This is a genomic window from Ignavigranum ruoffiae (genome assembly GCF_023195815.2).
Lineage (GTDB): Bacteria > Bacillota > Bacilli > Lactobacillales > Aerococcaceae > Ignavigranum > Ignavigranum ruoffiae.
On record NZ_CP096206.2, the window covers coordinates 1211103 to 1326445 of the forward strand.

General features: G+C 39.8%; 106 protein-coding genes, 1 tRNA gene and 1 other annotated feature (1 of these 108 only partly in view). Of the genes, 20 read left to right on the plus strand and 87 right to left on the minus strand.

Annotation, left to right across the window (positions count from 1 at the left end):
* Window positions 1–101: 101 nt before the first annotated feature.
* The 3 genes from M0R79_RS05755 to M0R79_RS05765 are packed head-to-tail and all read right to left on the minus strand — an operon-like array spanning window position 102 to window position 1893.
* Entirely contained in the window at window positions 102–791 is a 690-nt protein-coding gene (locus tag M0R79_RS05755; protein WP_248416036.1) for a 5'-methylthioadenosine/adenosylhomocysteine nucleosidase, read from the minus strand.
* Window positions 792–803: 12 nt separating this feature from the next.
* A complete protein-coding gene (locus M0R79_RS05760; RefSeq protein WP_248416035.1) occupies window positions 804–1313 on the minus strand; it encodes a hypothetical protein in 510 nt (169 codons plus the stop codon).
* The gene (locus M0R79_RS05765) at window positions 1300–1893 is read right to left on the minus strand and encodes an NUDIX hydrolase (protein WP_092571915.1); all 594 of its coding nucleotides are present in this window, start codon (window positions 1891–1893) and stop codon (window positions 1300–1302) included. Before M0R79_RS05765 ends, M0R79_RS05760 begins: the two co-directional genes overlap by 14 nt.
* A gap of 156 nt (window positions 1894–2049) precedes the next feature.
* Between M0R79_RS05765 and M0R79_RS05770 the strand changes: the two genes are divergently transcribed.
* Window positions 2050–3180, plus strand: a complete 1131-nt coding sequence (locus tag M0R79_RS05770) for a 5-bromo-4-chloroindolyl phosphate hydrolysis family protein (RefSeq protein WP_248416034.1) — start codon at window positions 2050–2052, stop codon at window positions 3178–3180.
* Window positions 3181–3238: 58 nt separating this feature from the next.
* On the plus strand, window positions 3239–4477 hold the full coding sequence (locus M0R79_RS05775) for a toxic anion resistance protein (RefSeq protein WP_248417182.1): 1239 nt from the start codon (window positions 3239–3241) through the stop codon (window positions 4475–4477).
* Between the two features lie 162 nt (window positions 4478–4639).
* Here the strand turns inward: M0R79_RS05775 and M0R79_RS05780 are convergent, their stop codons facing one another.
* From M0R79_RS05780 to M0R79_RS05915, 28 genes are all read right to left on the minus strand, one after another.
* A complete protein-coding gene (locus M0R79_RS05780; RefSeq protein WP_259560323.1) occupies window positions 4640–6340 on the minus strand; it encodes a catalase in 1701 nt (566 codons plus the stop codon).
* A 396-nt stretch (window positions 6341–6736) separates the two neighbouring features.
* Complete coding sequence (gene ileS, locus M0R79_RS05785; protein WP_248416033.1) at window positions 6737–9529, minus strand: isoleucine--tRNA ligase; 2793 nt, start codon at window positions 9527–9529, stop codon at window positions 6737–6739.
* Window positions 9530–9779: 250 nt separating this feature from the next.
* A complete protein-coding gene (locus tag M0R79_RS05790; RefSeq protein ID WP_159428868.1) occupies window positions 9780–10595 on the minus strand; it encodes a DivIVA domain-containing protein in 816 nt (271 codons plus the stop codon).
* Window positions 10596–10630: 35 nt separating this feature from the next.
* Window positions 10631–11410: a YlmH family RNA-binding protein gene (locus M0R79_RS05795; RefSeq protein WP_092571910.1), complete on the minus strand. Its 780-nt coding sequence runs from the start codon at window positions 11408–11410 to the stop codon at window positions 10631–10633.
* Between the two features lie 10 nt (window positions 11411–11420).
* Complete coding sequence (locus M0R79_RS05800; protein WP_234971683.1) at window positions 11421–11690, minus strand: YggT family protein; 270 nt, start codon at window positions 11688–11690, stop codon at window positions 11421–11423.
* Window positions 11691–11802: 112 nt separating this feature from the next.
* Entirely contained in the window at window positions 11803–13101 is a 1299-nt protein-coding gene (gene ftsZ / locus M0R79_RS05805) for a cell division protein FtsZ (RefSeq protein WP_092571908.1), read from the minus strand.
* A gap of 30 nt (window positions 13102–13131) precedes the next feature.
* The gene (gene ftsA, locus M0R79_RS05810; RefSeq protein WP_248416032.1) at window positions 13132–14598 is read right to left on the minus strand and encodes a cell division protein FtsA; all 1467 of its coding nucleotides are present in this window, start codon (window positions 14596–14598) and stop codon (window positions 13132–13134) included.
* Window positions 14599–14721: 123 nt separating this feature from the next.
* A complete protein-coding gene (locus M0R79_RS05815; RefSeq protein ID WP_248416031.1) occupies window positions 14722–15921 on the minus strand; it encodes a cell division protein FtsQ/DivIB in 1200 nt (399 codons plus the stop codon).
* A gap of 27 nt (window positions 15922–15948) precedes the next feature.
* Window positions 15949–17064 (minus strand): undecaprenyldiphospho-muramoylpentapeptide beta-N-acetylglucosaminyltransferase, encoded by a 1116-nt coding sequence (gene murG / locus M0R79_RS05820; protein ID WP_248416030.1) that lies wholly within the window; start codon window positions 17062–17064, stop codon window positions 15949–15951.
* A gap of 12 nt (window positions 17065–17076) precedes the next feature.
* On the minus strand, window positions 17077–18462 hold the full coding sequence (gene murD / locus M0R79_RS05825) for a UDP-N-acetylmuramoyl-L-alanine--D-glutamate ligase (RefSeq protein ID WP_248416029.1): 1386 nt from the start codon (window positions 18460–18462) through the stop codon (window positions 17077–17079).
* A gap of 10 nt (window positions 18463–18472) precedes the next feature.
* Complete coding sequence (gene mraY / locus M0R79_RS05830) at window positions 18473–19429, minus strand: phospho-N-acetylmuramoyl-pentapeptide-transferase (RefSeq protein WP_248416028.1); 957 nt, start codon at window positions 19427–19429, stop codon at window positions 18473–18475.
* Window positions 19429–20925, minus strand: coding sequence for a UDP-N-acetylmuramoyl-L-alanyl-D-glutamate--2,6-diaminopimelate ligase (locus tag M0R79_RS05835; RefSeq protein ID WP_248416027.1), 1497 nt, complete (start codon window positions 20923–20925; stop codon window positions 19429–19431). The genes mraY and M0R79_RS05835 overlap by 1 nt, the downstream gene beginning before the upstream one ends.
* 14 nt (window positions 20926–20939) lie before the next feature.
* Window positions 20940–22646, minus strand: a complete 1707-nt coding sequence (locus M0R79_RS05840) for a peptidoglycan D,D-transpeptidase FtsI family protein (RefSeq protein WP_248416026.1) — start codon at window positions 22644–22646, stop codon at window positions 20940–20942.
* Window positions 22643–23059 (minus strand): hypothetical protein, encoded by a 417-nt coding sequence (locus M0R79_RS05845; protein WP_092571900.1) that lies wholly within the window; start codon window positions 23057–23059, stop codon window positions 22643–22645. The genes M0R79_RS05840 and M0R79_RS05845 overlap by 4 nt, the downstream gene beginning before the upstream one ends.
* A 13-nt stretch (window positions 23060–23072) precedes the next feature.
* A complete protein-coding gene (gene rsmH, locus M0R79_RS05850) occupies window positions 23073–24035 on the minus strand; it encodes a 16S rRNA (cytosine(1402)-N(4))-methyltransferase RsmH (RefSeq protein ID WP_248417180.1) in 963 nt (320 codons plus the stop codon).
* A 23-nt stretch (window positions 24036–24058) separates the two neighbouring features.
* A complete protein-coding gene (mraZ, locus tag M0R79_RS05855) occupies window positions 24059–24490 on the minus strand; it encodes a division/cell wall cluster transcriptional repressor MraZ (protein ID WP_092571898.1) in 432 nt (143 codons plus the stop codon).
* Between the two features lie 164 nt (window positions 24491–24654).
* Window positions 24655–25035: a hypothetical protein gene (locus tag M0R79_RS05860; RefSeq protein ID WP_092571897.1), complete on the minus strand. Its 381-nt coding sequence runs from the start codon at window positions 25033–25035 to the stop codon at window positions 24655–24657.
* A gap of 50 nt (window positions 25036–25085) precedes the next feature.
* The gene (locus M0R79_RS05865) at window positions 25086–25283 is read right to left on the minus strand and encodes a DNA-directed RNA polymerase subunit beta (protein WP_092571896.1); all 198 of its coding nucleotides are present in this window, start codon (window positions 25281–25283) and stop codon (window positions 25086–25088) included.
* 12 nt (window positions 25284–25295) lie between these two features.
* The gene (locus M0R79_RS05870; protein WP_248416025.1) at window positions 25296–26360 is read right to left on the minus strand and encodes a rod shape-determining protein; all 1065 of its coding nucleotides are present in this window, start codon (window positions 26358–26360) and stop codon (window positions 25296–25298) included.
* Window positions 26361–26383: 23 nt separating this feature from the next.
* Window positions 26384–27688 (minus strand): UDP-N-acetylglucosamine 1-carboxyvinyltransferase, encoded by a 1305-nt coding sequence (gene murA, locus M0R79_RS05875; RefSeq protein ID WP_248416024.1) that lies wholly within the window; start codon window positions 27686–27688, stop codon window positions 26384–26386.
* A gap of 64 nt (window positions 27689–27752) precedes the next feature.
* Window positions 27753–27983 (minus strand): DUF1146 family protein, encoded by a 231-nt coding sequence (locus M0R79_RS05880; protein ID WP_092571893.1) that lies wholly within the window; start codon window positions 27981–27983, stop codon window positions 27753–27755.
* A gap of 602 nt (window positions 27984–28585) precedes the next feature.
* A complete protein-coding gene (locus tag M0R79_RS05885; RefSeq protein WP_248416023.1) occupies window positions 28586–29776 on the minus strand; it encodes a hydroxymethylglutaryl-CoA synthase in 1191 nt (396 codons plus the stop codon).
* Window positions 29777–29846: 70 nt separating this feature from the next.
* Entirely contained in the window at window positions 29847–31097 is a 1251-nt protein-coding gene (locus M0R79_RS05890; RefSeq protein ID WP_248416022.1) for a hydroxymethylglutaryl-CoA reductase, degradative, read from the minus strand.
* Window positions 31098–31162: 65 nt separating this feature from the next.
* Complete coding sequence (gene upp, locus M0R79_RS05895) at window positions 31163–31801, minus strand: uracil phosphoribosyltransferase (protein ID WP_092571890.1); 639 nt, start codon at window positions 31799–31801, stop codon at window positions 31163–31165.
* 55 nt (window positions 31802–31856) lie between these two features.
* Complete coding sequence (locus M0R79_RS05900; protein WP_248416021.1) at window positions 31857–32882, minus strand: L-threonylcarbamoyladenylate synthase; 1026 nt, start codon at window positions 32880–32882, stop codon at window positions 31857–31859.
* Between the two features lie 12 nt (window positions 32883–32894).
* Window positions 32895–33746 (minus strand): peptide chain release factor N(5)-glutamine methyltransferase, encoded by an 852-nt coding sequence (gene prmC / locus M0R79_RS05905; protein ID WP_248416020.1) that lies wholly within the window; start codon window positions 33744–33746, stop codon window positions 32895–32897.
* Window positions 33730–34809 (minus strand): peptide chain release factor 1, encoded by a 1080-nt coding sequence (gene prfA, locus M0R79_RS05910; RefSeq protein ID WP_092571888.1) that lies wholly within the window; start codon window positions 34807–34809, stop codon window positions 33730–33732. Before prfA ends, prmC begins: the two co-directional genes overlap by 17 nt.
* 16 nt (window positions 34810–34825) lie before the next feature.
* Window positions 34826–35404: a thymidine kinase gene (locus M0R79_RS05915; protein ID WP_248416019.1), complete on the minus strand. Its 579-nt coding sequence runs from the start codon at window positions 35402–35404 to the stop codon at window positions 34826–34828.
* A 217-nt stretch (window positions 35405–35621) separates the two neighbouring features.
* Between M0R79_RS05915 and M0R79_RS05920 the strand changes: the two genes are divergently transcribed.
* Window positions 35622–36959, plus strand: coding sequence for a MurT ligase domain-containing protein (locus M0R79_RS05920; RefSeq protein WP_248416018.1), 1338 nt, complete (start codon window positions 35622–35624; stop codon window positions 36957–36959).
* A 90-nt stretch (window positions 36960–37049) separates the two neighbouring features.
* Here M0R79_RS05920 and M0R79_RS05925 read toward each other — a convergent pair whose 3' ends face one another.
* The 4 genes from M0R79_RS05925 to M0R79_RS05940 form a co-directional block, all read right to left on the minus strand.
* Window positions 37050–37586 carry a DUF924 family protein gene (locus M0R79_RS05925; RefSeq protein ID WP_200793420.1) on the minus strand — a complete coding sequence of 179 codons (537 nt, stop codon included), beginning with the start codon at window positions 37584–37586 and terminating at the stop codon, window positions 37050–37052.
* A 106-nt stretch (window positions 37587–37692) separates the two neighbouring features.
* Complete coding sequence (locus M0R79_RS05930; RefSeq protein ID WP_248416017.1) at window positions 37693–38379, minus strand: DUF554 domain-containing protein; 687 nt, start codon at window positions 38377–38379, stop codon at window positions 37693–37695.
* A gap of 24 nt (window positions 38380–38403) precedes the next feature.
* The gene (locus M0R79_RS05935) at window positions 38404–39789 is read right to left on the minus strand and encodes a hypothetical protein (protein ID WP_248416016.1); all 1386 of its coding nucleotides are present in this window, start codon (window positions 39787–39789) and stop codon (window positions 38404–38406) included.
* Window positions 39755–40948, minus strand: coding sequence for an AI-2E family transporter (locus M0R79_RS05940; RefSeq protein WP_248416015.1), 1194 nt, complete (start codon window positions 40946–40948; stop codon window positions 39755–39757). The genes M0R79_RS05935 and M0R79_RS05940 overlap by 35 nt, the downstream gene beginning before the upstream one ends.
* A 131-nt stretch (window positions 40949–41079) precedes the next feature.
* On the opposite strand from M0R79_RS05940, the gene M0R79_RS05945 reads away from it, so the two are divergent.
* On the plus strand, window positions 41080–42099 hold the full coding sequence (locus tag M0R79_RS05945; RefSeq protein ID WP_248416014.1) for a lactonase family protein: 1020 nt from the start codon (window positions 41080–41082) through the stop codon (window positions 42097–42099).
* A 76-nt stretch (window positions 42100–42175) separates the two neighbouring features.
* Here the strand turns inward: M0R79_RS05945 and M0R79_RS05950 are convergent, their stop codons facing one another.
* On the minus strand, window positions 42176–42679 hold the full coding sequence (locus M0R79_RS05950) for a PTS sugar transporter subunit IIA (protein ID WP_092571875.1): 504 nt from the start codon (window positions 42677–42679) through the stop codon (window positions 42176–42178).
* 119 nt (window positions 42680–42798) lie between these two features.
* Here M0R79_RS05950 and M0R79_RS05955 point away from each other — a divergent pair, with 119 nt between their 5' ends.
* Together M0R79_RS05955 and M0R79_RS05960 are read left to right on the plus strand one after the other, a co-directional pair.
* Window positions 42799–43632: an undecaprenyl-diphosphate phosphatase gene (locus tag M0R79_RS05955; protein WP_200793419.1), complete on the plus strand. Its 834-nt coding sequence runs from the start codon at window positions 42799–42801 to the stop codon at window positions 43630–43632.
* 201 nt (window positions 43633–43833) lie between these two features.
* Entirely contained in the window at window positions 43834–45732 is a 1899-nt protein-coding gene (locus M0R79_RS05960) for a heavy metal translocating P-type ATPase (RefSeq protein WP_248416013.1), read from the plus strand.
* A gap of 168 nt (window positions 45733–45900) precedes the next feature.
* Here the strand turns inward: M0R79_RS05960 and serS are convergent, their stop codons facing one another.
* The 4 genes from serS to M0R79_RS05980 all read right to left on the minus strand — a co-directional run bounded on the left by serS (window position 45901) and on the right by M0R79_RS05980 (window position 49938).
* Window positions 45901–47193 (minus strand): serine--tRNA ligase, encoded by a 1293-nt coding sequence (gene serS / locus M0R79_RS05965; protein WP_092571871.1) that lies wholly within the window; start codon window positions 47191–47193, stop codon window positions 45901–45903.
* A 44-nt stretch (window positions 47194–47237) separates the two neighbouring features.
* Window positions 47238–47467, minus strand: a binding site (T-box leader).
* Between the two features lie 69 nt (window positions 47468–47536).
* The gene (locus M0R79_RS05970) at window positions 47537–48064 is read right to left on the minus strand and encodes a tRNA (cytidine(34)-2'-O)-methyltransferase (RefSeq protein ID WP_092571869.1); all 528 of its coding nucleotides are present in this window, start codon (window positions 48062–48064) and stop codon (window positions 47537–47539) included.
* Window positions 48061–49248 (minus strand): tRNA epoxyqueuosine(34) reductase QueG, encoded by a 1188-nt coding sequence (gene queG, locus M0R79_RS05975; protein WP_092571866.1) that lies wholly within the window; start codon window positions 49246–49248, stop codon window positions 48061–48063. Before queG ends, M0R79_RS05970 begins: the two co-directional genes overlap by 4 nt.
* A 75-nt stretch (window positions 49249–49323) precedes the next feature.
* Complete coding sequence (locus tag M0R79_RS05980) at window positions 49324–49938, minus strand: 50S ribosomal protein L25 (RefSeq protein WP_092571863.1); 615 nt, start codon at window positions 49936–49938, stop codon at window positions 49324–49326.
* Window positions 49939–50084: 146 nt separating this feature from the next.
* Between M0R79_RS05980 and M0R79_RS05985 the strand changes: the two genes are divergently transcribed.
* On the plus strand, window positions 50085–50492 hold the full coding sequence (locus M0R79_RS05985) for a NusG domain II-containing protein (RefSeq protein WP_248416012.1): 408 nt from the start codon (window positions 50085–50087) through the stop codon (window positions 50490–50492).
* Between the two features lie 48 nt (window positions 50493–50540).
* On the opposite strand, the gene M0R79_RS05990 is transcribed toward M0R79_RS05985, so the two are convergent.
* The 5 genes from M0R79_RS05990 to M0R79_RS06010 all read right to left on the minus strand — a co-directional run bounded on the left by M0R79_RS05990 (window position 50541) and on the right by M0R79_RS06010 (window position 57120).
* Window positions 50541–51512: a 1,4-dihydroxy-2-naphthoate polyprenyltransferase gene (locus M0R79_RS05990; protein WP_248417179.1), complete on the minus strand. Its 972-nt coding sequence runs from the start codon at window positions 51510–51512 to the stop codon at window positions 50541–50543.
* Window positions 51505–52617 carry an FAD:protein FMN transferase gene (locus M0R79_RS05995; protein WP_248416011.1) on the minus strand — a complete coding sequence of 371 codons (1113 nt, stop codon included), beginning with the start codon at window positions 52615–52617 and terminating at the stop codon, window positions 51505–51507. The genes M0R79_RS05990 and M0R79_RS05995 overlap by 8 nt, the downstream gene beginning before the upstream one ends.
* A gap of 94 nt (window positions 52618–52711) precedes the next feature.
* Window positions 52712–54094 (minus strand): FMN-binding protein, encoded by a 1383-nt coding sequence (locus M0R79_RS06000; RefSeq protein ID WP_248416010.1) that lies wholly within the window; start codon window positions 54092–54094, stop codon window positions 52712–52714.
* Window positions 54095–54187: 93 nt separating this feature from the next.
* Window positions 54188–55165 carry a polyprenyl synthetase family protein gene (locus M0R79_RS06005; RefSeq protein ID WP_248416009.1) on the minus strand — a complete coding sequence of 326 codons (978 nt, stop codon included), beginning with the start codon at window positions 55163–55165 and terminating at the stop codon, window positions 54188–54190.
* Window positions 55166–55233: 68 nt separating this feature from the next.
* Window positions 55234–57120 carry an FAD-dependent oxidoreductase gene (locus M0R79_RS06010; protein ID WP_248416008.1) on the minus strand — a complete coding sequence of 629 codons (1887 nt, stop codon included), beginning with the start codon at window positions 57118–57120 and terminating at the stop codon, window positions 55234–55236.
* A gap of 141 nt (window positions 57121–57261) precedes the next feature.
* Between M0R79_RS06010 and M0R79_RS06015 the strand changes: the two genes are divergently transcribed.
* Window positions 57262–57825 (plus strand): Gx transporter family protein, encoded by a 564-nt coding sequence (locus tag M0R79_RS06015; protein WP_092571850.1) that lies wholly within the window; start codon window positions 57262–57264, stop codon window positions 57823–57825.
* A gap of 113 nt (window positions 57826–57938) precedes the next feature.
* Here M0R79_RS06015 and M0R79_RS06020 read toward each other — a convergent pair whose 3' ends face one another.
* The 8 genes from M0R79_RS06020 to M0R79_RS06055 all read right to left on the minus strand — a co-directional run bounded on the left by M0R79_RS06020 (window position 57939) and on the right by M0R79_RS06055 (window position 64325).
* Window positions 57939–58415 carry a hypothetical protein gene (locus M0R79_RS06020; protein ID WP_092571847.1) on the minus strand — a complete coding sequence of 159 codons (477 nt, stop codon included), beginning with the start codon at window positions 58413–58415 and terminating at the stop codon, window positions 57939–57941.
* Window positions 58412–58801, minus strand: a complete 390-nt coding sequence (locus tag M0R79_RS06025) for an SIS domain-containing protein (RefSeq protein WP_310795403.1) — start codon at window positions 58799–58801, stop codon at window positions 58412–58414. Before M0R79_RS06025 ends, M0R79_RS06020 begins: the two co-directional genes overlap by 4 nt.
* The gene (locus tag M0R79_RS06030) at window positions 58764–59171 is read right to left on the minus strand and encodes a MurR/RpiR family transcriptional regulator (protein WP_248416006.1); all 408 of its coding nucleotides are present in this window, start codon (window positions 59169–59171) and stop codon (window positions 58764–58766) included. The genes M0R79_RS06025 and M0R79_RS06030 overlap by 38 nt, the downstream gene beginning before the upstream one ends.
* A 69-nt stretch (window positions 59172–59240) precedes the next feature.
* Window positions 59241–60587 carry a 6-phospho-alpha-glucosidase gene (locus M0R79_RS06035; protein ID WP_092571842.1) on the minus strand — a complete coding sequence of 449 codons (1347 nt, stop codon included), beginning with the start codon at window positions 60585–60587 and terminating at the stop codon, window positions 59241–59243.
* A gap of 13 nt (window positions 60588–60600) precedes the next feature.
* A complete protein-coding gene (locus M0R79_RS06040; protein ID WP_248416005.1) occupies window positions 60601–62181 on the minus strand; it encodes an alpha-glucoside-specific PTS transporter subunit IIBC in 1581 nt (526 codons plus the stop codon).
* 257 nt (window positions 62182–62438) lie between these two features.
* The gene (locus M0R79_RS06045) at window positions 62439–63440 is read right to left on the minus strand and encodes a peptidylprolyl isomerase (protein ID WP_248416004.1); all 1002 of its coding nucleotides are present in this window, start codon (window positions 63438–63440) and stop codon (window positions 62439–62441) included.
* A gap of 104 nt (window positions 63441–63544) precedes the next feature.
* A complete protein-coding gene (locus M0R79_RS06050; protein WP_248416003.1) occupies window positions 63545–63886 on the minus strand; it encodes a YtxH domain-containing protein in 342 nt (113 codons plus the stop codon).
* Window positions 63873–64325, minus strand: coding sequence for an HIT family protein (locus tag M0R79_RS06055; protein WP_092571833.1), 453 nt, complete (start codon window positions 64323–64325; stop codon window positions 63873–63875). The genes M0R79_RS06050 and M0R79_RS06055 overlap by 14 nt, the downstream gene beginning before the upstream one ends.
* A 219-nt stretch (window positions 64326–64544) precedes the next feature.
* Between M0R79_RS06055 and M0R79_RS06060 the strand changes: the two genes are divergently transcribed.
* From M0R79_RS06060 to M0R79_RS06070, 3 genes are all read left to right on the plus strand, one after another.
* Window positions 64545–65297, plus strand: a complete 753-nt coding sequence (locus M0R79_RS06060; protein WP_248416002.1) for a hypothetical protein — start codon at window positions 64545–64547, stop codon at window positions 65295–65297.
* A gap of 36 nt (window positions 65298–65333) precedes the next feature.
* A complete protein-coding gene (locus M0R79_RS06065; protein WP_248416001.1) occupies window positions 65334–66056 on the plus strand; it encodes an LPXTG cell wall anchor domain-containing protein in 723 nt (240 codons plus the stop codon).
* Window positions 66057–66170: 114 nt separating this feature from the next.
* Window positions 66171–66242 (plus strand) — tRNA-Arg (locus M0R79_RS06070).
* A gap of 302 nt (window positions 66243–66544) precedes the next feature.
* On the opposite strand, the gene M0R79_RS06075 is transcribed toward M0R79_RS06070, so the two are convergent.
* The 10 genes from M0R79_RS06075 to M0R79_RS06120 form a co-directional block, all read right to left on the minus strand.
* Window positions 66545–67111: an SRPBCC family protein gene (locus M0R79_RS06075; protein ID WP_248416000.1), complete on the minus strand. Its 567-nt coding sequence runs from the start codon at window positions 67109–67111 to the stop codon at window positions 66545–66547.
* Window positions 67112–67123: 12 nt separating this feature from the next.
* The gene (locus M0R79_RS06080) at window positions 67124–68068 is read right to left on the minus strand and encodes a 3'-5' exoribonuclease YhaM family protein (protein WP_248415999.1); all 945 of its coding nucleotides are present in this window, start codon (window positions 68066–68068) and stop codon (window positions 67124–67126) included.
* A 13-nt stretch (window positions 68069–68081) separates the two neighbouring features.
* A complete protein-coding gene (locus M0R79_RS06085; protein ID WP_248415998.1) occupies window positions 68082–70889 on the minus strand; it encodes an ATP-binding protein in 2808 nt (935 codons plus the stop codon).
* Window positions 70879–72153: a metallophosphoesterase family protein gene (locus M0R79_RS06090; RefSeq protein WP_248415997.1), complete on the minus strand. Its 1275-nt coding sequence runs from the start codon at window positions 72151–72153 to the stop codon at window positions 70879–70881. The genes M0R79_RS06085 and M0R79_RS06090 overlap by 11 nt, the downstream gene beginning before the upstream one ends.
* Window positions 72154–72243: 90 nt before the next feature.
* On the minus strand, window positions 72244–72594 hold the full coding sequence (locus M0R79_RS06095; RefSeq protein WP_248415996.1) for a YlbF family regulator: 351 nt from the start codon (window positions 72592–72594) through the stop codon (window positions 72244–72246).
* 115 nt (window positions 72595–72709) lie between these two features.
* Complete coding sequence (locus M0R79_RS06100) at window positions 72710–74809, minus strand: PBP1A family penicillin-binding protein (RefSeq protein WP_248415995.1); 2100 nt, start codon at window positions 74807–74809, stop codon at window positions 72710–72712.
* 89 nt (window positions 74810–74898) lie between these two features.
* Window positions 74899–76044, minus strand: coding sequence for a M20 metallopeptidase family protein (locus M0R79_RS06105; RefSeq protein ID WP_248415994.1), 1146 nt, complete (start codon window positions 76042–76044; stop codon window positions 74899–74901).
* Window positions 76045–76509: 465 nt separating this feature from the next.
* Window positions 76510–76890, minus strand: a complete 381-nt coding sequence (gene gloA / locus M0R79_RS06110; protein ID WP_248415993.1) for a lactoylglutathione lyase — start codon at window positions 76888–76890, stop codon at window positions 76510–76512.
* Between the two features lie 67 nt (window positions 76891–76957).
* Entirely contained in the window at window positions 76958–77362 is a 405-nt protein-coding gene (locus M0R79_RS06115) for a cytidine deaminase (RefSeq protein WP_092571809.1), read from the minus strand.
* Window positions 77363–77375: 13 nt separating this feature from the next.
* Complete coding sequence (locus M0R79_RS06120) at window positions 77376–77621, minus strand: hypothetical protein (protein WP_248415992.1); 246 nt, start codon at window positions 77619–77621, stop codon at window positions 77376–77378.
* A gap of 177 nt (window positions 77622–77798) precedes the next feature.
* Between M0R79_RS06120 and M0R79_RS06125 the strand changes: the two genes are divergently transcribed.
* Entirely contained in the window at window positions 77799–78656 is an 858-nt protein-coding gene (locus tag M0R79_RS06125) for a DUF368 domain-containing protein (protein ID WP_248415991.1), read from the plus strand.
* Window positions 78657–78726: 70 nt separating this feature from the next.
* Here M0R79_RS06125 and M0R79_RS06130 read toward each other — a convergent pair whose 3' ends face one another.
* From M0R79_RS06130 to galE, 11 genes are all read right to left on the minus strand, one after another.
* Entirely contained in the window at window positions 78727–79545 is an 819-nt protein-coding gene (locus tag M0R79_RS06130) for a pyruvate, water dikinase regulatory protein (RefSeq protein ID WP_248415990.1), read from the minus strand.
* Between the two features lies 1 nt (window position 79546).
* Entirely contained in the window at window positions 79547–80170 is a 624-nt protein-coding gene (locus M0R79_RS06135; RefSeq protein WP_092571801.1) for a helix-turn-helix transcriptional regulator, read from the minus strand.
* Between the two features lie 17 nt (window positions 80171–80187).
* Complete coding sequence (gene ppdK, locus M0R79_RS06140; RefSeq protein ID WP_248415989.1) at window positions 80188–82812, minus strand: pyruvate, phosphate dikinase; 2625 nt, start codon at window positions 82810–82812, stop codon at window positions 80188–80190.
* Window positions 82813–83922: 1110 nt separating this feature from the next.
* Window positions 83923–84681 (minus strand): glycosyltransferase family 2 protein, encoded by a 759-nt coding sequence (locus M0R79_RS06145; protein WP_248415988.1) that lies wholly within the window; start codon window positions 84679–84681, stop codon window positions 83923–83925.
* 11 nt (window positions 84682–84692) lie between these two features.
* Window positions 84693–85760 carry a hypothetical protein gene (locus M0R79_RS06150; RefSeq protein ID WP_248415987.1) on the minus strand — a complete coding sequence of 356 codons (1068 nt, stop codon included), beginning with the start codon at window positions 85758–85760 and terminating at the stop codon, window positions 84693–84695.
* Window positions 85735–87045, minus strand: a complete 1311-nt coding sequence (locus M0R79_RS06155) for an O-antigen ligase family protein (protein WP_248415986.1) — start codon at window positions 87043–87045, stop codon at window positions 85735–85737. Before M0R79_RS06155 ends, M0R79_RS06150 begins: the two co-directional genes overlap by 26 nt.
* A gap of 17 nt (window positions 87046–87062) precedes the next feature.
* Window positions 87063–88484: a lipopolysaccharide biosynthesis protein gene (locus M0R79_RS06160; protein WP_248415985.1), complete on the minus strand. Its 1422-nt coding sequence runs from the start codon at window positions 88482–88484 to the stop codon at window positions 87063–87065.
* Between the two features lie 17 nt (window positions 88485–88501).
* Window positions 88502–89653, minus strand: coding sequence for a glycosyltransferase (locus M0R79_RS06165; RefSeq protein ID WP_248415984.1), 1152 nt, complete (start codon window positions 89651–89653; stop codon window positions 88502–88504).
* A 171-nt stretch (window positions 89654–89824) separates the two neighbouring features.
* Window positions 89825–90991 (minus strand): nucleotide sugar dehydrogenase, encoded by a 1167-nt coding sequence (locus tag M0R79_RS06170; RefSeq protein ID WP_248415983.1) that lies wholly within the window; start codon window positions 90989–90991, stop codon window positions 89825–89827.
* A gap of 13 nt (window positions 90992–91004) precedes the next feature.
* A complete protein-coding gene (locus M0R79_RS06175; protein WP_248415982.1) occupies window positions 91005–91832 on the minus strand; it encodes an LCP family protein in 828 nt (275 codons plus the stop codon).
* A gap of 11 nt (window positions 91833–91843) precedes the next feature.
* Complete coding sequence (gene galE, locus M0R79_RS06180) at window positions 91844–92863, minus strand: UDP-glucose 4-epimerase GalE (protein WP_248415981.1); 1020 nt, start codon at window positions 92861–92863, stop codon at window positions 91844–91846.
* 212 nt (window positions 92864–93075) lie between these two features.
* On the opposite strand from galE, the gene M0R79_RS06185 reads away from it, so the two are divergent.
* The 5 genes from M0R79_RS06185 to galU are packed head-to-tail and all read left to right on the plus strand — an operon-like array spanning window position 93076 to window position 97091.
* On the plus strand, window positions 93076–93522 hold the full coding sequence (locus tag M0R79_RS06185) for a flavodoxin (protein ID WP_092571781.1): 447 nt from the start codon (window positions 93076–93078) through the stop codon (window positions 93520–93522).
* Between the two features lie 27 nt (window positions 93523–93549).
* Window positions 93550–94788, plus strand: a complete 1239-nt coding sequence (locus M0R79_RS06190; protein WP_248415980.1) for an aminopeptidase — start codon at window positions 93550–93552, stop codon at window positions 94786–94788.
* Window positions 94789–94810: 22 nt separating this feature from the next.
* Window positions 94811–95074 carry a hypothetical protein gene (locus M0R79_RS06195; protein ID WP_248415979.1) on the plus strand — a complete coding sequence of 88 codons (264 nt, stop codon included), beginning with the start codon at window positions 94811–94813 and terminating at the stop codon, window positions 95072–95074.
* Between the two features lie 18 nt (window positions 95075–95092).
* Window positions 95093–96220 (plus strand): glycosyltransferase family 4 protein, encoded by a 1128-nt coding sequence (locus M0R79_RS06200; RefSeq protein ID WP_248415978.1) that lies wholly within the window; start codon window positions 95093–95095, stop codon window positions 96218–96220.
* On the plus strand, window positions 96213–97091 hold the full coding sequence (gene galU, locus M0R79_RS06205; protein ID WP_248415977.1) for a UTP--glucose-1-phosphate uridylyltransferase GalU: 879 nt from the start codon (window positions 96213–96215) through the stop codon (window positions 97089–97091). The genes M0R79_RS06200 and galU overlap by 8 nt, the downstream gene beginning before the upstream one ends.
* Before the next feature lie 158 nt (window positions 97092–97249).
* Here the strand turns inward: galU and map are convergent, their stop codons facing one another.
* The 8 genes from map to M0R79_RS06245 all read right to left on the minus strand — a co-directional run bounded on the left by map (window position 97250) and on the right by M0R79_RS06245 (window position 106309).
* The gene (gene map / locus M0R79_RS06210; protein ID WP_248415976.1) at window positions 97250–98011 is read right to left on the minus strand and encodes a type I methionyl aminopeptidase; all 762 of its coding nucleotides are present in this window, start codon (window positions 98009–98011) and stop codon (window positions 97250–97252) included.
* A gap of 6 nt (window positions 98012–98017) precedes the next feature.
* Complete coding sequence (locus M0R79_RS06215; protein WP_248415975.1) at window positions 98018–98788, minus strand: acyl-ACP thioesterase domain-containing protein; 771 nt, start codon at window positions 98786–98788, stop codon at window positions 98018–98020.
* A gap of 130 nt (window positions 98789–98918) precedes the next feature.
* The gene (locus M0R79_RS06220) at window positions 98919–99158 is read right to left on the minus strand and encodes a GlsB/YeaQ/YmgE family stress response membrane protein (protein WP_092571765.1); all 240 of its coding nucleotides are present in this window, start codon (window positions 99156–99158) and stop codon (window positions 98919–98921) included.
* Between the two features lie 83 nt (window positions 99159–99241).
* Window positions 99242–100591 (minus strand): glutathione-disulfide reductase, encoded by a 1350-nt coding sequence (gorA, locus tag M0R79_RS06225; protein WP_248415974.1) that lies wholly within the window; start codon window positions 100589–100591, stop codon window positions 99242–99244.
* A 272-nt stretch (window positions 100592–100863) separates the two neighbouring features.
* The gene (locus M0R79_RS06230) at window positions 100864–102009 is read right to left on the minus strand and encodes a glycosyltransferase family 4 protein (protein ID WP_248415973.1); all 1146 of its coding nucleotides are present in this window, start codon (window positions 102007–102009) and stop codon (window positions 100864–100866) included.
* Between the two features lie 81 nt (window positions 102010–102090).
* Window positions 102091–103392, minus strand: a complete 1302-nt coding sequence (locus M0R79_RS06235; protein ID WP_248415972.1) for a DEAD/DEAH box helicase — start codon at window positions 103390–103392, stop codon at window positions 102091–102093.
* A 1-nt stretch (window position 103393) separates the two neighbouring features.
* Entirely contained in the window at window positions 103394–104416 is a 1023-nt protein-coding gene (locus M0R79_RS06240) for a Gfo/Idh/MocA family protein (RefSeq protein WP_248415971.1), read from the minus strand.
* 195 nt (window positions 104417–104611) lie between these two features.
* Window positions 104612–106309, minus strand: coding sequence for a M3 family oligoendopeptidase (locus M0R79_RS06245; RefSeq protein ID WP_248415970.1), 1698 nt, complete (start codon window positions 106307–106309; stop codon window positions 104612–104614).
* A 115-nt stretch (window positions 106310–106424) separates the two neighbouring features.
* Here M0R79_RS06245 and M0R79_RS06250 point away from each other — a divergent pair, with 115 nt between their 5' ends.
* Both M0R79_RS06250 and uvrC read left to right on the plus strand, forming a co-directional pair.
* Window positions 106425–106727: a hypothetical protein gene (locus tag M0R79_RS06250; protein WP_248415969.1), complete on the plus strand. Its 303-nt coding sequence runs from the start codon at window positions 106425–106427 to the stop codon at window positions 106725–106727.
* A 2-nt stretch (window positions 106728–106729) separates the two neighbouring features.
* On the plus strand, window positions 106730–108577 hold the full coding sequence (uvrC, locus tag M0R79_RS06255; protein ID WP_248415968.1) for an excinuclease ABC subunit UvrC: 1848 nt from the start codon (window positions 106730–106732) through the stop codon (window positions 108575–108577).
* 481 nt (window positions 108578–109058) lie between these two features.
* On the opposite strand, the gene M0R79_RS06260 is transcribed toward uvrC, so the two are convergent.
* From M0R79_RS06260 to M0R79_RS06280, 5 genes are all read right to left on the minus strand, one after another.
* Window positions 109059–109403 (minus strand): GNAT family N-acetyltransferase, encoded by a 345-nt coding sequence (locus M0R79_RS06260; protein WP_310795422.1) that lies wholly within the window; start codon window positions 109401–109403, stop codon window positions 109059–109061.
* Between the two features lie 458 nt (window positions 109404–109861).
* The gene (locus tag M0R79_RS06265; RefSeq protein WP_248415967.1) at window positions 109862–110056 is read right to left on the minus strand and encodes a hypothetical protein; all 195 of its coding nucleotides are present in this window, start codon (window positions 110054–110056) and stop codon (window positions 109862–109864) included.
* Between the two features lie 27 nt (window positions 110057–110083).
* Window positions 110084–110764 (minus strand): IS6-like element ISS1N family transposase, encoded by a 681-nt coding sequence (locus M0R79_RS06270; protein WP_002319817.1) that lies wholly within the window; start codon window positions 110762–110764, stop codon window positions 110084–110086.
* Between the two features lie 529 nt (window positions 110765–111293).
* Complete coding sequence (locus M0R79_RS06275) at window positions 111294–113081, minus strand: ABC transporter ATP-binding protein (protein WP_248415966.1); 1788 nt, start codon at window positions 113079–113081, stop codon at window positions 111294–111296.
* A complete protein-coding gene (locus M0R79_RS06280; RefSeq protein WP_248415965.1) occupies window positions 113062–114837 on the minus strand; it encodes an ABC transporter ATP-binding protein in 1776 nt (591 codons plus the stop codon). Before M0R79_RS06280 ends, M0R79_RS06275 begins: the two co-directional genes overlap by 20 nt.
* Before the next feature lie 194 nt (window positions 114838–115031).
* On the opposite strand from M0R79_RS06280, the gene M0R79_RS06285 reads away from it, so the two are divergent.
* On the plus strand, window positions 115032–115343 hold the 5' portion of the coding sequence (locus M0R79_RS06285; RefSeq protein WP_248415964.1) for a hypothetical protein. It continues 264 nt past the right edge of the window; only the first 312 of its 576 coding nucleotides appear in the window; the start codon lies at window positions 115032–115034; its stop codon lies off the right edge, out of view.

Below are 115343 nucleotides of genomic sequence, written 5' to 3' on the forward strand. Positions count from 1 at the left end.
GCATTATTTTACACAAAGGATAATATAACATAAGCTCGGACCAGACGCAAGGACTAAATTAAATTTATTCAGTTAAAGTCAACTTTCAAACACATCAATCATTAACTTGCCATAATCATGGCTTCGACCAAACTGGCTGCAGTGCGTCCGGCTTCGATAATGAATTGATCGAAATCGATTGAAGCCGATCCATCAGCTTGGTCTGAAATTGCCCGAATAATGACAAAAGGTACGTTGAAAATACTACAAGTTTGGGCAATGGCTGTGGATTCCATCTCACAAGCCCGCGCCCGGGGAAAATTCTGGCGGATTTTCTCACGTCCAGCTTGATTGCCAATAAATTGGTCGCCCGATACAATCGTACCGATGACCGGTTCTTTATTTAACAGACGGGCTTGAGTTTGAGCGGACCGAACCCAAGTACTATCAGGAAAATATTCCGCTGGCATACCAGCCATCTGACCTAGCTGATAGCCAAAGCTAGTCACATCGACATCGTGATAACGAAAGGCCTGGCCAATCACAATATCGCCCACCTTCAAACCAGGGTCCAGAGCCCCTGCTGAGCCGGTGTTGATAATGACATCAGGCTGACAATGCTGAATAAGCAAAGTTGTCGAAATAGTAGCATTGACTTTACCAATGCCTGACTTCATTAAATAAATTTGATGTTTGCCGAGGTAACCTGTCACAATTTCAAAATTGGCCACCTGAATCATTTCTATTTTACTTAAGCGTTCTTTCAGCAATGAAATTTCTTCTTCCATGGCGCCGATAATTCCGTACTTCATCTTTTCCTCCTTTTAGACTAGAAATGCTATTAACAGAACTGCTAGCAACAATATGCCGACGATGATAATTCCGTTATTTAGAAAGCGGTCAATCTTAGCTGAATACTTAGCCCGGTGCTCCATCTGCTGAGAATCATATTTATCAAGACGAGATGGACCTGCACTGCCCTCTGGCCAGAGTTCTTGATTCGTTTCATTATAGGCATCATAAGCTTCGGATTCTTGAATTGTCTGGCCTTCTGAATTCCATTTAGCTTGGTCTAAGTCTGCATCATCCCATTGGTGTACTTCATCCGGCCAATCTTGTCTTGAAGATATTGACTCTTGGCGACCGAAATCCTGATACTTTTCTTGACCCTCGGCCATATCATCTTGAATCCATTCATAGTAATCCTCATCTAATTGATTATCCTGGGCAGAATAAGGATCCCTCTCCAAGGAATTTGGATTCAGGTCAGAAAAATTAGACTGACGCTCTTCCTCTCTAGCTGTCTTATTTCTTAATCGTTTAAAGAGTTTCATGATCTTCTCCTTGCTTTAACCAAATTTCAAGCGCATAGCGTGTCTTCAAATCGACCGCTTCTTGTTGACGTAACCAAGATGACACCGCTTCTTGAGTAGACAAAGAGGTAGTCACATTCTCATAGTCATCTTGTTCTAATTCTGAATCTACCAGATAAGCCTGCTTGGCCCAAAATAAATGAATCACTTCATCAGTAAATCCGGGTGACACCCAAAAAGAACCTAAAGTTTGCCAATCTTCACTTCGATAATTTGTTTCTTCTTCAAGTTCACGCTTGGCTGCTTGCAGGGGTTCTTCCAACTGTCCGTTTACAATGTCTAGGAGACCCGCTGGGATTTCTAATAATTTCCCGGCAGTAGCCGGCCGATACTGTTTAACCAGAATGACTTGGTTCTCAGCCGTTGTGGCTAAAATAGCAACTGCTGGCAAATGATGAATCAGATCACGTTGAACCTCCACACCAGGTTCGATTTCAATTTGGTTGGCATGAACTTGAAATATTTTACCATCATAGATCGTTCGCTGACTTCTTAAGCGCGGATCTTGTAAGAATTTAATATAGGCTGGATTGGTTTTCATCAAAGGACTCCTTTCCGCTATCATAAATTGTTTTTTTCCTTATCTTTAGAGAACATAGGTCTTGGGTCTGATTAATTTCCACATATTCATGATACTATGAAGCTAAGGAAATACATAGAATATTATTAGACTTTTTTCAGTCCAAGGAGGATAGCCATGATTTTCTTAATCAACCAACTTCCCTTACTTATTATAGCTTGTCTTTTTTTGAATCGAATTTATATACAATGGACGCAATCGGGTGCCATCGATTTCAAAGGACTTTTCAGACATTTCTTTTTGAAACCTAGTCTGATTATATTAGCATTAAGTTTTATTTCAACGATTTTCTTTTCCTTTATTGGTTTTTGGGTTTTTCCTTTAATCAGATATCTAACGGCTAACATCATTGGCTTATTTTTAGCCACCGGTGGTCTCACTTTTGTCTTTGGCCTTTTCGCTCAGAAGAAACAAACGATGTTTACCCTGTTAAATTATGGGATAAGTATTCTGATGATGACATTCATGATGAGTTTCATCGCCCAAGATCATTATTATTATGATTTTTATGAAGAACCCTATTTTATCTTGATTATTAGCTCGACGTTGATAGCTTTGGCCATTGGTTTAATCTGTGCCCTTTGTCTCTTCGTGGGAAGCAAAATAGTCTATCTCTTGGCCAAAAAAAGACGTCATACAGCGAATAAATCTGGACTCTTTAGCAAAAATCAGCAGAAAATTCACAAAACTTCAAAAGATATGAAAGAACATTACCTAGCCCAAGGTCTGGATAACCAAGAAATTGAATATTTCCGCGAGCAAATGGCTCAAGCCAAAAGTCAAATTCAATCAATCACTCAAGAATTTCCCCAAACCGCTAAATTACGAGCCATTGAAACCCGACATAATACCATTCGAGTCAGCCAGTCTTTCTTTAAAGATATTGTCAATCAGCCTAAGCGGTTAAGCGATGCCAGTCAATTTCTCTACAAATTCTTGCCTTCTCTGCAGGATTTGATTGATAAATATAATGAGATTAACCAACATATCGCCAAAAATAAACAAACATACCAAATTCTGGATAAAACAGCTTTAACAATCGACCAAGTCTGCCAGCAAATCACTGATGAATATATTCTATTCCATCAAGATACCTTTAATGAATTGAATGATGAAATTGAACTCGCCCACCGGAATATCGAACGGCGCCAGCATCAAGAGAACTTTGATCAAACCGTCGATGATTTACTCGATCAATTAATTCAAGATGAGCAAGACACAGATTCAGGAGGAGAAATGAATGAGTAAGGAAGAAATCAAACAAGAAACCATACCAACGATTAATGAAGATCACTTATTCGAAGAGATGATTCAGAAACAAGATCCCTTAGGAGATATTGATGATTTACTAGCGAATCCCTTCGATACCGCTGAGAAGGAGAGTCCATCCTTTAACCAAAATCTGTCGCAAGCCGAAATTCTAGCTCAGAGAACAGTTTCCAATGAGCATTTAATTGATCGACTCCCCCAACACCGAAAGAAACAAGCTTTGGCTTTAGCCGAGCAGATTGATGAAGATAATATGTCAGCTATTATTGCTTATGGAGCCAATGCTCAGAAGAAATTAAGTGAGTTCTCTCGCTCGGTCCTCCAACATGTTCAATTTAAGGATACCGGTGAAATTGGTGATAGTCTTGCTGAATTGATGGGCCAACTTCAAACAACTAACCCGAAAGACTTAACAGCTGAACCGAATATCTTCCGCAGACTCTTTGGTAAAGTTCGCCAATCCATCTCCGAAACCCAGATGCGCTATCAGAAAATCGGTGCTTCGATTGACCGAATCGCGATAAAATTAGAACGGGAGAAAGATGAACTGCTTAATGACAATTTAATGTTAGAGCAATTCTATCAAAAAAACAAAGACTACTTCGAGGCTTTGAATATCTATATTGCTGCTGGCGAAGTCAAGATGAAGGAATTACAAGAAACAATTATTCCGCAAGCCATCGAAGAAGCGCGTAACAGTCAAAGTCAAATGGATGTCCAAAAAGTCAATGATCTCAATCAATTTCTTGATCGTTTGGATAAACGGACGCATGATTTAAGACTTACCCGGCAAATGACCATCCAACAAGCCCCGCAAATCCGTTTAATCCAGAATACTAACCAAGTCTTGGCAGAGAAAATTCAAGTATCAGTCCATACTGCCATTCCTCTTTGGGAAAATCAAATCACTATTGCCTTAGCCCTCTTACGTCAACAACAAGTTTCTTCTTCACAACGTATGGTCTCTGATACCACGAATGATTTGCTATTGAAGAATTCAGAAATGCTTAAACAATCTACGGTGGATGTAGCTCGTGAAGCTGAACGTGGTATTATTGATTTAGAAACCTTGAAACAGACCCAAGCCAATCTTATCGGCGCACTTGAAGAAACCTTGGAAATCCAAGAAACAGGTCGTCAACAACGTCGTCTGGCTGAACAAGAACTTTCTTCGATGGAGAATGAATTACGAAATAAATTATTGGCTATCTCTAATGAACAGAAAGCACGTGCTCAAGTTCAACCCAATACCGATCAAGATCCCTATAATTTCTAAGTCTGGCCATAATGGCTCAAGTTAATTTCAAGCCCATAACAATAGCCTGTCGATTAAAAAATCGACAGGCTATTATTTTTTCTATATTCTACCCTATATTCATCTACGAAATTCTTGCTTGATAAATCGACAAAATACCTTTCGTATTTCAGCTATTCTCGATTAGAGCACATATGGGTCATCTTGCCAAGAAGATAGGCTACTTGGATCTTCCACATTGGTATCGCGACCTTCTGCTGGCAGGTCCTTAGCAGATTCTGGCCAAGCTGGTTCGGTTGGTTCTTGAAGCATTTTATCCCGGTCACGATCTTCTTCCCATTGTTTGCGACTATCAGATACATTAGGCTCTAAATCAACGTCATTAATATCGATACCCAAGGCCATAGCGACACCCTTACCATATTCAGGATCAGCTGCATAACAATTACGGATATGACGGTACTTAATTTGTAAAGTAGAATCCCCCATATTGCGCGCAGTATTCTCACAAAGCACCAATTGTTGGTCGGCGGTCATCGCTCGGAATAATTGGCCAGGTTGTGTATAATAATCGGAATCATCTTCACGGAAGTCCCAACGCTTAACTGTTCCGCCTTCATCTGGTGTTTGTTCAGTACTTTGGTCATCTTGCCAAGCTCCATATGAGTTTGGTGAATAGTGAAGTTCACTCCCTTTATTTCCATCGACCCGCATCATACCATCACGGTGGAAGTCATGAGGATGTTCAACCCCTTGAGGAGAGTTCACTGGAATTTGATGGTGGTTGACTCCCAAACGATAACGTTGAGCATCGGCGTATGACATGACCCGCAATTGCAACATTCTATCCGGACTGAAAGCAATCCCGGGTACCACATTAGCAGGGGTAAAGGCAGCTTGTTCAACGTCTTGGAAGAAATTATCTGGGTTCATATTCAGTTCCCACTCGCCGACTTCAATGAATGGGAATTTGTCTTTCGGCCACATCTTGGTTAAGTCAAATGGATTTACTGGATGGACCTTGGCTTGTTCTTCAGTCATCACTTGAATATATAACTTCCATTTAGGGAATTGGCCGCGTTCAATGGCACTATATAGGTCTCGACCATGACTTTCACGGTCATTAGCATTGACCATAGCGGCTTCTTGGTCGGTTAGATTTTGAATGCCTTGTTGGCTACGATGATGGAATTTAACCCAAACCCGTTCACCCTTTGCATTCATCATAGAATAAGTATGGGAACCGAATCCATGCATGTAGCGGAAAGAAGAAGGAATTCCACGGTCAGACATGGTAATCGTCACTTGTAATAGACTTTCTGGTAGAGAAGTCCAAAAGTCCCAGTTGGTATTCGGACTCCGCATATGGGTTCTCGGATCACGTTTAACCGCATGGTTTAAGTCGATAAATTTCATTGGATCACGGAAGAAGAAGACCGGCGTATTATTACCCACGATATCCCAGTTACCATCTTCAGTAAAGAAACGAACGGCAAAACCACGAATATCCCGTTCAGCGTCGGCTGCTCCGCGTTCCCCAGCTACGGTAGAGAAACGAGCAAAAACTTTACAAGTATTGCCAACTTTATCGAATATCTTGGCCTTAGAGTATTGGCTAATATCATTTGTAACCTTAAACTCACCCCAAGCTCCCCAACCTTTTGCATGCATCCGTCTTTCAGGAATGACCTCCCGGTTGAAATGAGCATGTTTTTCTAATAACCAGGTATCTTGAATGGAAATATGACCACGTTTACCAGAGGTCATGGCATCTTCATTATTATCTACGGGTTGTCCACCAGCACGACGGAATTTATCATAATTGACACGATTATTCAAACTAGAAGTAGGTTCAACTTTATTTTTATCCATTGGATTATTCATTTCTTTACCTCCTATGATTGTAAATAACTCTACCGCAGATATTTTTTATCTAATCCCTTCTTTCCTCTCGAAACCGTTAACAATTTCTACTTTTATTATATCATTTCTCCGTCGTCCTTCAAGACCAAATTAGAATTATTCTAAGATAATCCGGTTTTCAAAATGGTTCGCTCGCGCAAAATCGCATTCATTGACCTGTTCCCTAAACACTTCGATGAATTTATCAACTAACAGTACTTATATTATTTTGCTGTCATCTAGCGTCACTTAACTCGTATTCAGAATCTAATTTCCACAAAAAACGCTAGTCTACTCTTTGTTTTCAGAGTATTCTAGCGTTTTTCCGATAAATTTATTCACTTAAATAACAATTGGTAGCTAAATCACCGTGTTCAATTATTCCGCGGCTTCTTCAAAATATTCTGGGAAATGTTCGGTTATAATATCATAGCAGCGTTGACAAAGGTCTGGCGCTTGAGCAATGCTGCCCACTTCTGGACGTACTGCCCGACAGCGTTGACAAACATGGCCATCCGCCGGCTCAACTTTAACTTTCATGCCATCAAATTCTAAAGCATCTTCAGGTGACCGATCCAGGGTATCGATTTCGAATTGTGAGACAATGAGTAATTGATCTAAGGATGAACTTAAAGTTGATAATTGTTTAATGGTTTCTTCATCGGTAAATAATTGAACTTTAGCTTCAAAAGATTTTTTGATCGGATGTTGTTGATGGTTCTTAGCTTCTTCGAGACCTTTACGGACCACACTTTGAATTTGGAAGAAGATATCCCAACGTTGAATCATTGCTTGGTCTTCAGCTCGATGGTGGACTTTAGGCAGTTCAGTTAATTGAACATAACCATCTACACCTGGTAATTCTTTCCAAGCTTCTTCCATCGTATGAACCAGGATAGGGGTTAACATTGGAATCAAATCGCGCAGAATTTGATACATAACGGTTTGCATGGCTAATCGTTCTTTTGATTTGGCGGCTTCGATATAAACAATATCTTTAGCGAAATCCAAATAAAAGGCAGAAAGATCAACCGTAATGAAATTAATCACTTTCTTATATATTTCAGAGAATTTATAGTGCTCATAAGCTGCTAAAATTTCATCCGTTAAGACTCTAAACTTAGCCAGCATATATTGATCGACTAGATTCAAGTCAGCTTCTTCAATTTTATCTTTTTCCGGATCAAAATCACTGGTATTAGCCAGCATAAAGCGAATGGTATTACGAATCTTCCGGTATGATTCAGAAATTTGTTTCAAGATTTCTTTAGAGATACGTACATCCGATTCATAGTCCACACTGGCTACCCATAAGCGAATGATGTCTGCCCCATATTCCTTCATAATATCTTCCGGCAAGATAACATTTCCAATCGATTTAGACATTTTTTGGCCTTTACCATCCATCACAAATCCTTGAGAGAGGACTTCTTTATAGGGCGCTTGATGATTCACTGCTACTGAAGTTGTCAAACTAGAGTTAAACCAACCCCGATATTGGTCAGATCCTTCTAAATACATATCAGCCGGGAAAGATAAGTCATCACGTTGTTGAAGAACACCTGCATAGGACGTTCCAGAATCAAACCAGACATCCATGATATCTTTTTCTTGGCTGAACTCGCCATTTGGACTCGCTGGATGACTGAATCCAGCCGGTAACAAATCTTTAGTGTCCCATTCGAACCAAATATCACTACCATGTTCTTCAACTAAGTCAGCCACATGATCAATGACCGCTCGATCAAGAATCGCGGTTCCATCTTCGGCATAGAAGATTGGCAGCGGAACACCCCAAGCACGTTGACGGGAGATGACCCAATCTCCTCGGTCCCGAATCATATTATGGATCCGTGTTTGACCAGATGGATGGTGCCATTTAACCTGATGGTCGACGGTATCCAATAATTCATCTCGAAAAGCATTAATCGATGCGAACCACTGCGGGGTTGCTCGATAAATTACTGGTTTTTTGGTACGCCAATCGTGAGGATAAGAATGGACGAATTCTGAATAATACAGTAATGAACCATTCTCTTCAATCATCTTCAAGACTTCTTTTTGGCCTTTCAAATAGAACATACCTTCTAAACCAGGAGCTTCATCGGTAAAGTGACCGCGGTAATCTACTGGCGACAAGATGTCCAAACCATATTCTTTACCAATTAAGTAGTCATCTTCCCCATGACCTGGCGCGGTATGAACGAGCCCGGTACCGGTATCTAAAGTAACATGATCACCCACCATGACCAGCGATTCACGATCATAGAATGGATGGTAGGCTGTCATATATTCCAAATCCTGTCCTTTGAAACGGTTTAGGATTTCGACATTGGTCCAATCTAGAATCTCACTCACTTCTGCCAAAAGATCTTGCGCCAGAACAAATTTTTCTTGACCTACTTGTACCAAGACATATTCAGCTAGCGGCGCAGCTGAAATACCCAGGTTAGCCGGCAAGGTCCATGGTGTAGTGGTCCAAATAATAAATTTAGCGTCTTCTGGTAAAAGACCTTTGCCATCTTTCACTTTAAAAGCCACGTATATAGACGGCGAAGTCACATCTTGATATTCAACTTCAGCCTCAGCTAGCGAAGATTCACTGGAAGGTGACCAGTAAATTGGCTTCATACCTTTGTAAATATAGCCTGCTTCAGCCATTCTGGCAAAAACTCTTAATTGTTGTGCTTCAAACTCGGGTTGTAAGGTGATGTAAGGATGATCCCATTCGCCGGTCACACCTAGACGCATAAAGTCAGCTTTTTGATTTTCAATCTGCTTCATCGCATAATCATGACAAAGCTTTCTAAATTCAGAGATTGATAGGGTCTTGCGGTCTACTTTATCCGATTTAGCGAGTGCCGTTTCAATAGGTAAACCATGCGTATCCCAGCCAGGCACATACGGTGCCCGGAAACCATTCATCGATTTGAAACGAACAATGAAATCCTTACTTACCTTGTTTAGGGCATGTCCCATATGAACCTTACCATTGGCAAAAGGTGGGCCATCATGCAAGATAAAGGTAGGTTTTCTTTGATTCTTTTCTTGAATCTTTTGATAAATATTTTGCTCGGCCCATTCCTCTTGTAAAATTACTTCTTTCTTAGGCAGATTGGCTCGCATGGCGAAATCTGTCTTGCCTAAGTTTAACGTCTCTTTCATTTTCATTTAGAAATCCTTCTTTCTATCCCAAAATAAATCCAATAAAAAAACGCCCCCACAAAGGGACGTCAAAAACGTGGTACCACCCAATTTTCATTCATTAATGAATGCTCGATCATGATAACGCTATGAGCGGCATTTACTACTCTTCCTTTCATAAATGCAAAGAGGTTTGAGGATAAATCTTAAATGAGTAACCGTTAGGCTCCCACCTTCCCTAACTCGCTTAGCGTATCAAATAAGATTCTTGTTCAAACTAGTCATCTTGTTTAGGTAAATCAATTCGAATGGTTTGGCCGAGAACACTTTCTGATGGTTTTTCTGGTTCAACCGTATAGTCGGTGCCTTCAACATGTAAATGGTTTGGATCAGCACTGGTTTCTTCGATATTCTCAGTCACTTGATCCGCGGAATTTTCAACCTTATCTCGTTCAGACACATAGGACATATCGCGAGGCACAAAAATTGTCTGATCTTTATCTGGAATCATTTGCTCTGCTTGGTCAAAATCTTCTTGACTATTCTTTTCGATTTGATCCACACGTTGAGAAGCTCGTTCCGTAGCTTCACGGAAATCTTCCACTTTAAGCTCAGATTCAAAGGCTTCATCAAAGAGTACCTTATACTCTTCACCAGAGACGATATCAAGTTGTGAGCGAATCAAGTTCTCAAGCCGTTGACGATAGGTCTTACTTGATCGTCTTAAGGCTTCAGTCTCAGTCACAATATTTCGAGCCCGGTCAGAAGCTGTTCCAACAATTCGGTCGGCTTCTTTCTCTGCTTCAAAGAGTATCAATTCAGCTTCTTTACGTGCATTTTGTTTAAGACGATCAGCAGCTTCTTGGGCCACAACAATGGAAGAATTTAAAGATTCTTGTAGTTGGGCAAAATAAGCATTTTTCTCTTTAGCAGTGGCTAATTCTTGTTTTAAATCATGAATTTCTTGAATATTGCGCTCATAATCAGCGACAATAATATCCAAATAATCATTGACTTGGTCAGTATCGTAACCTCTAAATCGAGTATTGAACTCCTTATTTAGAATTTCATTCGGGGTAAGTCCCAAAACCAACACGTCCTTCCTGATTGAAGTTAATTATCATAATACTAGCGAAGCAAGACTCTTATATTTAAACGAAAGTTGCCCTTCTTAGTCGGTTCAAACATTTGATCAATCCAAAAACGGCCAAACTTTCTTAAAGATACAATATCATTCTCCCCAATTTCCCGATCAGGGCGTTCCATGGGGACAAAATTTACCTTTACCATGCCAGCTGCGATGTAATTTTTAGCACGTTGCCTAGAAAAATTATAGACTTTGCCAAGTAAGGTGTCAAGCCGCAAGGAAGAAGCAATCACTGTGATCTCCTCCCAAGTCTCATTGGATTCTAAGATTTCAGATAAGGCAATCGGCTCTAAATGCACCCCAACATTAGCAATCTTTCGAACCGAATTCATAATATAATCGGCCATGGTCTGATCCAATATGATATGCCAGGATGAACCATCGGTAATAATATCACCGATACGATCACGTTCAATCCCAGAATTTATTAAGCTTCCAAGGATTTTGCCATGACTTAATTCCCCAAATTTTTGAGGGTAATTGATATTTAACGCAGTTAACTGGTAGTCCGCTTCTAAAGGTTGATAATATAATGGATAAATAATTGCCCGTTGACGTTCCGCACCCTGATAAGCGCCAAAAGAACTCACTTGCAGATCTTCAGAGCTGGCTACCATTTGTTTAACAATCATCAATTCTCTAGGGGTAAGAAACAAAGTGACATAGGGCGCAAAAGAAGATACAACTTGTTCAATCCAACCAGCCACCTTGTCAATAAATTCATATTCTTCTGGTCGATAGTGCTGATAGATGTGGTCCATATTACTCCTTCTAGGCTAACCAACTTAGCAAAGTAAATAAACCTTGCTTAATTAAATCTAAAACAAATATAGCGATGATCACATTAAAACTAATGCCCGCGATGGGTGGAATCAAACGGTCGAAAATATCAAGATAAGGACGTACTAAGCGTCGGATAATCTGTCCCAAAGCTGATTCGCGTCCGTTAGGAAACCATGATAATAAGGCATAGATTACTAAAATAATACTATAAATATTGATTGCTTCATTAATTACTTTATAAACTACAAATAATGACAAAGTCATTCACTCCTTCAACACGTAAAGATGAATCTTTACTACAGAGATAACTTTAGAAAAATGATGGAATTTTACTATGAAGTCATAATAAAATTCCATCAATCTTGTCTAATTAATTACGGTGACGTTTTCTAAAGAATGGTGGGGTATCAAGTTCTTCGTTACTACTTTCATTCGTCCGGCTAATAGGTTCAGATGGTGACGGTTCAAAATTTCGCGGTGAATCAACCTCTAAGTGAGGCGCCTCAACATCACGAGTATTTTGTTCACGATTGATGTCCCAATCAGAGAATAAATCTCTGCTAGGTTCTTTCTGACGACTTGGACTCGTCATCTTTTCACTTGGTCGGTTATCATTATTGACCAAGTTTGTATTTTGGTTGACAGAATTATCTGGATTGCCAAAAGTACGACGAGGTTGTGAAGGTGTTACTGATTTACGTTCATTTTTATCATTTTGAATTCCGGTTGCAATGACGGTAACGATGACTTCATCACCTAGATCTTCATTAATTGAGGTACCGAAGATGATATTAACATCTCCAGAAGAAGCATTGGCCACAATTTCACTCGCATCTTGGGATTCGAACAGGCTAAGATCAGAGCCCCCAGTAATATTTAATAGGATTTGTTCCGCTCCATCAATCGAAACTTCCAATAATGGGGAAGAAATAGCTTTCTTGGTGGCTTCCGCTGTACGGTTCTCACCAGAAGCAACCCCAATACCCATTAAAGCGGTACCTTGGTTCTGCATAACGGTCTTCACGTCGGCAAAGTCAAGGTTAATATAACCTGGAGCAGTAATTAAATCAGAAATACCTTGGACCCCTTGGCGCAAGACATTGTCTGCTTCACTAAATGCTTCGAGCATTGGTGTCTTACGATCCACGATTTCTAATAATCGATTGTTAGAAATAACAATCAAGGTATCGACATTGTCCTTTAAATTCTTCAACCCTTCCGCAGCAAAGCGACCACGTTTAGGACCTTCAAAGGTAAATGGACGGGTCACCACACCGACAGTTAACGCGCCAGATTCTTTAGCAATCTTAGCGACAATAGGGGCTGCACCGGTTCCGGTTCCGCCACCCATCCCAGCGGTAACAAAGACTAAATCTGCCCCTTCGATAACTTTTCTTAATTGTTCTTCACTTTCTTCGGCAGCCTTCAAACCAATTTCTGGTAAAGACCCTGCGCCAAGACCCTTGGTAACTTTAGGACCTAATTGAATTTTAGTTTCAGCTTTAGAACCTTCTAAGGCTTGGGTGTCTGTATTGGCTACAATAAACTCTACACCCTTGACATCTTCAGCAATCATACGGTTGACAGCATTGCCTCCAGCACCACCGACACCAATAACTTTGATCACAGCGCCATGATTATATGCTTGCGAATCAAATGATAATTCCATATTCTGTCTTCCTCCTATTATCTAGTCAATTTAGTCAAAAAATGTTTGGAAAAATGATCTTACTTTATCGGTAAAATTACCTACGCGGTCGGAATGATTAGGATTGGTTTCATCCACATAATAGTCTTCATAATAAACATTATCATCCAAATCGTCTTCGACTTGGCTAGTAGGATATGAATCGAAGCGTTCCGGATATTCAGATCTTGGTTCAGCCTCCATCTGACTTGGATAGCCATATTGATTTTGACTGGCTATAGGTTCTCTAGTCTCGTGACGTACATGACGCTCAAATCCTGACTGAGGTCTTCTGTTCTCATTGTGATCTGGCCGAACCGTGCGGAAAGTTCCTTGAGCAATCCGATGAATATCATCTAACTGTGCTGCATATTGAATCAGTCCTAGTCCTGTCGTATAGATAGGATTTCGCATCCCCATCTCTTCAGGAACAAAAATTCGTACCTTACCACCAAAATAACGTTTAGCTAAATCAATGACGCCCGGTAATGCTGAAGCTCCTCCGGTAATGACGAATCCACCAGGCAGATCCAAAGCTTCTACCCGCTCAAGATCTTCACGAATGGTCTCAAAAATTTGAGCAATTCGGGCTTCGATAATTTCTGCCAAATAATGTTCATCGACACGAATCGGTTCTTTCTTACCAACAGTTTCTACTGGGAAATATTCTTCAGCAGAGGTTTGACTTGCAATCGCATAACCATATTCTCTCTTAACCCGTTCGGCACTATCTAATGAAGTATTAAGGACGATGGAAATATCTTTGGTAACAAAGTCGCCACCTTCTTGATCAACGAAAGAATATTTTAACTGATTGTCATATAAAATAGAGGCTGAAGTTTGGCCCCCACCCATATCAATGACCACCGTACCGAATTCTCGTTCATCACAGTTTAAGGCCACTTGGGCGATGGCGTGTGGTTGAAGGACAAGTTCTGAAATTTGTAGTCCAGCTTTTTGGACACAACGGCGAATATTATGAATAATCGTCTTGGGTCCAGTAATTAAGCGAGCGTACAACTCCAATCTAACCCCAATCATGCCACGAGGATCTCGAATCCCGTTAAAGCCATCCACGATAAATTCTTCCGGGATAATCGAAATAATTTCTCGTTCAGGTGGCACTGATCTGACCTTGGCCGCTGAGATGACATTATCAACATCTCGCGCCGTAATTTCTCGGTTATCACTGGCTACCGCAATCATCCCGTGACAATCTTCGATAGCTAATTGATTGCTCGGTACACCCACAATCACTTCATTAATTTTAACGCCTGCTTTTCGTTCAGCTTGTTCAACAGCTTGTTGAATCGAATAAACAGTTTCATCAATATCTACGATAACCCCTCGGCTTAAACCGCGAGATTTCTCATTGCCTACACCAATGATATTTACGCGTCCGTTATTGGTTTCTGCAACCACTACTTTAATCGAAGTGGTTCCAATATCTAGACTGACATATATCTCCGGATTTCTCATTTAGGCATAGACCTCCTTTATTTTCCATTCTATAGACTAGCTTACACTCTTTTATCTTAGCATAAAGGCAAATATTAGAGAAGAAAAAAATCTAATCAATAAAGATAAATAGATGCCTTTATCTTAATTATTATCTAACTTGACAGAATTGGCAGAACTGGCCGGAATAAAGTAGGCACCCACCTCTAAGTTAAAGGTGCCTGTTTGGCCTTCGACCTGTGCTACCATTTGCGGATAATATTTCATTTTCTGTGAGAAAGTATTAATAATAGCAACAACGCGATTACCATCCGCCATCTTAACATAAATAGTGTTCGGCTTCTCAGCCTCCGTAGAAAGTTCAATTTCACTGATTTGATTTAGTAGCTCAGGTGAAATGTTGCGTAAAGCATTATTAGTTAAATCAACAACTTTCCCTTTTTGGTCAAAGTTTACTAATAAAGGTAAGTTTTGTCCCATACTATGAACTAGCGCTTGTTCACTAGCGTCCATTAATAATTCTCCATTACTCAAAACCGGGACTTGTCTTCCCTCTAAATTCATCAGAGCCACCATATCATATTCAACCACTTTTAAATTTAAATTTTGCCATGAATCTCGCTGAAAATCAACTTGTTCAATCATTGGAATTTCTTCTTTAATTTTAGCTTCTATTGCTGATTTTTGTTGCAAAACAGTGGCATATTGATCGAGTGGATCAAGACGAGACGACTTCAAAATAGCATCCTGATTAATATAATGATTCCCAGATACACTCAGTTGGTTAAGTCGACGCATCGGCATCAATTGCCACCCAGTCACCAGATAGCCGAGAAAGAGTAACACAAACACCGCTAATAAATGAAGCCGATTTTGAGGTAAGGGATGCCGAGGTGGGGTCATTTTATTACTTTTGGAATATTTTTGTCCTCGTTGTTCTTGCCAACGATAATAGCAATTTTTGGCCAATCTACTGGTTTGTTGACTTGCCTTGGCTTCTGGGGAACCGGTTCTTTGATCAATTCGATAATTAGCCGGTCGTCTGGACGAGGTCGAATAGTGACTTTGAGGCTGGTTATTTCGAGCATGCCAGACAGATTGACGTCGTTGATAATCGGTCGCTTTAAAGTCAGCATACTTAGGTGAGGATGAATTCTGATTATCTTCCTTAGCCCGGTCAAAATAGTCCCGATCATCGATAGGATTAGCCTGATTCATAATGGGGTGTCCAGCTCGATCGACCCGGTAATTACCTTGGCGAGGCTGACTAAATCTTTCTTGCATCGCCTCTTGATCACGTCGATAATTTTTTTGATTGTAATTTCTTCTAAACCGCGAATTCATCCGCTCACCCCCTTTTTAGCTTAACTTTTACCCCACAATTTCGCTCAATTGTTGAATAATCTGATCGGTCGCATCGACCACGGCCATCGACCGAGCTTGGCTTCCCATGGTTTTCAATTTTTCGGGATCCTGAATTAATTGATCCACCTGACTTACTAGGATTTGAGGATTTAGTTGATCTTGTTTAATCATAATAGCCGCATTTTGATCTACCAAAGCTTGTGCATTTGCTTCTTGATGATTATTGGTTACATAAGGACTAGGAATCAAAATACTGGCTAAAGACAGGGCCATAATTTCAGTCAAGGTCGTCGCCCCACTCCGACAGATTACTAAATCAATCGCTTGAAATACTTCAGGCATGTTCTCGATATATGGAACAATTCGAATGTTCTTGCCGATGTGTTCTGTCTGGATTTCAGCCATCAAAGCTTGATAATGATCTTGACCCGTGGCAATAATCACTTGATAATCTTTAGCTGACCAATCGGTTAAAGCCGCTAAAGCTGCTTGATTGATTGCAGGGGCTCCACGGCTACCACCAAAAATTAAAACGGTAGCTTGGTCTGACTTCAGCTTGAATTGACTGGCTAATATTTGCCGATCCCGTTTAATTTGATACACTTCTTGCGCCCGAGGATTCCCCGTAAAACGTATTTTTTCTGCATATTTAGCAAAATCATGGTGAACAGCTTTAAAAGATGTAGCAATCCGATCAACTTTCCTGGCTAGAAACTTATTCGTTAAACCGGCCACGGAGTTTTGCTCATGAATCAGCGTAGGAATGCCTAAGTCAGCCCCAGCAGAAACGACCGGAGCACAGGCATAACCACCCGTGCCGACGATGACATCTGGCTGAAATTTTTGAATCATTTTTTTGGCTCGCTGACTGGCGGTAAGCATTAACCAGAGCGCCTTGAAATTAGACAAACTTAAACTCCGTTTAATTCCTTGTATTTCAATACTTTCAAATGAAACCCCAGCTTGGGGAACAATCCGAGCTTCTAACCCCCGCTCGGTTCCAATATACAAACACTCTAAATCTGGATTCATTTCTTTTAAGCGGCGGTAAATTGACAATGCCGGATAGATATGGCCACCTGTCCCTCCACCTGATAGAATAATCCGCTGAATCATAGTCATAATTGTCTCCTTCTAGGCATATGGATATTTTTCCTGTAGAGCATGAACGGTTTCGACGAATAAATCGCCCCGTTGTTCAAAATTATCAAATTGGTCCCAACTTGCACAAGCTGGAGAGAAGAGCACCACTTCACCCGCTTTAGCCGCATGATAGGCTAACTCAACTGCTTGATATAAATCATCCAACAGATGAACCGATTCGATTCCAGCTTTATTCATGGTGTCGGCCAGCTTTTCTTTAGTTTGCCCATACAAGTAGGCGGCTTTAACGTAAGATAGATGTTCAATCAAGTCGTCAAAGCCATTGCCGCGATCTAACCCTCCACCAATGTAATGAATAGGTTGGTCGAAACTCTTGAGAGCGGTAATGGTCGCCACCGTATTCGTTGCTTTAGAATCATTAAAGAATTTCCGTCCATGAAACTCACCCAAGGGTTGTATACGATGCGGCATCCCTTGATAAGATAAGATAACTTGGCGAATCGTCTTTGGCTCCACCGAACGGATGATAGCCACAGCTACGGCTGCGAGCACATTCATCACATTATGTTGACCGGGAATTTGAATATCTGCTACATCACAAATCCATTGATCACGGAAATAGAGCTGACTATGGTCGATGTAGGCGCCGTTTTGACGGACAAAATCATCCACCCGAGAGCTTGCAAAAGGTACTTTTTGACCGGCAAAAGGACTTAACCAATCAGCCAATTCTTCTTGATCATAATTATAAATAATCACATCTTCAGGTCGACTATTTCTAACTAAATTAAGTTTAGCTTGAATATAATTCGCCCGTGTTTCATGATAATCTAGATGTACTGAATAAATATTGGCAAAGACGGCAATCTCAGCTCTAAATTTTGCGGTTCCTTGTAATTGGAAGCTAGATAATTCGCAGACTAAGGCATCTCCCTCTTTAACCTGGTCGATTTGCGACATAATTGGGATACCTATATTCCCGGCCAAATGAGTTTGTTTCGGTTTATCAGCTTTTAAGATTTCATAGACAAGTTGAGTAATGGTCGTCTTTCCATTGCTACCAGTAATGCCAATAATGTCTCCTTTATTAATCCAGGAAGCTATTTCAATATCGGTGTAAATCGGAATGTGCTGTTGTTGGGCTTGTTGTAAGAAAGGGATTTGATAAGGGATGCCTGGATTCTTCACGATAAAGTCGAAGCCTTGGTCTAATAAACTTAATGGATGATCGCCACTAATTACTTGAACACCTTGCTTCACGAGTGATTCGATCGATGGATCTCCGCTTAGATCTTTTTTTTCATTGATGGTTACTTTAGCTCCCTGAGCTAACAAATACTCTGCTACGCTACGCCCTGAACGTGCGTAACCGAGAACTAATACATGTTTATCTTGTAAATTTAGATCTGCTAACATAACTTACTCCTTACAAAACATTCAAAACTAAGATCAATAAACTGGCAAGGAATCCTACTAAGCAGAAACGCAACACCACTTTATTTTCTGACCAGCCGATCATTTCAAAATGATGATGAATCGGTGACATTTTGAAGATTCGTTTCCCTCGGGTCTTAAAGGACCAGACTTGAAGAATCACACTCAAGGTCTCGATGACAAATACAATACCCACAATGATCAGAGACCAGGGATTATTTAATAGAAGAGACACGACGGCTAAGCCGGCGCCAAGCGCTAAAGATCCTACGTCTCCCATAAAAATTCTGGCCGGTTTACGATTATAATAAAGAAAAGCAATTAATGAGCCTACGACGATTAAACAAGATTGTCCTAAGAGCCATTCTCCTTCTATAAAAGATAGGCAGGCATAAGTGGCATAAGCGATAATATTTAAGCTGGTAGCCAAACCATCTAAACCATCCGTCAAATTCACAGCATTTGAAAAACCGTTAATCCATATTATTGCAAAAGGAACAATCAACCAAAGTTGGGTGATTTGATAATTAAATAACAGTACTGTCAATGTTTGGCCACCCATGATGGCAAATAAGCTAACTAATAAAGCAAATATTATTTGCAAGGCAAATTTTTGTTTGGCTTTAAGCCCTTCATTTTGTTTCTTAAAAATACTAATGAAATCATCGACGAAACCAATCAAGCCGAACAAAAATAAAGTCAGCAATAAAGTTAAGCTTGGCCAGATAATTTCTTGAGTAAATATTAACATCAATAACATAACCAGAATGGAAAGACTAATAAAAACGGTGCCCCCCATGGTAGGGGTACCTGTTTTGGCTTCATGCCATAAAGGACCTTCTTCTCGGGTAGTCTGTCCTAATTTCTTAGCCTGGAAAAAGGAAATAAATTGAGGCATCAATAACCAAGTTAACAACATTGCTAGTATAAGCCATAAGAAATTAACCATTATTCGTTCCCCCTATTATGCAATAATTGACGAACAATCTCAATTTCATCGAATGGCACATATTCATCGCCTATGACTTGATAAGGTTCGCCACCCTTACCAGCAAACAGAACGGTATCATTCGCTTCAACCTGATCGAGAATGTAGGCAATGGCTTCTTGACGATCCTCTATAATGGTATAAGGTATTTCGTCATGATTTTGGCGCATTTCTTGACAAATTTTTGTAACATTCTCATGGCGAGGGTTATCTGCAGTTAATACAACCCAATCAGAATATTTAAATAAAATATCCCCCAGATCTGGGCGCATTCCTGAATCGCGATTCCCCCCTGAGTGGCCCATCATGGTAATTAATCGACCCCGTTTATGTTGATTTAAATCGGTCAGAACATTTTCCAAGGCATCAGGTGTATGAGCGAAATCAACGATGACCTGGAAATCTTGACCTTCATCAATCATCTGCATACGTCCGCGAACCCCAGTGAAGTCTTCCGTAGCTTGGAGAATATCCTCTACAGAGAAATGATAATATAAGGCCAAACATAAGAAAGCAGCCATATAATTAGCCACATTATAACTCCCTAACATCGGTAATTGAATCGAATGACTTTGCCCCTTAAAGTCTAACACAAAACGAATTCCATCCTCTAAAGACTCAATTGAATGAGCATAGGCCGTAGCCGATGGGTCTTTAAGACTATAAGTAGCTATTTCAGCGCCACTGGCTTGCATCATCAAATCAGCATAAGCATCATCGGCATTAATTACTGCTAGTTTGGCTTGTCCCTTCTCAAAGTGTTCACCTAAATGAGCAAACAATAAACTTTTTGCATAGGCATAATGGTCCATGGTCTTATGAAAATCTAAATGTTCCCGGCTAATATTGGTAAAGATGGCACAATTCACATCAGTATACCAAATTCGTCCCAAAGCTAAGGCATGGGAAGATGCCTCAATAATAGCATCATCGCAGTCATGATCAACCATTTCTTTAAATAATGACTGTAGCTTTAAGGCGTCTGGCGTCGTATTAATGGCTGGATAGTATGTTTGGTCAACTTTATAATGCAAGGTTCCAATTAAACCTGTCCGATGACCGAGATTCGTTAACAATTCACTAATCATCGTCGTCGTGGTGGTCTTACCATTGGTTCCAGTGACTGCCACCAAATCTAATTTTGTTGAGGGTTCTTCAAAGAAATGATTCGCCAGAATCGCTTGAGCCCGGTAGGTTGATGGTACTTGGACCCAGACAACATCTTCTGAAATTAGGGGCATTGGAAGTTCTTCAACAATCAGAATCTTTGCTCCGGATTGAACGGCTTTACCAAGAACACTGTGACCATCGAAATTTTGGCCTTTAATCGCAATAAAACAAGCTCCTGGCACAATCTGACGGTGATCATTTACCAATGCGGTAACTGTTTCATGACTAGGACTTTTGCCGTAAATTTCTTTGTTATTCATCACTGATAATAAATTGACTTGATTCATTTTTATCCTTCTTTCTAGTTGGTCAACATAATATTATCGACAAAGGGATTAAATATTTCGGCCAATATTTGACTCCCCATCTTCTGATGATCATCGGTTGGTCGCTTAATAGCCATGTAAAGCATATATTGAGGATCTTCCGCCGGGAAGAATGCAACGACCGAGAAATAATAATCATTGGGCCCGGTTAAATAGCCTACTCCATCAGGATCGGCAATTTGGGCGGTTCCTGTTTTGGCAGCGATGGTTACTTGGTTATTCTTAAATGGTTTAGCTGTTCCTTCAGGATGCTCGACCGTCTGAACCATCACATTAAGAACATGTCGAGCCGTTTCAGGACTGAAGACTTGCCCGAGTTCTTGTAATTTATATGTATTTCCCCGACTACCGATGCCATCGATAAATTGAATCTTTAACATTTTCCCTTGATTGGCTACCGCTGTGAAAGCTTGAAGTAATTGAAGAGGGGTAGCCGACCCCCCCTGGCCAAATCCAGACATAATTGCATTGACTGGATTATCAAACGCCACATTACCTGAGGCTTCGTTAGGCAAGCCTGATTGGGTAGACTTACCAAAGCCAAAACGGCTTATGGCGTCTTCCCATTGATCGATTCCCATCTTTTCGACTAATTTAACCATAGCCACATTCGAAGAATGAATCAAGCCTTCATCATAAGTAATATCGCCCCAGCCATAGCCATTATAATCTTTAACAATTTGATCATAGACTTGGACGGATCCGGATTTAAACCGTTCTCCGTCTTGATAAAGTCCCATGTTCTTAGCTGTGGCTAGGGTCAGAATTTTTATAGTAGAACCGGGCTCAACGGCTTCTTCTACGAGCACATTTTTCCACTCTTGATCAATCCCTTCACGGGTATTCAGGTTAAAGGTAGGTCTTTGTGAACTTGCGATTAGTTTACCAGTCTTGGTCTCAACTAAGTAAGCCATCATTTGTTCTGGCTTATATGTCTGATAAGCTTGATTCATTAAATCGTCCAAATAGTTCTGCAAACGAGAATCTAACGTTAAGTAGACATCTTCACCATTTAAATAATCTAATTTAGGATCTTGCTTAATCAGTTGACGGAAATTTTTGATTCCTGATAATTTTTCATCGAGCATTGCTTCAATACCCATCTGACCTGTCTGAATTTCTACGGGTAAATCTTGAGATAATTCTTCATTCACCGAAGAATAACCAATCAAGTGGGCGGCAAAATAGTCATTGAGGTACACTCGTCTAGACTTCTCTTGAAATTTAATCCCAGCTAAATGTTCTGCTTCAATTGCTTCTTTGGTATCTTGGGATAAGTCTTGACCGGCTTGACCAAATTCGATTTGATAAGCGTCTGGGGTTAATAATCGTTCGAGGATTTGATCGCGAGACAAATCGATGTATTGACTTAAAACCTTGGCCACATGATCAACATCATCAATCACTTCTACCCCATCTCCGCCCTGAAGTACAGCGTAAAGTGAATAAGAAGTAGTATCCATCGCAATCGGGTAGCCATTTATATCATAAATGCTGCCGCGTCTAGCTGATGCAATACTACTTCTATTAAACTCTTCACTATGATAGCTAGCTAAATCTACACCATTACTTGTCTTCATAATCGCAAGTTGATAGATACGAAATATCATGACAAGAAAGGTTGCACAGATAAAAGCAACTACCAGTAAAATATTCTTATTTCGATCTTTGTTATAAGTCATTCATGGACAGTCCTTACACGTGATTTATCAATTGACATCTGATTCTCATCAGCAGTCTCTTTTATTTTATCATAATTAAACTGTTGTGTAATTGATTCAGTCATAAGATTTGACTGCTTTTGGATTTCCGCTGTATTTACTTTATATTGCTGGGTAGCTTCAAGCAGTTGGCTATTATTATATTGCAAATACAATAGTCCTGCAATCATCACGATCATCATGGTCAAACTGGTTATTAAGATTGCCATTTCTGCTCGACTAAATTTCAATGAGCGAAATCTAACATCGGCAGAAATTCGATCCAACGGCATAGAAATATCACGATTAAAGGTTCTTTGCGATGGTCGCATAACTTTATTCGAAACGGATACTGCGATTGAAGGAGCTTGTTCTTGATAATTCTGTTCGTTCATACAAGGCTCCTTTCTAAATATTATCCTTAATAAATTTGCGTTCAATAATTCGCAACTTGGCACTACGAGCCCGATTATTATTTTCTAATTCAGCTTCACTTGCAGTAATCGGTTTACGATTTACTAAGGCAAACTCAGCGACTTCTTGATCTGGTAATATTGGTAAATTAGGCGGTGTTTCTTCGATGCTTGATTTTTGCTTAAAAATTTGTTTAACAATCCGATCTTCCAATGAATGGAACGAAATTACTGACATTCTGCCTTCAATTTTCAATAAATCCAATCCGGCTTCAATACTTTCTTCTAATGCAGAAAGCTCATCATTGACTGCAATCCGTATAGCTTGGAAAGTACGCTTCGCTGGGTGACCGCCAGTTCTACGGGTTGCTGCCGGAATAGCTTCCTTAACGATATCTGCTAATAGTGTCGTTGTCGTAATCGCTTTGACTTGTCTCTCCCGTTCTATGGCTCGAGCAATCCGTTTAGCAAATTTTTCTTCTCCATATCGAAAGATAATTCGAACGAGCTGATTATAATCCCATTGATTGACCACTTCATAAGCGGACAAATTTTGACTTTGATTCATACGCATATCTAGTTTCGCTTCCTGATGATAAGAGAAGCCTCGTTCGCCTTGATCCAGTTGAGGAGAAGAAACTCCTAAATCATAATAGATACCATCCAACAAGTTGACGTCATATGCATTTAATTTTTCTTTGATATTTCTAAAATTACTATGGATTAAAGTCACTTTTCCCTGATCAATTTCTTCAGCTAATTCAACTTTAGCGTGTTCAATCGCACTCGCATCTTGATCAAAAGCATAAAGATGTCCTGAATCAGATAACTGACTTAATAGATATTTCGCATGGCCTGCCCCACCTAAGGTGCAATCCACATAGATGCCTCGTGGATGAATATCCAACCCATCGATTGTTTCTTTCAACAATACTGAGGTATGTTCAAACTCCAAGATATTCCCTCCTATAAATTGGCAGACTAAAAGCCAAAATCAATCATATCTTCAGCAATACTTTCAAAATCTTCTTCTGCTTGTTCAGCAAATACATCCCACTGTTCACCGCTCCAAATCTCGATTCGGTCTGATACGCCGATCACACGACATTCCTTATCGATCTTGGCGAACTCAATTAAATTATTAGGCAAATTTATCCGCCCTTGCTTATCGATTTCTACCTCAGTGGCAGCTGAATAGAAGAATCGAGTAAAGGCTCGGGCATCTTTTTTAGCAACAGGTAATTGGCTCAGTTTCTCTTGAATATTCTCCCAACTCTTCTGTGGGAACCCAAATAAACAACCATCCAAACCGCGAGTTACAATAAATCTTTCTCCCAAATCTGGTCTGAACTTAGCCGGCATAATGAGTCGACCTTTGGTGTCAATATTATGTTGATATTCGCCAATGAGCACGACCCATCATCCTCCTCTACCCTAAGTTACTTAAATCTTACCACAATTCCCCACTTCTAACCACCTTTTTCCAATTTTTCCTAAAAAAAAGACCCACTACACAAAGTAATGGGCCGCAAAGCTTGATCTTATCAGCTTTATAATTTTATTAAAAGTGGGGGGGGTTATAGAATAAAATAAGTATAAATTCTTAATATGACTAACCCCAGTAAAAAACTTGATAAACAAAGAAAGGCTAATTTTGCTGCTCCTGGAAAATATTCTTTAAAATCAAAAATGGCAATTCCTTGAATATAATAATATAAGTGAATAAACAAAATAAATATGGTTAAAAATAAGGCTAAAGGAAGCAGACTATAGGTAAAAATTAATACTGAAAAGCTTTGAATCAAAGATAAACATAAAGGCAACAATAGTATCTGCAGATTAATCCGAAATGTTTTGAAATAATCTAAGACAAAGTGAAATTTATTTTGTAATAAATAAATAAGCAAGGGAGGGACTAGATAAAGAAAAATTTCGCCAAACACAAAATGATTAATCATCGAATCCCTCCCATTTAAAAAACTCCTCGATTTAATCATCGAGGATCTGATTATTTAATAAAGTTAATAATATGTTGCCAAGTCTCTTGATTAAGCACTTCCCAATAAGGTCCGCCACCAATCACAGAATACCCTATAAATAAACCGATAATAAAGCATAGAATAACCAATAACAAAAAGACTAAAAATTTAACCAGAACTTTTAGGCCTCTGAGTAAGGTCGATTCTTTTAGATAAGTATCTTCCATGTATAACTTCCTTTATCCGAATATCCTACGGCGCCAACGTCGCAAACGACGTTTCAGCTTGTCTTGCCAAGTCGATTCGCTTTGATCAAAACGACCTGCTTGAATCATTTCTAGCATTAAGCCCGTCCCTAAGACGACGCTTTGCATGGGTTGATCTGCTTTAATCACACTGGTTTTCAATGTTTGGCTTAGAAAACTATCCATATTATAAATCAAAGCACTGCCACCCGTCAAAGTTACTCCGTTCTCGATAATATCTCCAGCAATTTCAGGGCTAACTTCTTCTAACACTTCTCGACAATTGCGTGCAATGAAATCAAGTGATGGTTGCAAAGCTTGACAGATTTCATTGGCATCGACATTTATCGATCGAGGTAAGCCTGTGAGTAAGTCACGGCCACGCAAATCATAATGTTGATTCAATTTCGCGGACAGAGGCTCTGCAGTAGCAATCGCTATCTTTACCGCCTCGGCACTAGCTTCACCAATTAATAGATGTCGGTGTTCTTTAAAATATTGGATAATTGCTGCATCAAACTGGTTTCCAGCAATCTTCAAAGATCGACTGGCGATGATATTTCCAGCCGAAATGACGGCAATATCAGTCGTTCCACCACCAATATCAATCACCATCGCTCCCTTGGCAGACAAGATATTAATCCCTGAACCTACTGCTGCAACCTTGGCTTCTTCCTCAAGATAAATATTCCCGCCAGCAACACGTTCAATCGCTTCGATTAATGAAGCTTGTTCTAATTCTGATATCTCTGCCGGGGTACAAATTAACACATTTGGCTTATTAAACCAGCGACGTCCATGAATTTGTTCCAGATAATGAAGAAGCATGGCATCAGTTAAATCAAAGTCAGCAATCACTCCTGCTTTCAAAGGACGGATGACTTCAACATTTGAACCCGTTCGACCGAGCATAGCGTAGGCCATTTTACCGTAGGCCAAGATCGACTGACTTTCTTTGTCAATAGCAACCAAGGACGGTTCGTTGAGTATAACTCCCCGTCCTTTTAAATGAATTAAAACATTTGTGGTTCCCAGATCAATTCCAATGGCTTTGGTCATAGTCTATCCTCCACTCTTACTGACTAAATATACTGAGTGGTTGGATTAGCCTCTACTTTGATAGGTTTAATGTCTAAACGTTCGATCGATGCGCCTAAAGCGGCTAATTTCTCATGGAATTTGTAATAGCCCCGATCTAAATACTTCAATTCTGAAACTCTAGTCCAACCTTTAGCGGTTAATCCCGCAATAATCAAAGCAGCAGCTGCTCTTAAATCCGTCGCTTTGACCGCGGCTCCTGATAATTCACAAGGACCATACATCACGACAGTCTGACGATCAGCTTTAAAGCGAGCGCTCATCCGTCTTAATTCTTCAAAATGCATGAAACGATTCTCAAAAACAGTTTCATTGGTAACTGACGTTCCTTCAGCTACCAATTGAGCAATCGACATTTGCGCCATCATGTCTGTCGGGAAACCTGGATAAGGCAAGGTCTTAATATTCGTTGCTTTTAAAGCCTTTGGACCGATAACCCGTAAAGCATCATCATATTCAATAAAGCTTACGCCCATTTCTTTAAGTTTGCTAATTAAAGGTCGGTTGTGTTCAGAAATGCCACCTTCAATCATGACATCGCCTTGAGTTACTGCTGCGGCAACCATGAAGGTTCCAGCTTCAATACGATCAGGAATAATCGTGTGCTCAGCCCCATGCATTGAACTCACGCCAACAATTTTAATGGTTTCGGTTCCGGCACCTGTAATTTTTGCACCCATTTTATTTAAATAATTCGCTAAGTCAACGATTTCGGGTTCTCTGGCACAATTTTCAATGATGGTCGTGCCTTCAGCTAAAGTAGCAGCCATCATTATATTCTCTGTCGCTCCTACACTTGGAAAGTCTAAATAAATCTGAGCCCCAAAGAGATGATCAGCAGAAGCTTCGACATAACCTGCATGAACTTCTATCTTAGCTCCGAGAGCTTCAAAACCTTTCAAGTGGATATCAATCGGCCGAGTTCCAATCGCACAACCCCCAGGCATCGCTACTTTGGCATGACCAAATCTAGCCAATAAAGGTCCCATGACATTGATTGAAGCACGCATCTTGCTAACGAAATCATAGTCTGCAATCGTATCAATCTCTCCACTGGCATCAATAACCATAGTATTGGTTTCGTGATTAAAAGAATTTTTTACATTAATATTGTTTAATAAGGCATTAATTGTTAAAACATCAGATAAGACTGGAACATTTTCTAAGTGGCTTTGACCTGTCTGACCTAGAATCGAAGCTGCTAATATTGGCAAAACCGCATTCTTAGCTCCCTCAACCTTCACAACACCTTCAAGACGCTTGCCACCTTGAACTAGAATTTCTTCCATAATAAATTTTCTCCTTTGGATGAATCAACCGTTTTGGAGCGAACGGCTGACTGTAAATTTCATATTAATAAAAGCTCGACAAAAGGATATCTTGTAAGAGCTCGATGATCGTGATCACAAATGAACCAGCGAGGTGTCCGATTGAAAGACTTACGATAATACACAAAAATTGGGCATAGGTGTAATTCTTCTGACTAAAGATTAGTCGCCAGTTAACTTTCTCTAAGAGAAAATAACTCATGTAGATGAATAAAATTCGGATTAATAGTACTGCCATACCATAAAAAACCGTCATTTATTCCAGCCACCTTTCTGACTCATTGTCATAATAGCACAAAAAAAAGGCAATTCAAATAACTTTTGGTTACATAATGATATCAAAAGTAACAAAGCAAGATGATATTAATAAACATAATCACCATTACTAAGCTAAAACTAAGGGATTAAATCTTTTTTGTTCAATAAATTAAAAATTTGCTTACTTGGGTCATTTACCTGGAGTATCAAACTATCGGGCATCGTCTTCCGCTTATTAATATAAGCTCCAGACTTACTTTAGGGCTCACTTCACATAAGCCTCAGGCTTCAAGGGACTGAGTGGGTAAAGTATGCTGATCCGATGGTTTTCTTCTCCAGCTATGACCTGATGTAAGCAAATAATCTCACGCTGTACAAATAAAACTAATCTCGCTCAAAAATATTTAACTAAAACAATTAAAAAGCGACCGTCCTTCAAGGCATTTACTTTCCCGGACTAAATCCTCTAGACAAGTTCTAACCGACAAGTCGCTAAGTCCTTGTAAGCTGCATGGATTTTCTTGTGTCTTGCGAGTATATCTGATTCGTATTATTTTAAAAAGGACGCTTAATCACTCGACCCTAATTTCTGTCTTAGGATTAGGGTTTATTTTTATTAAATATATAGAAGCGTCGATGGCCATCTACTCGGTGTAAATAAAAGCCTGGTTCTGTGGCTTGTTGGCAAACGATAAATTCATCCTCCGTAACCGGGATACTTTCTTGATAAAGCTGCTCATATTGCGCCACAGTCAGCGCTTGGCGCTGATCAAGCTGATCCAACATGGACTCGATGTCCAGGTGTTTTTGGTAACCGTCTTGTAACTCGCCAATTAATAATTCAGCCACTGCCCCAGATCCATAAGAGAACAAAGCTAATTTATGACTTGGTTCAAAGCTCTCTTGATAAATTAATGAAGAAATTAAACTCAAGTAAAGTGATCCGGTATAAATATTGCCTACTCTTCTACCTAAGTATGTTGTCTGTGGATAGCGTTCCAGCCATAAGTCAACTTTTTCTTGAATCAGTGAATCTGAGTTCTGATCTCGTAGGGCTTTCAAAGCCTTCATTCCCATCTTCGAATATGGCAAATGAAAATGAATTGTTTCAAGTTCCGCTATGGTTTCCCGATCAATGTTTAGAAACTGACCCATTAAGCGAACAAAGATATCTTGATACAATTGGTTCGAGAATTTACCATCGACCAGAGCTTCACGACGATAATAAGGCCGCCAAAAATCAAATTGATTGCTAGTGTAAGCCAGGCTTTGTGAAGAAATTGCTAGGATGCTAGGATTGGCAGAAACCACAAAAGCCACGGCACCTGCTCCTTGTGTGACCTCTCCCGAGCTGCTTAGCCCATAACGCGAAATATCAGAAGTCAACACTAAGACTTTACGCTCTGGTCTTAAGCGCACATAGTCGCAGGCCATCTGCAAAGCAGCCGTCCCCGCATAACATGCTTCTTTAAATTCTACCGCACGTGCATAGGGCTGGATACCCAATAAATCATGTAAATAGACTGCCGCCGCCTTTGAAAAATCAAAGCTTGTTTCCGTCGCAAACAAGACCATATCAATTAGGTCTTTATCATCTTCTTCTAACAATGGATAAGCTGCATTGGCAGCCATAGCAATGATATCTTGTTCCAAGGGCGCAATCGCCATTTGATCTTGGCCGATACCAATGGTATATTTATCAGGATCCTGTTGGCGAGCCTGGGCTAATTCTCTCAAGTCTAGATAAAAGCGCGGAACATAAAAATTAATTCGATCAATTCCAACTGACAAGAAAGAACCTCCTCTCATTTCAAATCATAAGATAAAGTTCATTGTACTAAAATTTTAAACAAGTGCAAAGCTATTTCTGCCCACGAAACCGTTTTAAAACCTCCAAAGCAATCTGAGAATTCATTCTTGGCTCTTTAACTAAGGCCTTAACCACTTGACTGACCTCTTCAGGTTTGGCTCCGACCTGCATCAGCAAATTACGAGCCTGCATCGTCATATGTCCTTTTTGAATCCCGTCGGTCACTAAGGCTTTCACGGCCGAGAAATTCTGAGCCAGGCCAACCGCCGTTGCAATCATGGCTAGCTCTTTGGCTGAAGGACGACCTAAAACATCCAAGACCCATTGAGCAGTCGGATGACTAGCCAGGGATCCACCAACGGTTGCTAAGGGTAAGGGGATTTCTAATTCACCATAAAGATATCGCTCGCGGATTTCCCAAGTCGACAAGGGTTGATAATGTCCTAAACGAGCAGCATAGGCATGAGCGCTAGCGCTAGTGGCTCGCAAATCATTCCCTGTGGCTAAAACAACTCCATCAATTCCGTTCATAATGCCCTTATTATGCGTGGTTGCCCGGTAAGGGTCAATTTTGGCATAATCACTCGCCTTCTGAATTTGTTTGGCAATGTGCTCTCCTTCTGCTTCCGATTTTCCTAAACGCTTAAACGGAAGAGAAACCTGAGCTCGAGTTAAGGACGTTTCATTATAATTTGAGAGGATAGCCATTAATACTTTGCCTGAACTTATCTCTTCAATGGGTTGACATAAGCCTTCCAAGACAGTATTAATCGCATTGGCGCCCATCGCATCACAAGGGTCGAAGCTTAGATAACAACATAAATATTGAGCCATCACGTTTTGCTTTTGTTCGAAGCGAATGTCCCGTGGTCCGCCCCCACGATTTACCATGCTTTGTGAATAACTGCGAGCGATCGCCAGTAATTCTTCTCTTTGATCCATGAGTTTGGCCATTGCCTGTGGTATATTAGGCAGGTTTTCAATAATAATTTGGCCGACTAACGTTTTCTCTTCTTGACCTACCCGGATATTTCCCAGAATTTTGGCTCCATGGCTGGCAGCCGCAATCACGGAGGGCTCTTCGACGGCCATCGGAATAATATATTCATGATCATTAATCACAAAATTGACCGCTAAGCCTAAAGGCAAGCTATAGCAAGCGATTACATTTTCAACCATTTGTTCAGCAACTTCAATGGGTAAATCAGGCACCTGACCAGTCAGTCCCGTTTGCTGATTTAAGCGGGCTAGTCGTTCTGCCCGAGATAATTTATAAAAGCCGCTCCACTTAGAATCTTGCACGACTATCGTCCTCCTAAATAAAAATATCCACCCATTAGATAGAATGGGTGGACAACTTCATTCTATTATTTGGTACCAAAAATCCGGTCTCCAGCATCCCCTAGACCAGGAATAATATAACCATTTTCATTTAATTTTTCATCTAAAGCCGCTGCATAAATATCCACATCTGGGTGTGCTGATTGTAAAGCCATGACGCCTTCAGGGGCAGCCACCAAACAAACAAAGGTGATATTTTCTGGTAAGACTTTGTATTTTTGAGTTAGTTGATTCAAGGCTGCGATAGCAGAGCCCCCAGTAGCTAACATGGGGTCAACTACAAAGACTTGACGTTCTTCAATATCTTGAGGAAGTTTAGCAAAATATTCAATCGCTTCTAAGGTTTCTTCGTCCCGATACATCCCAATATGACCTACGCGAGCTGCTGGAATAAGATTAATAATCCCATCAACCATCCCAAGACCTGCTCGTAGAATGGGTACGATTGCCAATTTTTTACCGGCTAATCTTTTTTGTGTCGTGGTGACTAAAGGCGTCTCAATCTGGCAATTTTCTAGAGGAAGATCCCGGGTCACTTCATAAACCATCAACATAGCTATTTCATTCGTTACCTCACGAAAGACTTTGGTCGAAGCTTCCTTATCCCGAATTAAGGTTAACTTATGTTGAATTAAGGGATGATCTACAATCACAAATTTTGACATATTTTTCCTCCTATATATTAATCTATTTCCAACTTGACCAATCTGATCTGTTGTATTATAGCACATGTTGACTAGCCTTGCTTAATCGATTCATATAAGCGCGAGCCTGCGGATTCGTTGAATCAAGGCCTTGCGCGATAATGGCTTCTACCGGTCGTTGATCGAAATAACGCAAACCAGCATACAAATTTCGCGTCGCTGTCAAGATATCACCCGGAGCTCCTAAAGAATAAGTGACAGCTACTTGGTCTTTCAAGCGATCGCATAGGCTTTGATCAGCTAGAAGTCCTATTGCGCTAGGCAATTGATCAATCAATAACTGCCAATCAGCCAAGTCTGCACTCGCTGGCACTAAATAAACTGGCTGTTTGGGGGCATAATGTTTATATTTAACCCCAGGACTCATCACTTTCTCACCTGAAAGTTGTTCTTGGGCCGTCTTTTCCACCACCGGTACATCAACATATTCTTGAATCATGTCAGCTGTAATATAACCCGGTCTCAGAATGGTGATCTGATCATCTGTCGGATAGACCACGGTTGACTCGACACCAATTTCGGTTAAGGGTTGACGATTAGCTACCACTCCAGCGATTTTGCCAGAAAAATCATGTAGAACATGCTCAACCTGAGTCGGACTCGGTTTGGTCGAAAGATTCGCCGACGGCCCTACCAAAGGAAAGCCGACCATATCAATTAATAATAGGGTCTCAATTTGATTTGGCATTCGTAAGCCAACACTAGGTTGATGGTTAGTTGCTAAGGGTGAAATCAAATGTTCATTGGTGGGAAAGATAATGGTCAAAGGTCCAGGCCAAAAAGCTTCCATTAATTTTTGGGCCCATGGATGAATTTCGGTAACATAATTCTTGACCGAATCGATACTCGATACATGAACGATTAAAGGATTGTCTGCAGGTCGTCCCTTAACTTCAAAGACTTTGGCAATGGCTTGATCATTGTTCGCCATTGCCCCAAGTCCAAAAACGGTCTCCGTAGGAAAGGCTACGAGTTGGCCTGCCTTGAGTTGTTCAGCGGCATCTTTTAATTGATTCGGATAATAGACTTTAGTATCTATCACTACTATCTCCTTCTAACTTTCTATCGTAATAAAGCGGTCCAAGCCATTAAAATCTTGGTGAATACTGATTTGCCGATAATCAGAATGTTTATGGAAGATTTGTTTAAGCGCCTGAGCTTGTTGGTAACCCATCTCCAGAATCATCTGCCCACCAGGTTTCAAGTGTTGGCTAGCCACTTGGGCGAGGTCTTGATAGATGACTAAGCCATGATAATCAGCAAATAAAGCCACTTTCGGTTCATATTTTATCACACTTTGGTCCATCAAATATAGTTCATCCTGACCAATGTAAGGTGGATTACTGACAATGAGATCAAAGCTTTCTTCGGCAAGATTGCTAAAAAGATCTGAAAGACACCAGTGAACATCAACCTGGTAACTTTGACCATTCAATCGCGCAATTTCTAAAGCCGCTGCTGAAATATCACTAGCAACCATGTCGATTTCTGGATAATCTAGCTTTAAATTAATTGCCAAAACACCGGTCCCGGTGCCAATATCTAAAACACGGGCTTGAGGATGCTTTAATAAAAAGGGCCTAGCTAAGGTTAAAATCCCCGTCGTTTCTTCACGAGGTATTAAAGTTGCCGGACTGACTTGAAAGCGACGCCCATTAAAGTCTTGGTAACCAACGATATACTGGATAGGTTCATCTTGAACAATTCGAGCAAAGCCGTCTTGCAAGTATAAACAGGTTTGCTGACCTAGAGGCTGATCTTTATTATTTACGTAATCAGTCAAGTTCCAATCCATTAACCATAACAAATACAAACGACTATGTTCGGCTGGAAACTGATGGGTTCGCAAAAAAATGGAAGCCCATGCTAGAGCTTCCTTAAAAGTTGACTTAGAGCTGATTTCCATTCAGTTCCTCCAATTTTTGCGTTTGATCATATAAAATAAGCGCATCGGTAATCTCAGCCAATTCTCCATTCAAAATCTTATCCAATTGTTGAATACTTAAGCCAATTCGATGGTCAGTCACCCGGTTTTGCGGGAAATTATAGGTTCGAATGCGTTCCGACCGGTCACCCGTTCCAACTTTCAATTTTCGGTCAGCATCGTATTCCGCTTGAGCTTCACTGGTAACTTTGTCATAGACACGAGCCCGTAACACTTTCATCGCTTTTTCACGGTTCTTTAACTGCGAACGTTCATCCTGCATCGCGACCACAATGTTAGTTGGGATATGGGTTAAGCGTACTGCAGAAGCCGTCTTATTAACGTGCTGCCCACCAGCTCCGGAAGCATGATAAATATCGACCCGAATATCGTTCTCATCCAAATCAAAATCAATCTCTTCTTGTTCTGGCATGACTACGACCGTTGCCGTCGATGTATGTACCCGACCTTGAGATTCAGTCTCTGGTACCCGTTGAACGCGGTGAGCCCCATTCTCATATTTCAATTTACTATACACCTTGTTACCCGTAATCATTAGGGTGACTTCTTTATAACCACCAATGCCAGTGATATTGGCATCTAAAATTTCAGTCCGCCAACCCTGTTGATCAGCAAATTTCGTGTACATATTCAATAGATCTCCAGCAAAAAGTTGAGCTTCGTCACCTCCAGCCGCTCCGCGGATTTCCATAATGATGTTTTTACCATCATTCGGATCTTCTGGAATCATCAATAACCGAATATCAGCTTCAAGTTTATCCTTCTCCTCTTTTAAAGAAGACAATTCTTCTTTAGCCATTTCGGTAAACTCAGCAGAATTGTTCTCATTGAGCAATTCTTCTGTGTCGGTAATTTCAGAGAGAACTTCTTTATATCGTTTAATTTTTTCGACTTTGGGACGAAGGTCTGCTTCTTCAATAGTCAAGTCACGCAAACGTTGGGTATCGGCAATTACACTAGGGTCAGCTAATAATTCATTAATTTCTTCATATCTAATGAGGATAGTATCTAACTGTTCAAACACATCGTCACTCCTTTAATTAATTAGTTAAGCGGCCGGGATTTTTATAACACTTCCGGCAAACGGGTAAATAAGATTCATTGCCACCGATTTGAACCTGTTCTCCTTGGTAAACCGGCTTACCATCGTGAAAGCGTAAATTCATCGTTGCTTTCTTATGACAGAACCAACAAATTGTCTTGATTTCTTCAATTTTATCAGCATAAAGTAGTAAATATTTAGACCCTTCGAATAATTCGTTGGAGAAATCATTCTTTAAACCAAAAGCCATCACCGGAATATTCAGGTCATCAACAATCCGAGCCAATTGCAAGACATGAGCCTTGGTCAGAAATTGCGATTCATCAACTAACACGCAATATAAATCCTCTTCTTCAGCTTGAATTAACTCGAAGATATCAGTATCAGAGTAGACGGGAGTCGCTGCCCGTTCAAATCCTGTTCGGCTGGCAATTTGCCCCACGGCTTTTCGATTATCGATGGCTGAAGTTAAAATTTTCACCGCTTTATTCTGTTCTTCATAATTATGAGCTACCTTGATAATTTCAATGGATTTACCTGAATTCATCGCCCCATATTTAAAATATAACTTCGCCACACTCCAACACTCCTTTTACTTACTTTCAAGTACTTATAATAGAATAAGATTGCTGACTCGTCAATCTAGGCTGGCGAGCTTTTATTATAATCTTTGTGATTTGGCCGAATCAAGGGTATATTAGAAGTATAGACTGTTCGAAAATTTTTATAGCTTGTTTTTTCCAGATAAGGTAAAATGAGTCAATAGAAAATCTATCGATTAAAGGAGAAGAACCATGTCATTAAAAAGTCAATTAGCCAAAACACTGGGTAAGTTATCATATTGGACACTCAATCGTTTTACCCAAGGAGGCACAAGTTTCCCCGGAAAATTAGCTGCGACAATTGACCCTGAAATCCTTAGTCATCTGGCTAGAGATTATGATGTGGCCATCGTAACCGGAACCAATGGAAAAACCTTAACCACCTCTCTAGCAGTTCATGCTTTAAGAATGAAGTATCCTGAAGTGCTTACCAATTCTTCTGGCTCAAATATGGTTCAAGGGATTATCTCGACCTTTCTTGGGGCTAAAAATAAGACGCACTCAGAACGTCGTTTAGCGGTGCTTGAAGTTGACGAAGGATCGCTCAAACATGTTGTAAAATATCTTAAGCCCAAGGTTTTCGTTCATACTAATTTATTCGAAGACCAACTCGACCGATATGGCAGTATTGAAGCAGTGCTCGATCTATTAACCTCGGCCGCCGTCGAAGTTCCTGAAGCCATGGTGATTGCCAACGGTGACTGTCCAATCCTTCAAGCAAAAGATACACCAAATCCCCACAAATACTTTGGTTTCCAATTATTAAATTCGCAAGATTTGGCTTCTAATGAGACAAAAGAACAAACATGTCCAAAATGCCAGCACCCCTTGCAATATAAAGCACGGACGTATGGTGAGCTGGGGGATTATTATTGTCAGCACTGTTTCTTTAAACGACCCCCATTGGAATACGCAGTGACCTCGGTCGATCAATTAAATCTATCAGGTTCGCAATTTACGATTAATGAGTTTCCGCTACAAATACCGGTAGCGGGTATCTATAATATTTATAATGCTTTAGCTGCCTTTGCCCTAGCCCATTATTTTGGCGTGGAACCCCAAGATATCGCGGTCGGCTTCAAAAAAATCAAACCTGTCTTCGGCCGTCAAGAACAGATTAATATTACGGATCATCAAGTTACCATGAACTTAGTCAAGAATCCTGTTGGTTTTAATCAAATTGTCGACATGCTCTCATTAGAAAAACAAGAAAGCGATTTGGTGGCAATTTTTAATACAAATTATGCAGATGGCACCGATATTTCTTGGATCAATGAAGCTGATTTTGAAAGTCTGAAGGAACAACCTTTCCAGCAAGTCTATACTGGAGGAAGTCAAGCACAAGCTCTTCAAGAACGTTTCAGTCAAGCGGGTTTTGCTCAAGAAAATATTCATCCTGTCAGCGATTATTACCAAATCATCGAATTGATAAAAGCCAGCCCACGTCGACAAATTCATATCTTAGCCTCTTATACAGCAACCTTAGAATTCCGTAAGTTGTTAATCCAACAAGGTTATTTAAGCGAATAAAACACTGATTGATCGTCCAATCATAGAACCCCATTGATTTAGTATCTTTGAAGGTTAATCCTTCATCTTACTAAGTCAATGGGGTATTTTTTAAAATCCGGGATGTTGAGCCATGAATTCAATTTCGCTAGGCGTCGAAATTCGACCCAATGCTTGATTGCGATGTGGATATCGTCCAAATTGAAGAATAATATCGCGATGAGCTTGTTCATACTTTAAATAACGTTCCAGGCCCGGTTGAGCAAATAATTCTAGAGCCCGTTCATGAATCGTTATAGATTCTGAGTGCATCAAAGGCATATAGATAAAGGCTTTTTGATCTGGACTAAGCACAGATAGATCATGATAAGCTATGGCTTCTTGGGCTAATACTAAGGCCATCCCATCTTGGCTAAAAGCTCGAGCCTGACCACGATAGAGATTTCGTGAGAATTGGTCAAGCAGGATAATTTCTGCTAAACGACCCAATAAAGTCGCCCGCCAAGTAAATAATTCTGCTTGACTGGCTTGCTGGTGAAGCTCCTTAAAGTGATCTGCAATGGTCTGATCTAAATCATCATCTTTATTAAACCAATCCCTGTACGTTAAGTCAGTAAACCAAAATTCAATAATGTCTTGAGCTTCCATCGACTTCATCCTTTCTCTTGTTTACGCTATAAGATAATTACTATTTTAAAAAGAATTTGATCTTGACAACATCCGAGATGAATGATCATTAACTGGTAAGACTACTTTAACCAAGCCAAAGCATCAAGAGGATAGGCATAAAAATGGCCGGAGTAAAATTCAAAACTTTAAATTTAGTGATTTCAAGAATATTTAAACCCAGGGCGACGAGCAAGATAGACCCCACACAAACCACTTCACTAATAACCGGTTGAGGTAAGAGTGGCGATAAAAAAGAGGCCCCTAGAATCAGACCACCTTCTAAGATCAATACCGAAAAGGCGGATAACACCACTCCTGGACCCAGAGAAGAAGCTAAAAGAATCGATGTAATGGCATCTATAATACTCTTGGTATACAAAGTAGTATTGTTGCCTAATAAACCACTTTCTAAGGCACCGATAATCGACATGGAGCCAACACAGGTCAACATTGTTCCCGAGATAAATCCTTGAACCCAATCGATTTGTGAAGCACTGTTCCTACGGACCAGTCGAGCACCTAAACTATTAGCAAACTGAATCACTCGAGCATCGATATCCAGAAGTTCACCGATAAATACCCCTAATATCATAGACAGAATCATAACTAAAGTATTCTTTCCTTGCATAATTCCGGCAATGCCCATGGCCATAATTGCCAGGCCGATGGCTTCCATGAGACGTTGATGGAGGTTGTAAGGAATTCCTTTTTTTAATAATAGGCCTATTAGACCTGACACTGTGACAACAATGGCATTAATAACCGCGCCCAATCCATTTCCTCCTTCATAAAATAATTATTTATCATGAATCATTTTTAAATGTTCGTCGAAAAGTATGTCTGCTTTGACCTGCCAGGTATAATTGCCCTGAAAGCTTAACTGATTGGCTAAGGTGAGTTGAGACCAATATACGTCATAGATATATGCGGATGTCAAAGGCTTGACCAGACGATGCAAATTTGGCAGTCGACCGTAGCCACTAGTAGGTAAATAGACTTTTAAAGTCAGGGCTTTACCTTGGGAATTTTGCTGATAGAACGCCTTATCGATGACAAAAACTTTTTGAATTTTTTGCTGGTCGCGGGGACCGATGTACTTGGGCAGAACATTCTTAACCAGACTATCTTCCGTCATAAATTGACGGCCAGCTAAATCTAAAGTCAAAGTCAGATCTTGCGGTTCTAGTAAATAAATCGAATCGGCTTTATTCTCTAGAAGCAAGTCCACACTGAGTAGGAGTTGTCCCTGCGGAAATTGCTGAAAGAGTTGACGATACTCAGGTCTAAGTTTTAAATCACACAATTCCATCTTGTTCAGCTGAAGATTTACTGAACCCTGCTGAAGATTTTCAGGTCCTTGAAGGCGACTCACGAGCTGCTTGTCGCCCCACCATTCCTGACTAGGTAGATCCTGAATAAATTGTTGTGTTTCTAGAATGCGTTCAGCAATGGTCTGATTAAGTGGGAGCACTAAGGAATAGTTTCCCTCTGGGCTGGCCAACCCCTTTGTCTCCGATTGAAGCGGTTTAAATTCATTTTGCCAACTTTTTAGAACTAATTCTAAGTAACCCTGTCGCATTCCAGTAAAATATTGTCGAGCAGACAGCTGAAACATTAAATAGCCTTCAATCGTTTGTTCGGGTTCTATGACTCGTTTTGTATTGTCCAAGATGGCTTCCAAGTAACCAAATTCTAATGGATAAACAGATTTATCCGTGGCCTTTTCTGCTGGCTTGTCGTCTTCGAGACCGATAAAATTATTAGGAATATATAAATTTTGCTCAGCATAATTACTTATCGCCACATTAATCAAAAGCAAGCCCTCTTGATTCTGTTGACGGGGGCGATCTTGATATTCTGACCGCCCTTTAACGCCATAGAAAGAAATGCTGTTAACTTGAATTTGACCCTCATTTAATAGTAAACGGGGGCCATTTTGACTCTGAAATTCACGCTGAATTTGGATAAAGCGATTATCCTCTAAGATAGCTTGATCAACTTCTTGGAGCTCAGGAACTAAGCGAAGATCAAAAGGCAAGACATCTTGAACATCAAAGACCGGCTCACTATCCTCTGTTTCACTGACTTGTGCTTGTATTTCTGGCCTAAGGACCGTTGAGAGACCGATTAATAATACACAAAATAAGCTAATCCATTGGCATGGATTTAGATGTTTGTTCATGATTCACCCCGATAATATCACTCTCGTCATACAAACCTGACTTCACTTGATAAATCACAAATAATTCTTTAACAATCACTTTAATCACTGCATAAATTGGGACCCCAAGAATCACACCTGTTAAGCCGAATAATTTCCCCGCACCTAATAAAATAAATAAAATGGTGACTGGGTGGATTTGTAAGTTATTTCCTAAGACTTGAGGCGCCACAATCCGCCCTTCAATCGTTTGTTCAACCATCACTGCAATCAAAAATTTAAAGACCATCATATGCCCCATAAATAAAGCAATAAAGAAGGCCGGAATAAATGAAATAATCGATCCCAAATAAGGAATCACGTTTAAGATTCCTGCTAAGACCGCTAAAGAAATCCCGTAATCTAACCCTATGATGGCATAAAGAATAGCAAACATAATTCCCACAATAATGGCGACCATAATTTGACCACGAATATATTGGGAAATTTGATAGTTGCAATTGTATAGGACTCGCTTAAACCAATCTCGTTGTTTGCTCGGTACCAATTTAATCAGTTGGTTTGGCACATTCTGTCCTTGCAGAAGCAAATAATATAAAACAACTGGAATCGTCACCAGTCCTGCCACAACTTGGGTGACGGTACCAATGACGCCACCAATGTTTTCAATCGAACGGGTAATCATTTGATTTAAATTCTCGCCTAGAGCCTGCAAGTCTATTGATTCTAGAATGTTATTCATAAAAGTTCCAGAATTTCCTTGGCTACTATTCTTCCGCATATCTTCAAGAAGATTACCAAATTGCTCAATATAGAAGGGTAGATTCTCAATAAAAGAATTGGTTTGATTCTGTAACACTGGGAATAAGCTCAGACTTCCCCAGACCAAGAGAATAATAATTACTAGAAAAATAATCCAAATTGAAAATTGGCGCTTCACACCATAGACTTCCATCTTCTCGATCATGGGAATAAATAAATAATACAAGACCCCAGCTCCGATGATTGGAAAACCAATGATTGAAAATAATTGCCCCAAGGGACTAAACAAATAGGATATTTGAGTCAATAGAAAAATAATTAAAATAAAAATTAAAATACCAAATAAAGTGACGATCGTTTTGTTACTAAATAAGCGATCAACAAATGGTTTTTTACTTTCTTTTTGTGAGGGGTTCATTCTGATCACCTTCCCTTTACGCTCTGCTTATTCTATCATAATTTGGCCGAAATTTCTTTTTTTAATAAAATATCTAGCAAATATTTATGTTATACTTATCAATGTATCAATGCTCTTGAAAGGAGTTCTTTATGAAACAAAAATTTATTTTCGGTGGCTATACTAAACGCATCAATCAAGGGATCCATGAAGCCATCCTTGATTCTGAAACCGGTAAATTAGAAAACTCCCGTTTGATTTTTAAATTAGATAATCCTACTTATGTCTGCACAGATAAATCCCATTCCACCCTTTTTGCCCTGATTCAGGATGGCAATCAAGCTGGGGTTATTGCTTTACAGGAAAAAGATCAGCGTTGGCAAGAAATCGATCGCTGTCTAGCAGGCCAAATTAATGCCTGCCATATTAGCTATTATGAACCTTGCCAGACCCTTTACTTAGCGAATTATCACCAAGGATGCATTGATGTCTATCATTTTGAACAAGAACAATTAAGCCATCTTCAAAAAGTAGCCGTCAAAGAATTTCACCCAGACTTATCAGCGCCAGTGCAAATGCATTTTACTTGGGCCAATCCTAGTCAAAAGCTATTATATGCCTGTAATTTAGGGCAAGACCTGATCGAACTATTCGATATTAAAGAAGATGGTCAACTGGTTTATCGGGAAAGCTTTAGTTTAGCTGAAGGTGTGGGGCCGCGCCACTTCATCCACCATCCAACATTACCGATTATTTATGTTATTGGTGAATATGACAATTATATTCATCGGATGACCATCGATGAAAATGACCAACTCGTTGAACAAGATGCTGTTGCCGCCTTGGATCAAGATCAGTTGAGAGAAGCTAGTGGCGCAGCCATCAAAATGACTCGCGATGGTAAGTTTCTATACTGTTCAACCCGTTTTGCCAACTTCATCTCTGTCTTTGCTGTCGATGAACAAGGTCAGTTAGAACGGATTCAAAGTATCGATACCGTTGGCCAAATTCCGCGTGATTTCGCCCTTGACGAAAATGAAGAATATTTATTAGTTCCTCACCAAGATAGTGATTTTGTCAGTGTATTCCGACGCAATCCTCAAGATGGTCGCTTGAAATTTGCCAATAATGATACGGAAATTCCTGAAAGTGTATCTATCATTCCCTTCTAAAATGAAACGATAATATCGAATAACCCTCGCAGATAGTTTCTGCGAGGGTTATTTTTATTAATAGACTTTCTTATATTTATTTAACGCGGATGCTACCAATCTTGTCGCCACGTTTAACCGGGCCATATTGATCGATAATCATTTCTTCAACCGTTTCATTGCCATTGGTCAAAATAACAATCATAATATCATCTTTGCCTGCTTCCTTAATCGCTGATAAGTCGATTTTTGCTAAGTCAGTATTGGGAGAGACCTGATCCCCTTCTTGAACCTGAACCTCAAAAGGTGCCCCCTCTAGAGCCACAGTATCAATCCCGAAATGGAGTAGAATTTCTACTCCGGAATTTTTCAAAGCAATGGCATGTTTAGTTGGAAAGACATTTAAGATTTCAGCTTGGCAAGGTGATTGAACTTCGCCATTGGTAGGCTTGAAAGCAAAGCCGTCCCCCATCATACGTTGAGCAAAGACCGGATCCTCTACCTCTTCAATCGACACTAATTCACCATCAACCATCGCAAATAGGTCGAATTCTTTGACTTTCTCTTCTTTGTTTTTATTTTTTCTCAAAAAATCAAACATCTTCTCATCCTCTCTTTAAATTTATTTCATTTTAACATAAACTTATGTTACACTCTATTATCGGAACTGAAATAAGTTCGGATTATTTCTCTGAATATCAATTTTTAAAGGAGTAGCCGATGGAAAATATAGATATACTTGAATTAATTAAAATTATTATCCTTAGTGTTGTTCAAGGAATTACTGAATGGTTGCCAATTTCTTCTACCGGTCATATGATTGTGATTGAAGATTTTATGCCACTAAGCTTAAGCAGTAACTTCCGTGAGCTCTTCTTAGTCTTAGTCCAATTAGGTTCCATTATCGCCGTTTTGGTCCTTTACTTCCAAAAATTAAATCCTTTTAGTTTAAGTAAAGACCCTGGAGAACGGAAACAAACCTGGATTCTATGGTTAAAGGTCGCCTTTGCTTCGCTACCAGCCGTGCTCTTTGGCTTTGTACTTGATGATTATATGGATGAATATTTCTATAACCCGGTGGTTGTGGCCATTGCCTTGATTGTCTATGGGATTGGCTTTATCTGGATTGAAAGTCACAAACAAGGTAAGCATGCCTTTCAAATTCAAACCTTGGCTGACTTATCTTTCGCCACAGCCTTTAAGATTGGCCTCTTCCAAGCCTTAGCCATTATTCCAGGAACCTCACGCTCAGGTTCAACCATTATTGGTGCCTTAATTCTCGGCGCGTCTCGCTTCGTTGCGACCGAATTTTCTTTCTTCATGAGTGTCCCCATTATGTTTGGTGCCAGTCTGATGAAACTGGTCAAATTAGGCTTTGGCTTAACAAGTCTAGAATATGTTTATCTAGGCATCGGTATGGTCATTGCTTTTATCGTTTCCATCTTAGCGATTAAGTTCCTTTTATCTTATATCAAACGACATGACTTTAAAGCGTTTGGATATTATCGAATTATCCTCGGTGCGCTGATTTTGCTCTACTTTGTGCTTAAATAATAGTATATTAGCTTCCATCTAACCTAGATCGTGGCAAAGCCCCTCCAACGGCTTTGTTATGATCTGGGTTATTTTAAAAAACAATACTATTAACCAAATTAGTCCTGCCAACATCAATAAAAAGAAAACTTAGATTGATTCAAGAGATAGTTGTATTTAGAATGATTCTAATGTACAATAGGGTTATAGGAGGTTATGCTTATGCAATCAATAAAAAGTTGGGTTAAAGAAAATAAAGAAATGACGCTGACTATTATCAGTGGTCTGCTAATCATTATTGGCTTTATCCTTAAATATTCACAAACAAATGATACAAGTGTGCCTATTTTTATCTTGGCTTTCTTAATTGGAGGCTATAATTCAGCTAAAAACGCCTATTTAGAATTAGTTCAAGATTATCATCTGAGTGTGGACGTCTTAATGATTCTAGCAGCAGTAGGTGCTTGTATTATCGGTTATTGGACGGAAGGTGCCTTGCTCATCTTTATCTTCTCACTTTCAGAATCCCTTGAAGTTATGGCCATGGCTAAAAGTCGCGATGCCATTACTAAATTAATGAAGATGACACCGGATACCGCCCGCAAATATAATAACGATGGTCAAATTATTGAAGTTCCCACCAATGAATTAAAGATCGGTGATAAGGTTCAAGTTCGTAAAGGAGAATCTGTTCCTATCGACGGGAAACTTCTTAGCAAACATGCGGTAATTAATGAAGCCTCCATTACCGGTGAACCCGTTCCTGTGACTAAGGAAACAGGTGACGATGTGATTGGCGCGACCATCAATGAAGAAGAAACCTTTGATATGGAAGTCAGTGTTGAGAATGAGGACACCCTCTTTTCCAAAATTATTAAAATGGTTGAAGAAGCGCAAAATTCTCCTTCAAAAACTGATAGTTTTATTAAAGGAATTGAAGACAACTATGTCAAGATTGTCTTAATTGCTGTTCCCCTATTCATTATTCTAGCCCCATCTATCTTTGGTTGGACCTTATCAGAAGCCTTCTATCGAGGCATGGTCTTATTAACCGTCGCTTCACCTTGTGCCCTAGTAGCTTCAGCTGCCCCAACCAACTTATCAGCTATTTCAAGAGCGGCAAAGAAGGAAATTATCTTTAAAGGCGCGGATACCGTTGAGCAATTGACTGATCTTAAAGCGATTATCTTTGATAAAACAGGAACCTTAACGATTGGCAAACCCGAAGTCCACGAAGTATTCTATGAAGAAGCGGCTGATCGTCAAGCCGTTAATCAAGTCATTAAAGCAGCAGAGAATGGATCCACTCACCCAATTGCCACCGCAATATTGGATCATTTAGAAGATACTCCACTGATTCAATTAGATGACGTGAAAGATATCACCGGTAAAGGCTTAGAAGTTCAAGCATTCAATCAATCTTGGAAGATTGGTTCAAGAAACTTCGTTATTGATAACTTAACCGAAAAAATTGGCCAAGAATCTCTCGCCAAAATCGATGAGCTGCAAACCCAAGGAGCCACGGTCATCTACGTTTCAGCCAATAATCAATTACTGGCTTACTTTGCTTTAATGGATGAATTAAAGGCTGAAAGTAAATCAGCTATCGATGAACTTCATAAACTTGGGATTCAAACCGTCATGTTAACTGGAGACCAAGAAAAAACCGCCAAATATATTGCTAAAGAATTAGGAATTGATGAAGTGCGGGCCAATCTATTACCTCAGGATAAAGTCAGCCATGTGAAAGAATTGCAAGAGAAATATAACAGTGTGGCCATGGTCGGTGATGGAATCAACGATGCCCCTGCTTTAGCCACTGCCAATGTGGGGATCTCGATGGGTTCAGGGACCGACATCGCTATGGAAACTTCAGATATTGTCTTGATTAAAGATAGTCTAGATCAATTACCATTCGCCATTGGTCTATCACATAAGATGCATCAGATTACCAAGCAAAATATTATCTTCTCACTCTCTGTGATTGTCTTACTAATTATTTCCAATCTATTCCAAGCGATTAACTTGCCGATTGGTGTTGTTGGTCACGAAGGCTCGACTATTCTGGTCATTCTTAACGGTTTGAGAATGTTAGCTTATAATTATCAAAATAAAGCTTAACTTAAACTTATTTAAAAGATTACTTAACTTCAAAAAGATCCCCTAGACTTGGTCTGGGAGATCTTTTTTTTGGTCTCATGAATCGTAGCATTCTTTTTTAACGCAAAGAAAGAAAGATTACCATACAGATCAGCGAGCTTGATTGAATATAAATCCGATTCTATTCTTTTAGGCTAAGGCATTATCAGGTCGAATTTCAGTGACTCCTGACATATAAGGAACTAAGACTGGAGGAATTTTTACTGAACCATCGGCTTGTTGATAATTTTCTAATATCGCGACGACTGTTCGACCTACAGCTAGACCAGATCCATTCAAGGTGTGTAGGTACTCAGCCTTGCCATCGGTGTTCCGATAACGAATCATCGCCCGTCGTGCTTGGAAGTCTTCGCAATTAGAACATGAAGAAATTTCACGATAGGTATCCTGACCAGGAATCCAAGCTTCGATATCATAAGTTTTAGCCGCAGAAAAGCCCATATCTCCAGTACAAAGAACAATGGTCCGATAAGGAATTTCTAAAGCTTGTAAAATGCCCTCGGCTGCTTGTGTCATCTCTTCCAATTCTTCATATGAATGATCTGGATGAGCTAATTTGACTAATTCCACTTTATGGAACTGATGCATACGGATTAAGCCTCGGGTATCTCGACCCGCTGAGCCAGCTTCAGACCTGAAAGAAGGTGACATGGCCGTCATTTTCACTGGAAGCTGTTCAAGGTCTAAGATTTCTTGAGCGTAATAATTCGTTAAAGGAACTTCAGCTGTAGGAATTAAGACTAAGCCACGATCATCTTTGAGTTCAAAGACATCCTCTTTAAATTTAGGAAATTGACCAGTACCAAACATCGCCGTTTGATTTACCATATATGGTGGAATCATTTCACGATAGCCATTTTTCTGGGTATGGGTATCTAACATAAAATTATAAACAGCCCGCTCTAAGCGTGCCCCTAAACCGCGATAATATACAAAGCGCGCCCCGGCTACTTTTGCTCCCCGATCAAAATCTAAAATGCCTAAATTTTCTGCAATATCCCAATGATTTAACGGTTGGAAATCGAATTCCGGAAGGTCTCCCCATCGACGAATTTCTACATTATCATCTTCATCTTCACCAATCGGCACGTCTTCATGTGGTAGATTTGGTAAGCGAAATTCAATGGCTTCAATTTTCTGAACTAAGGTTTCTAACTCTTGATCCATGTCTTTAATATTGACACCGATTGCTTTCATTTCTTCGATTTTATCACTGGCATCCGCTTGTTGGCGTTTCAATTGAGCAATCTCGCCGGTCACTTGATTTCTGGTCTTCTTAGCTTCTTCGACTTTGACGATTAAATCACGACGTTGTTGGTCCAAATCCAGATAACGTTCCAATAGTTGCCGATCAACACCCCGGTGCGATAATTTCTCAGCGACTTGTTCAAAATTATTTCTTAATAATTTGCGGTCTAACATCGAATCCCTCCATAATTTTCATTAAAAAAATAGAGCCTTCTCCCATCTGGGACGAAGGCTCGTTCGCGGTACCACCCGATTTCAAATAGTGAAGACTTTAACCACTATTTACACTCACTATCCATAACGGGGATGGCCGACGCTATTTAATCAATCACTTGAGTTCATAGGTTGAATAAAGTGTGGATTCACAACTTACTTGTACAGTTTCCACCAGCCACTGTATCTCTATTCTGGCAAATAAGTTATTACTATTCACTTCTCATTTGTAAGTTTATTATAAGAATTTTATCTTTAAATGTCAACTTCCATCCTCGTTAACGAAGTCAAACATGCGCTGAGCTTACCAATTCAGTTCACGGGCTTTTGCTGTTTCTTGATAATGATGGGTTCGATCTAATCCTGCCCAATTTTGTTGCCGTAAAGCCTCATAGATGACAATGGCTGCTGTATTAGAAAGATTTAGCGAGCGCACATGTTGATCGTTCATCGGTAAGCGTAAGCAGTGTTCTTTATGGGCTTCCATTAATTCAATGGGTAAACCGGTCGTCTCTTTGCCAAACAAGAAGAATTGTTCTCCCTGAGAATTCTCGGCTAAATTCGCATCCGATACAATCTGGGGAGCAAATTTACTAATCAGATATAAAGGCCGTTGACCAACGTAATCTAAGAATGCTTGCAAATCCTGATGTTCAATAATTTCAACATGATGCCAATAATCCAAGCCGGCTCGTTTTAGCATGCGATCATCCGTTGAAAAACCTAAAGGATGAATCAGATGAAGTGCAGTATTAGTCGCTGCGCAAGTCCGGGAAATGTTCCCCGTATTAGCGGGCATCAAAGGTTGATATAGAGCAATATGATTCTTCATGATAAGTCATCACGCTTTCTATGGGTCGTTCTTGCAGGGCGTTTTTGTTTCAAATGTTGGATAGCCTGATCAAATTCAGTAAGGGCTGCAGAATCAGTCTCGCTATCAGCTTGGGCAATCACTGCTTCTAATAGCACAGGATTATAGAATTTCTCGATTTGACTCAAGGCCCAGGCTGCTATCGCGCGAATATCGGGCCGAGGATCATCTTCCATCACTCGAATTAATTCTGGCATGGCAGATTTATCGCCCATGTTAGCTAGGGCAATAATGGCATTGCGTTGAATCGGCTTCTTACCTCGCCAGGAGCCAGCCAAATGACCAAACTGAGCTTTAAACTCACGATTTGACAAAGTCAACAAGGGTTTTAATTGGGGTTGAACTTGATCGACAATCGGCTCCATTTCTTCATGAAGATGATAATCGATCCCCTGATTATAGGGACATACCAGTTGACAAATATCACAACCATAGATCACCGAACTTATCTTACGTCGATAGTCTTCCGGCATGATCGATTTAGTCTGGGTCTGATAAGACAAGCATTTCTGTGCATTCATCCTGCCATCACCCAACAGAGCTTGCGTTGGACAGGCACGAATACAACGGAAACATTGCCCGCAATCATAAGCTACTTCGGTATCGGGTTCAAAATTTATGTTTGTAATCATCTCACCTAAATAGAGCCATGAACCAAATTCCTTGCTAATCAGCAAACCATTACGCCCTATGAAGCCAAGACCCGCTCGCGCCGCTACCGCGACATCAATCAAGGCCCCAGTATCTACCATCATTTCGGTTTGGGCTTGAGGACATAATTCCTTAAGAAATTGATCTAATTGTTGTAACTTATTCCGCAGTACATGGTGATAATCTAGCCCCCAAGACGCACGGGCAAATTGTCCGCGCTTATTCAGTTTGTCCTTGGGAACTTCTTGACGTATTCGACTTGGATAAGCCAGACCAATCGAGATGATCGATTGAGCCCCGGGCAATATTCGATCGGGATAAAGTCGTTCTTCAATAATGGGATGTTCAAAGCCTGTGGTATGTCCCTTGGCTTTCTGTTCTATTAAAGATTCACGCAAATCGTCGAAGGGCTGGCTCGAAGCAAAGCCAATTTTGTCGATGCCAATGGATTTGGCGTAAGCAATCACTTTATCTTTTATGCTTTGGCGATCCATTGATGCCCTCCCATCTATATCCATTCATCAAAAAAAGAGGTGGCCTCTTTAGCTACCTCTTGATGCTTTGAATAATTATTCTTCAGTCTCTTCTTCAGTTTCACCGATAACTTCAGGTTCAGCAGCTTCTTCTTCGGTTTCAGTTTCTTCAACTTCTTGAGGAGCAGATACAGTGACAATGGTTTGTTCTGAGTCATCAAGCAATTCAACATCTGCAGGAACATCAATATCAGCAATGGTTAAGGTAGACCCAATTTCAAGACCCGTAACATCCACTTCAAATGATTGAGGAATCGCATCTGGTTTAGATTCTACAAGCACGGTATTCATAACCAATTCAACAATACCCACCTTAACGGTTTCAACATTTAATAGTACAATTGGTACTTCAACCTCAAGTTTTTGATCAGCAGAGATTGCTTCTAAGTCGACAGAATAAATTTCATCTTTTAAGGCTGCTTTTTGGAAATCTTTAATCCAAACTTTTTGAGTTTTGCCATCATAATCTAAATCGAAAACCGCGTTCGTTCCTTCCTTCTTCAGAAGAGCTACAAATTCGCGTTTATCAATTAATAAAGAGCTGGCTTCGCCTTCTTTACCATATAAAGATACTGGGATTTGTCCTTCACGGCGTGCTTTTTTAGCTGAGGACGATCCTGTTTCATTTCTTAGGACTGCTTTTAAATTCATGAATACGTTTCTCCTTTATTCTAAAATTTTCACCCAAAAACATGGGCATTTTAGCACATACATTATAGTATCAAAAATAAAAGTAAATTGCTAGAATAAATTGCCATTATTTTGTAAAATAGAGTAATTCTTAGAGAGGAGGCCTTATGAAGAATATTTTTCACTTATTGAAACCTTTTGACTATATTTTCATCCTCTTAGCCTTAATGCTTTCTTTTCTCCCTAACCTAATTACTGGCCTACAATTTCAGCAGGGATCTGATACAGAAACTTTAGTGGCCATCGTCAAGATTAAGGGAGAAGAAGTTGATCGCTTTACCCTAGGGCCGGGACAAGCAGCAGAAAAAACTTACCATCCTAATCCGGGTCAATACAATATCATCCAAGTCGAGGATCATAAAATACGGATTAAGGAAGATAATAGTCCAGACCAGGTGGGTGTTATGACCGGTTGGATTTCTAAACCTGGACAAACAGCGATCTGTCTCCCCCACCAATTGATTATCGAAGTTTTAGGACTCCAAGAAGAAGACGAGCTGATTCTGCCTCTCTAGCTAGGTAGGGAAGCTCGTTTTTTATTAGGAGCGATAAGCAAAGATCCCTTAAAGAAACGTTAAAATTAAAGCTAAACCTACCGACAGCGAATATACCAAGGAGAACAAGACAAAAGATTTAATGGACCCCACAAAAGTTTGATCCTTAATTTGTTGCTGGCGAAATCGTTGCAAGCTACGATAATGCGGCCAGACAAAAATGAGGAAGATGAGACTCCAAGTCGGTAATAGACCTGACAAAGCATAAATCATTAGGAATAACCAAGGTAGACCACTTAAGACACTGTATAAAACGAGTGCCCACTTTTTGCCGATATAATGGACTAAGGTAAATCGTTGATTCAAGCGGTCAGTAGCTAAGTCACATATATTATTGGCCAACATAATATTAGCGATTAGGCAGACAAAAGGCAGGGCCAACCAGACAATCCGCAGACATTCTTGCCAATAAACATTTATTTGAATGAAATGACTCGACCACGTGGTTGATAAAATAATTGAATAGTTATTAACAAAAATTGCTAAAAAGAAGATACCTAGTCCCATGGTCAAACCCGATAAGATTTCACCCAAGGGTAGACGCGAGGTCGGCAAAGGCCCAAAGGTGTAAGTAATACCGATTATGTAGAAGATGGATCCAATTAACAGGAGGATTGGGTCGGTTAACCTGACGAGATGAATCGAAAAAACAAAGGCAATGGATAAAATGGCTAGTAATAAAAAAATAATAAAATTAATATCTAAGTGGTGGCGACCAATCACGTTCTCTTTATATTTATACTCTTGATCGACAGCCTTGAGATAATCCATGGTGTTATTAATCGCTGTCGTAGCCATATCAAAAAAACTGGCAGCAATAAAGAAGACCAGACTATTAATCCAGTTAAAATGCCGATAATGGTAGGCTGACCAAAGAAAACCAACAAGCATTGGGAAAAAACTAGCTAATTTGGTCTTAATCTCGACGAATTCCAAGAACTGCGATAGATTTATGTAACTATGCTTCTTTGACTCATTCATTGACAATATGATACTCCTTATTGGTTAGCTGGAAACTTTCCTTTAATCCATCGGATAAGTGAACACCCTTATCTTTATCAATATAAACCACTTCATAACCATCGAGCCGATTGATCAAGTCTAAACCTTGATCAATTCCTAATAAGAATAAGGCGGTCGAATAAGCATCGCCATCGAAAGATGTAGGTGCGAATACTGTAACACCAGAAATATTATTATCTAAAGGATAACCTGTATTAGGATCCATGATATGATGATATTTCTTGCCATCCTGTTCTAGATAACGCTCATAAATTCCTGAGGTCACGATGGCTCCCTCCTGAACTCGTTGACTACCGACGATAGCTCCACGTACTTTATCTGGATCTTGTACGCCGACATTCCAGCCTGCTTGATTGGCAAGATTTTGGCCCATGACAATCACGTTTCCGCCTAAATTAATGATGGCTGTGCTAATCCCATGCTCTTTAAGGATGTCTGCTACTCCTGAGCCAATAAAACCTTTGGAAATCCCACCTAATTCCAAAGCCATTCCTGCTTCTTCAAGTTTGACAGTTTGGGCTTGGTCATCGAGTGTAATCTTATGGTAGTCAATCTTAGTGAGGGCTGTTTGGATTTCTTGATCGCTTGGAACTCGGGCTTGATCTGATCCGATTTGCCACAAATTGGTCAAGGCTCCAATCGATATATCGAACAGTCCCTGACTTTGTTCCGCCACATCAATGGCTCTTTGAATGACCTCGAACGTTTCAGGATGAACTTTTACCGCCTCTTTCCCGGCAGCTTGATTTATTTTATAGACATCTGAACCTGAAAGATTGGTCGAAAATAATTGTTCCATTTCTTTCATATAATTAAAGGCTTGCTCCATGGCTGCTTCTTGATTTGGATGGTAAATTTGTAATGTCACAGCAGTATGGAGCAAGGTTTCCGATCGAGTCAGCGGATCCTTAATCACTTCTAAACCAGTTTGATCGGTCTTTATACTGGCGGTAGTGACAACATCCGCTGGGTTATCTGATTTTTTCTGACTTTGTGTTTGGTCTTGGCTTTGACTACATGCCGTTAAGATCAAGACCAGTAGCATTAAAAGAGTTTTTTTCATATTTTCACCTATTTCACAAATTACAAAAAGCCGATCCACCTTAACAAAAATGTTAAAATGGTTCGGCCCAATATGTATCCTACATTAGATACAATTAGTTGCTAGATTCTTCTGAACTTTCTTCGGAAGATTCTTTTTCTGTAGTGCTTTCTTCAGATTTATCAGTATCTTCTGATTCAGATGATTCAGAGTCAGAGCTAGATTCATCCTCACTATCTTTGCTATCTTTCATTTGTGATTCTTTAATTAATTGTTTAGCTAGGTTCATAAATTCTTCAGAAGTTGAAGTAGCTCCAGAAACCACATCTACTTCTTCGACTTTTTGTTTCTCAACAAGGGCTGCAGATAATTCTTCCATCGCTTCAGCGGCTGAAACGCCAGTCTTATCTTCCATATTCTTGTTATATTCTTCATCTTCTGATTTTAATTTACCTTCGGCATTTTCATAATCATAAGTAACTTCAGTAATCTTACCATCTTTGACTACCATGGTCATCATCGGGCTCCAACCATGTTCATCAACTTCACCTTTAGCAGTAAACTCGCCGTCTTGTAAAGGTAGTTCATCCAAGTTAATTTCTTCGGTATTACCTTCTGCAGCTGCCTTCAAGAGCATTTGAGAAGAGAACTTGAATGTTTCAGAAGTGCTGGTAGCTCCACTTACTACATCAACATCTGCGCTTTGGTTATCAACTAAGGCAGCATTTAATGCTTCCATCGCTTCCGCACCAGAAACACCGGTCTTATCTTTCATATTCTTGTTGTATTCTTCATCTTCTGATTTTAATTTACCTTCAGCGTTAACATAGTCGAATTTAGATTCAGTAACTTTACCATCTTTAACAACGATAGTATGTTCAACTGACCAACCATGTTCATCTTCATTTGAGACAGCCTTATATTCTCCATCTTGAAGTTCTGCATCCATTGCCACCGCACCGGCTGCTTCTTTAGATTCTTCAGATTCGTCCATGCTTTCTTCAGATTCATCTTTAGATTCTTCGGATTCGTCCATGCTTTCTTCAGATTCATCTTTAGATTCTTCGGTTTCATCCATGCTTTCTTCAGATTCATCTTTAGATTCTTCGGATTCATCCATGCTTTCTTCGGATTCATCTTTAGATTCTTCAGATTTGTCCATGCTTTCTTCAGATTCATCTTTGGATTCTTCGGATTCGTCCATGCTTTCTTCAGATTCATCTTTAGATTCTTCGGATTCATCCATGCTTTCTTCGGATTCATCTTTAGATTCTTCGGATTCATCTTTAGATTCTTCGGATTCTTCAGATTCTGAAGCTGCCCGAGTTTCTTCTACAGAAGTTTCAGTTTCTTCCATCGTGGTATCTTTCACAACTGCAGCTGAACTTTCTTCAGCAACGGTGGTTTCTTCTTTTTGTGTGTTATCTGCACACGCTGACAATAAGAGAACAGAGCTTAAAAGTAGCGAACCTTTTAGTAACGATTTTGATATTTTCATATAATACCTCCTATTATCCCAATTTTCGCAAATTTGGTTAATATTAGTCTAATCGATTTCATAAATTTTGTCTAGAAAAAAGAATTTAACGAACTATTTCTGCCGCTGGCTCAATCCAGCAATAATTTCTTCTACTTGTTGAATATAGACCGTCTGGCCAGGTAATTTAGCTAATTTTTGTTGAATGCGGTCCTGATAGCGCTCGACTAGCTTAATAGTTGCCTCGATTCCTCCCGCCGCTATGACTTGTTGGTAAATCATTTCACAATCTTGGTCTGACAATGAATCTTTCTGACTAATCTGCTCGAGTAGACGTGGATATTTCTGCAAGCTGTACAAAATCGGAGCCGAATAAATGCCATTGCGAATATCTTGTAATCGGGGTTTACCCGACAACTGACTATCACTTCTGTAATCAATCAAATCATCGGTTAACTGAAAAAACATGCCAATATCTTCTCCAACATAAAAAGCTCTTTTATTAATTCTCTTTGTCGCCCGACTCTGATAGTAACCAGCATAGGTTGATAAAGCAAAAAGGAGGGCCGTTTTACCTCGAATTTGCTTTAAATAATGAGGAAAAGTCATTTGAGGATTATATTGATTAGTCAATTGTAGTAACTCTCCCTCTAGAATACTTTCCCCAGCCCAGTTAAAAGAAACCTCACTTTGGCGGTCAAAAGAAGTTTTAGCTACTAGATGCGCGGCTGTGACTAGCAAATAATCTCCTGCGTATATGGCAATTCGATTGGAATGGCTTTGTTGAATCGCTTCAATATTCCGTCTTAAAGGAGAATGGTCAATTACATCATCATGAATTAATGTAGCCAGGTGGAAAGTTTCAATAGCCGCAGCCAAATAAAGCTTGTCTTCAGAAATTTCACCCTCTTTAATCAGAGAGAATAACAAACACAAGCCTGCACGAAGATACTTGCCAGGGGCATGAATATATTCCTCAATCTTCTGCTGAATGTCCTTTTGACTGATATTTATTTCAGTCAACATCATCTCCTTCACTAGGTTAAGATGCTGGTCGATTACAGGATAGGCTTGCCAGATAGAATTAGTCATGACTTTCTCTCCTTTCAAGATGAAAAAATGGCAAACGATTCGGATCGATTGCCATGATAATTTAAAATTTAACGAACGCTTTCTTGATAAATATGCTTAGATTGGCCAAACCACCATTGACTCAATCGATCTTGTAGCCAAGGCATGAGATAATGATCTAAACCGAAGGCATGACCAGCCCCAGCCATTAAAGCAATTGCGACTGGAATGAACCACATATTTACCCAGACAAACATACCTGATAGACAGAACATGACCACTAACACGACAGTCCCTGCACTGACTAACCAAGTAAAGAGACCAACGATTAAGAGAATTCCGATACCTAATTCAAGAACGGACATAAATTTCTGCATGAACATTGCCACATCATAATTAGGAACAAAGAATTTCATCAAGGATTCAAACCAATCCGGCATCTTATCAAAAACAAGCATCGGTTCTTCACCGTAAGTATAATTTAGACTGAAAATTTGTTTAGCGGCTTCGGTGGTCGCTTCAACGGTTTCAGCCCCTGCCTCAGAAGCTGCTGAGGTGGTGTCTAACATTTTTACCCAATCAAATGGCATCATTAATTGATCACCAAACCAAGACTCGGCACCAAAAGCACCAAACACTTTTTTCAAACCTTCAATCAACCACATGGAGCCATAGAAAACACGTAATAATAGTAACCAAGCCATATTTCCTTGAGTAGACAGATGCCCTTTAAAGATATTTCGCCGATTCTTTACATGGAGAATTTCGTGAAGGATATACATCCAAGCATAATACCAAGAACCAATCGATAAGAAATATTTAATATTGGCTGCATGTTTAACGGCCATAGCAATGAAACCTTGCACTGAATATTTGTCATAAAGACGAGCTACCCCATAGACCGAACCGATTGATACCATATTTCCATCATATTTACCTTTGAAGACTTCTTTATCTCCACCAGAAATTTCAGCAATAATACTCTTAGCCGCAATATCCCCAGTCTGCTCAGCAGCTTGGACGATTTGTGGCATCAATTTCCCATCATTCGCTGGATCTTCAAAATATACCATATCACCGCCGATGTAGACATTATTTAGACCCTCTGCTTTCATATACTCATCAACGACAATACGTCCAGCACGAGCTCGTTCAAAGCCCCAATCAGCGGCTTCTTGGTTTGCTTGAACACCAGCGGTCCAAATCGTGGTATAAGTAGGAATCTCTTTGCCTGAAGCAAGGATGACCTTATCTTCTTCAACAGCGACAATCCCATCCCCTAAAGAGACTTGAACGCCATTCTTTTCCATAAAGCGCATGGCTCGAGTTTGTTCAGCTTCTGTCACTGTATTCAGAATCCCTGGTGCTGCTTCGACTAAATGATAAGAGATTTCTGCCGGATCAATTTTATGTTCCTTGGCCAGAATCGGTAACCATTCAAAAAGTTCACCAACCATTTCCACACCAGTAAAACCAGCACCACACACAAGGAAGGAAAGTAAGGCGCGTCGTTTATTTTCGTCATGTTCACGGGCCGCTGCATAAACCATATCAATAATATGTTCACGAACCCGTTCAGCAGCTTCAATCGACCAAAGAGTAAAACCGTGATCTTTGACTCCTTTTACGCCGAAATCATTGGCTTCACCACCAAATGCTAAGACTAAATAGTCATAAGGATAAGCACCATGTTCAGTAGTAATTTCTTGTTGTTCATGATCGATATGGGTCACTTTATCTGTGACAAGGTGAACATTTTTAAGACGGCCAAATAATTTCTTTAAATCATATTTAATTGCTTCTGGTTCAACCCGTCCACCAGCAACTTCATGCAACTCAGTCATATAAGTCAAGAAAGAATGGCGGTCAATTAAAGTTATATGTATGTCTGGATCTTTTTTATACTTCTTCGCTAGTCTTCGTGTCGCTGCAACGCCGGCAAAGCCCGCTCCAACGACCACAATATTCTTCTTCAATTTACTCACTCCCTATTTCATAACTTGTTAAATTATACACGAGAATTTTTCTAATAACAATATATTTCGAAACAAAAACAATTGTAGAAAAAGAAGAAAAACATTATACTATGGCTTATAGCTATCTATAAGGAGGAGAAGATGAAAGTCCGTAGTAAATATAGCATTCTAATATATATTGCCACGCTCGCTGCTCAAGCCGTAATTATTGGATTAATTGAAAATTTTATTCCTTCGCCTTTTGTCTTTGCTCCGGGGGCAAAATTGGGCATGGCTAATTTAATCACCATTATTGCCATTTTTACATTACCTGTTAAATATAGTTTTCAAGTCCTGTCCATTCGCTTACTTTTGACCGCGTTATTGGGTGGAAATTTGTCGACCTTTATTTATTCTGCAGTTGGAGGCTATTTGTCTTATTTCCTGATGCTACTCATCCAGCGACTTGGACCTAAGCGTGTCAGTATCGTAGGAATTTCAGTCATGGGCGGTATGGCTCATAATTTTGGTCAATTATTGGTGGCCGCTTTCATGGCTAAGTCCTTCTCAGTCTTAAATTATCTCCCTATCCTCTCACTCAGCGGTATCTTATCTGGCTTTGCCGTTGGCATGATTGGCAATTTCCTACTAGAATCAGTCAGCAGTTTGCGCCTCTACCACCAAGAATATATCCAAACACTCCGACAAAAAACTTGGTTAAGCTAGACAACACTATTTAAATCTCATAAAAAAAAGATCCGAATATTTAAAATGTCCGTCAGGACAAGCTAAATATTCGGATTTAATTATGTATGGTTCTTTCAAGAGGCATTTTACATTCATAGTCGAATATACATTAAAACTCTTAAAATAAATACAAAAAGCCCCAATAATACAATTGGAAAGTTTTCTTTAGCAAAGGCACGCCACTCTATTTTATTAATTAGGCTATGTTTGGATATATTTTCTATCTTAATTAATTGATAGACAAAGAATAAACACAATAAAATCAAGGGGAAATACCCCATTAAAACCATGATAATTACAATAGTCAATAAAAGAAAGATTAATCTAACCGCAGGTAATTCATGTTTTGAAAACCGATGGATATTTTTGTAAAGAATATAACCAGTAAAGAACATTAAAATAGTAAAGATAAGATTTATATTCAACAAGGGATTCGATTTAATTAAGTCTAGAACTGAGTTATTTTGTTGGCCTGCCATTAAGTTTAAATATAAATAAAAAAGTACAGGTAAACTCATCATAAAATAGGAGACATATTTTAATGAACGATTGATTGTTTTAATTTTCATGACAATTCCTCATTATCCGATTGATTTTTATAAGCTAAGATAATTAAATCCGTTAAATAATGAATAGGCAAGAATGATACATAGGTATCCATTTCGCTAGCAAAGACTTGACTTTGATAATATAAATTAAAATCACTTAAATCTGACAGAACACTTTGACCAAGTTGAGAAACTCCGACGATTCTTACCTGTTTTTGTTTGAACAAAGCTACCTGACTTACAATATTATCAACATTTCCACTCAAAGAAAATATCATTAAGATGTCTTGAGCATTTGAATTATGCGAGTAATAGCTCAACTCAGTGGGAGCTTCTATCTCTATTACTATTTTTTTCAAAGGTAGCATCTTACGGATAAAGTCTTTGATCACAAGTCTTTGACCCATACCTGTTCCATAACAAAAAAATATTAGCTTCTTCAAGCCAAGAAATTAATTTACGTGAATCTGCTTGATTGAACAACTTTTTAGTCGAATAAAAATCTTCAAAAATATAATCTGGATCAGAAATTTGTGCATGTTTTTCTTCATTCTCGTTATTGCTTAAGAAGTAGCGAAACTCACTATATCCATCGAATCCAATTTTTTGGCAAAATCGAGAAATTGAAGAAGTTGAAATATGTATGCTTTCTGAGAGATCAGAGATGGACATATTAGCTATTTCTTGAGGCCGATCCAAAATATATTGAAATAGATATTTTTCATTACTGGTTAATTGTTGATAATACTTAGTAAAAAGCGCTTTTAGCTTTAACATTATAGATCCTCCGTCATACTAAAAAGATGTGACAAAGTTTGTCACATCTTATTATATCACAGATCTGATCTATTTTAATTCTGGCCAGAAATCTTTGTTTGCTTCAATTAAATCATCTAAGATTTGTTTAGCAATGCGAGCGTTTGGAACTGTTTTAGATAGAGTAATCGCTTGCCATAATTTTTGATAAGAACCCTCTTCCCATGCCTCAACTACTAATTTTTCAACCGCTACTTGTTGTTCCATCATTCCTTTTTGGAATCTAGGAATTTCTCCCATAACTAGTGGTTCAGGACCATTAGAGGTCACAATACATGGAATCTCCACCATAGCAGTTGAATCAAAATTATTTATTGAACCATTATTTGGAACAATTAGCAACATGCGTTCTCTTGTATTATATGCAATCGCTCGAGCTAAGTCGACAATATATGAAGCATGATCGTCTGCTTCGAGATTTTGTCCCTTTGCAGTTCCGGCTTTTACGACTTTATTACACTCTTGAAAGACTATTTTTTCCCGATGATCCATAACTTCATTAGCACGAGTATAGTTTGGATCAGCAATCTCTACTTCATCTTGAGAGAATAAATAATATTTAAGGTAAGTATTTGGTAGAGTAGTCGGGTCCAATGCTTGGACATCCTTTGCCTTTCCAAAAGTATGCATCCAACTCTCTTCTACATTTTCATTACCGTGATTACTTATTTCAGAAGGGGTAATATATCCATATTGTGAGACATGTTCAATTAATTTTGGCATTAAGTCATTGCCATCGTGGTCGCGAATGTCTGTCCACCAGCCATAATGATTCAATCCATAATAACGAACAACAAAATCTTTTCGAGAATCAAGTCCAAGAATTTCAGCCATCCGATGTTCAATTCCTACTGGCATATCACAAATATTAATGATTTTGCTATTAGGTTTAAGTTTGCGAGTTGCTTCTGCAACAATTGCTGCTGGATTTGAGTAATTTAACATCCATGCATTTGGTGAATATTTTTCCATATAATCTATTAATTCCAATACGCCACCAATCGAACGCATTCCATAAGCAATGCCTCCAGGTCCACAAGTTTCTTGTCCAATTACACCGTATTTCAATGGAATTTTTTCATCTTTTTCACGCATTGCATATAACCCTACACGAATATGAGCCATTACAAAATCAACATCCGTAAAAGCTGTTTCAGGATCCGTTGTATATGCAAATTTAATTTGTGGGGCACGTTCTTTAATTAAAATCTCACAAGCCTTTGCAACTTTTTCTTGTCGTTCTTCGTTATTGTCATAGAATTTTATTTGACGAATTGGAAAAGTATCAAGATTATCCAATAACATTAATACAATCCCAGGGGTAAATGTTGACCCACCACCAGCGACCAAAATTGATTGTTCCTTTAGTTTTTGCATAATATCTCTCCTTCTATTGTTTTAATAATTTTTCAAATTCTTCTCTAACTTGCGGTACACTTAAACCAACAATAATCTGGAATGCTTTTCCTTTTCGAACTACTCCGTGGGCACCACCTAATTTAAACTCTTGGTCATCGCCAACTAGCGAAACATCCTTTACACTGACTCTTAGGCGAGTAGCACAGTTAGTTACTTCTTCAATATTTGTTCGTCCTCCAAAGGCTGCTAAATAAATTTCAGCAGATTGGCGGTATTGATCAGCATCAGAAATTTTATGATTTTCTCCCGCTTTTTTCGCTTTATATTCTTGTTTAGAATAAAGTTTGACTCCCGCATTTACTTCTCGACCAGGCGTCTTGTAGTCTTTCTTAAGAATTACAAATTTAAAGACATAGAAGTAAATAACGCTATAGATAAAACCTATAATAAATAATTTAATCACCGAATCAAGATGATTAATGGACATTGGAATAATAAATTTAGACAACATTGCAATAAAACCACTACCTATATCTCCTACAACACCAAATAAATATAAAGTTGACGCAAAAGTTGCAGCTAACAGGGAGTGCAATAAAAACAATGGTGGAGCAATAAACAAGAATGTGAATTCAAATGGTTCAGTGATTCCTGCTAACATTGCTGTAATTGCTGTTGGTACGATTAAAGACAATGTTTCTTTTTTCTTCTCAGGCAAAGCTGTCGCGTAAAACGCAGCACCAATGCCAATTGGAGCAAAAAATTTCGACATATTGTGTAAACCAAAACCACCATAAGGGAATTGCTCAATTAAAGGAGCAGGATTACTTGCTAAAGCATTAAGCTGTTGTAACCATCCTTGTTCGATTCCACCAGCAATAGCTGCGGGACCATAAATAAATGGTTGATAAATAAAGTGATGTAATCCAGTAGGAATTAAAATTCTTTCCAAAAAGACATATATCCAAACCCCAAATACACCAGAATTTAGCATGAGTCCTTGAAGAGTACTAATACCTCCTTGAACGATTGGCCAAATTGAAGCTGTAGCAAAAGCCAAAGGTAACATGAAGAAAAAACCAATAATTGCAACTAAAGAAGATCCTTGGAATATTCCTAACCAATCTGGTAATTTCTTTTCAAAATAACGATTGTGTATCCAAACTACAATAGCTGCAACAATAATTGCCCCAATAATATTAGTATCAAGGGTCTTTACTCCAGCAATCATTTTTAAGCCTGAAGTGCCGCCAACTTCTTGTGTAAAATCAACATTGAAGTTTTGACCCCATATTTCCAATATCTTACTTACAAAATTGTTAAAGGTTGTATATACAACAAAAGATTCTAAAGCAGCTCTAGCATTTGCTTTATCTGCTAGACCAATTGGAATACCAATCACAAATAACAATTCGATATGGTTAAATACTGTCCAGCCACCTGTTTCGATAATCGACCAAATATTTTTCCAGAAAGTCCCATCACTTGCAAGACTACCAAAAACTAACTCACTTTGACATAAAATGGCGAGAGATAGAATAATGCCTGAATAGGCAAATAATAATACTGGTGTAAACATTGCGCCACCAAAGCGCTGAAGTTTTTCCATCAATATGATAACCCCCTTTTTAACTTATTAACTCCTTTCCATTTTTTTCTTCCATAAATTTATTATAGTGGTCATTTTTTATATGTAAGGGATTTCAAGGATTTAGAAAGCGTATCCAAATAATAGTTATTTGCCCAGGAATTGGGAAGGTTCCCAATACGATTGTTTTAGAAATTTAATCACTAAAAAAGATCCGAGAACTCGTCAAAGTTCTCGGATCTGTATATTCATGAGTTTTATATCAATAGCCTGACTCACAATTATTCAGCTGCTGTTTCACTTTCTTCAGCTGCTTGACTTTCCTGATTAGCTTCTGCATCATCGGCTGCTGTTTCCTCTTGATTCTCTTCACTTGAAGCAGGTTCATCTTGTTTACCATTGACTAAATCTTCGACAGCATTTTTCAAATCTTCATCTTTAATTTCGTAGCCAGTATTCTTAATCAAATTGCCCACAATGCCATATGCAAAGTTGGTGTCGGCTAATTTCTTTTGAACAAGTTGGTCTTCAACTTCTTTACGGATTTCATCTAGTGGTTTCTTCTCACCATTATTAATTACCTTGATAACATGATAGCCATACTCAGACTTAACCGGTTCTTGAGTGACTTCGCCATTTTTCATCGATTTAACAGCTTCTTCAAATTCGGGTACCATTTGGCCGCTAGTAAATGGACTTAAGAGACCACCGTTTTGAGCAGTTGAGTCTTTAGATAATTCTTGAGCCAGGGCATCGAATTTTTCTCCATCATTCAAACGTTGGATCACATTTTGAGCTTCTTCTTCAGTATCCACTAAAATATGTTGGGCTTCCATTAATGGAGAGTATTCTTCTTCGTAGAATTTCTTAACCGCTTCATCAGAGAGGTCAATTTCTTTCTTGACCACTTCTTCGAACATTTTACTTACAAACATTTGATAGGTAAATTCTTCAACACTACCCAATTGTTGATAATTTAATAGTTCTTGGAAGACGTCTTCGCCTCCTGCTGAATCGATTTGTTTCTGAACTTCTTCTTCAGCTGATTTTTTAAGCGAATCAGCATCTTCTACATTTTGCATTAAGACTTGCTCTAGAATTAGCGTTCTTAACGTCACTTCTCCAGAAACATTCTTCATGGCCTCATATAGGTCATCTTTGGTAATAGTTTTCTCCCCAATTGTTGCGATTACATCATCTTGGGCTTTAATCACCATTGGACTGACTGCTAATGAGGCTGCAGCTAAGACAGCAAACGCTGAGGTTAAGATTGATTTCTTCATCTAATACATGCTCCATTCTAAATGATAGTAATAATATATTCTGAGCCCATTATACTATATTTCCAGCAACTTAGGCCAAAATGGGCCAGATTTATATAAATAGTCTAATTATCTTCAAGATTTTCCTTGATTTCATTTTGCAGATTTTGCACTCGATCTTGAATGCGTTGAATTCGCGGTTCAGTTTCTCGGGTAAATTGGTTCACTGCGTATTGGATTTCATCTTGAGCTTCTTTGAGGTTACCTAATCCTTCTTGGCTTAAGCGCTGAATCGCATGGCTCAAATTATCAACTTTATAACGCACATCATTGACATCAGCTGTGGCTTGATCTAAATATTCTTTAAGATATCGACGAGTTTCTTGACCACTTCTTGGGGCATTCAATAAACCAGCAAGCCCACCAAACAAAGCTCCCCAAAACAATCCTTGACTAAATTTCTTCATCGCCATCCTCCTTTAGTTTTATTGCTTGTCCAATCTTTTCTGCTCGTTGCTTGAATTCAGCCTGACTATATTTATCTTGATTATTAGTGAAAGTCATCGCGAAGCCATCTTCCTCACTGTAACGGGGTAACAAATGGATGTGTGAGTGAAAGACAGATTGATAAGCTAGTGGCCCATTGTTCATAGCAATATTCATACCTTGTGCTTCGGGAAAAGCTTCTTTAATTGCTTTAGCAATCCGGGGCACACGACGAAAGACTTCGGCGGCTAAATCATCTTCATAATCGAAGATATCTTGTCGATGATCTTTTGGAATGACTAAGGTATGACCAGGAGTAACCTGACTCAAATCTAAGAAGGCAAAGACCCATTCATCCTCATAAACTTTGGCGGCTGGGATCTCACCTTTAATAATTTTACAAAAAATGCAATCTTCCATAAAGACTCTCCTTTACCAAGCATATTTTCCATAGTTACAGAATAACATAAATTACAGAAAAGTTCTTAAAATACGGGCTCATTAGATTCATAAAAAAGTCATAATTTATTCAAAATAATGTTTTTTAACGAAGTATATTTCATTATTATTTCCAGAATCTCTCACGCTTAAAGTATTTCTAATATGATATAATATTGCTGATAAGAGAGGAGGAGCCATGTGAAAACTATCGTAAAATATTTACTCGTCGGACTATGTCTACTGACTCTATTCAGCTTGAGTTCGACCAGGACCGTCGTCCATGGCCAAGATTGGTCCCAAGAAACTGAAAGTAGTGAATCACTTGATTCTTCTGTTGAAGAATCAGATTTGACGACTGAAGATAGCAAGGACGAAACGACAACGGCGAGCACAAACACCGCCATTTCTTTGGACTTTCGCCACTATATGCCTTTTGCTAAATTTGTAAATTATCAGTATCAAGGCGACGGCTCAGTATTTGAAGTTCAGGACATTATTATGGAGTATATGCCAGATAATCAAGGAACATTCCAAATTACTGCCTTTACCGGAGATTCAGCCACAGCTTATGTATATCAGATTCGCGATAATGGTCTATTCGAGTTAGCTTGCTTTGAAAATTATAACGTGGTGGAAGATTTACGGTACTCACCAGAAGCGACTGATGGCGCTGAGTCTTTGATTCTCCCCAGCAATTTAGCAGTAGGAACAAGCTACCAATCAGGTTATAATAATGAGAATAAACGTACCGTGTCTGATTTATTCAATCAATTTTCATTTGGCGGCTATACTTTTGAAAATGTCATCAAAGTCGTTGAAGCGCAAGGTTCTGGTCAATTTAATTATTATTTTGCTCCAGATTATGGGTTAATATTAGTTGAACGGGTCAATAATAATAATGCTCAACAAATTATTCAACTGATTTCAACTCAAGGAAATGTGATTGAATAAGACACGTCAGTAATAGATCTAGCGAGGAGGATTCCATTGAAGAAATTTGCCCTGCTTCTTTGTTGTTGTGGATTGATTGGCCTAGAGGATATTTCTGTGTGGGCCCAAGATGACATCCCTAGTGAAACAACCAGTGAGAAAGAACCCGGATTTGAAGAAAAAGAAACCTCAACCAAGCAAGTAGTGGGCGAGGAAACTATCCCTTTTGCTAGTCAAAGAAGAAAGAACCCAAATCTAGCTCCAGACGAGGAAATCATCGTCCAAGAAGGTATTCCGGGTATCCGGAAAGTTTTATATACTTATGAAACTTCGTTAGCTGGCGACAAACTCATCCGAACAGACTTCTTAGAAGTGATTCAAGAACCTGTCGATCAGATAATCGAATTTGGTCCAGAAGCTGCTGGCAGCAATGAAAGTGAAGCAACATCAGAATCTTCAGCCGAAAGCTCTAATAATGAAGCAAGTACGACAACGATTGAAGCGACTCAATTTAGCCAAAAACCTTCAACAGAAGAAACGAGTCAATCAATTAAACAAGGTAGCCGTGATAATCATCAAGCCAGTCAAGCTTTCATTTCTACTAGTAAGGCGACCAAGAAAAAAGCTAACAAAACAGCTTTAAGTTCTAACAAGAAAAGCAGTCGACTGCCCGATGCTGGCGAAAGTCATCCTTTAACTACCCTTGCTTTAGGACTAATGTTTATAGCCACCATACTTTTTCTCTTTCCCAGAAGAGAAACGGTTAAAGAAAAAAATTAATACTTGAGCATTATTCCTATTATTGACATATATTAAAATAATGACTGATTTTTTATTTAATTTGACAAAAGGTCTTGAAATTCATATGAAAGACAGGTAAAATAGAATAATCAGGTCTCCGTAGTGTAATGGATATCACACAAGATTCCGGTTCTTGTAATGGGGGTTCGACTCCCTCCGGAGATATAAGTAACTTTTATTTCATAGCAAAACATCCGATAAAGCTTGATAAAATAAAGTTTTATTTAAATTTGGTTTAATTTGAAATCACGTAAAATTTAACCTCCTACGGACGAATGGAAAGGACTAGCATAGGCTAGTCTATTTTTTTTTTGCGTGAATTTCGTTTTTTTATTTCGTTTCCTTGTATGTAAGACAAAATAAAAACACCTAATCGTTAGATTAAGTGTTATAGAGTGCCCCCCGAAAGATGGATATTTTCATCCATCTTTCGGGGGGCGCTATGTTATTTAACCAAGCTGATTCTATTAATTCGATTTTAAATTTTGAACTTCTCTTAGTATATGTTCGCGAAACAGGGCCTCTTCTAATGGATCTGTTTCAAATGTATCATGGCTAAGTTTGGCTTGAAGTTGACGCATAGCTTGATACCACCGATACATATCGGCAATCATTGTCTCTTTAAATTCAGGATACCAATAGTCGATTTGTAGTAGACAAGCTTTGCCCGCCTCGATGGGTATCCAATCGAATGTTAGGATTGCTCCATCCAACCAAGCAAAGGATAATGTCTTAGCTGGTTCGTAATCCATCAACATAAAGCTTTCTTGGTCTTCCCTATTATAGCTAAATTGAATACTCCCTCCAGGTCTCAAATCTTTAAAAGCGATAACTGGATAACAAGCATGTTCGGTCAAGAAAATTTGCCAGACTTCCGCACAGCTTTGCGGGTAGCTCAAGGCTAGTTTAACACATTGTCCCTGATCAAGCTGACTTAAGGCATCATCGATGCTTTGCCCTGTTTGACAGCCACAGCTACAAGTCGGGCTATGACTGTATAGTTCGTCAAGCAGATTAGCTTTGTGTTTTGTCATCCAATACCACCCTTAACGAAATTTGGGTTTATAAATTTCCCGTTTGTCTAAGGGGAAGATTTGTGGCGTAAAATGACCTGCATCCGTTTGTTCAAGGACTTGGGTAATCATGTTTATTTTAGCATCCATATCATCGATATAATGAATCAACTCAGCTTCTAACAATTGCGGAAGGACTGGACTACCAAATTCCTGTTTGCCATGGTGAGCTAAGACCACATGCTTCAAGAGTAAGATGGGTTCAATTTCCGAATCGATACCAATTTCTTGACAGGTTCGATCAATCAATTCAGACATCAAGACAATATGACCCATGAGCTTACCTCTAAGGGTGTATTCCGTTGATATTGGACCACTTAGCTCAATCGTCTTACCGATATCGTGCAGAATAATCCCGCCAATCAATAAGGAAGCATTTAATTGTGGATAGATTTCCAATAGCTTGCTCGCAATTTGCACCATGGTCAAGGTGTGAAAAGCTAAGCCCCCTGCTAAGGCATGGTGATTACGTTTAGCTGCTGGGTAAGTAAAGAAAGCTTCCTCATGAGTCTTCAAAATTTTGCGCACGACACGGGCAATATTAGGTTCTTTAATCATAAATAAGGCATTGTCTAGTATTTCAACCAATTCGTCCCGTGAAAGCTCAATACTTTCTACATAATAGCTTGGGTCAATCGGCTCACCTGCTTCGGCTAAACGCATCTTTTCAATTCGTACTTGAGGCCGACCTTGATAGTTCTCACGTCTTCCTTGTAATAAGACGACCTTGCCCGCCTGAAAGCTAGCAATTTCTTTCTCATTGGCACTCCAATACATACCATCCATGGCCCCTGACTTATCTTGAAATCTAAAGGCAATAAAGGGGTTGCCGTTACGGGCTGTTCGCACATCTGCTGATTTAATCAATACATATAAGGCAAATTCCTCACCGACATTCAAATCAAATAATTGTTTCATAATTCCTCCTCAACTAAGCTTGATCGAGCTCTTCAAGATCGATTTCATGATCAGGTTCAAAGATATCAATGGCTAATTGATCAAAGGTAAAGAATAGAATTTGATGGCGTTCTGACATTTCCTTGAGCACTTGATACATGCTTTGTCGTCGCTGTTCATCGAAATTCACGAAAGCATCATCAATAATTATAGGCATTGAAACCATTTGCTTAGCACTCTCTACAAAAGCCAAACGTAAGGCCACATAGAGTTGCTCTAAAGTCCCTTGAGATAATTCGTGAGGCTCGAATAAGATATCCGAGAATTGTTTCACTTTGATCGAATTTTTATTGATTTTGACCTGAGTATAGCGTCCTCCAGATAATTTATAGAAAAGTTCGTTAACTTTTTCGTTCATTTCTGGCAATGGATTCTCCATCCCATAACGTAAAGTATCATAAATTAAGGCGGTCGCAATATGTTTCTGTCCCCATTCAATGATAACATCACGAATCTTAGCTTTCTTATTCTCGATCTGTTGACTTAATTCTTCATAGGATCCATCCTCTTGAAGACGATTAATTTCCACCATGACATTGGCTAATTGATGCATATGTGGGGTTAAATTTTCTTTCGCTCGTTGCAACATTTGTTGTTGTTGTTCTAACTGCTCACTTAGTTCCTGGCGATTTTGAATCTTGGCTAATTCCTGTGCATAATCTTGCGTTTGTTCAGCGAACAACTGATGTTTCGCCTGCAAGTCTTCAATTTCTTTATTGGTATTAATCTTTTGTTTGAAGTCAATCACATCTTTAGCTGAAGCTTGATCCAAATAATTTTGAATCAGTTGACTGCGTTGTTTGATCGCCTCTTCTTCACTTTCCACTGAATGCGTTGTTAACTTCCGTCGATCCTCTAAAGCGTTGGCTCGTTGCATGGTTTGGATGAGACTGGCTTCAACTTCTTCCACATGGCGAATTAATGGCCGAATTCTCTCAGTCTGTTCAAATGGAAAACGGGTCAGCAATGGCTTTATTAATTCCACCCAAGCAGAAATTCTCGCTTGCTGTTCAGCTTCTTCGGTCAATAATTTCTCATAGCGGACTTTAGTTTCTAGATAATGCTTCACCGGATTCGCTTTCAAGACAATTTCCGGATCGGCCGTTGGATAGAAGCCCATCGAACTCAACCAACTTTGTTGCTCTTTCATCAGCTTGGCCAAATCTTCTTGTAATTGTTCCATCTTCATTTCTCGATTATTAATCTCTAAACCAAAAGCCTTCCCTTGTTCTACAAATTGTCTCTCTTGTTCATGCAAATCGATGATTTTTTGATGAATGGGATTATTCTGAAAGCTTTGGACCAAATTACGATGTTTCAGATAAATATAAATCATCTGACCGACGCCCACCATTGCTAGCAAGACGGCCACAATGACAAAAAGGCTAGATAATGACTGACCCTGAATAAATTGGTAGAAAACATAACTGACTCCGGCAAGCAAGATAATAAAGCCTGGTAAATAATGACTTAATTGGGTTTGTTGAATCAATTGTTCTTCATCATTGACTCGTTGATTCTCTAATTGAGCAACCTGTTGGCGAGCAATCGCCGCATTATTCTGGTATGCCTTTCTTTGCTCTAGCAAGAATTTTCGCTCTGATCGAATACTTTCGTTTTCTTCTTGAATCTGATTTTTATTCCCTTGGATTGTCAGCCCTCGATCAATGGCTCGATCATATTCCTCTCCTTGAACAATTTTTTCTGGATAAAACTGACCTTGTTTTGCTAGATGGTCTAACATCTCTTCAGCTTCATGGATTTGCCGCTGCAATTGTTCAATCTGCGTCTGAACTTGCTTGATTTCCTCTGTGGCGGATTGCCATTCTTTTCGATCTTGTTGACGGTTTTTGGCCCAAGTATAACGGGTCAATTGAGTCAATTCCTCATCAATATTGCGGATCCGTTCACGATATTCGGCAAGTTTCTTTTCGCTTTCACGATTATCCCGTAAAGCGGCATCAACTTCGGTCGGCGCCTCTTCAGGAATCTCAGTATAGATTAATTGGTCTAGCTTCCTTTGAACGACCAAATCCTTCAGATGAATTTCATACCGATTAATGAGCTGGTCTAAATTGCGCACTTTGTGCTCTATGTCCTTGATGCTCTCATTTAATTGATTAATCGCTGAATTTTCTGCTTGTTGCTGGCTTAATAGATAACTATAGCGTTGGTGTTTCTGTTTAATTTGTTGAACTTGTCTTTGTAAAACTTCGAACTCCGTTAATAATTGATTTAATTTAGGGTTCGTTCCCTGACGTTTATAGAGTTCGTCAGTATCCTTCTCGAATTGTTTGGCGACGGCTAGGAACTTATCACTTCCCAAAGTACCAATGCTCAAGAAGAAATCATTTAAGTCTTCTGAACCAATATTGGCCAATTCTTGTAAATTATTTAAATTAAACGCATAGAAGTAATCAAAGACATTCTCATCAAGTCCACCTAGGATTTCTTTTAAGACACTATCTTCTAGGACTTGGCCTTCTTTAGTCTGAATGGTTAAGAATTTAGCCGTCCGTTCTACCCAAATCTCACCATATGGGGTCTCACTGAGCAGGATTCTCCCCCCATAGCTTTCTCCATGGCGCGGTTCATAACGATTCTGTTGGAACTTACGCCGTCTTTTATCAGGAAAGCCAAAAAGAATACTCTTAATAAAGGATTGAATGGTCGATTTTCCTGTCTCATTAGGGCCATAAAATATCTGAAGTTGAGCATCAATATTGAAAGATTGGTTAACCCATTTACCATAACCGTAAATTTCTAGTCGTTTAATCTTCATCTTTCGTTGCCTCCCCTTCTTGATCAAAACCTAAAGACTGGACAACCAAGTCTCGGGCGCCTTTACTTATCTCATTTCTTAGTTCTTCTTCCATAATGAGGCTTTTGAGATAAGTCTGAATGGTCGGATGATTCTCGAGGGGAGCCATCATGCTTTGATATTCTTTGTCATCATTTAAAGCAGTGTAGGCTTCCTCAAAGCTTTGATTAAGATTGCGGTCATATTCAAAGGCCGAAACCATTAGGCTTCGATTCAAGCTTATTTTAGCGACCACCACAAAATGATCCGCATCCAATTCATCTTGAATGGCTTCCAATAATTGTCCTTGACTGATTTGTGTTTGTAAATCATCATCTAAGCGTTCCGCATGGTTAAGTTCAATCTCGAGAATATAAGACTGGTCATGTCCTTGAGCTTCGGATTGATAATTGGCAATGATGTGTTGGATTTGCTTCAATAAATCAGCGGCTTGCAGATGCCATTGACAATTGAGCTCGACTTTTTGCCAAATGATTGGGCTCAATTCAATAAACTCGTTTCCAGTCGGTTGTCCTTGATTTAGCTCGATAATATAGGCTCCTTTAGGTCCCGTTTCATTCCGATGTCGACCTTGAATGGTGCCAGGATATTGAATCAAAGGCGTCTGATGTAAGACATTTGCTTGGTGAATGTGTCCCAGAGCCCAATAATCATAATGCTTATCCAAGAGGTCTTCTAAAGTAAATGGAGCATAGTGAGTCTGGCTAGCATCTTTACTCGCTAATTCTCCATGGATCATCCCTATGGTGTAGGTTGTTTGATAAGGATTGGTTGGAAATTGATCAATCATCCGATCAGCAATCCATTGATTTTTATAGGAGAAGCCATATATGCGCACACTCTCACTATTATCTAGATGCAAGTCAATAAAAGATAATTTATTATCCCGAAAAACGTGAATCCCTTCAGGATATTGACGCCCTTCTACTGAAGCCGTCATGTAATCATGGTTACCATGGCAAAAGACCACTGGAATACCGGCTTGACTAAGACGTTCTAATTGTTGATGAAAGAAATATTGTGCTTTGACCGTTTGTTTTTGGGCGTCATAGACGTCTCCTACAATCAGCATTAGATCAACTTTTCGATTGATGGCAACATTTACACATCTTTCAAAAGCAATATAAGCCGATTCCAGGAGCCGGCCCTGAATCGCTTGGAAATCTTTGCCCATACCCACAAAGGGAGTATCAAGATGCAAATCGGCTACATGCATTATTCTCATATCTGTTCCCTTTCTAGTTAAATAAAACCAACTGAAAAGTATCGTAATCTACGATGACTCCCAGCTGGCTTAGCTTCATCCTCAGTTAAATCATGAATCAAATCGATACAGTTCTTCCAAAGGCCGATTAATTATTCCATAAATATCATGAATAACTTGACTGACCCGTTGTTCTTCTTGCATCAACTTATTAATCAGAGGATCTTTTTTCACCTTATCAGTTAGGTCTTGTAATTGGGCAAGCTCCTCTTCAGTGACTTGCTCAGCTTTTAATATTTTCTGTTGATAGGCTTGAGTTTGTTTACGATAATCGCTGAACAGGTCAGCCGATTGCGCATTGTTATGAATCTCAGTCATAATCGCTTTAAGGGCTTGATAAGATTCTAAATTTCTTAAATCTCGTTCAAGTTGGTTTGCTGTATCATAAATATTATTGTTCATCTTCTTCATCCTTTTCTACACCCTTAATATTAACAAATTCAGCCAAAAAATACTAGACGAACTGTCAGATAAAAGGCTGTCATCAACCTCTATATCAATGTTTAAGCTTTCATCTTTACCAAGGAAGATCAATCTGATTCCATAAGTCAGCAAGGCCTTGACCCGCTTGGTCAGCTAATTCTTGACCCATTTGCCATAAACTTTCGGCCTGTTGACCCAACCACTGACTGGCTTGGTCAAACCATGGACTGAGTTGCTCAGACCAGAAATCATCCGCCACCGTATTCGTGTCTTGATTCATGGCCGATGCATTGCTAACCTGGAAAGGTGTTTGGGCAGAAAGTGCCATGATATTGGTCGTTTGAATATTGAATAAGCTGCCTAAACCGCTAGGCATGATGGTATCTAGACTGGTATCGCCCATCTCATCCAAACCAAGCCAAGTCACAATGACAAAGTCTGGTGTATAACCTACCATCCACTTATCGCGCGTATCCGCAGACCCATCCACCGTTTCAGTCGAACCTGTCTTACCGGCAATTTGACCTAGATCAGGTCCTGCACCATAGGCCGTTCCATAACCACCATAGGTGTCTAACATCATGGAAGTCATATCAGCCGCCACATTTTTGGTCATGACCATATGTTTGGTTGGCCGTTCATTATTATAAACTTCATTGCCTTGAGCATCTTCTATCTTGCGAATAAAAGAAGACTCTAAGCGAATGCCTTGATTGGCAAAAGCGGTATAAGCGTTGGCCAATTGCATTGGACTAATTCCTCGCTCAAAGGCCCCCAAAGCTAAAGGCAAATGCTTATCATTATTCTTCACATCGATACCAAATTGCTGAAGTTTCTTGACTGATTTGTCGATCCCTAATTTATCCATTAAATAGACCGCTGAGGTATTTTTACTTTGAGCCAAAGCATAATAAAGCGGGGTCTCTCCACTAGGTTCAGTATAATGATTATAGTTCTCAGGCGCATAGCCATTATAAGAACGTACTTCATCTGGGACCATCGAGTGAATATTGTAACCAGCTTCTAAAGCCGGCACATATACTGCTAAAGGTTTCAAAGTGGAACCTGGTGAACGTAACATATCGGTCGCTCGATTAAAGCCACGATAAGTATATTCTCCACGACCCCCATATACTGCCTCAACGCCACCTGTGCTAGGATCAACGACAATACTTGCACTTTGAACCAAGGGTTGCTCGGCAGCATCATCAGGGAAAATCCCGCCAACTTGGTAGGACTGGTCTAAGGCATTCTGATAGGCTGGATTTAGGTAGGTATAGATTTTATAACCTTTCCCAATCAAATCCCCTTCTGGAATATTGGTCTTGGCAATGGCCTCATTAATCACCGCATCAAAATAAGAGGGATAAGTATAAGAATCCTGCACATAATAATTGTCCCAGAGGTCGATACCCCGAGAAAGAATAATTTGATGGTCTTCAGCGGTAATCACTTGTTCTTTTAATAAGAGGTCTGCAATTACATTGCGACGATCGATGGCTGCTTGATAATCATCAATTGGATTAAAAATATTTGGTCCTTTTAAAATTCCAGTTAGCACAATACTTTCATTCCAATTCAAGCTAGCAGCCGGATGACCAAAATATTTCTCTGAAGCATCTTCTACCCCCCAGACCCCATTACCGAAGTAGGCATGGTTCAAATACATCTCTAAGATTTGTTCTTTATCATAACTCTTCTCAATTTCTAAAGCTAAGAAGAGCTCTTTAAATTTACGTTGGAAGGTCTGATCTTGAGAAAGAAAAGCATTCTTAGCCAATTGTTGGGTCAAGGTGGATCCCCCACCACCAGAAGTATTTCGGTTGATTAGTAGGCGGATAAACGCTCGGCCAATCCCCATGGTATCGAAGCCATTATGTTCATAAAAACGCTTGTCCTCCGTAGCCACCAGGGTCTTCTTCATCTGGTCTGAGACTTGATCCAAAGTGACATAGGTCCCTTTTTGATTGCTTAAATAGCCAGCCTCTTCATCATTTGCTGTGTATATGGTGGTCTTCGTTTGTAAGGCATCTTTTAAGGTCTCTACACTAGTAGTTTTAGCAATCAAAACCAGATAGGATGAAAGCACTAAAGAGAAACTTAGACCAATAAAGATGAGCCATTTCCAACCTCGATAGTAACGCCAGAGTTCCTTGAAAGTGGCCCAGGCTGCTTGCCATTTTTCTTTAGCCATTGAGAACCCTCCTTTTAAATACAGTAGTGACCTAAGAATACCTTTAAATTATGAATAAAAGATTAGTAAAATCAAGAATTATTTATGAACTAATCTTGGTGGTCCATCAGCAAAGCTCGGAATATCCGTATTCCACTTGCAATAATCTCGTCAGGAAATTCATAACGATCATCATGCAAGTCTGGATGCTCAACACCGGAGCCAAGACCAAAGAAAGTACCAGGGAAGTTCATTAAATACCAGCCAAAATCTTCTGAAGGTCTGAAGGCTTGTTCGAGTTGATGATATGCTAGACCATTGGCTTTAGCGAGGCGTTCTAGACGATCCACCTCTTCAACCGGGTTGGAAGTATCGGGGAATTGATCGAGATAACGAATCGCTGCGCTCAGGTGTTCCTCTGTTGCCAATCGATGCACTTCTTCTTCAAGCAAATTAGTCAACTCCTTTAAGTCACTATATTTGCTGGCACGCAAGGTCAATTGTAATTGACCACTGCCGGCTGCGATACCATACATGCCCTTTTGGCCTAATTCTAAAGAGATAATGGTAGCCATCACCAGACTATCAAAAGAATGACATAGCGCCTTTTGCGGTCCGAAACCTGGGAACTTTCCTAAGTCTTTCAATTTTAAGCAGAGTTCTGCAAAGGCAAAAGCCGGATTAATTCCTTTCTCAGGCTGACCCGCGTGAGTTTGTTGACCTTGAAACCGAATCTCCATCCCTGTAGAGGCACACATAAACGTTCCTGACTTGCCAATAATTTGATTTTGGGCAAATCCAGGAAAATTATGCAATCCATAAACATAATCCACGCCGATTTCTTGCATCCGGGGAACAATTTCTCGTGCTCCGACGCCATTCTCTTCAGCATGTTGAAAAATAAGCATCACATTGGTTGACAGATCCATTGAATCTATCTGCCAAGCTAATCCAGCCAAGATAGTAGAATGGCCATCATGGCCACAACCATGAAAAACTTGTCCCTGAGTGTTACTGATTGCATCATGGTCCGCCCGAAAAGCAATCGTTTGCTTGCCTGGACTCCCGGCCTTCCAGACATAAAACCAACGACCTTGATCTACAATCTCTAAATTCGAGCAATGGGTCTGAATAAAATCCTTGAGAATCTCACGAGTTTCTTGTTCGTGTTCAGACAGCTCAGGATGCTTTCTCAAAGTCTGACGCAATTGTTTAAGTTGATCAAGTTCTTCCAAGCCAATATTCAGTTGTTCCACAAATAAGCGCTTCCCTTCCAAAGGTTTATATTTTAACTCTATTATACACCAACTATTAAAAAATAAGCCCCCCGATCCTTTAGATCGGAGGACTTAGTCACTAGCTTTGGCTAGTTAAACCAGCCTTAAGAGAACTTAAGGTCCATAAGTGTTCACAGCACCTATGAATAGACCATCTTCCTGATTTGAGGTCGAACCTCTAGGTCTCCTGTAGGCAATCTATCCAGATTGCTTTCGACTCATCGCATGTAAATCATTATAACAAATCGTGACTTTCTAGCAAGTCTATTTTTAAAATTTTAGCTAGTTTCTGATTTTTAATTTTTTCTAGGTAAAAAAGAGAGACACAGACAAAATGTCAAAGTCTCTCTGACTTAACTTTAAGGGCAGGATCGTATTCAAAACTTAGCTTGTATTTTGCCCCTTTTAAGAGTTTATTGCATCAAAATTTTTATTGAGGCACGGTTAAGCTTTCTTTGAATTGGCCATCACTTCTAGACGATATCCATCAGGATCAGTGACAAAGAAGTATGGATTCGATAAAGCTTTCATTTCAGAAACTTTATAACCGGACTCCTTGCATGCTTGATAGACTGCATCTAAATCATCAACACCTAAAGCCAAGTGGCTGAAGCCATTACCGATTTCATAGGGATCTGCTTCGTAATTATAAGTCAGCTCAATTTCGAAATCGGATCCCGGTGCTTTTAAAAATGATAGCGTGAATTTGTCTTCAGGATAATCTCTTTCACGAGCCACTTCAAAATCAAATAATTCAGTATAGAATTTCTTAGAAGCTTCTAAATCTCGCACACGAAGACAGGCATGTAATAATGTTTGGGCCATATAATATCGCTTCCTTTCATCATAGTCTTATCTTTAGTCTAACAAATCCAACTCGGAAAAACACGCATTATACATCAAGATGGTCAAAGGCTAAGGGAACTAATTCCGCAACCGTGGTTTCCATAATCTCTTCGTCTGCATTTGATAAATAAACGGCAGTTTCTGGATCGCAAAGTTCAACCATTACCTGGCGGCAGATTGAACAAGGACTGAGAAAGCCCTGACTAATGCCGGCAATCGCAATGGCTTTGACTGATTTAGCCGGATAACCCTGAGAGATTGCGGTAAATAAGGCCGACCTTTCCGCACAATTCGTCGCACCAAAAGAAACATTCTCAACATTCACACCAGTAATGACCTGCCCATCCTTCATTAATAGAGCCGCCCCTACAGGAAAATGCGAATAAGGAACATAAGCTCGGCCTAAAACAGAACGCGCTTTCTCCATTAAATCTTGAGCCTCTTTGTTCATAACCTCTCCCTTTCTACAACTCTTGTTGATTGAAATATAATTTTTGAGCGGAAAAGAGGACAGGAACGCCCACTTTACCTTGTTCTTTGATTGCTTTAAAATCAGGATGTTTATCTCTTAATTTAAGAAAGGCTTTTAAATTAGCCATTGATTCAGTAATATTGACGGCCTGATAGACAATCTCCTTAGCTTGTAAGGCAGATACAAATTCCTCGGTATCAGGACATAAGTCACTGTAATATAAGATATGATCTTCCATGATTTCACTCCTTAGCTTAAGATTCTTCACTATTATAGCTCAAGTCAGCTTAAATGATAATCATTTGCAACCAGGATATATTTCAAACATATTTATATATAATTAATTTTCAGATTTGCTTCAGCTCATAAATTCAGCTAAACTTGTATCAGATTAATTTTTCAAAAAGGAGTCATTATGAACACAAATCAATCATACAGTGACCAACTCCCGCAACAAAATTGGTTGCTGAAATTTATCAAAGGAATGTTTATTGGATCTGGTTTTATTTTACCTGGCGTTTCTGGTGGAGCTTTGGCCGCCATTTTTGGCCTTTACACTCCAATTATTCGTTTTTTATCGAATATCTTCGATCATTTTATTGAAAATGTGAAATTCTTTATTCCCGTTGCTTTAGGTGCGCTCGTGGGCATTGCCGGTCTATCCTGGGGCGTAAGTTACTTATTAGGCAACTTTGAAACGATTATCCTTTGGTTCTTTATCGGAGCAATCGTCGGCACCTTACCTGCCCTTTGGCAACAAGCAGGTGCTCAGGGACGGGATAAACGAGACTGGATGATCTTAATTACCGCATTTATTCTTGGGCTCATCTTGCTTAATCTAGGCCAACTCTTACAAAATGGGGCCATGACTCCTAGCTTTGCTGCTTGGATGCTATGTGGCTTTCTGATTGCCCTGGGTGTCTTAGTACCTGGAATGAGTCCCTCCAACTTTATCGTCTATTTAGGTTTATATAAGGCGATGGCGGATGGATTTAAGTCTTTTGACCTCTCTGTAATTCTTCCCATTGCCCTAGGCGGTCTATTAACCATCTTATTGCTTGCCAAAATCATTCATCATATCTTCGAACGCTATTATTCAAACTTCTTCCATTTTATTGTAGGAGTCGTTCTTGCTTCAACTGTCATGATTATTCCAACTGATTATCATGGGTTTACTTTCTTGCAGTATTTCCTCTGTTTCTTGATGTTGGTCTTCGGTGCTGCCGTCGGTCTGTGGATGGCCCGTTTAGAAGCAAAATATACCGACGAATAATCTTACTAAATCACATTAAAAATGTCGCCCCACTTGAGCTTAATACTCAGGTGGGGCGACTATTATGTCTTTAAATATTCTCAGCCTTATAATGAGTTTCAATTTCAGCTGCTGTTTCCTCGATGGATTTGTTCTCAACATTGATCATTCGAGCTCCTAATTTCTGATAGAGCTGTTCCGAGAACATTAATTCATCTTTAACTCGTTCCAAGCTAGAATATTTGGCGCTGCCAGTAATACCTAGAATCTTGACCCGTTCTGAACGAATATTCATGATATAACGAGGTGAGGCAGTTAGACCAAAGATTCGACGCGCATCAACTTCATAAATCTCTTTGGGAATAGGTACTTCCGGAATCAAAGGAAGATTAGACACCTTATAGCCCTTATTAGCTAAATACATGCTGAGCGGCGTCTTTGATGTCCGCGAAATTCCCAATAGGACCATATCAGACTGAGGGAAGCCTTTATTATTTTTTCCATCATCATACTTAACAGCAAATTCAATGGCAGACACACGGTCAAAATAATTTTGATCCATTTGTTGTAAAAGACCACTCTCTTCAACTGGAGCTACTTCCGCTTTATTTTGAATCATGTGAATTAATTCTGTTAAAACATTATGGTAGAGAATATGATGTTCATCCGCATACTCTTGGGCAAAGGTAGCCAGTTCACTGTTAACAATCGTGGCTACCACAATCGCATTCTCCAAACCAGCATCATGCAGGAGCGAAATCATCTCTTCTTTGGAAGCAATAAACGGGTAACGTTTAATGTTCTTATTCTTGATATTAGGAAATTGAGCTAGAACTGCATTGGCAACTCTAAGCGCAGTTTCTCCTACAGCGTCAGAAACGATAAACATTTTAATTTCTGTATCAGTCATGTTACTCCTCCGAAGTACTAAGTTCTACGAATAAGTTAACCAGATTCGTTTTGGATAGCTTACCGACAATTCGATTCGATCCTTTGCCCTCTACCACCGGTAAAGAGTCTACTTGATGGTTTACAATCAATTTTCCTGCTTCTAAGACCGGCATATCCGGGGTAGCCACAATTAAGTTCGGCATCCGAGTCATTACTACAGCAACAGCTAGTTCATTGGATTGACCTGTCGCCATCGATCTTAATAAATCTTTGCGTGAGACGATGCCCAGTAATTCCTGATTGTCGCCTTCTGAAATATAAATAGATCCAACGTCGTACATAAACAACATGGTCATGGCATCATGAATCGAAGTTTCCACCGAAATGATGACCGGGCTACTCATGATGTCTTCCACTTTCTTACTAGAGATTACTTCATGGAGCATAGGTTGGTAAGGTAGACCTGAATAAATATACCCCACCTTTGGCCGACCATCCAGGATTCCTGTTAAAGTCAGCACCGCCAAGTCACTACGAATGGTAGATTTAGCGATGTCTAGCCTCTCAGCAATATCATTCCCCGTTATCGGTTCATTATTCTTCACAATATCAATTATTTGTTGCTGTCTTTTTGTCAAATCCATTTATATCGCTCCAATATTTATTTCTCTTGTTTTCTGATGGTTGCTTGAGCTGCGGCAATCTTGGCGATAGGTACACGGAATGGTGAACAAGATACATAATCTAAACCAACTTGGTTGAAGAACATAATGGACTTAGGATCTCCACCCAATTCGCCACACACACCAATCTTCAAGTTAGGATTAGCTTGGCGACCTTTCTCAACAGCAATGCGGACTAATTCACCCACACCAGCTAAGTCGATGGTTTGGAAAGGATCTGTTTCTAAGACACCATTCTCAATATATTGATTAATAAATTTACCTGCATCGTCACGCGAGAAGCCATAAGTCATTTGGGTTAAGTCATTGGTACCAAAGCTAAAGAATTGGCCGATTTGTGCAAGGTCGTCAGCAATAAAGCATGCCCGTGGGATTTCAATCATGGTACCTACTGTATAAGCGAGTTCAACCCCTGCTTCTTGAATCATTTGATCGAGTTCAGCAACAATTTTTTCTTTGAGGATCGCTAATTCTTTTTGCGTACTTACTAATGGTATCATAATTTCTGGGCTAACCGCTAGTCCTTCTTGGACTAACTTAATGGCAGAAGTCATGATCGCCCGTGCTTGCATTAAGTATAAGTTAGGGAAAGTCATTCCTAGACGACAACCACGGTGTCCTAACATTGGGTTAACTTCTTTCAGATTATGAATCCGGCTCTTCAATTCTTGGGCTGAAATTCCTTGTTGACCAGCCACTAATTCGATGTCTTGGTCTTTGGCTGGCAAGAATTCATGCAAAGGTGGGTCCAATAAACGAATATTAGCTGGGAAGCCATCCAAAGCTCGGAAAATCTTTTCAAAGTCTTCTTCTTGGTATGCTTGAATCCGATCTAAAGCTGCTTGCCGTTCTTCTTCTTTCTGAGAAAGAATAAAACTTCTAAATTCTTTCAAACGTTCTGCCTTAAAGAACATATGCTCAGTCCGTGTTAAACCGATACCCACTGCGCCAAAAGCTAGACCGGTCTGGATATCTGGTAAGGTTTCTGCATTCATTCTAACTTTCAATTCAGAAACTTCTTCGGCCCATTCCATAATGGTAGCATAAGATTCATCCGTGCTCGTGAAGGATTGTTTGATTTCACCCCGATATAATTTTCCTGAGCTACCATCTACTGAAATCAAGTCACCTTCGTGCAACTCGCCACCTGGATAAATAATTGTTTTATTTTCTTCAGAAATTTCGAGGTCATCCACACCAACGACACAAGATTTACCCATACCGCGGGCAACGACCGCCGCATGAGAAGTCATACCTCCGTGGCTCGTTACAATGGCTTGAGCTAAGTTCATTCCTTCAATATCTTCTGGCGAGGTTTCTTGACGGACCAAGATGACTTTCTTACCTGCTTCGGCCCATTCTTTAGCTACTTTAGCCGTAAAGACCACTTGACCTGTTCCTGAGCCAGGACTCGCTGGTAAGCCATGGTTTGAAATTAGCTCAGCCTTGGCTAAACTTTCACTATCAAAGGTAGGATGTAGCCATTGGTTGACCGCACTTGGCTCAATTCGCATCAAGGCTTCTTCTTTGGTAATGACTCCTTCTTTAACCAAGTCTACGGCTACCTTGAATGCTGATTTAGCCGTCCGTTTACCATTTCGGGTTTGAAGAATATATAATTGACCTTCTTCAATAGTAAACTCAATATCCTGCATATCCTTGTAATGATGTTCCAATTTATAAACCAAATCATTCAGCAAAGTATAAATTTCAGGGAAATCTTCAGCAAGTTTTTGAATGGAAGATGGAGTTCGAATACCGGCAACAACGTCTTCACCTTGAGCATTCACTAAATATTCACCGAATAATTTATGTTCGCCGGTGGCCGGGTTCCGGGTAAAGAGTACCCCAGTCCCTGAACTTTCACCGCGATTTCCGAAGACCATTTCTTGAATATTTACGGCTGTTCCCATGTCATTCGGGATTTCATTTAATTTACGGTAATATTTGGCCCGATCATTATTCCATGAACGGAAAACCGCTTTAACCGCTTCATAAATTTGATCCGTAACGTTTTGAGGGAAAGGTTGGTCGATTTCTTTTAAGTAAAGTTCTTTATAATCGGCAATCACAGCTTTTAATTGATCTGCAGTTAAATCAGAATCGTAACGAGCATGAGCAGCTTTCTTGTGTTGGTCTAAGATTCTTTCGAATTTGCTCCCATCCATCCCAAAAACAACGTTACCATACATTTGTAATAGACGACGATAGCAGTCATAAGCAAAACGATAATCTTGTGTTTCTTGAGCGAGGGTTTCCACAGTGTGGTCATTTAAGCCGACATTAAGAATCGTGTCCATCATACCTGGCATAGAAATTTTGGCTCCTGAACGCACAGAAACTAAGAGCAGATTCTCAGCACCCTCAAATTTCTTACCAGTGTCCTGCTCTAATTGTTGTATATATTGATCGATTTCAGCTTTAAGTTCATCCAATAAGACTTCACCATGATTTAAGAATTCTAAACAAGCCTTGGCAGAAATGGTAAAGCCTTTAGGAACAGGTAAGCCCAAGCGGGTCATCTCAGCTAGGTTGGCACCTTTGCCCCCTAGGATATCTTTCATTTGAGCTGTTCCTTCATTAAAAGCATAAACACGTTGCATATTCTTCCTCCTCATTATTAATGCATCATAAAAGAATTATATAATATGCACTATTAGATTGCAATGACTAAAGCTTATCTTATCAAATTATAATTTAATATAACCTGATGGACATTTATCGTCCTTTTACAAGTAAAAGTTTATCTATAAATTTCACTTATCCCAGTAAAACCCACCGAAAAATGTCTGCACAATCGACATGGCCAGTAAATGACCAAGCGACTGACTTGTACTCCTAACTAGCTAAGTACTTTGTAGGGTCTATCTGAACACCTTCCCTACCCCAGTCCCCTAAAGCCCATGGCTTTTAGGGACTGAGTCGTAAAGTAAGTCTGGAGCTTATCAAATAAGCGGAAGACGTTGCTCTATTATTTTAGCCAATACAGTGACAGCTTCAGTTCAGATTATTAGTACCAATCAATGACCTCTATTGGCCTGAAAAAATAATCTTTTCAAAATAAAATACGAATCAATACTACTCGCAAGCCTCAAGAAGATCCACGCAGCTTACAAACTCTTAGCGACTTGTCGCTTAGCATTTGTCTAGTGGATCTAGTCCGAAAAAGTCATAGCTTTGAAGGACGATCGCAGTTTATTAATTATTTCTCTTTTTTTATTTTTAGGCTGAAAATTTGTATATTTTAAATATATTAGCCCACTTTAATTTTCACTATGACTCTAATTAACTTCTCGAGTGACAGCTTAGGGATTATATGGGTGTATTTGAACCATCGGATCAGCATACTTTACCCACATCAGTCCCTTAAGCCCATGGCTTTTAGGGACTGAGTCGTAAAGTAAGTCTGGAGCTTATCAAATAAGCGAAAGACGTCGCTCTATTATTTTAGCCAATACAGTGACAGCTTCAGTTCAGATTATTAGTGCCAATCAATGACCTCTATTGGCCTGAAAAAACAATCTTTTCAAAATAAAATACGAATCAATACTACTCGCGAGCCACAAGAAGATCCACGCAGCTTACAAACTCTTAGCGACTTGTCGCTTAGAATTTGTCTAGTGGATCTAGTCCGAAAAAGCTAAAGCTTTGAAGGACAATCGCTTGCAAGTAGTTTGATTCGTAATTGTTTATTTTGAAAGTTAATATCTTAGCTAAAGACGGCGACGAATAGCATTCCAAACATAGTGACCGAAATAATACAAAGCTTTCGGCAGTCCTAGTTTTTCTAGATGGTAATAGGTATGCCAGGTTCTTTTCAAAGCGCCCCACTTGTTGGCTGAAATCGAGCTAGCAACCTGACGATAATGATTCAAAACCCGATCTAAACCATAGGCTTCAATCTTGCGTTCCCGCATCAACATCAACCAGGTCGCTGTATCTTGCCCCTTGCGCACCAAGGGCATTTGAAAGTCCCCGATTGCTTGCCGGTTAATCATCACGGTCGAACAGGCAATGGCCGTATTCTTTAATAAATCGGTGTAAGTCAGATGAGTAGGTACCCCCACCTTATCCTTAATAATCTGACCTGATTCATCCACCAAGGCTAAATCGGTATAAGTAAAGACGTAGCCGTGATCTTGCATAAATTGCAGTTGCAAACTTAATTTGTCTGCCATCCACTGATCATCGCTATCAATAAAAGCGACATAGTCTCCGCCTGCTGCTTGAAGTCCACAATTTCGAGCCACTGCAGCGCCAGAATTCTCACTTAAAGTAATCAGCTTAATCCGTTGATCAGACTGACTCGCTCGCCGAATGATCTCCGCACTTTGATCTTGACTACAATCATCAACTATAATAAGTTCCCAATGCTGATAAGTTTGCTTTTGCACACTATCTATCGTTTGTTGAATAAAGCGTTCAGCATTGTAAACCGGGGTGATGATTGAAATTAAGGCTTCTTGATCCATCGTTCGACTCCTTAAATGACTTGAATAATTTTTAGAGGCACATGAAATAACTTAGCCAGCTTATATTGATTACGATACCAGGCTTTATCAGTCACATTACTGTGAATTAAAATAACAATTTCTTGAATCGTTTCTTGAATTTGACCACTTTGCCCTAAGTCAGCTAAATAATAACAACCTGCTTGTTTGGTTAAATCGGTCAAATCAATGCCCTCGTGACCAGCTTGACTAACTACTAACCTGGTGTCCACGTGAGGAATTTGAATAACTTGGGCTAATTCCGATCCTACTTGTCCCTTATGTCCTGACCATAGTAGATGTTTATCATCCATGTCCCAACTATATTCAAAAGCATAAGCAATCTGTGATTTCCGTAGACGGGCCAACCAAAGAATCAAAGCAGTAATGATTGACCCCATAATCAGACCAAGCACCGAAAAAATAAGAATATTCTTAGCCGTCATCCCGGCAAACATATTTAAAGTTGCTGGGGTCGGAACCGTTTGGACCATGTCTAAATCCAAGAGTTCAACCGTTTGAGCCGGATTGGTAATATTAATTTGATGTTTTTGATTAAAGTCAAAACGCTCCTCGCTTAACAATTCAGCATAAGCTTGGGCGATTTTTAAGTTTTCAGCACTGGTTTTGCCCACTAAAAATCTAAAGGTAATCAGTCCCGAACTATTATCACGGATCGCAGCAATCCCCCCACGGAACCCATCACTCTTAAACAATTCTAGCTGTCGTTCAGAGTCTAACCATTGATGGAATTGGATACCTGTGCGATCTTCAATTTCTTTAATCACCGGTTCTGAAGAAAAATATTCATCATAGATATTGGAACTGGTAAATAATTGGCCATCTTCAATCGAAATAATGGCTTGAAATTCAGCCGGTTCTTGTTGGTAGACCCGATTTAAATACTGATAAGCTTCATTTCGATTACTTAACCAAACCTGTCCTAAAAGATAACGGGCGCCTAATAAAATCAAAGCTCCCAAGACTGCGCCCAGTAATAGGCGCCAAAGATTCGCTTTAAGAAATCGCCAATATTCAGCGATAATCGTTAATAAACTCATATTCTCTCCCCTTTTGTCGATATTTTAACTGATTTTCGATGATATTGATATAGGCAATGATAACCGCAAAGAAGACCCAATGCCATTCAATTAACATATTACTTGCACTGGTAATACTGGCAAAGATATACACAATCAAAAAGGCCATTAAATTATTGTTCACTGCTCGCCATTGCGGGATCAGCTGACTTCTCAACGTAAAGAGTCGACGAATCATCACACCATACATCGTCACATAGATACAAAAAGTCGGCCAACCATAAGCCACCAAGATTTCTAACCACCAATTATGCATATTCGTAATAATCTTAGTAGGTAGTTCACGGAAATAATTCATCCAGAATTCAATATTACCGGCGCCAACACCTAGACCAAAGGTTTGACCTAGGAAATGTAAACCATTGCGCCACAAATTCATCCGGACGGTATCCCCATCCAACTCTTCGCCATAGCCTACATAGAACAGCGTATCAATTTTATTCTGAATCGCTGGCACCAAAGCGATACTTATTGCGATTAGAAGTATAAAGACCAGCACGATTTTACGCCACTGAGGCAATTTCAAGTCAACTTTAAATTGTAGCAAGAATTTAATCACAATAATTAGAATAAAACTTAATAAAATCATCCGGGATTCACAGCGGAAGACGAGATAGGAAGCTAAGAGCATCTGCCCAAGTAATATTAATCGTTGCCAATTAAATTTGGTCAAAGAAAGTCCAATCATGCATACAGTTAGAAAGGCCAATAGCATGGTCGCATAATCATTCTGATTTTCAAAGACAGTGACGGGAATCCGAGTAAAAGGTTGACTTGCAAACGTTCCATGCTTATCTAATTTATTCAAATCGGCAAATAGATAGTGATTAGTTAATAGCTCATAATAACCCCAAAACATTAATAGTGACATGCCTAACCACATCGCCCGAATCAACCGCCGCCATAAAGTCATATCCTGGACCCATAAATAAACGAGTACAATGGCAGAAATCCCCAAAGTTAATAGGAACATGGCGCGTAACCAGTGACCAAAGCTCATCGCCCAGAGAACCGATAATAATCCCCAGATCCACCAACAAAGATAACCGATGACTAACCAGTGGCTAGTCAATTTACGGTCAATCTTTAATTGAGGGTGATGTTTGAAAGCTTGATATATTGTTAGGAAAATCCCTAAAAATAGAGTCATTCGGTATAAACTAAGTTGGAAACCAGGTAAGGGAACGGCCAATAACTCCGTGCCAAGAAAGACCGAAAAGACTAATAATATCATCAGCACTTCCATAAAATATCCCCTCCTTCTTAATTAAAATCCCAATCCTTTGGATTATTTTTAATCGCAAAAATAGTCTGATAGGTTGTAAATTGAACTAACAAAGCTAACACTGCAAGAACAATCGTCCCGAGCGTCGTCCAAGCGAGTGGAAAAGCATTCAACAAAGCCGCTAATAACATCATTAAGGTTACCAGGACCTGTTTCTTCTGCGGGAAATAGAACCCAGTCTTACGTGAGAAATAAGTCCGTGCCAGATAAAATACAATGTAAGCCATGGTCGAAGCTAAAGCTGCACCTCGATATCCCCAAATTGGGGTAAGAAGTAAGTTCAAGAAAAAGCTCGGCACCAAGGCTAGTAACGAAACAAAGATATTATAGTAGGTCTTGCGTGAGAATGAGATGCCTAAAGTTGTCGTCTCTGACAAGGTATACATAATATGTGGGAAACAAAGTAATCCAAGCACATAGGTTGATTCTAGATAATCAGTCTTCCCGCTCGAAAGTAGCCAGATAATTGGTTCTTTTAAGAAGAGCAAAGCAAAGAATATCAAGGTCAAAACCAATAATAAAGCATCTGAAATAAATTGATAATTCTTTAAAGGTTTTTCTTCCTTATACCAACGAAAAGCTGTCGGGACCCAGAAGCTAGCAAATGCGGTCTTTAGAATCCCAAACATACTCGCAATCTTAGCGGCATGGGAATAGACTCCCCGATCATATAGGGTTGAGACACTGGTAAGGAAACTAGTATCCATCATATTTAAAATTGAAGCGACTGACGTTGATATCATGATCGGCAAGCCAAATTTCAACATCTGACTGATAATAGCTTGATCGACTGAGAAATGCCGTAAATCTAAAAGATGCCAATAACGAATGTATAGACAAAGATCGGCTAACAGTTGTCCAAAGATTAACCCATAGACAATCAGGGTAAAATCACGCATGCCCATAAAAATTAACAGTAAGGAAACGACAAAAGAGCCAACTTTTAATAAGAGACTATAAAAAGAGTACTCGAAGGCCTTCTCTTCCATTCGAATAGTCATTAACACAAAGCGTTCAACGACCGTCGATAAGACCCAGAAGCCCGCAAAGTAAACCAAATAATAGTAGGATGGGTCTTTAAACAACCAGCTTGAGATTGGCCGAGCAAAAATAATAAAAATCGCAAACAAAACCAAACCAACAGCGAAAGGCACCAGTGTCGCTTGTTGCATTAATTTCCGCTTATCTTTATAAAGATGATATTCTCGCGAGAATGATTGGTCCAAACCCAGATAAATAAAGTTAGGAATATTTACCAGTAATAATTGAAAACTATTGGCATTACCAATCTCCTCAACCGGCATTAAACTCGAAAAAATCGGCACCTGAATTAAGGACAGAATGGCTCCTAAAACGGGCCCTAATGAAAAGCCAAAGAGCCGCTTAATAAATTGTTTCATGTCACTCTCCTCTGTACTTAACTTTCTCTTAGATAGCGATTATATAGGCGGGCCGCTTCTTTATTGGTATATTGATTCCCTTGAATGGCCTGCAAACGGGTTTGTGGCGGAATCCGCTGTAATTTTGACATAGCTACTAAAGCTTCGTACCAAACCGCTGGCGCTTGATCCAATTTAACTCTTTTTACCCGATCAAGGCCTAAATCAGTCTCGGCAGGTAGATTAAAAGACATAACCACTGGAACACCCGCCGCTTGACTTTCGATGGCTACCGTTCCTAGCCCCTCGCGTAAGGAAGGAAAGATTAAGGCATCAATAACCGGGAAGAATGGCGCAATCGGTGAAACCCTTCCTAAAAGACTGACCTGTTGGTCTAGCCCCCTTTGTTGAACTTCAGCTTGCAATTCATGCATCAGTTCACCTTGCCCCACAATCAAGAAACGTCCGGGCAAATGATGTTCTTTCATATATTGGGCAATATCTAGGGTAAGCCGATGGTTCTTTATCGGGTCTAATCGACCTATTTGACCAAAAAGTAAATCGTCTTGCTGAGCTCCTAACTTTCTTCTACCTTCTAGACGCAAGCTGCGATAGTCATCAGGATCATAAAGAAAATCGGTGGGATCAATACTATTAGGGATCCGCATCATCTGTTGACTAGGAATCGAATAGCCAAAAAGTGATTTAATAGCTAAAGTCGAGCAACCTAGATAGCCATCAGATAAATAGCGATTAATCTGTTGATTGATTTGGACACTAATTTGTTTACTCATCCGGCGATCTGAATCATCTAAAATATGATGGGCATGAATATAAAAACGTTTCACACCATAAGGCCGAGCTAATAATTTATAAACGCCAGCCCGATAGCCTGCAATATGACAATGAATCACATCATAAGGATAAAGTTCAAGAACCCGCGTATAAGAATGTTTAAAACTTCGCCAGCCCTCTTTCTTAGGATTCTTCAATTGATAGACATCGCCACCGGTATGTTGAATCTGCTGGCGAAAGCTATCAGGAACCTCTGAATAGGTCACCACATCGAACTGGATATTAAATGCATGAACTTCACTCGCAATATTTTGAATAAAGGTGGAGATTCCTCCACCATAACTGGACATGATATGTAAGACCCGCAAGGTCTTTACGGTGCGTTTCGGCTCCATCAGCCTTTCACTCCTTGTACTAACACTATTATTATGAACAGCCAGAATATTGGTCTATTATGGCTTAAATTGAAGAAAATAACCAGAATAAATGAGAATAATCACGAATATTTCATAAATTATTCCCAGAGAATATCTGTTTAAACAATTTATTATATTCGTGATTGTTAATTAATTTTCGTGAAAGAGATCACGGCTATATACTTTATCAGCCACATCACTTAATTCCGCTGAATAGCGATTACTTAAGATTAAATCAGATTGCTTTTTGAATTCGGCCAAATCGTTTATAACTTGGTAACCATGGAAGGATTTACTAGTCAAGGTTGGTTCGTAAATAATTATCTCAATCCCTCTAGCCTTCAATCGTTCCATAACTCCCTGAATAGCTGATTCACGGAAATTATCAGAATCTTGTTTCATCGTCAACCGATAGACACCCACCGTCTTTGGTCCACGTTCGGCCACTGCTTGCGCAATGAAGTTTTTACGCGTAGCATTGGAATGAACGATGGCTTCGACCAAGTTATTCGGTACCCCTTCAAAGTTTGCCAGCAGTTGCTTGGTATCCTTAGGTAAACAATAACCCCCATAACCAAAGGATGGATTGTTATAATGATTTCCAATCCGTCGATCTAAGCCAATGCCTCGAATAATCGATTCTGTATCCAAACCTCTAACTTCAGCATAGGTGTCTAATTCATTAAAGAAAGCAACCCGCATGGCCAAATAAGTATTGGCAAAAAGCTTGACTGCTTCAGCTTCGGTCGAGTTCATAAATAAAACAGGCACATCTTCTTCGTCGGCCCCTTCTAATAATAAATTGGCGAAGTTTTTAGCCGCCGCTGAATGATCCCCAACAATAATCCGGCTAGGATGAAGGTTATCATATAAAGCTCGTCCTTCACGCAGGAATTCGGGCGAGAATATAATCCGATCTGTTTGATATTTTTGGCGTTGTTTAGCCGTATACCCGACAGGTATGGTTGATTTGATGATAATTGTGGTTTGTGGATATTTTTGAATCACTTGTTCAATGACTCCATCGACAGATGACGTATCGAAATAATTCGTTTCTTCATCATAGTTGGTAGGGGTGGCAATAATCACATAATCCGCTTCAGCAAAAGCTTGATCCCCCTGGATTGTGGCAGTTAAATGAAGTTCTTTTTCTTTTAAATATCTTTCAATATCTGGGTCTTTAATATGGGATTCCTGCCGATTTAGGGAAGCAACAATTTCTTCATTAATATCTATGGCAGTAACTTGATGATGTTGGGATAAGAGCACAGCGTTTGAAAGACCCACATAACCCACACCGACGACAGCGATTTTCATAATTTCCTCCGCTCTAAATACTGGTATATAAGGTAATTTCAAATTGATTTAAAAAATATTGATAACTGACAAATTTAATCCATAAGGAGAACGGCATGTTTGTCTGCACAGTTCCATATAAAGCTTGTGACCAGGCCTCAAAATCATTGGAGAAGAGAGCCAGCGACCAATTATGCAAGTATTGCATCCAAATATTAATCTGTCGCTGATTCCAATCCATCTGACTTTCGATTTCACTCTTAGCTAGAATATGATGCATCTGGCGCTTAGTGAGCGTTTCAGAGCTCCCTGCTTGCACCATAATCCGATCGAGGTGGTAATCGCGGTCGAATTGAAACCGTTGTCCCGGAAATTGATCAACCAACTCAGCTAACTGATCGTAATCTACTAACCAATAATAATCAATCGCTTCTTGGCTTAATTGGCTAACTTGACTGCCAATCTGTTCAAAACTTGTAGAATCTAACGAGGAAAAGTCATCCTGAGCTAAGTCTAATCGCTCTGGATCCAGCAACTTAACCTTGATTTCTTTAGCTGACAAATTGGCAATCGCTAAACTCGTGATGGATTTAGCTTCTAGCCGACCTTCATCTGGATAATCAAGGCCAAGCAAAAGAATATTAATCCCAGACTCAAGCGTAGAACCTTGTCGCTGGAAGGACAAGTTATCATCTACATAGGCATTTAGATAGGCGCGTTCACTTTGATGGTAACGCATCGACAAGAAAAAATATACCATGACTAAAGCTACCATTAAGATAAATAAAAAGGCTAACCAACGAGCCCGTTTCTTTGATGAAGCGGTTGAAGATTCGAAAGAATAGAATGTCTTGGGTTTCACCCTAATACCCCCTATTCAGCTTGATAACCTTTGGGATTCTTCTGCTGCCAGTTCCATGAGTCTCGGCACATCTCCTCCAGGCCACGCTCGGCTTTCCATTTAAGCTCCTTTTCAGCCAAAGTAGGATCGGCATAAGAAACGGCCACATCCCCAGGTCGTCGCTCGACGATTTGATAAGGGACTTCAACTTGATTCACCTTCGCAAAGGTGTGGATCAGTTCTAACACACTGTAACCCTGGCCGGTGCCTAAATTATAAATGGCGACCCCTTTTTGATTTTTTAATTGATCTAGGGCACGGACATGACCTTGACCTAAGTCAACGACATGGATATAGTCACGCACACCCGTTCCATCTGCTGTCGGATAGTCATTACCATATACCGACAAGTATGGTAATTGACCAATAGCTACTTGACTGACATAAGGCATCAAATTATTAGGAATGCCTTGGGGGTCTTCACCAATCAGGCCAGATTCATGGGCGCCAATCGGATTAAAGTAACGCAGAATGGTAATCTGCCAGTCAGGATCGGCTTTCGCCAGATCCAAAAGAATTTGCTCCATCACAATTTTGCTATAACCATAAGGATTGGTCGCTTGGCCCACTGGCAAAGATTCTTTTAAAGGTGATGGGTGATTCTGCCCATAGACGGTAGCAGAAGATGAGAAGACAATCTGCTTGACCTGATATTCTTGCATGACTTCCAAGAGATTTATGGTTCCGCTAATATTATTATGATAATACTTCAAGGGCTGAGCAACAGACTCACCAACCGCCTTAAAAGCAGCAAAATGAATGACTGCTTCAATCTGATGTGCTTGGAACACAGCGGCCAGTGCTTGCCGATCTAAAATATTAATCGTATAAGTGGGTACTTTATAATTTGTTATTTGTTCAATGCGTTGGATAACTTCGGGAGAACTGTTTGAATAATCATCAACAATGATGGGTTGATAACCGGCTTGGATTAATTCAATCACGGTATGACTGCCGATATAGCCCGCTCCTCCAGTAACTAAGATAGACATTGTTGGACCTCCTCGGTTTTATTTGCTTCCGAATCATTATAGCATAATCTGTTGACCGTCCGAGAGAAATTCGAATAAAACTCAATAAGTTTCTGAGCCCCCGCTTAAAGATCTAAAATCACTATGTTACGATTTAAAGGAATTCAATTTAAGTCTTTCTTATCTTTTGGTATAATACATTAGAATTAATTTATTTACTGAGGATGGTGCGGATGAGTGAAGCTTTAATTATTTATACCAGTTTAACTGGCAATACCGAAGCCTGCGTCGATATCGTCGCAGATGCCTTAGAAGAACATGGGATTAATGTAACCATCTATGAAGTCATGGATGCTGAAGCCGAGGATTTCCTCGACTTTGACATTGTGATGGTGGGTTCCTACACCTATGGCGTCGATGGCGTGTTACCGGATGAGATGGAAGATTTCCATGAAGATCTCAGTCAATTAGATCTTTCAGGCAAGATTTATGGAGTCTTTGGCTCGGGTGACGATTTCTATCCGGTCTTTTGCTCGGCGGTTGATGATTTCGAAGCAGCCTTTGACCAAGCGGGTGCCACCCAAGGCGGACCTGGAGTGAAAGTTAATTTATATCCTGAAGAAGAGGATGAAGCAGAGTTACAACGTTTAGTAGCTGATATTGTCCAACATTTAGACTAAATTAAAATTAGAAAGTGGGAAAACAAAATGTTAAAGAATTTTGACCAATTACTCGCTAAATATGCAGATTTAATTATTCATAAAGGCCTCAGTGTTAAGAAAGATGATTATGTTCAGATTAACGCCGATATTGAAATTGCTCCGCTTGTCCGTCTATTGACTAAGAGTGCCTACCAAGCTGGAGCCAAAGAAGTGGTCATTAAATGGGTTGACGATGACATTACCCGCCTTAATTTTGAACATATGGCCACTGAGGATTTAACCGATATTCCTCAATATAAAGTGGACGAAGCCGAAGATCTCTTGAAAAAAAGAGCCAAACGTATTGCCCTACGTTCAGCTAACCCAAATGCCTTAAAAGGGATCGATGCGAAGAAGATTTCTGCAGTGAACTTAGCCAATTCTAAGGCCTTAGAATTTGTCCGCAATGCTACCCAGGCTAATGTGGTCTCTTGGATTGTAGCTGCTGGAGCTGGTAAAGAATGGGCTAAACTGGTCTTTCCTGACTTAGAAAGTGAAGAAGCTCAAGTGGATGCTCTTTGGGACCAAATCTTTAAGACCACTCGGGTCTATGAAGATGATCCAATCAAGGCTTGGGATGAACATGAAGCCCGCTTGCAAGAAAAAGCAAAATTCTTGAATGATAACCAATTTGACGCCCTTCATTACCAAGCACCTGGCACCGACCTGACGATTGGTTTACCTAAGAATCATATTTGGGAATCTGCTGGGAGCCATAATGAAGCAGATGAAGTCTTTATTGCTAATATGCCGACTGAAGAAGTCTTTACCGCTCCAGATTTCCGTCGAGCTGATGGTGTGATTCGTTCATCTAAGCCACTGGCCTATGGTGGAACTGTTATCGATGGCATGACCTTTACTTTTAAAGATGGTGAAGTGGTGGATGTTACCGCTGATGAAGGTCAAGATACGATCCGTAATTTAGTCTTTGACAACGAAGGATCTAAATCTCTTGGAGAAGTCGCCCTAGTAGCTCATCGCTCACCTATTTCGCAATCTGGCCTAACTTTCTTTAATACCCTCTTCGATGAAAATGCATCTAATCATATTGCCGTCGGTCAAGCCTATCCTTCGAACTTACAAGGAGGAACGAAGATGTCAGCTGAGGAATTAAGAGAAGCTGGCTTAAACCGGTCAAATGTCCATGTTGACTTTATGGTCGGGAATGCAGAAATGGATATTGACGGTATCCGCGAAGACGGTAGCCGTGTGCCAATCTTCCGCAAAGGAGAATGGGCTATTTAATGTTAAATAAAGGAGAGATTTCATGAATGATAAGGAGAAAAAAATTGCTCTTGAGCAAGAAATCAGTAAACAACTCGACCAAATGGACGAACGCTTTGACCGAAGCGGATGGTTTTATATTGTGGTCTTAATTATCTTACTTTTTGTTGCCCTAGCAACTTTTATGTATTTTTCCAATACCGTTCCTGAAACTCCGAGCGGGTCGATTGAAGAAATGGACCAACGTATTGAAAGCCTAGAAGAACGGGTGAAAGAATTAGAAGAACAGATTGAAAGTGAAGCTTGAGACTGGGGACGAGATTAAATGAAGCTATTACATATCAACTCATATTTTTCAACGACGCCTTTGTATGCGCAATTATACAACCGTCAAGTTGATCAAGGGCTAGATATTGATGTTTATGTTCCGATTGCCCGCCAATTTCCTCAAGATCGCTTGGCCGTCTCAGGCAACTATAGCCGTTGTGTTCGAGTCTTTAACCAAGTCGATCGACTCTTCTTCCATTTGAAACACTATAAAATTCTCAAAGACTTATTAGGTCAGTATCAATTCTCAGAGTTTGATTTAGTCCATGCCCATTCGCTTTTTTCCAATGGTTGGTTGGCCTATCAATTGAAGCAACGGTTTGGCCTAGCTTATCTGGTGGCCGTACGAAATACAGATATCAATACCTTCTTCGCGCGAATGCCTTGGCTGAGATCAATGGGCATTAAGATTCTTCAGGAAGCCGATCAAATCATCTTTATTTCCAAGAATGCCGAACAAATCTTGTATGATAAATATATTCCAGAAAAATTGCGGGCGGCATTTCAAGACAAAAGTCAAGTCATTCCTAATGGCATTGATGCTTTCTGGCAGCAACAGCAGGAACAGGATAGAAACCTGCCTCTACAGCAACCGCTTAAAATAATTTCTACGGGAAAAATTATGGGGCTGAAACGCTTCCCTCAACTGGCAGCCATGGTTCAAGCATACAACGATGCTATGGGCCCTGCTGAGCTCCATATCGTCGGACCCGATTGGAACCCTAAAATTGTCGCAGAGTTACAAGCCCACCCTTTGGTTCACTATCATGGGCCCAAAACCAAAGAAGAACTCAGCCAACTGTATCGCGAGATGGATCTCTTTGCCTTGCTCTCTGCTCCTGAAACTTTCGGCTTAGTCTATGTTGAGGCCATGAGTCAAGGACTCCCCTTGATTTATACTAAAGGGCAAGGCTTTGATAGTTACTTTCCTAATTACCAGGTGGGCGTCAGCGTTGATCGCAATGATACAGATGGTTTTATCGAAGCGATTCAATATATCGAAGACCATTATCACCAGCTGAGTCAAGCTGGCATCGCTGCCAGCCGACAATTTGACTGGGATCAAATTCAACAGCAATATTTAAACATCTACCAAGCAATATTAAAGGAGGATTCCCTTGACTAAAGTTAGAAAAGCAGTGATACCCGCTGCTGGTTTAGGTACTCGTTTTCTACCTGCTACCAAAGCTATGGCCAAAGAGATGCTACCCATCGTTGATAAACCCACCATTCAATTTATTGTGGAGGAAGCGATGGCTTCAGGTATTGAAGATATTCTGATTGTAACGGGAAAGTCCAAGCGAACGATTGAAGATCATTTCGATTCAAATATTGAATTAGAGGAGTTCCTAAATTTGAAGGCTCAAGAAGAACTCTTGGCCTTAGTTAAAGAAACGACCGATATCAATCTATTCTTTGTTCGCCAATCCTACCCCAAAGGATTAGGACATGCCGTCCTTCAAGCCAAAGCTTTCGTCGGTAATGAACCCTTTATTGTCATGCTCGGTGATGACATTATGGCCAGCCCAGTGCCTTTAACCAAGCAATTAATGAATGTGTATGATCAAACCCACGCTTCGGCCATTGCGGTAATGGAAGTTCCTCATGAAGACACTTCAAAATACGGGATTGTAGCTCCTGAAGGCGAATTTGCTCCCGGCATCCACAATGTCAATTATTTTGTTGAAAAACCAAAGCCTGAAGACGCACCAAGCAATCTAGCCATTATTGGGCGTTACCTACTAACCCCTGAGATTTTTGAACTTTTAGAAACCCAAAGTCCAGGAGCAGGTGGTGAAATCCAACTTACCGATGCGATTGACCGCTTGAATAAGACCCAAAGAGTCTTTGCTAAAGAGTTCACCGGTCGACGTTACGATGTTGGCAATAAACTTGGATTCCTTGAAATGAGTATTGAATATGGGCTTAATCATCCACAAATCAAGGACCAACTTAAAGATTATATTATTAAACTGACGGATGATTTCCCGGCTTAAGCCACTTTGATAATTGGGACACTTTGTCAATACAGTGCTTAATATGCATAATAAGAGGAGGTTTGCTTGCTAAAACCTCCTCTTATTTATATTACAACCATAAAAAACCTATAGCTAGGATAACACCGCAAGCTATAGGCTAAAATTTATTCTTAAACTTAGCTAACAATCTCTTCTTGATCGGTCAATAAGACAGGCCCATCCTTGGTAATGACCAGAGAATGTTCATACTGGGCACAGTAGCCACCATCTCGAGTCCGGGCTGTCCAGCCATTGTCATCCATTTTCATCCGCCAAGTTCCGGTAGTAATCATCGGCTCAATAGTGATGGTCATGCCTTCTTTTAATCGTTGGCCTTTACCAGCTTCACCATAATGAGGTACCATCGGTCCTTCATGAATCGTTGGGCCAATCCCATGACCGACGAAATCACGCACGACACCAAAGCCTTGAGCTTCCACATAGGTCTGAATGGCATGGCCAATATCGCCGACCCGATTCCCCACTTGAGCTTGTTCAATACCTAATTCTAGGGCCTTACGGGTCACATCCATTAAGCGTTGATGTTCCGGATCAATCTGACCGACTGCATAGCACCAACAAGAATCTGAAATCGCTCCGTCCAAATCGACACAGAAATCAACTTTGACAATGTCTCCAGCTTTCAAAGCATAAGAAGACGGGAAACCATGGCAGATCTCATCATTGACACTGGTGCAAGTGGCAAATTGATAGCCTTCGTAGCCAATTTGAGCAGCCACAGCGCCTTGACTTTCAATCTTATCTTGAACGAAACGATCAATTTCTGCCGTAGTCACCCCAACCTTGATAAAGTCTCTCAACTCGCGGTGAATCCCGGCCAGGATAGCACCTGATTCTTTCATAAGGGCGATTTCTCTGTCTGACTTAAGTGTGATCATCTTATATTACTCCTTCTCTGATAGCTCCCATTCAAATTCTAAGCGACTGGCTTCATCTCCGGTCGTTAAATTTTTTATTTTAAAGCTGGTCTTTTTTTGATCGTCTTGGACATTGGTGTCAGCATAGATTAATATCTGTGCTTGCGGCAAGATTTCCTGACCATATTTCACATTGACTGTTAAAGGTAACTGCCAATCTATATTCAGCTGCTTCATCGCTTCAAGACACCAACGGATGTAGACCAAATTATTTACATGTTGATTTTCATCAATATCACTCATCTTTATAGCATACGCCAGACTAGGCCCATCTTCAAGTCCTTGGGGTAATTTAATTTTTCTAAATTTATATTGTTGGTCCCAATCAATCAAATCTGCCTGAATAAATTTATCCGTATCGAGGCGGACGACATTGCGGGCTTTAAAATCAATTCCGACAAACTGAATATGAATTTCCGCATAAACTTGATCGTCTTGGATGACCCGGAAATAGCGTGCAACAAAAAAACTATTTAATTGCACCACCCGTGTATCAATTGTGTAGGTCTGATTGATTTTGGGAAATTGGTACAAACGCAAATGATATTGGGTAATGACCCAAATGGAATGCTTTTCGTTAAACAAATGCTGGTCTAAATCGCGGCGGAAAATCTGATCATGGTCTACCGAAGTCTTAAGCACATTCTCTAATAGAACCATTATTTGTTCCTGGGCATTTAAAGAACTGGCTTGTTGATAGCTTGCTTGGTAAATCCCATCTTGTACATTGAAAGACATGTTATCGCTCCCTACTCAATTACTTGATCCCATTACATAACTTCATCATAAGGCATAAACTGTTTAAACAAAATAATAGTGAAGAGACTGAATCATCTCTCCACTATTATCAATCCCGATTAGCTAGTAACTAGCGGGTACGTTTCAAAATAAACGAAATTACGGCAATTAATATAATTGCACCTAGTATGGTTGGAACAATATAGAATCCTCCAACTTCAGGTCCGAAACCGGCAAAAAATTGGTTACCAACCCATGATCCTAGGAATCCTGCAATAATATTACCAATAATTCCACCAGGGATATCTTTACCCATAATCAAACCAGCAAGCCATCCTAAAACTCCACCTACAATAAGTGACCAGATCATTTGTTTCACCTCTTTCTAGTAAAAGGAATTCTTTTACTGTCTTAATTATAAGCCTATCTGAAATGACAGGCAAACAATATACACTAGCGCATTGTCACAAATTCTTCAGACCCGGTTGGATGGATGGCAATAATAGCATCCCATTGAGATTTTGTTGCTCCCATCTTGATCGCCACGCCAAAGCCTTGAATCATCTCATCAACGCCATAACCAATCCCATGCATACCGATGACCTTTTCTTCTTCTCCTAAACAGACCAATTTGAAATCACAGGCTTGGCGGTGATTCCCTGCAGAGTGGTACATTGAGAAGAAGCGACTTTGATATACTTTAATCTGGTCGGAACCAAATTTCTCTTTAGCCTCTGATTCGCTGTAACCAATCGTACCAATCGCTGGATGGGCAAAAATCACGGTCGGAATATTCTGGTAATCAATGGCCGAGCTTTCAGCCTGATTAAAGAGAAATTCAGCGACTTGCCGACCAGCCCGGATGGCCACTGGAGTCAAGGCTATCTTGCCACTCACATCGCCGACTGCATAGACGCCTTTAGCGGTCGTCTGATGACTATCATCGATTTTGATAAATCCTTGGTCATCTAGCTCTATACTAGTCTTGTCGAGTCCCAAGTTTTCGGTATTGGGAACGCGACCAACGGCGGCCACCACTTTCTCTACTGTGAGTAAAACCTGACCGTCTTTGAGACAATCAATACGTCCATCAGGGCTCGCTTGAAAGCCATCAAAGCTCAAATTCTTATGCAGATGCAAGTTAGATGCTTCTATATGTTTGACCAAATTATCTGAGAGCATCTGATCGAAGCTTCTTAAAGGACGTTCGTGGCGAATCACTAAATGAGTTTCAACGCCTAAGGCTTGATACATCTGGGCTAATTCAACTGCAACATATCCAGCCCCAAGGAAGGCGATTGATTTGGGGAGTTGATTCCATTCGAAGACATCATCTGAATTCTCCAGTAAGTCACTTCCGGGTAAGTCCAATGGTGCCGGACGCCCCCCCGTCGCAATAATGATGTGATCTGCTTGGTAGAGTTCGCCATCAGCCTCAATCGTATGGTCATCAACAAATTGACCATAGGCCGCAATATAATCGACCCCATTCTTTTCAAATTGATTCAGATATGAATCTCGGGAACGTTGAATATAGGCATCGCGACTGGTTCGAAATTTATCATAATCAAAACCATTCACCTTAATATCAAAACCATATTCAGGGCCTAGGATCTGGCTGGCTTCAGCAATTTGACTGGCATACCAACCAATTTTTTTCGGCACACAGCCTCGGTTCACACAAGTTCCACCTAGGTCCTTGCCCTCTATTACAGCGACCTTGGCCCCGTACATACCGGCCCGATTGGCAGAAGCAATGCCCCCGCTCCCTCCACCAAGGACGATTAAATCATATTTTTTCATAGTAAGGCCTCCAATCTTATAAGTCTTTACTAGTTTAACCCAATTAAGCTGAAATCGCTAATAGAAGGATTATATGACCGGACTTATCTACTGGAAAAACAATTTCATTAAAGAATGACAACCACTCAAATTAAGATTATTTACATTAAAATCAAAAAGAGACCTCATAGCCGAATAATGAACTACTAAGTCTCTTAAATTGCTTGATACAGCTGAACCATATTGATTTGAACAGAATTCGATGCAATGAAAGTACAGCCTTACTAACCCTACTAAATAATCGCTTGATATCTTTGGTCAGCTTGATCATGAAGGTCAATGGCTCGTTGGTAGTATTCTAACAAGGTTTGACAGGCATTCTCCCAAGTATAGCCTTCCACTGCTCGCCGACCTGCTAACTTAAATTTCTGAAGAAGTAAGGGTTGGTCCAAGACCTTAAGAGCTTCCATCAGGCTAGCTTCATTATTATTCTCGAAAGTAACCCCGGTCTCCATCGGTTTAATTTGTTCCAAGGTTGGTTGGCTTTCAGCAGCAATTACTGGTAAGCCGGAAGCCATCGCTTCGGAAATGACTAAGCCGAAGGTTTCAGAAACTGATGGGAATATAAAGGCATCACCGGTCGCAAAGGCTCTGGATAATTCTTCCCCATATTTAAAGCCAAGGAAAGTTGTCTTGGTCCCGGCAAAGTAGGTCTGTAATTCTTCTCGCTCAGGGCCATCTCCTACAAAAGCTAAACAAATATCATCCCGATGGTTAAAAATATTCTTTAACTGGCGAAGACCTTTTTCTGAGGCTAAGCGACCAACATAGACCAATAATTTTTGATGATTCATATGAAAGGTCAGCTCTTCATAGAGTTTCGAATCAAAGTATTTAGGATGACGACCACTCAAATCTAGTCCACGAGGTAGCACGGCCTGGGTCTCAATACCATGCTCTTCAAGCTCTTCTAACAAGCTCTTTGAGACGGTAATATTATAATCAGCTTGCTTATGCCACAGGCGGATATATTCCCAAAGAACTGGCTTTAACAGCCCCATATTATAGTAATCCAAATAATCAGGCATATGGGTATGGTAGGAAGTCAATAAAGGAATATTTAGTTTGGTCGCATAATGCACAGCTGAAGTTGCTAGTGAGAATGGATTGACAGCGTGGACAATATCCGGATTGAATTCTTCAATAATCTGACGAATCTGTCGGTTGGGTAAGCCCCAAGGCCGGGTCCCATAAAAAGGGAATTTAATCGTATCCAAGCCCTTAACTGGAACACCTTGATATTCTGTAATACCTAAATCAGGGGATAGGACTAGGACTTCATGGCCTCGTTTCTTGAAATCAACGACAAAATGAGCTAAGCGGGTACAAATTCCATCAGTTGCCGGATAAAAAGTCTCTGTAGCTATAAGAATACGCATAACAATCCTCCACTTCCTTATCTACTCAACTTTAATTATAGGCCTTCAATGTAAATTCATTGTAAAGTTTTTGTAAAGATTCTAGCCCTCACTCGCCTTATCTTTTTTTCTTGGTTTACCTTTATTTTTTCGATCTTTATGACGTTTTTTCTTTCTTTTGGACTTTTTAGGAGCCGGAGGTGCTGACTCTTGCCGAAGAGACCGCTTTGATTTCTTAACCGGCTGCGATTTATTCGTATCTGTTTCCCCTTTATTTTTTGGATCACTGTTTATCACAGCTCGACTCAGTTGACCTTGGTAAATAATAGATTCAATCAAATCAATCTTTGCTGGTTGAAGGATGTTTTGTAAATCACGGGCTTCCTGCTCATTCACTAATGAAAGCACCTGACCTGGCTGTCCCATCCGACCCGTCCGTCCAGAACGATGAAGGTAAGTTGCTAAGTCTGTCGCTAAATCAAAATGAATTACAAAAGGAATCTCCGCGATATCTAGGCCTCGACTGGCTAAATCCGTGGTTAAGAGGAATGTAAAGTTACCTTGATGGACTTGATTCAAGGCCGCTTTACGTTCAGTCGAGTGAAGCTGACTATATAAACGCAGACTAGCAATACCTTGTTCACTCAGATAATCAAAGGCTCGATCAATCTCGTCAATGTGTTTCATAAAAACAAGAGCTCTCATTCCAGGAAGATGGGCTAATCGTCTGAGAGCATCAAATTTCTTCCGCTGAGGACAGATTATATAATGATGTTGTACTTGCGATGTATCCCCTTGAGCTTGGATTAACTGAATTTCTTGGGTCTCCTTTTGAAATTCAGCCAATAAGTCCTGATCAACTGTGGCCGAGGCTAAGACGAATTGTAAATCCAAGGGTAAACGTCGACGTAGTTCCAGCAGATCGGCCCGATGTTCCTGACTAATCAGAAAGTCGGCTTCATCCAAGACCAGAAATTTTATAGAATGAGGCTTGATCTTCCGACTTTGTTCTATAATTTGTAGCAAACGACCTGGGGTAGCCACCATAATTTCAGCTTTATGTTTTAAGGCTTCCATTTGTCGTTTTAAATTGACGCCACCTACCAACGCTTGAATCTTTAAGCCAAAGATGTCGGCCCATTCTCGGCCAACCTTGGCAATCTGCAAGGCTAATTCCTGGCTTGGAGCTAGAATCAATAATTGTAGTTGTTGGTTAGCTTCCACGCTTTGCATCAACGGTAAAAGATAGGCCAGAGTTTTACCGGAACCGGTCGCCGCCTGGAGATAGACCGACTGCCCGGACAGAATCGCCGGGCGGGCCAGAGCTTGAATCGGCGTCATCTCTTGGTATCCTTTTTCCTGCCAGCGTTCTTGAATCGCCATTAATTTCTCTTGTCTTTCCATCTTAACCTCGCTGACTATTGCGTCCCATGGATTGTCTTAACAATTCCATTACCTGAGTCACTTGCAGACTAAGTTGCTTGTATGATTCATAGCGAACCTGACCTTCAATCTTATCTTTATCTCGCAACATTTCGCAAAAGGCTACCGCTTCATCATATAATTGATTCTCTGGCGTATAAGCGACCAGATTTGCTGATGCGCCGGAACAATCAATTAATTCCACCTGGGAAATCTTACTTAATTCATAGACCAGAATCGTCTCATCATCAAAGTAAAATTCGCTGGGCAGAATTGAATGAGAAACCATGGAACAGAAAATATTAATTTGGAAACCAGCATAGTCTAGGCGAATCGTCCCCAAGAGATCAATCCCATTATGTCCCCGAATCGGTCGATAACTTAGACTCTCGGGCATGCCAAATAAGTCAACCACCAGATAAATTGGATAGACCCCCAAATCCATCAAATTCCCCGTTTTCATTGCTGGATTAAAGACATTGGGTAGTAAATCTGGCTGGTCTTTGGCCGCCAAATATTGAACATATTGGTCGTTATATTTGCCTAAGTTAAGGTTCGCCCCCAAGAAAGGTTGTTCAGCATCTTTCAATTTATGCTGGATAATCTGTTTCATCCGCTTGTAGTTTCGATTATGGACATGCTTCGCCGCTTCAAAGACCAGTACACCCATTTTGTCAGCCAAATCCATCGCCTGATGCCATTCATCTACACTGGTAAACATAGGTTTCTCAATAATACAATGTTTGCCGGCTTTGATCGCCTTCATCGCTTGCGGGAAATGTAAGGCATTAGGACTGGCAATGTATATGACATCGACTTCTGGGTCAAAAATAAGATTATTCAACTCATCAGTATAATAATCCGCTTGATAAACCTCGGCGATATCCCGACCATTATCAATAGACCGAGAATATACCGCCTTAAGATGGAAGGTATTGGATAACTGAATGGCTTGAATAAATTTCTCAGTAATCCAAGAACTGCCAATGGTTCCGATATTTAACATAGCTTTCTTTCCTCACTCTCGTATTATCATTCATATTCAGTCAAAAAAGCATCCACCTATTTACCCTGATTCATTGTAAAGAGGTGCATGCTTCTGCTAGCGATCACCAAGGAGGATTGACACTCATTATTCTACCCAACTTATGCTCTCTATGATTTAGTTCCTAGCAAAGACTAAACTGTTTATAAATTCATCTTACTCTAAATTCTGACTAGCTACAAGTAAGTATTGGTCTACATCGGCGGCTAAGTGTTTCAAACTATCGGTTTCAAAGGGTGACTTCAAATGACCTAAGGCTACTAACTCCAAGAATGACTTGGTACCGCCAACCTGGCATAATTCCAAATAATCAGACCAGGCACTAGCATCTTCTTCTACATGATTTCGTTGCCAGAATTGTAAGGCACACATTTGGGCTAAAGTATAATCAATATAGTAGAATGGTGAAGAGAAGATATGACCTTGTTTGAACCAGAAACCACCCCGTTCAAAGAAATCATTACCATCATAATCTTTCCATGGCAAGTACATTTGTTCTAATTCACGCCAACGATGTTTCCGCTCAGCAGGTGTCCATTGTGGATGTTCGTAAACTTCATGTTGGAAATGATCGACCAAGACACCATAAGGTAGGAAAGTAATGGCTCCCCCTAGATGGGCGTATTTATATTTATCAGTTTGGTCGCCGAAGAATAATTCCATCCATGGCCAAGCGAAGAATTCCATACTCATTGAATGAATCTCACAAGACTCATAAGTTGGAAAGACAATTTCCGGAGCAGAAATCCAGCGACTTTCATAAACCTGAAAAGCATGACCCGCTTCATGCGTTAAAACATCGACGTCACCAGAGGTTCCATTAAAGTTGGAGAAGATAAATGGAGAATTAAAATCAGGCATATAGGTACAATACCCACCTGCCCGCTTCCCTGGCTTAGTCACCAAATCCATTAAGCGATGCTTAACCATGAAATCGATAAATTCGCTGGTTTCTGGTGAAAGTTCAGAATACATCTTAATCGCAGCATCAAGGATTTCTTCAGGCGTGCCTTCCGGGGTGGCATTGCCATCTTCAAATTCAATTGGTAAGTCATAATATTTCAATTCGCTCAGACCCAAACGTTCTTGTTGCCGTTGATAGTAAGCTTTAGCTACTGGTACCACATATTTAAGAACTTCCTGACGATACACCTCTACATCAGAGCGATTATAATCCAAGCGATTCATACGCGCATAGCCCATCTCAGTGAAGTCTTTAAAGCCTAGATCTAAAGCCATTTGATTGCGGACTTTCACCAAGTCATCATAGATTCGGTCGAAGTCCTCTTCATGATCGGCAAAGAATTGAGCTAAGAGTTCATTCACCGTTTGACGCTCTTGGCGGTCCGTCGATTGCATAAACTTACCTAGTCCAGGAATGTTGTAAGTTTGACCCTTATACTCAATGACAGCCGAGGCAATCAGTTTGTCATATTCAGTGGTCAACTTATTCTCTTGTTGTAAGAGTGGGATAATTTTAGGATCAAAGACCCGGATAGAATTTTCAGCCATTTTGACCAAGGTTGCCGGGAATAATTCAGCATAGTCTTCAAGATTCTCTAAGTCGAGAACTGCTTGATAATAACTCGTGACCCATTCTTGAATAATAGGTAGATGTTCATCCCAGAAAGCCATCTCTTCTTCATAGAAAGCATCTCGGGTATCAATTGAATTACGAATTGAGGCCAGAGTTGCTTGGGTTTCAATCATCGTCTGTAGATCTTGGATATTTTTAATGGCATTCTTAATGTCTTTAGCTTGGTCTGCCTGCTTAATTTGTTCAATATGTTGATCAAAGTCCGCCTTGACAGCCTCTAAATCAGGACGGCGGTAAGGAAATTCAGAAAATTTCATCTTCTCACTTCTTTCTAATATACTTTATTCAGTATAGCACAAGTCTGAAGAAAATTACTTATATTTGTGATAAAATGTAGGGTAGCTTAAAGGTATTCTTGAAAGAAGGGGTTCCATGCAAGAAAAATATAGTTACCAGGGTCGAGTAAGCCAACTGAAGCTGATTCCAACCCAGCAAAATCCTTTAGTCCATGTTAAACTAGCCCTTTCAAACCATGAAACAATCAATGCCTTGATTGGCCGCAAAGCACTGAGTTTCTTGTTAGAGGTTCAAGAAGGAGACCAAGTGGCCATCTACGGCCATTATAATCATAAGCAGCAATTCATTATTGAGAAATATTTAAATGCTAAAAGCCATAGCAACCAACGCCCTGATTTACCTAGCCATCTACACTATCCCCATCGAAAGGAGGACTAAACATGGCGAAGAAACCTGTTTCCATTACCAACGAAGAATTAGCTCGTCAAGCAGCCGTTCGTGATCGGATCGAAGCCAAGTTGAAACTCTTGCCCGATTTACCTGGCTGTTATATTATGCGCAATCTCAAGGATGAAATTATCTATGTCGGTAAGGCCAAAAATTTAAAAAATCGAGTACGCTCGTATTTCCGTGGGGCCCATGACAGTAAAACCACAAAATTGGTTTCTGAGATTGATCACTTCGAAACCATCGTAACCAACAGTAACAAAGAAGCTCTGATCCTAGAAATTAACTTAATTCAAGAATATAAACCCCATTACAATATTAAATTAAAGAATGGGACCATGTATCCCTACTTAAAAATTACTAAAGAACGCGATCCCCAATTAATCATCACTAATGATGTGAAGAAAGATGGGGGAATTTATTTTGGTCCCTTCCCCAATGTCTATGCAGCGACCACAACCCAACAAGTCCTGCACCGGGCCTATCCCCTTCGTCGTTGTCCAAAAAACGAAAAGCGAGCCTGCTTCTACTATCATATCGGCCAATGTATCGGTTGCTGTGATCATGAAGTCTCCGTTGAACAATACCAAGAACAAATTAATAAGATTAAACAATTCTTCAACGGCGATACCGCCAGTATCAAAAATCAGCTCAAAGACAAAATGCAACTTGCGGCGGAGAATTTAGACTTCGAAATGGCCGCCGACTACCGTGACCAGATTAACTACATCGAAACGACGGTTGAACGGCAAACCATTATGAGTCAAGATTATGACAATATGGATGTCTTCAACTATTATCTCAATCGCGGTTGGATTTCCATTCAAGTCTTTATGTTACGCCAAGGGTCCATCTTAAAGCGCAAGGCGACCATCTTTCCCTCATATGGTAGTCCAGAAGATGAGGTCACGACTTACATTGCTCGTTTCTACCAAGAAGGACAAGAACTCAAACCTAAGGCGATTCTAGTTCCGAGTGATGTCGATCATGAAGTCCTGCATGATTTCTTGGACTTACCTGTAACTACACCCTTAAGAGGTAAAAAACGAAGCATCTTAGAACTCGCTGAAAAAAATAGTAAGCTAGCATTAGATGAGAAATTCCGGCTCATGACCATGAAAGAGAATAAAACCAAGGGAGCCATTGCTGATCTAGCGAATGCGCTAGATATTCCGGAACCTGAATATATCGAAGCTTTCGACCACTCCAATATCTCTGGCAGTAATAATGTCTCTGGTATGGTGGTCTATCGCAACGGTCGACCTGAACGTAAAAATTATCGCAAGTTCAAAATCAAAACCTTTGAAGGGGCTAACGAATTTGCGGCCACTCAAGAAGTTATACGCCGTCGCTATGTCCGGTTACTGCAAGAAAATAAACCCTTGCCTGATTTAATATTAATGGACGGGGGAATTATTGAAACTCGGGCTGCACGGGATGTTTTAGAGAATGAACTTGGCTTATCAATTCCAGTAGCCGGCATGGTCAAAGATGATAAGCACAAAACGGCCGCTCTGTTAGATGGCTATCGTGAAGAACTGGTTGATCTGGACCATCGTAGTCAAGGCTTCTTTCTCTTACAACGAATTCAAGAGGAAGTCCATCGCTACGCCATTTCTTATCACCGCCATGTTCGCAGTAAATCCCAATTTGGATCGCGTATTGAAGAAATTCCTGGTGTTGGACCGAAGACCCGGACAAAATTGCTCAAACACTTTAAAACATTGAAGCGAATTAAAGAAGCCGAAATCGAGGAAATTGCGAGTCTGGGAATTCCACGACCAACAGCAGCTCGGATTCTTGATCATTTGCAAGAAGACCAAAGCAAAGAAAAATCGTAATCTATTCCTGACAAAAAAAATGAATCCAAGCACTTGATAAGCGACCGTCCTTCAAAGCACGAGCTTTTCCGGACTAAATCCACTAGACAAACTCTAACCGATTCATCGGCAAGAGCTTGTACGCTACGTAGATTTTCTTTAGCTTGCGAGTACTTGGATTCAATTTTCTCTTTGGCCAGTAATAGCGATCGGAATTTTTGAAATCTTCTAGATAAACAATAAAATAAACTGTTAAATACCCTCTTGATGTGCTTTTAATTATTGGGCATTCCGCTTATTCTATAAGCTACAGACTTACTTTAGGCCTCACCTCCCAATAATTGACAACTTCAAGGGACTGTTGTGGGTAAAGCATGCTGATTCGTAGATCTTTATCTCCGTGTATAGAACTAGGTTTTAATATACGATATTATAAAAACACTATTTAATACAGGATCTCTTAAAAATATAAATAATATTCATTAATTTACTTAGCTTTGCTTTATTGTTTAACATAAATATAAGCAATACAATCTACTTCGCTAACTGGGGTAAAGTTCATCGCTCGATAGAAGGCATTGGCTTGATGACTTGATCGGTCGGTTAACAAGTGGATTTGGTAGACATCTTTATACTTCTCGATAACTCTTTGAATTAATGCTCGACCAATCCCTTGTCCTTGATAAACCGGATCAACTAATAAATCTTGAATAAACACAATAGTCTGTCCATCCCTCACGGCGCGTAATAAAGCAATCAGCTTCTGATCCTCATAGACAGAGAACGATATAGGCTCTCTTTCAATCCAAGATATAAGCGATCTATATTCTTGGTATAAATTGACCAGCCCACTGAATCATACAAGGCTAGAATCTGGTCAACAGTTGGCAAGCTCTTTTCATCAAATTTTCTCAACTTCATCATCCTTTCTGAAATTCTTAGTTAAAAATTATGCCTTAAAATACAATAAAAACAAGACCTCTCCTCATTGCTTAGTAGAATTAGAGTAACATTGTATCGTTGAAAATCAGTTAATAGAGTCTTTATTATCCTTATCTATTTTTTGCTTAAAAATTTATGAAGTTGATTTCCTTAATCTGTAAATTGATATCAAGATTATGGCAGTGTCAAATTTCTTGTGTAACCTTCTCATGAAGATTGTAAACACTTATTCAATTTATGAATGTTCCTTCAACCTCGCATTGTCGATATGTTTTATAACCCCCTACTATGAATTCAGTCGCTATCCATATAAAACATATCGACAATGCGAGGGAATCAACCATAGGGCGCTAGGGGCTACTATTAAGAAGCTTGCGTGTCCATGGCTGTTTGGGTTAAACACGCTTGATAGACGGGTAAATTTTGCTCAAGCAAGGACATGAGCTCATAGTGAACTTTGCCGAATCCTTTATGAATGCGTTGACCAAATTTTGTATTATATTCTGCGACATAACAATAGATCGTCTTTTCGGTTCTGTTGCGAAGTTTGAAAATCAAACGCGCCCTCTCTGAACTCCAAATATCTTAGGCTGTTATTCCCATTAATACCTTGATTTCAGTAGACACCGAAAAGCCGAAGAGCGTTCCATTTCTTCGGTTCTTTTTATATATTCCTCGAATGGTCTCCATGCCCTTAATCGTGGAAGAGGCTGTACGGAGACTTTGATAAAATTTATTTCGTCGTTTAATAGGTCGATGGTCTTGTTCTATTAAATTGTTAAGATACTTCACAGTTCGGTGCTCTGTCTTAGTATATAAACCCACACTCTGTAACTTTCTAAAGGCGGAGCCAAGAGAAGGTGCTTTATCGGTCACAATTGCTTTCGGCTCACCAAACTGTTTATGGAGTCGTTTTAAGAAAGCATAGGCTGCTTGCGTATCCCGTTTCTTTCGTAACCAGATATCTAAGGTTAAGCCGTCCGCATCAATTGCACGATAAAGATAATGCCAACGTCCCTTAATTTTGATATAGGTTTCGTCCATTTTCCATGAATAGAAGGATTGTCTATTTTTCTTCTTCCAAAGATAATAGAGGACTTTGCTGTACTCTTGCACCCAACGATAAATCGTAGTATGACAAACATTTATTCCACGATCATATAACAATTCCTGAACTTCACGATAGCTTAGATTGTAACGCAGGTAGTAACCAACAGCGACAATAATGACGTCTTTTTTGAATTGTTTGCCTTTAAAATGATTCATTACTCTGTCCTCTCTGTCTTTTTTCTCAATTTTACACTAAAATAGATTTTTTGGAAAACTTTGCAACAGAACCTCGGCAAGAACCATATTTTGTTTGATAGATTACAATCGCTTTCATTTTAATTCACCTCAATTAAAAGACAGGCAAACTCCCTACTAATCAAAAAAACACTTCAAAATTGAGGCAAGATACCTCTGTAAGTCTTTATAAATTTATCATATCGGCTTCTAAAGAAAAGTAAAGATAAATTGTTCAAATGAGCGCTGAATTTCATAATTAAATAAAAAAAGCGAATATTTACCCACTCCACCTCCGTTATTAAGACTTAAATTGGACTGGACCGAGACCACACACGCATCACAGTCTCGCCTATTAAATCCAATAGCGCTTTAGGGATCCTCGTAAGTAAATATTCGATCGTTAATTGTTTCCGTAAATATTAAATTGACTCCATCATGGTTATCAAAATCAGATTCAGGCCATAAGATAATATACATTCAAATGTTCAATTAAAATTCATCCACTATATTAATGATTCAAACCTTGCAGGGTTTGCAGTCGATACATATCATAATAGGTCCCTTCTTGAGCGATTAATTCGTCATGGCGACCAGCTTCAATCACTTTTCCTCGATGGAGGACATAGATTTGATCCGCATTCTTAATGGTCGACAAGCGGTGGGCAATCACAATAAGGGTTGATTGCTGGCGAATCTTGTCTAAGCTTGCCTGGATGTATTGTTCTGTCTCAGTATCAATATTGGCCGTCGCTTCATCAAGGATTAAAATTTGCGGTTTACGCAAGATAGTCCGCGAAATATTAATCAATTGCTTCTGCCCGGCTGACAGCGAGGTCCCGCCTTCAGAGATTATTGTTTGATAATCCTCTTCTAATTCATTAATAAAATGATCAGCACCGGTGAAATGAGCGGCTGCTTTGACTTCTTCATCGCTATAATCGCCGTGTAGACGAATGTTATCGATGAAATTTCCATAAAACATAAACGCATCTTGTTGAACCAAGCCGATGTCCTGCCGCAACGCCCCTTTAGAATAATCACGAATCGACTGGTCATCAATCATAATCTGGCCTTGTTCATATTCATAGAAGCGCATCAACAGATTAATAATCGTAGACTTCCCAGAACCAGTATGACCTACAATAGCAATCATTTGTCCTGGTTTAGCTTCAATATCAATATTTCTTAGGACATTATGCTTGCCATCATAGGCAAAAGTAAGATCATTAATTTCAACCTGCCCCTGAATGGTTTGATCAACTGTTTCAGAAGCTTGTTGCGGATCAATCATCGGGTTGTTCATCAGATACATCCCTCTTGAGGCTGAAACTAAACCATCTTGATAGATTGATAATGAATCCAACATGCTTCCAATCGGATGGAAGAATGATTTAGAATACGAGGTAAAGGCATAGATAAGCCCGATATCCAAGGCACGCCCGGCCAAGAGTTCTTGACCAAAAATCCAAATCACTAGAACCAAGACAACTTGCTCAATCAAATTAACCGCAGGCATCAGAAAGATGGCATTCATCTTAAACATGTTCTTGCGAGCTGTCACATAATCTTGGTTAATCTCGTTAAATTCGGCCTTCATCCGCTCAGTCTGGTTAAATTGCTGAATCAACCACATGCCCATCGTCGATTCAGAAATCTGGGCATTCACCCGACTGAGGGCTCGGCGCATTCGTCGATAAACTCTGGTTGATATCCGTTGATAGACATACACCAAAATAATGACCAAGGGAATAAAAGCCATGAAAACCCAAGATAAAGACACGGATAATGAAAACATGGCAATCCCAATCATAAACGCATTAATAAAGCCATCAAAGAAAGTGAGAAAGACATTCCAGAATTCCTTAATCGTTTCAGTATCATTAGTAATCCTGGAGACGACTTCTCCATTAGGGGTCTTGTTGAAATAATCCATACTCAATGCGCCGATCTTATGATAAATAGTGTCGCGCATATCTGCTACTGTCTGCTCCGAAGCAATCTTAAAAGTAAAGTCCTTATAATAAACCACCACGAGGCGGACCGTTAAGATCGACAAGTAGGTCAAGGCCACTCTTAAAGTAATGCTCGTCGTCGCTGTTCCTTTGGCTAGATATTGGTCAATGTAGCGTTGAATAATCACTGGCAGATAAGCCGAGAATGCTGAAGCCAGTACCATCAAAAGAATAGACAAGATAAACCATTTAAGGTGTTTGCGGGCGAAACCGAATAAATATTTCAGAATCTGAGCTTGTTCGCGAAGGGAAAAACTAGTTTTCTTAGCCGATTTCTGATTCATCTTCGTCGCCCCTTTCTGCTAACTTAGCCTCTAATTGTTGTTGATTAAACATATTCTCGTACCAAGCACGATTTGCTAACAATTCCTCGTGGCTACCCCGTTCACTAACCCTGCCATCATCTAAGACCAGAATCTCATCGGCCCGCATGATAGAAGATAAGCGGTGCGTAGCAATGATGGTAATGCCTGACTGACGATAGCTTCTGAGATTACTCAATATTTTTTGTTCGGTCTTGGCATCGACCGCCGATAAGGCATCATCCATGATTAAAATCGTAGGTTCAATGGCAAGGGTACGCGCTATAGAAATCCGTTGTTTTTGTCCCCCTGACAAACTAACTCCACGTTCACCCACCAAAGTATCATACCCCTCAGGAAAAGAAAGAATATCTTCATGTACTTCAGCAATCTTTGCATATTTTTCTACTTCAACTTCATCCATTTCTGGCCGGCCAAAACGAATATTATCACGTACCGTCGTGGAGAAAAGTAAATTGTTCTGTGATATATAGCCGACTTTTCGATTTAATTCATGCAGATCAATCCGCTTAATATCTTGACCATCGTATAAGATAGCCCCCTGCTCTAAATCATAATTACGGACTAATAAATTAAAGATCGTCGACTTACCAGAGCCCGTCCGACCAACCAAACCTAGACTTTGACCTTCTGTTAAATCAAACGACAGATCAGTTAAGCTAGGTCGCTCGGCCCCAGGATAGGTAAATTCATCGATCTTGACTTGAAGTGATTGGTAAGCTAAGCCATTCAATGGATGAGGATCATTCTCAACGCGAGCCGTTGTTGCCAATAAATCGGTAATTCGATCATAGGAAGCATTGCCCCGCTCCATGGTATTAACCAAACGTCCTACCGCCAATAAAGGCCAAGTCATATTCCCTAAATAAGAAAAATAAGCAACCAATTGACCAATGGAAATTCGTCCACTTTGGACAAAATAAGTCCCAAAAAATATAGTCAATACATAAGTTAAACCGGTAATCATATCAATACTCGGTGTATACGCCGAATCAATCTTATAAACTTGCCGATTCTTGGCGACAACATTCTGTGTTTCGCCATGAAAATCCTGATAATCAGCTTCTTCTTCGCCAAAGGCTTTAATCACTTTCATCCCCGCGATCGATTCTTGAACACGATCATTCATCTGTGAGAAAGCTTCTAAAGCTTGTCGGTAATAGCGGTTAATCAATTGACCCATGTAACGCGCCACCAGAATTAATAGCGGAAAAGGCAAAATCGTATATAAAGTTAATTTCCAATCTATTAGAAATACCATAGAAAAAAGTGTGACCACTGTAATTGATAAGGAATCAGTTAAGGTAAGAATGCCACCCCCAGCCACAAAACGCAATGAGGCCAAATCATTGGTCGCATGAGCCATCAAATCACCCGTTCGATACTCAGAATAGAACTCCTGGTCCATCTTGGTAAAGTGATCAAACAATCGATTACGCAAAATGGCTTCCAAACGGGTCGAATTCCCAAATAAATTATTCCGCCACATATAACGTAGACCGTACATTAATAAGCCAATGGCAAGCAAGAGGAATATATAGCGATATAAGGCATCTTGACTGAGGACCCCACGTGCCATCTCATCCACAGCATTCCCAATAATTAGCGGGATCATGGCTGACAAAATCGCACAAGCAATCAAACCACTAATTGCGAGTAAATAGGTCTTCCACCTGAGTTTAAAAAACCAGGCTAATTTCTTAAATATTGCAAACATACTTTGCTCCTTGTCTTAGTATATTTTATTTCATCTCTTACTCATTATTTTATAATAATCTGTCAGGTAGAACAAATATTCGAACTATTCTTTCTATATTATAGAAGCAATTCTTTTTGCAAATGGCTAAACCTCGGGTATACTCAAATTAAGCATTAGCGAATACCATTATCTTTTTTTAAGGAGGAGCCCCGATGAAAAAACTGCTATTATTGACTCTACTAGCTACGTCCATGACCCCCCTTGTTTCGGCACAAGATACTGACCAAATTGAAGAAGACTTAATCAAGATTGAATTAGAATTAAATGATAAGATTGACGATCTTTATCGAGCCAGTAACGGTTTTATCTTAAAAGATTTAGATGCCAAAGATGAAAATGAATATGAAGATGACCAAGCCAAAATTGAATTTCTCTCTAAGGGGCGCTACTATATTGCCAATGTCTATAATGCTTGGGTGTTCGAGTATACCAATCAATCCGATGAAGAGGTTGATCCTTTCAGT

Bases quoted from the DNA above. Each gene is read 5' to 3' on its own strand.
- M0R79_RS05755 (WP_248416036.1), bottom strand. From the start codon at position 791: ATGAAGTACGGAATTATCGGCGCCATGGAAGAAGAAATTTCATTGCTG.
- M0R79_RS05760 (WP_248416035.1), bottom strand. From the start codon at position 1,313: ATGAAACTCTTTAAACGATTAAGAAATAAGACAGCTAGAGAGGAAGAG.
- M0R79_RS05765 (WP_092571915.1), bottom strand. From the start codon at position 1,893: ATGAAAACCAATCCAGCCTATATTAAATTCTTACAAGATCCGCGCTTA.
- M0R79_RS05770 (WP_248416034.1), top strand. From the start codon at position 2,050: ATGATTTTCTTAATCAACCAACTTCCCTTACTTATTATAGCTTGTCTT.
- M0R79_RS05775 (WP_248417182.1), top strand. From the start codon at position 3,239: ATGATTCAGAAACAAGATCCCTTAGGAGATATTGATGATTTACTAGCG.
- M0R79_RS05780 (WP_259560323.1), bottom strand. From the start codon at position 6,340: ATGAATAATCCAATGGATAAAAATAAAGTTGAACCTACTTCTAGTTTG.
- ileS (WP_248416033.1), bottom strand. From the start codon at position 9,529: ATGAAAATGAAAGAGACGTTAAACTTAGGCAAGACAGATTTCGCCATG.
- M0R79_RS05795 (WP_092571910.1), bottom strand. From the start codon at position 11,410: ATGGACCACATCTATCAGCACTATCGACCAGAAGAATATGAATTTATT.
- ftsZ (WP_092571908.1), bottom strand. From the start codon at position 13,101: ATGGAATTATCATTTGATTCGCAAGCATATAATCATGGCGCTGTGATC.
- ftsA (WP_248416032.1), bottom strand. From the start codon at position 14,598: ATGAGAAATCCGGAGATATATGTCAGTCTAGATATTGGAACCACTTCG.
- M0R79_RS05815 (WP_248416031.1), bottom strand. From the start codon at position 15,921: ATGAATTCGCGGTTTAGAAGAAATTACAATCAAAAAAATTATCGACGT.
- murG (WP_248416030.1), bottom strand. From the start codon at position 17,064: ATGACTATGATTCAGCGGATTATTCTATCAGGTGGAGGGACAGGTGGC.
- murD (WP_248416029.1), bottom strand. From the start codon at position 18,462: ATGTTAGCAGATCTAAATTTACAAGATAAACATGTATTAGTTCTCGGT.
- mraY (WP_248416028.1), bottom strand. From the start codon at position 19,429: ATGGTTAATTTCTTATGGCTTATACTAGCAATGTTGTTAACTTGGTTA.
- M0R79_RS05835 (WP_248416027.1), bottom strand. From the start codon at position 20,925: ATGAATCAAGTCAATTTATTATCAGTGATGAATAACAAAGAAATTTAC.
- M0R79_RS05840 (WP_248416026.1), bottom strand. From the start codon at position 22,646: ATGACTTATAACAAAGATCGAAATAAGAATATTTTACTGGTAGTTGCT.
- M0R79_RS05845 (WP_092571900.1), bottom strand. From the start codon at position 23,059: ATGAACGAACAGAATTATCAAGAACAAGCTCCTTCAATCGCAGTATCC.
- M0R79_RS05860 (WP_092571897.1), bottom strand. From the start codon at position 25,035: ATGATTAATCATTTTGTGTTTGGCGAAATTTTTCTTTATCTAGTCCCT.
- M0R79_RS05865 (WP_092571896.1), bottom strand. From the start codon at position 25,283: ATGGAAGATACTTATCTAAAAGAATCGACCTTACTCAGAGGCCTAAAA.
- M0R79_RS05870 (WP_248416025.1), bottom strand. From the start codon at position 26,360: ATGACCAAAGCCATTGGAATTGATCTGGGAACCACAAATGTTTTAATT.
- murA (WP_248416024.1), bottom strand. From the start codon at position 27,688: ATGGAAGAAATTCTAGTTCAAGGTGGCAAGCGTCTTGAAGGTGTTGTG.
- M0R79_RS05880 (WP_092571893.1), bottom strand. From the start codon at position 27,983: ATGACGGTTTTTTATGGTATGGCAGTACTATTAATCCGAATTTTATTC.
- upp (WP_092571890.1), bottom strand. From the start codon at position 31,801: ATGTCAAAATTTGTGATTGTAGATCATCCCTTAATTCAACATAAGTTA.
- prmC (WP_248416020.1), bottom strand. From the start codon at position 33,746: ATGGAAATCAGCTCTAAGTCAACTTTTAAGGAAGCTCTAGCATGGGCT.
- M0R79_RS05920 (WP_248416018.1), top strand. From the start codon at position 35,622: ATGTCATTAAAAAGTCAATTAGCCAAAACACTGGGTAAGTTATCATAT.
- M0R79_RS05925 (WP_200793420.1), bottom strand. From the start codon at position 37,586: ATGGAAGCTCAAGACATTATTGAATTTTGGTTTACTGACTTAACGTAC.
- M0R79_RS05935 (WP_248416016.1), bottom strand. From the start codon at position 39,789: ATGAACAAACATCTAAATCCATGCCAATGGATTAGCTTATTTTGTGTA.
- M0R79_RS05940 (WP_248416015.1), bottom strand. From the start codon at position 40,948: ATGAACCCCTCACAAAAAGAAAGTAAAAAACCATTTGTTGATCGCTTA.
- M0R79_RS05945 (WP_248416014.1), top strand. From the start codon at position 41,080: ATGAAACAAAAATTTATTTTCGGTGGCTATACTAAACGCATCAATCAA.
- M0R79_RS05950 (WP_092571875.1), bottom strand. From the start codon at position 42,679: ATGTTTGATTTTTTGAGAAAAAATAAAAACAAAGAAGAGAAAGTCAAA.
- M0R79_RS05955 (WP_200793419.1), top strand. From the start codon at position 42,799: ATGGAAAATATAGATATACTTGAATTAATTAAAATTATTATCCTTAGT.
- M0R79_RS05960 (WP_248416013.1), top strand. From the start codon at position 43,834: ATGCAATCAATAAAAAGTTGGGTTAAAGAAAATAAAGAAATGACGCTG.
- serS (WP_092571871.1), bottom strand. From the start codon at position 47,193: ATGTTAGACCGCAAATTATTAAGAAATAATTTTGAACAAGTCGCTGAG.
- M0R79_RS05970 (WP_092571869.1), bottom strand. From the start codon at position 48,064: ATGAAGAATCATATTGCTCTATATCAACCTTTGATGCCCGCTAATACG.
- queG (WP_092571866.1), bottom strand. From the start codon at position 49,248: ATGGATCGCCAAAGCATAAAAGATAAAGTGATTGCTTACGCCAAATCC.
- M0R79_RS05980 (WP_092571863.1), bottom strand. From the start codon at position 49,938: ATGAATTTAAAAGCAGTCCTAAGAAATGAAACAGGATCGTCCTCAGCT.
- M0R79_RS05985 (WP_248416012.1), top strand. From the start codon at position 50,085: ATGAAGAATATTTTTCACTTATTGAAACCTTTTGACTATATTTTCATC.
- M0R79_RS05990 (WP_248417179.1), bottom strand. From the start codon at position 51,512: ATGAATGAGTCAAAGAAGCATAGTTACATAAATCTATCGCAGTTCTTG.
- M0R79_RS05995 (WP_248416011.1), bottom strand. From the start codon at position 52,617: ATGAAAAAAACTCTTTTAATGCTACTGGTCTTGATCTTAACGGCATGT.
- M0R79_RS06000 (WP_248416010.1), bottom strand. From the start codon at position 54,094: ATGAAAATATCAAAATCGTTACTAAAAGGTTCGCTACTTTTAAGCTCT.
- M0R79_RS06005 (WP_248416009.1), bottom strand. From the start codon at position 55,165: ATGACTAATTCTATCTGGCAAGCCTATCCTGTAATCGACCAGCATCTT.
- M0R79_RS06015 (WP_092571850.1), top strand. From the start codon at position 57,262: ATGAAAGTCCGTAGTAAATATAGCATTCTAATATATATTGCCACGCTC.
- M0R79_RS06020 (WP_092571847.1), bottom strand. From the start codon at position 58,415: ATGAAAATTAAAACAATCAATCGTTCATTAAAATATGTCTCCTATTTT.
- M0R79_RS06025 (WP_310795403.1), bottom strand. From the start codon at position 58,801: ATGGGTCAAAGACTTGTGATCAAAGACTTTATCCGTAAGATGCTACCT.
- M0R79_RS06030 (WP_248416006.1), bottom strand. From the start codon at position 59,171: ATGTTAAAGCTAAAAGCGCTTTTTACTAAGTATTATCAACAATTAACC.
- M0R79_RS06035 (WP_092571842.1), bottom strand. From the start codon at position 60,587: ATGCAAAAACTAAAGGAACAATCAATTTTGGTCGCTGGTGGTGGGTCA.
- M0R79_RS06045 (WP_248416004.1), bottom strand. From the start codon at position 63,440: ATGAAGAAATCAATCTTAACCTCAGCGTTTGCTGTCTTAGCTGCAGCC.
- M0R79_RS06050 (WP_248416003.1), bottom strand. From the start codon at position 63,886: ATGAAGAAATTTAGTCAAGGATTGTTTTGGGGAGCTTTGTTTGGTGGG.
- M0R79_RS06055 (WP_092571833.1), bottom strand. From the start codon at position 64,325: ATGGAAGATTGCATTTTTTGTAAAATTATTAAAGGTGAGATCCCAGCC.
- M0R79_RS06075 (WP_248416000.1), bottom strand. From the start codon at position 67,111: ATGACAAAACACAAAGCTAATCTGCTTGACGAACTATACAGTCATAGC.
- M0R79_RS06080 (WP_248415999.1), bottom strand. From the start codon at position 68,068: ATGAAACAATTATTTGATTTGAATGTCGGTGAGGAATTTGCCTTATAT.
- M0R79_RS06085 (WP_248415998.1), bottom strand. From the start codon at position 70,889: ATGAAGATTAAACGACTAGAAATTTACGGTTATGGTAAATGGGTTAAC.
- M0R79_RS06090 (WP_248415997.1), bottom strand. From the start codon at position 72,153: ATGAGAATAATGCATGTAGCCGATTTGCATCTTGATACTCCCTTTGTG.
- M0R79_RS06095 (WP_248415996.1), bottom strand. From the start codon at position 72,594: ATGAACAATAATATTTATGATACAGCAAACCAACTTGAACGAGATTTA.
- M0R79_RS06100 (WP_248415995.1), bottom strand. From the start codon at position 74,809: ATGGCTAAAGAAAAATGGCAAGCAGCCTGGGCCACTTTCAAGGAACTC.
- gloA (WP_248415993.1), bottom strand. From the start codon at position 76,890: ATGGCCCAAACATTATTACATGCCTGTCTTCGTGTGCGAGATTTAGAA.
- M0R79_RS06115 (WP_092571809.1), bottom strand. From the start codon at position 77,362: ATGAACAAAGAGGCTCAAGATTTAATGGAGAAAGCGCGTTCTGTTTTA.
- M0R79_RS06120 (WP_248415992.1), bottom strand. From the start codon at position 77,621: ATGGAAGATCATATCTTATATTACAGTGACTTATGTCCTGATACCGAG.
- M0R79_RS06125 (WP_248415991.1), top strand. From the start codon at position 77,799: ATGAACACAAATCAATCATACAGTGACCAACTCCCGCAACAAAATTGG.
- M0R79_RS06130 (WP_248415990.1), bottom strand. From the start codon at position 79,545: ATGACTGATACAGAAATTAAAATGTTTATCGTTTCTGACGCTGTAGGA.
- M0R79_RS06135 (WP_092571801.1), bottom strand. From the start codon at position 80,170: ATGGATTTGACAAAAAGACAGCAACAAATAATTGATATTGTGAAGAAT.
- ppdK (WP_248415989.1), bottom strand. From the start codon at position 82,812: ATGCAACGTGTTTATGCTTTTAATGAAGGAACAGCTCAAATGAAAGAT.
- M0R79_RS06145 (WP_248415988.1), bottom strand. From the start codon at position 84,681: ATGGATCAAGAAGCCTTAATTTCAATCATCACCCCGGTTTACAATGCT.
- M0R79_RS06150 (WP_248415987.1), bottom strand. From the start codon at position 85,760: ATGAGTTTATTAACGATTATCGCTGAATATTGGCGATTTCTTAAAGCG.
- M0R79_RS06155 (WP_248415986.1), bottom strand. From the start codon at position 87,045: ATGGAAGTGCTGATGATATTATTAGTCTTTTCGGTCTTTCTTGGCACG.
- M0R79_RS06160 (WP_248415985.1), bottom strand. From the start codon at position 88,484: ATGAAACAATTTATTAAGCGGCTCTTTGGCTTTTCATTAGGGCCCGTT.
- M0R79_RS06165 (WP_248415984.1), bottom strand. From the start codon at position 89,653: ATGGAGCCGAAACGCACCGTAAAGACCTTGCGGGTCTTACATATCATG.
- M0R79_RS06170 (WP_248415983.1), bottom strand. From the start codon at position 90,991: ATGAAAATCGCTGTCGTCGGTGTGGGTTATGTGGGTCTTTCAAACGCT.
- galE (WP_248415981.1), bottom strand. From the start codon at position 92,863: ATGTCTATCTTAGTTACTGGAGGAGCGGGCTATATCGGCAGTCATACC.
- M0R79_RS06185 (WP_092571781.1), top strand. From the start codon at position 93,076: ATGAGTGAAGCTTTAATTATTTATACCAGTTTAACTGGCAATACCGAA.
- M0R79_RS06190 (WP_248415980.1), top strand. From the start codon at position 93,550: ATGTTAAAGAATTTTGACCAATTACTCGCTAAATATGCAGATTTAATT.
- M0R79_RS06195 (WP_248415979.1), top strand. From the start codon at position 94,811: ATGAATGATAAGGAGAAAAAAATTGCTCTTGAGCAAGAAATCAGTAAA.
- M0R79_RS06200 (WP_248415978.1), top strand. From the start codon at position 95,093: ATGAAGCTATTACATATCAACTCATATTTTTCAACGACGCCTTTGTAT.
- map (WP_248415976.1), bottom strand. From the start codon at position 98,011: ATGATCACACTTAAGTCAGACAGAGAAATCGCCCTTATGAAAGAATCA.
- M0R79_RS06215 (WP_248415975.1), bottom strand. From the start codon at position 98,788: ATGTCTTTCAATGTACAAGATGGGATTTACCAAGCAAGCTATCAACAA.
- M0R79_RS06220 (WP_092571765.1), bottom strand. From the start codon at position 99,158: ATGATCTGGTCACTTATTGTAGGTGGAGTTTTAGGATGGCTTGCTGGT.
- gorA (WP_248415974.1), bottom strand. From the start codon at position 100,591: ATGAAAAAATATGATTTAATCGTCCTTGGTGGAGGGAGCGGGGGCATT.
- M0R79_RS06230 (WP_248415973.1), bottom strand. From the start codon at position 102,009: ATGCGTATTCTTATAGCTACAGAGACTTTTTATCCGGCAACTGATGGA.
- M0R79_RS06235 (WP_248415972.1), bottom strand. From the start codon at position 103,392: ATGGAAAGACAAGAGAAATTAATGGCGATTCAAGAACGCTGGCAGGAA.
- M0R79_RS06240 (WP_248415971.1), bottom strand. From the start codon at position 104,416: ATGTTAAATATCGGAACCATTGGCAGTTCTTGGATTACTGAGAAATTT.
- M0R79_RS06245 (WP_248415970.1), bottom strand. From the start codon at position 106,309: ATGAAATTTTCTGAATTTCCTTACCGCCGTCCTGATTTAGAGGCTGTC.
- M0R79_RS06250 (WP_248415969.1), top strand. From the start codon at position 106,425: ATGCAAGAAAAATATAGTTACCAGGGTCGAGTAAGCCAACTGAAGCTG.
- uvrC (WP_248415968.1), top strand. From the start codon at position 106,730: ATGGCGAAGAAACCTGTTTCCATTACCAACGAAGAATTAGCTCGTCAA.
- M0R79_RS06270 (WP_002319817.1), bottom strand. From the start codon at position 110,764: ATGAATCATTTTAAAGGCAAACAATTCAAAAAAGACGTCATTATTGTC.
- M0R79_RS06275 (WP_248415966.1), bottom strand. From the start codon at position 113,081: ATGAATCAGAAATCGGCTAAGAAAACTAGTTTTTCCCTTCGCGAACAA.
- M0R79_RS06280 (WP_248415965.1), bottom strand. From the start codon at position 114,837: ATGTTTGCAATATTTAAGAAATTAGCCTGGTTTTTTAAACTCAGGTGG.